Origin of the sequence: Flavobacterium branchiarum (genome assembly GCF_030409845.1) — a bacterium.
Classification (GTDB): Bacteria; Bacteroidota; Bacteroidia; order Flavobacteriales; family Flavobacteriaceae; genus Flavobacterium; species Flavobacterium branchiarum.
On the sequence record NZ_JAUFQQ010000003.1, the window covers coordinates 1 to 115,343 of the forward strand.

115 protein-coding genes and 5 tRNA genes (1 of these 120 running past the window's edge) are annotated in these 115,343 nt (G+C 33.1%); 67 read left to right on the plus strand and 53 right to left on the minus strand.

The annotated features are described in order from the left end of the window. Nucleotides 1–243: 243 nt before the first annotated feature. The 5 genes from QWY99_RS00240 to QWY99_RS00260 form a co-directional block, all read right to left on the minus strand. Nucleotides 244–1,278 (minus strand): putative phage head morphogenesis protein, encoded by a 1,035-nt coding sequence (locus QWY99_RS00240; protein WP_290259649.1) that lies wholly within the window; start codon nucleotides 1,276–1,278, stop codon nucleotides 244–246. A 116-nt stretch (nucleotides 1,279–1,394) separates the two neighbouring features. Then, entirely contained in the window at nucleotides 1,395–2,702 is a 1,308-nt protein-coding gene (locus QWY99_RS00245; RefSeq protein ID WP_290259650.1) for a phage portal protein family protein, read from the minus strand. Between the two features lie 3 nt (nucleotides 2,703–2,705). After that, entirely contained in the window at nucleotides 2,706–3,176 is a 471-nt protein-coding gene (locus tag QWY99_RS00250; protein WP_290259653.1) for a hypothetical protein, read from the minus strand. Beyond that, nucleotides 3,176–4,723 (minus strand): hypothetical protein, encoded by a 1,548-nt coding sequence (locus tag QWY99_RS00255; protein WP_290259655.1) that lies wholly within the window; start codon nucleotides 4,721–4,723, stop codon nucleotides 3,176–3,178. The genes QWY99_RS00250 and QWY99_RS00255 overlap by 1 nt, the downstream gene beginning before the upstream one ends. After that, nucleotides 4,716–5,159: a terminase gpP N-terminus-related DNA-binding protein gene (locus QWY99_RS00260; protein ID WP_290259657.1), complete on the minus strand. Its 444-nt coding sequence runs from the start codon at nucleotides 5,157–5,159 to the stop codon at nucleotides 4,716–4,718. The genes QWY99_RS00255 and QWY99_RS00260 overlap by 8 nt, the downstream gene beginning before the upstream one ends. Nucleotides 5,160–5,303: 144 nt before the next feature. On the opposite strand from QWY99_RS00260, the gene QWY99_RS00265 reads away from it, so the two are divergent. The 29 genes from QWY99_RS00265 (at nucleotide 5,304) to QWY99_RS00405 (ending at nucleotide 27,405) form a co-directional block, all read left to right on the plus strand. Next, a complete protein-coding gene (locus QWY99_RS00265; protein ID WP_290259659.1) occupies nucleotides 5,304–6,296 on the plus strand; it encodes a hypothetical protein in 993 nt (330 codons plus the stop codon). Nucleotides 6,297–6,308: 12 nt separating this feature from the next. After that, entirely contained in the window at nucleotides 6,309–7,265 is a 957-nt protein-coding gene (locus QWY99_RS00270) for a hypothetical protein (RefSeq protein WP_290259661.1), read from the plus strand. A 71-nt stretch (nucleotides 7,266–7,336) separates the two neighbouring features. Next, on the plus strand, nucleotides 7,337–7,621 hold the full coding sequence (locus QWY99_RS00275; RefSeq protein WP_290259663.1) for a hypothetical protein: 285 nt from the start codon (nucleotides 7,337–7,339) through the stop codon (nucleotides 7,619–7,621). Continuing rightward, entirely contained in the window at nucleotides 7,621–8,076 is a 456-nt protein-coding gene (locus tag QWY99_RS00280; protein WP_290259664.1) for a CHAP domain-containing protein, read from the plus strand. The genes QWY99_RS00275 and QWY99_RS00280 overlap by 1 nt, the downstream gene beginning before the upstream one ends. Continuing rightward, complete coding sequence (locus tag QWY99_RS00285; RefSeq protein WP_290259667.1) at nucleotides 8,073–8,597, plus strand: hypothetical protein; 525 nt, start codon at nucleotides 8,073–8,075, stop codon at nucleotides 8,595–8,597. The genes QWY99_RS00280 and QWY99_RS00285 overlap by 4 nt, the downstream gene beginning before the upstream one ends. 16 nt (nucleotides 8,598–8,613) lie before the next feature. After that, the gene (locus tag QWY99_RS00290) at nucleotides 8,614–9,183 is read left to right on the plus strand and encodes a hypothetical protein (protein WP_290259669.1); all 570 of its coding nucleotides are present in this window, start codon (nucleotides 8,614–8,616) and stop codon (nucleotides 9,181–9,183) included. Then, nucleotides 9,183–10,343 carry a DUF2586 family protein gene (locus QWY99_RS00295; protein ID WP_290259671.1) on the plus strand — a complete coding sequence of 387 codons (1,161 nt, stop codon included), beginning with the start codon at nucleotides 9,183–9,185 and terminating at the stop codon, nucleotides 10,341–10,343. The genes QWY99_RS00290 and QWY99_RS00295 overlap by 1 nt, the downstream gene beginning before the upstream one ends. A 2-nt stretch (nucleotides 10,344–10,345) precedes the next feature. After that, nucleotides 10,346–10,780, plus strand: a complete 435-nt coding sequence (locus tag QWY99_RS00300) for a hypothetical protein (protein WP_290259673.1) — start codon at nucleotides 10,346–10,348, stop codon at nucleotides 10,778–10,780. A gap of 16 nt (nucleotides 10,781–10,796) precedes the next feature. Then, a complete protein-coding gene (locus tag QWY99_RS00305; protein WP_290259676.1) occupies nucleotides 10,797–11,201 on the plus strand; it encodes a hypothetical protein in 405 nt (134 codons plus the stop codon). Nucleotides 11,202–11,370: 169 nt separating this feature from the next. Beyond that, a complete protein-coding gene (locus tag QWY99_RS00310; RefSeq protein ID WP_290259678.1) occupies nucleotides 11,371–13,080 on the plus strand; it encodes a tape measure protein in 1,710 nt (569 codons plus the stop codon). Between the two features lie 2 nt (nucleotides 13,081–13,082). Further along, the gene (locus tag QWY99_RS00315) at nucleotides 13,083–13,727 is read left to right on the plus strand and encodes a DUF6046 domain-containing protein (RefSeq protein WP_290259680.1); all 645 of its coding nucleotides are present in this window, start codon (nucleotides 13,083–13,085) and stop codon (nucleotides 13,725–13,727) included. Nucleotides 13,728–13,730: 3 nt separating this feature from the next. Then, nucleotides 13,731–14,720, plus strand: a complete 990-nt coding sequence (locus tag QWY99_RS00320) for a hypothetical protein (protein WP_290259682.1) — start codon at nucleotides 13,731–13,733, stop codon at nucleotides 14,718–14,720. A gap of 8 nt (nucleotides 14,721–14,728) precedes the next feature. After that, nucleotides 14,729–14,917, plus strand: coding sequence for a hypothetical protein (locus QWY99_RS00325; RefSeq protein WP_290259684.1), 189 nt, complete (start codon nucleotides 14,729–14,731; stop codon nucleotides 14,915–14,917). Then, a complete protein-coding gene (locus QWY99_RS00330) occupies nucleotides 14,917–15,426 on the plus strand; it encodes a hypothetical protein (RefSeq protein WP_290259685.1) in 510 nt (169 codons plus the stop codon). Before QWY99_RS00325 ends, QWY99_RS00330 begins: the two co-directional genes overlap by 1 nt. 7 nt (nucleotides 15,427–15,433) lie before the next feature. Next, nucleotides 15,434–15,718, plus strand: coding sequence for a hypothetical protein (locus tag QWY99_RS00335; RefSeq protein ID WP_290259687.1), 285 nt, complete (start codon nucleotides 15,434–15,436; stop codon nucleotides 15,716–15,718). 3 nt (nucleotides 15,719–15,721) lie between these two features. Further along, complete coding sequence (locus QWY99_RS00340) at nucleotides 15,722–16,024, plus strand: hypothetical protein (protein ID WP_290259689.1); 303 nt, start codon at nucleotides 15,722–15,724, stop codon at nucleotides 16,022–16,024. A 3-nt stretch (nucleotides 16,025–16,027) separates the two neighbouring features. Beyond that, nucleotides 16,028–16,855, plus strand: a complete 828-nt coding sequence (locus QWY99_RS00345) for a nucleotidyltransferase (RefSeq protein WP_290259692.1) — start codon at nucleotides 16,028–16,030, stop codon at nucleotides 16,853–16,855. Next, the gene (locus QWY99_RS00350) at nucleotides 16,845–17,309 is read left to right on the plus strand and encodes a hypothetical protein (protein WP_290259695.1); all 465 of its coding nucleotides are present in this window, start codon (nucleotides 16,845–16,847) and stop codon (nucleotides 17,307–17,309) included. The genes QWY99_RS00345 and QWY99_RS00350 overlap by 11 nt, the downstream gene beginning before the upstream one ends. Then, nucleotides 17,306–18,127, plus strand: coding sequence for a hypothetical protein (locus tag QWY99_RS00355; protein WP_290259698.1), 822 nt, complete (start codon nucleotides 17,306–17,308; stop codon nucleotides 18,125–18,127). The genes QWY99_RS00350 and QWY99_RS00355 overlap by 4 nt, the downstream gene beginning before the upstream one ends. Nucleotides 18,128–18,129: 2 nt before the next feature. After that, nucleotides 18,130–19,083 carry a hypothetical protein gene (locus QWY99_RS00360; RefSeq protein ID WP_290259699.1) on the plus strand — a complete coding sequence of 318 codons (954 nt, stop codon included), beginning with the start codon at nucleotides 18,130–18,132 and terminating at the stop codon, nucleotides 19,081–19,083. 2 nt (nucleotides 19,084–19,085) lie between these two features. Next, complete coding sequence (locus tag QWY99_RS00365) at nucleotides 19,086–20,264, plus strand: BspA family leucine-rich repeat surface protein (protein ID WP_290259700.1); 1,179 nt, start codon at nucleotides 19,086–19,088, stop codon at nucleotides 20,262–20,264. Between the two features lie 19 nt (nucleotides 20,265–20,283). Continuing rightward, the gene (locus QWY99_RS00370; protein WP_290259702.1) at nucleotides 20,284–20,661 is read left to right on the plus strand and encodes a hypothetical protein; all 378 of its coding nucleotides are present in this window, start codon (nucleotides 20,284–20,286) and stop codon (nucleotides 20,659–20,661) included. Then, nucleotides 20,661–21,128, plus strand: a complete 468-nt coding sequence (locus QWY99_RS00375) for a hypothetical protein (RefSeq protein ID WP_290259704.1) — start codon at nucleotides 20,661–20,663, stop codon at nucleotides 21,126–21,128. Before QWY99_RS00370 ends, QWY99_RS00375 begins: the two co-directional genes overlap by 1 nt. A gap of 281 nt (nucleotides 21,129–21,409) precedes the next feature. Continuing rightward, a complete protein-coding gene (locus QWY99_RS00380; protein WP_290259706.1) occupies nucleotides 21,410–21,952 on the plus strand; it encodes a thymidylate synthase in 543 nt (180 codons plus the stop codon). Nucleotides 21,953–22,077: 125 nt separating this feature from the next. Next, nucleotides 22,078–22,977 (plus strand): outer membrane beta-barrel protein, encoded by a 900-nt coding sequence (locus tag QWY99_RS00385; protein WP_290259708.1) that lies wholly within the window; start codon nucleotides 22,078–22,080, stop codon nucleotides 22,975–22,977. Nucleotides 22,978–23,335: 358 nt separating this feature from the next. Then, complete coding sequence (gene trxA, locus QWY99_RS00390) at nucleotides 23,336–23,653, plus strand: thioredoxin (RefSeq protein ID WP_129540038.1); 318 nt, start codon at nucleotides 23,336–23,338, stop codon at nucleotides 23,651–23,653. An 89-nt stretch (nucleotides 23,654–23,742) separates the two neighbouring features. Then, nucleotides 23,743–26,313: a M1 family metallopeptidase gene (locus QWY99_RS00395; protein WP_290259716.1), complete on the plus strand. Its 2,571-nt coding sequence runs from the start codon at nucleotides 23,743–23,745 to the stop codon at nucleotides 26,311–26,313. Nucleotides 26,314–26,318: 5 nt separating this feature from the next. Then, nucleotides 26,319–27,245, plus strand: coding sequence for a DUF58 domain-containing protein (locus QWY99_RS00400; protein ID WP_290259718.1), 927 nt, complete (start codon nucleotides 26,319–26,321; stop codon nucleotides 27,243–27,245). Nucleotides 27,246–27,331: 86 nt separating this feature from the next. Further along, nucleotides 27,332–27,405 (plus strand) — tRNA-Asp (locus QWY99_RS00405). A gap of 475 nt (nucleotides 27,406–27,880) precedes the next feature. On the opposite strand, the gene QWY99_RS00410 is transcribed toward QWY99_RS00405, so the two are convergent. After that, nucleotides 27,881–28,285 carry a helix-turn-helix domain-containing protein gene (locus QWY99_RS00410; protein WP_290259720.1) on the minus strand — a complete coding sequence of 135 codons (405 nt, stop codon included), beginning with the start codon at nucleotides 28,283–28,285 and terminating at the stop codon, nucleotides 27,881–27,883. 242 nt (nucleotides 28,286–28,527) lie between these two features. Continuing rightward, nucleotides 28,528–28,932, minus strand: a complete 405-nt coding sequence (locus QWY99_RS00415) for a helix-turn-helix domain-containing protein (RefSeq protein ID WP_290259722.1) — start codon at nucleotides 28,930–28,932, stop codon at nucleotides 28,528–28,530. A 649-nt stretch (nucleotides 28,933–29,581) separates the two neighbouring features. Here QWY99_RS00415 and QWY99_RS00420 point away from each other — a divergent pair. The 5 genes from QWY99_RS00420 (at nucleotide 29,582) to QWY99_RS00440 (ending at nucleotide 34,887) form a co-directional block, all read left to right on the plus strand. Next, nucleotides 29,582–29,655: transfer RNA gene (locus QWY99_RS00420), tRNA-Asp, on the plus strand. Between the two features lie 122 nt (nucleotides 29,656–29,777). Next, the gene (locus tag QWY99_RS00425) at nucleotides 29,778–30,599 is read left to right on the plus strand and encodes a helix-turn-helix domain-containing protein (protein ID WP_290259724.1); all 822 of its coding nucleotides are present in this window, start codon (nucleotides 29,778–29,780) and stop codon (nucleotides 30,597–30,599) included. A 269-nt stretch (nucleotides 30,600–30,868) separates the two neighbouring features. Further along, nucleotides 30,869–32,218, plus strand: coding sequence for a TolC family protein (locus QWY99_RS00430; RefSeq protein ID WP_290259726.1), 1,350 nt, complete (start codon nucleotides 30,869–30,871; stop codon nucleotides 32,216–32,218). Nucleotides 32,219–32,240: 22 nt separating this feature from the next. After that, nucleotides 32,241–33,293, plus strand: coding sequence for an HlyD family secretion protein (locus tag QWY99_RS00435; RefSeq protein ID WP_290259728.1), 1,053 nt, complete (start codon nucleotides 32,241–32,243; stop codon nucleotides 33,291–33,293). 4 nt (nucleotides 33,294–33,297) lie between these two features. Beyond that, on the plus strand, nucleotides 33,298–34,887 hold the full coding sequence (locus tag QWY99_RS00440) for an efflux MFS transporter permease (RefSeq protein ID WP_290259730.1): 1,590 nt from the start codon (nucleotides 33,298–33,300) through the stop codon (nucleotides 34,885–34,887). Between the two features lie 45 nt (nucleotides 34,888–34,932). Here QWY99_RS00440 and QWY99_RS00445 read toward each other — a convergent pair whose 3' ends face one another. Continuing rightward, nucleotides 34,933–35,433, minus strand: coding sequence for a DUF456 domain-containing protein (locus tag QWY99_RS00445; RefSeq protein ID WP_290259732.1), 501 nt, complete (start codon nucleotides 35,431–35,433; stop codon nucleotides 34,933–34,935). A gap of 48 nt (nucleotides 35,434–35,481) precedes the next feature. On the opposite strand from QWY99_RS00445, the gene QWY99_RS00450 reads away from it, so the two are divergent. Continuing rightward, a complete protein-coding gene (locus tag QWY99_RS00450) occupies nucleotides 35,482–35,865 on the plus strand; it encodes a hypothetical protein (RefSeq protein WP_290259734.1) in 384 nt (127 codons plus the stop codon). A 42-nt stretch (nucleotides 35,866–35,907) separates the two neighbouring features. Continuing rightward, nucleotides 35,908–36,384 (plus strand): hypothetical protein, encoded by a 477-nt coding sequence (locus QWY99_RS00455; RefSeq protein WP_290259736.1) that lies wholly within the window; start codon nucleotides 35,908–35,910, stop codon nucleotides 36,382–36,384. Between the two features lie 106 nt (nucleotides 36,385–36,490). On the opposite strand, the gene QWY99_RS00460 is transcribed toward QWY99_RS00455, so the two are convergent. Further along, on the minus strand, nucleotides 36,491–37,435 hold the full coding sequence (locus QWY99_RS00460; protein WP_290259737.1) for a lysylphosphatidylglycerol synthase domain-containing protein: 945 nt from the start codon (nucleotides 37,433–37,435) through the stop codon (nucleotides 36,491–36,493). 137 nt (nucleotides 37,436–37,572) lie between these two features. Here QWY99_RS00460 and ruvC point away from each other — a divergent pair, with 137 nt between their 5' ends. The 9 genes from ruvC (at nucleotide 37,573) to QWY99_RS00505 (ending at nucleotide 44,225) form a co-directional block, all read left to right on the plus strand. Then, nucleotides 37,573–38,130, plus strand: a complete 558-nt coding sequence (gene ruvC / locus QWY99_RS00465; protein ID WP_290259739.1) for a crossover junction endodeoxyribonuclease RuvC — start codon at nucleotides 37,573–37,575, stop codon at nucleotides 38,128–38,130. A 56-nt stretch (nucleotides 38,131–38,186) separates the two neighbouring features. Further along, nucleotides 38,187–39,320: a radical SAM family heme chaperone HemW gene (gene hemW / locus QWY99_RS00470; RefSeq protein ID WP_290259742.1), complete on the plus strand. Its 1,134-nt coding sequence runs from the start codon at nucleotides 38,187–38,189 to the stop codon at nucleotides 39,318–39,320. Between the two features lie 117 nt (nucleotides 39,321–39,437). Further along, nucleotides 39,438–39,815: a GxxExxY protein gene (locus QWY99_RS00475; RefSeq protein WP_290259744.1), complete on the plus strand. Its 378-nt coding sequence runs from the start codon at nucleotides 39,438–39,440 to the stop codon at nucleotides 39,813–39,815. Nucleotides 39,816–40,186: 371 nt separating this feature from the next. Continuing rightward, the gene (locus tag QWY99_RS00480; RefSeq protein WP_290259747.1) at nucleotides 40,187–41,152 is read left to right on the plus strand and encodes a D-2-hydroxyacid dehydrogenase family protein; all 966 of its coding nucleotides are present in this window, start codon (nucleotides 40,187–40,189) and stop codon (nucleotides 41,150–41,152) included. A gap of 396 nt (nucleotides 41,153–41,548) precedes the next feature. Then, nucleotides 41,549–42,328 (plus strand): cyclase family protein, encoded by a 780-nt coding sequence (locus QWY99_RS00485; RefSeq protein WP_290259749.1) that lies wholly within the window; start codon nucleotides 41,549–41,551, stop codon nucleotides 42,326–42,328. Then, complete coding sequence (locus QWY99_RS00490) at nucleotides 42,325–42,726, plus strand: GNAT family N-acetyltransferase (RefSeq protein WP_290259750.1); 402 nt, start codon at nucleotides 42,325–42,327, stop codon at nucleotides 42,724–42,726. The genes QWY99_RS00485 and QWY99_RS00490 overlap by 4 nt, the downstream gene beginning before the upstream one ends. Beyond that, the gene (locus QWY99_RS00495; protein ID WP_290259752.1) at nucleotides 42,723–43,073 is read left to right on the plus strand and encodes a DUF4260 domain-containing protein; all 351 of its coding nucleotides are present in this window, start codon (nucleotides 42,723–42,725) and stop codon (nucleotides 43,071–43,073) included. Before QWY99_RS00490 ends, QWY99_RS00495 begins: the two co-directional genes overlap by 4 nt. Before the next feature lie 8 nt (nucleotides 43,074–43,081). Beyond that, entirely contained in the window at nucleotides 43,082–43,453 is a 372-nt protein-coding gene (locus QWY99_RS00500; protein WP_290259754.1) for an MmcQ/YjbR family DNA-binding protein, read from the plus strand. A gap of 70 nt (nucleotides 43,454–43,523) precedes the next feature. Next, entirely contained in the window at nucleotides 43,524–44,225 is a 702-nt protein-coding gene (locus QWY99_RS00505) for a PH domain-containing protein (protein ID WP_290259756.1), read from the plus strand. A gap of 390 nt (nucleotides 44,226–44,615) precedes the next feature. On the opposite strand, the gene QWY99_RS00510 is transcribed toward QWY99_RS00505, so the two are convergent. Further along, on the minus strand, nucleotides 44,616–45,716 hold the full coding sequence (locus QWY99_RS00510) for a DUF4407 domain-containing protein (RefSeq protein ID WP_290259758.1): 1,101 nt from the start codon (nucleotides 45,714–45,716) through the stop codon (nucleotides 44,616–44,618). A 299-nt stretch (nucleotides 45,717–46,015) separates the two neighbouring features. On the opposite strand from QWY99_RS00510, the gene QWY99_RS00515 reads away from it, so the two are divergent. Together QWY99_RS00515 and QWY99_RS00520 are read left to right on the plus strand one after the other, a co-directional pair. Continuing rightward, a complete protein-coding gene (locus QWY99_RS00515; RefSeq protein WP_290259760.1) occupies nucleotides 46,016–48,823 on the plus strand; it encodes a TonB-dependent receptor in 2,808 nt (935 codons plus the stop codon). A 75-nt stretch (nucleotides 48,824–48,898) separates the two neighbouring features. Continuing rightward, the gene (locus tag QWY99_RS00520) at nucleotides 48,899–49,954 is read left to right on the plus strand and encodes a phytase (protein ID WP_290259762.1); all 1,056 of its coding nucleotides are present in this window, start codon (nucleotides 48,899–48,901) and stop codon (nucleotides 49,952–49,954) included. Between the two features lie 74 nt (nucleotides 49,955–50,028). Here the strand turns inward: QWY99_RS00520 and pckA are convergent, their stop codons facing one another. Then, a complete protein-coding gene (gene pckA / locus QWY99_RS00525) occupies nucleotides 50,029–51,630 on the minus strand; it encodes a phosphoenolpyruvate carboxykinase (ATP) (RefSeq protein WP_290259764.1) in 1,602 nt (533 codons plus the stop codon). Nucleotides 51,631–51,711: 81 nt separating this feature from the next. After that, nucleotides 51,712–52,098, minus strand: coding sequence for a DUF423 domain-containing protein (locus tag QWY99_RS00530; RefSeq protein ID WP_290259766.1), 387 nt, complete (start codon nucleotides 52,096–52,098; stop codon nucleotides 51,712–51,714). A gap of 207 nt (nucleotides 52,099–52,305) precedes the next feature. Between QWY99_RS00530 and QWY99_RS00535 the strand changes: the two genes are divergently transcribed. Beyond that, complete coding sequence (locus QWY99_RS00535) at nucleotides 52,306–53,676, plus strand: saccharopine dehydrogenase family protein (RefSeq protein WP_290259769.1); 1,371 nt, start codon at nucleotides 52,306–52,308, stop codon at nucleotides 53,674–53,676. A gap of 166 nt (nucleotides 53,677–53,842) precedes the next feature. Here the strand turns inward: QWY99_RS00535 and QWY99_RS00540 are convergent, their stop codons facing one another. The 4 genes from QWY99_RS00540 to QWY99_RS00555 form a co-directional block, all read right to left on the minus strand. Then, on the minus strand, nucleotides 53,843–55,072 hold the full coding sequence (locus QWY99_RS00540; protein ID WP_290259771.1) for a M56 family metallopeptidase: 1,230 nt from the start codon (nucleotides 55,070–55,072) through the stop codon (nucleotides 53,843–53,845). Continuing rightward, entirely contained in the window at nucleotides 55,069–55,440 is a 372-nt protein-coding gene (locus tag QWY99_RS00545; RefSeq protein WP_264287828.1) for a BlaI/MecI/CopY family transcriptional regulator, read from the minus strand. The genes QWY99_RS00540 and QWY99_RS00545 overlap by 4 nt, the downstream gene beginning before the upstream one ends. A gap of 13 nt (nucleotides 55,441–55,453) precedes the next feature. Next, nucleotides 55,454–55,891 (minus strand): hypothetical protein, encoded by a 438-nt coding sequence (locus QWY99_RS00550; RefSeq protein WP_290259778.1) that lies wholly within the window; start codon nucleotides 55,889–55,891, stop codon nucleotides 55,454–55,456. 273 nt (nucleotides 55,892–56,164) lie between these two features. Continuing rightward, entirely contained in the window at nucleotides 56,165–57,553 is a 1,389-nt protein-coding gene (locus QWY99_RS00555) for a dipeptidase (RefSeq protein ID WP_290259780.1), read from the minus strand. A gap of 108 nt (nucleotides 57,554–57,661) precedes the next feature. On the opposite strand from QWY99_RS00555, the gene QWY99_RS00560 reads away from it, so the two are divergent. The 3 genes from QWY99_RS00560 to QWY99_RS00570 all read left to right on the plus strand — a co-directional run bounded on the left by QWY99_RS00560 (nucleotide 57,662) and on the right by QWY99_RS00570 (nucleotide 59,110). Next, nucleotides 57,662–57,743, plus strand: a tRNA-Leu gene (locus QWY99_RS00560). Nucleotides 57,744–58,208: 465 nt separating this feature from the next. Then, nucleotides 58,209–58,550: a type II toxin-antitoxin system HigB family toxin gene (locus QWY99_RS00565; protein WP_290259782.1), complete on the plus strand. Its 342-nt coding sequence runs from the start codon at nucleotides 58,209–58,211 to the stop codon at nucleotides 58,548–58,550. Continuing rightward, nucleotides 58,550–59,110, plus strand: a complete 561-nt coding sequence (locus QWY99_RS00570) for a helix-turn-helix domain-containing protein (RefSeq protein ID WP_290259785.1) — start codon at nucleotides 58,550–58,552, stop codon at nucleotides 59,108–59,110. Before QWY99_RS00565 ends, QWY99_RS00570 begins: the two co-directional genes overlap by 1 nt. 485 nt (nucleotides 59,111–59,595) lie before the next feature. Here the strand turns inward: QWY99_RS00570 and QWY99_RS00575 are convergent, their stop codons facing one another. Beyond that, nucleotides 59,596–59,829 (minus strand): hypothetical protein, encoded by a 234-nt coding sequence (locus tag QWY99_RS00575; RefSeq protein ID WP_290259787.1) that lies wholly within the window; start codon nucleotides 59,827–59,829, stop codon nucleotides 59,596–59,598. Nucleotides 59,830–59,915: 86 nt separating this feature from the next. Here QWY99_RS00575 and QWY99_RS00580 point away from each other — a divergent pair, with 86 nt between their 5' ends. The 4 genes from QWY99_RS00580 (at nucleotide 59,916) to QWY99_RS00595 (ending at nucleotide 62,069) form a co-directional block, all read left to right on the plus strand. After that, the gene (locus QWY99_RS00580) at nucleotides 59,916–60,146 is read left to right on the plus strand and encodes a helix-turn-helix domain-containing protein (protein ID WP_290259789.1); all 231 of its coding nucleotides are present in this window, start codon (nucleotides 59,916–59,918) and stop codon (nucleotides 60,144–60,146) included. Between the two features lie 127 nt (nucleotides 60,147–60,273). Then, on the plus strand, nucleotides 60,274–61,107 hold the full coding sequence (locus tag QWY99_RS00585; RefSeq protein WP_290259791.1) for a hypothetical protein: 834 nt from the start codon (nucleotides 60,274–60,276) through the stop codon (nucleotides 61,105–61,107). Nucleotides 61,108–61,221: 114 nt separating this feature from the next. Beyond that, nucleotides 61,222–61,734 carry a hypothetical protein gene (locus QWY99_RS00590; protein ID WP_290259793.1) on the plus strand — a complete coding sequence of 171 codons (513 nt, stop codon included), beginning with the start codon at nucleotides 61,222–61,224 and terminating at the stop codon, nucleotides 61,732–61,734. Further along, nucleotides 61,734–62,069: a hypothetical protein gene (locus QWY99_RS00595; RefSeq protein WP_290259794.1), complete on the plus strand. Its 336-nt coding sequence runs from the start codon at nucleotides 61,734–61,736 to the stop codon at nucleotides 62,067–62,069. Before QWY99_RS00590 ends, QWY99_RS00595 begins: the two co-directional genes overlap by 1 nt. Before the next feature lie 75 nt (nucleotides 62,070–62,144). Here QWY99_RS00595 and QWY99_RS00600 read toward each other — a convergent pair whose 3' ends face one another. From QWY99_RS00600 to QWY99_RS00675, 16 genes are all read right to left on the minus strand, one after another. Continuing rightward, the gene (locus QWY99_RS00600; protein WP_290259797.1) at nucleotides 62,145–63,152 is read right to left on the minus strand and encodes a TerC/Alx family metal homeostasis membrane protein; all 1,008 of its coding nucleotides are present in this window, start codon (nucleotides 63,150–63,152) and stop codon (nucleotides 62,145–62,147) included. Between the two features lie 42 nt (nucleotides 63,153–63,194). Then, nucleotides 63,195–64,706: a helix-hairpin-helix domain-containing protein gene (locus tag QWY99_RS00605; protein WP_290259799.1), complete on the minus strand. Its 1,512-nt coding sequence runs from the start codon at nucleotides 64,704–64,706 to the stop codon at nucleotides 63,195–63,197. A 3-nt stretch (nucleotides 64,707–64,709) separates the two neighbouring features. Then, nucleotides 64,710–66,119 carry a PP2C family serine/threonine-protein phosphatase gene (locus tag QWY99_RS00610; RefSeq protein WP_290259801.1) on the minus strand — a complete coding sequence of 470 codons (1,410 nt, stop codon included), beginning with the start codon at nucleotides 66,117–66,119 and terminating at the stop codon, nucleotides 64,710–64,712. Between the two features lie 7 nt (nucleotides 66,120–66,126). Further along, on the minus strand, nucleotides 66,127–67,182 hold the full coding sequence (locus QWY99_RS00615) for a TerY-C metal binding domain-containing protein (RefSeq protein WP_290259803.1): 1,056 nt from the start codon (nucleotides 67,180–67,182) through the stop codon (nucleotides 66,127–66,129). Between the two features lie 252 nt (nucleotides 67,183–67,434). Beyond that, a complete protein-coding gene (locus tag QWY99_RS00620) occupies nucleotides 67,435–67,887 on the minus strand; it encodes a hypothetical protein (protein ID WP_290259805.1) in 453 nt (150 codons plus the stop codon). 14 nt (nucleotides 67,888–67,901) lie between these two features. Then, nucleotides 67,902–68,537 (minus strand): vWA domain-containing protein, encoded by a 636-nt coding sequence (locus QWY99_RS00625; protein ID WP_290259807.1) that lies wholly within the window; start codon nucleotides 68,535–68,537, stop codon nucleotides 67,902–67,904. 149 nt (nucleotides 68,538–68,686) lie between these two features. Continuing rightward, entirely contained in the window at nucleotides 68,687–69,325 is a 639-nt protein-coding gene (locus QWY99_RS00630) for a vWA domain-containing protein (protein WP_290259809.1), read from the minus strand. Nucleotides 69,326–69,600: 275 nt separating this feature from the next. Continuing rightward, nucleotides 69,601–70,260, minus strand: a complete 660-nt coding sequence (locus QWY99_RS00635; protein ID WP_290259812.1) for a TerD family protein — start codon at nucleotides 70,258–70,260, stop codon at nucleotides 69,601–69,603. An 18-nt stretch (nucleotides 70,261–70,278) separates the two neighbouring features. Then, the gene (locus QWY99_RS00640; RefSeq protein WP_290259814.1) at nucleotides 70,279–70,830 is read right to left on the minus strand and encodes a TerD family protein; all 552 of its coding nucleotides are present in this window, start codon (nucleotides 70,828–70,830) and stop codon (nucleotides 70,279–70,281) included. A gap of 9 nt (nucleotides 70,831–70,839) precedes the next feature. Beyond that, nucleotides 70,840–71,805, minus strand: a complete 966-nt coding sequence (locus tag QWY99_RS00645; RefSeq protein ID WP_290259817.1) for a hypothetical protein — start codon at nucleotides 71,803–71,805, stop codon at nucleotides 70,840–70,842. Between the two features lie 25 nt (nucleotides 71,806–71,830). Continuing rightward, nucleotides 71,831–72,919, minus strand: coding sequence for a toxic anion resistance protein (locus QWY99_RS00650; RefSeq protein WP_290259819.1), 1,089 nt, complete (start codon nucleotides 72,917–72,919; stop codon nucleotides 71,831–71,833). Nucleotides 72,920–72,927: 8 nt separating this feature from the next. After that, the gene (locus QWY99_RS00655; protein ID WP_290259823.1) at nucleotides 72,928–73,536 is read right to left on the minus strand and encodes a TerD family protein; all 609 of its coding nucleotides are present in this window, start codon (nucleotides 73,534–73,536) and stop codon (nucleotides 72,928–72,930) included. Nucleotides 73,537–73,539: 3 nt separating this feature from the next. Then, on the minus strand, nucleotides 73,540–74,094 hold the full coding sequence (locus QWY99_RS00660; RefSeq protein ID WP_290259825.1) for a TerD family protein: 555 nt from the start codon (nucleotides 74,092–74,094) through the stop codon (nucleotides 73,540–73,542). A gap of 3 nt (nucleotides 74,095–74,097) precedes the next feature. After that, on the minus strand, nucleotides 74,098–74,904 hold the full coding sequence (locus QWY99_RS00665) for a phosphoribosyltransferase family protein (protein ID WP_290259827.1): 807 nt from the start codon (nucleotides 74,902–74,904) through the stop codon (nucleotides 74,098–74,100). 2 nt (nucleotides 74,905–74,906) lie between these two features. Continuing rightward, nucleotides 74,907–75,572, minus strand: a complete 666-nt coding sequence (locus QWY99_RS00670) for an HAD family hydrolase (protein WP_290259829.1) — start codon at nucleotides 75,570–75,572, stop codon at nucleotides 74,907–74,909. A gap of 108 nt (nucleotides 75,573–75,680) precedes the next feature. After that, entirely contained in the window at nucleotides 75,681–76,256 is a 576-nt protein-coding gene (locus tag QWY99_RS00675; RefSeq protein WP_290259831.1) for a TerD family protein, read from the minus strand. 741 nt (nucleotides 76,257–76,997) lie between these two features. Between QWY99_RS00675 and QWY99_RS00680 the strand changes: the two genes are divergently transcribed. Beyond that, entirely contained in the window at nucleotides 76,998–77,597 is a 600-nt protein-coding gene (locus tag QWY99_RS00680; RefSeq protein ID WP_290259646.1) for a DUF937 domain-containing protein, read from the plus strand. A gap of 86 nt (nucleotides 77,598–77,683) precedes the next feature. Here QWY99_RS00680 and QWY99_RS00685 read toward each other — a convergent pair whose 3' ends face one another. The 4 genes from QWY99_RS00685 to QWY99_RS00700 all read right to left on the minus strand — a co-directional run bounded on the left by QWY99_RS00685 (nucleotide 77,684) and on the right by QWY99_RS00700 (nucleotide 82,158). Further along, nucleotides 77,684–78,592, minus strand: coding sequence for a pseudouridine synthase (locus QWY99_RS00685; protein ID WP_290259644.1), 909 nt, complete (start codon nucleotides 78,590–78,592; stop codon nucleotides 77,684–77,686). Between the two features lie 138 nt (nucleotides 78,593–78,730). Further along, nucleotides 78,731–79,687, minus strand: a complete 957-nt coding sequence (locus QWY99_RS00690) for a geranylgeranylglycerol-phosphate geranylgeranyltransferase (RefSeq protein WP_290259643.1) — start codon at nucleotides 79,685–79,687, stop codon at nucleotides 78,731–78,733. A 399-nt stretch (nucleotides 79,688–80,086) separates the two neighbouring features. Beyond that, entirely contained in the window at nucleotides 80,087–81,025 is a 939-nt protein-coding gene (locus QWY99_RS00695) for a mevalonate kinase family protein (protein ID WP_290259641.1), read from the minus strand. A 50-nt stretch (nucleotides 81,026–81,075) separates the two neighbouring features. Then, nucleotides 81,076–82,158 carry a diphosphomevalonate decarboxylase gene (locus tag QWY99_RS00700; protein WP_290259639.1) on the minus strand — a complete coding sequence of 361 codons (1,083 nt, stop codon included), beginning with the start codon at nucleotides 82,156–82,158 and terminating at the stop codon, nucleotides 81,076–81,078. Nucleotides 82,159–82,264: 106 nt separating this feature from the next. On the opposite strand from QWY99_RS00700, the gene QWY99_RS00705 reads away from it, so the two are divergent. Then, complete coding sequence (locus QWY99_RS00705; protein WP_290259636.1) at nucleotides 82,265–82,741, plus strand: TspO/MBR family protein; 477 nt, start codon at nucleotides 82,265–82,267, stop codon at nucleotides 82,739–82,741. 53 nt (nucleotides 82,742–82,794) lie between these two features. Here QWY99_RS00705 and QWY99_RS00710 read toward each other — a convergent pair whose 3' ends face one another. The 12 genes from QWY99_RS00710 to QWY99_RS00765 form a co-directional block, all read right to left on the minus strand. Next, nucleotides 82,795–83,541: a BamP family beta-assembly machinery protein gene (locus tag QWY99_RS00710; RefSeq protein WP_290259634.1), complete on the minus strand. Its 747-nt coding sequence runs from the start codon at nucleotides 83,539–83,541 to the stop codon at nucleotides 82,795–82,797. 73 nt (nucleotides 83,542–83,614) lie between these two features. Further along, the gene (locus tag QWY99_RS00715; protein ID WP_290259632.1) at nucleotides 83,615–84,364 is read right to left on the minus strand and encodes a BamP family beta-assembly machinery protein; all 750 of its coding nucleotides are present in this window, start codon (nucleotides 84,362–84,364) and stop codon (nucleotides 83,615–83,617) included. 100 nt (nucleotides 84,365–84,464) lie between these two features. Further along, a complete protein-coding gene (locus tag QWY99_RS00720) occupies nucleotides 84,465–85,139 on the minus strand; it encodes an MBL fold metallo-hydrolase (protein ID WP_290259630.1) in 675 nt (224 codons plus the stop codon). A gap of 61 nt (nucleotides 85,140–85,200) precedes the next feature. After that, on the minus strand, nucleotides 85,201–85,773 hold the full coding sequence (locus tag QWY99_RS00725) for a Crp/Fnr family transcriptional regulator (RefSeq protein WP_290259629.1): 573 nt from the start codon (nucleotides 85,771–85,773) through the stop codon (nucleotides 85,201–85,203). A gap of 10 nt (nucleotides 85,774–85,783) precedes the next feature. Further along, nucleotides 85,784–86,992 carry a BaiN/RdsA family NAD(P)/FAD-dependent oxidoreductase gene (locus tag QWY99_RS00730; RefSeq protein WP_290259627.1) on the minus strand — a complete coding sequence of 403 codons (1,209 nt, stop codon included), beginning with the start codon at nucleotides 86,990–86,992 and terminating at the stop codon, nucleotides 85,784–85,786. Then, nucleotides 86,989–87,666 carry a glycerophosphodiester phosphodiesterase gene (locus QWY99_RS00735; protein ID WP_290259625.1) on the minus strand — a complete coding sequence of 226 codons (678 nt, stop codon included), beginning with the start codon at nucleotides 87,664–87,666 and terminating at the stop codon, nucleotides 86,989–86,991. The genes QWY99_RS00730 and QWY99_RS00735 overlap by 4 nt, the downstream gene beginning before the upstream one ends. Nucleotides 87,667–88,719: 1,053 nt before the next feature. Then, nucleotides 88,720–90,585: a glycoside hydrolase family 13 protein gene (locus QWY99_RS00740; RefSeq protein WP_290259623.1), complete on the minus strand. Its 1,866-nt coding sequence runs from the start codon at nucleotides 90,583–90,585 to the stop codon at nucleotides 88,720–88,722. 147 nt (nucleotides 90,586–90,732) lie between these two features. Then, nucleotides 90,733–92,847: a glycoside hydrolase family 97 protein gene (locus QWY99_RS00745; protein ID WP_290259621.1), complete on the minus strand. Its 2,115-nt coding sequence runs from the start codon at nucleotides 92,845–92,847 to the stop codon at nucleotides 90,733–90,735. Nucleotides 92,848–92,893: 46 nt separating this feature from the next. After that, on the minus strand, nucleotides 92,894–95,194 hold the full coding sequence (locus QWY99_RS00750) for a glycoside hydrolase family 65 protein (RefSeq protein ID WP_290259619.1): 2,301 nt from the start codon (nucleotides 95,192–95,194) through the stop codon (nucleotides 92,894–92,896). A 19-nt stretch (nucleotides 95,195–95,213) separates the two neighbouring features. Then, nucleotides 95,214–95,870 carry a beta-phosphoglucomutase gene (gene pgmB, locus QWY99_RS00755; protein ID WP_290259617.1) on the minus strand — a complete coding sequence of 219 codons (657 nt, stop codon included), beginning with the start codon at nucleotides 95,868–95,870 and terminating at the stop codon, nucleotides 95,214–95,216. 68 nt (nucleotides 95,871–95,938) lie between these two features. Beyond that, nucleotides 95,939–97,312, minus strand: coding sequence for an MFS transporter (locus tag QWY99_RS00760; protein WP_290259834.1), 1,374 nt, complete (start codon nucleotides 97,310–97,312; stop codon nucleotides 95,939–95,941). A 176-nt stretch (nucleotides 97,313–97,488) separates the two neighbouring features. After that, the gene (locus tag QWY99_RS00765; RefSeq protein ID WP_290259615.1) at nucleotides 97,489–98,520 is read right to left on the minus strand and encodes a LacI family DNA-binding transcriptional regulator; all 1,032 of its coding nucleotides are present in this window, start codon (nucleotides 98,518–98,520) and stop codon (nucleotides 97,489–97,491) included. A gap of 236 nt (nucleotides 98,521–98,756) precedes the next feature. On the opposite strand from QWY99_RS00765, the gene QWY99_RS00770 reads away from it, so the two are divergent. The 4 genes from QWY99_RS00770 to QWY99_RS00785 all read left to right on the plus strand — a co-directional run bounded on the left by QWY99_RS00770 (nucleotide 98,757) and on the right by QWY99_RS00785 (nucleotide 107,435). Beyond that, on the plus strand, nucleotides 98,757–101,744 hold the full coding sequence (locus QWY99_RS00770; protein ID WP_290259837.1) for a SusC/RagA family TonB-linked outer membrane protein: 2,988 nt from the start codon (nucleotides 98,757–98,759) through the stop codon (nucleotides 101,742–101,744). An 11-nt stretch (nucleotides 101,745–101,755) separates the two neighbouring features. Next, nucleotides 101,756–103,270: a RagB/SusD family nutrient uptake outer membrane protein gene (locus tag QWY99_RS00775; RefSeq protein WP_290259840.1), complete on the plus strand. Its 1,515-nt coding sequence runs from the start codon at nucleotides 101,756–101,758 to the stop codon at nucleotides 103,268–103,270. A 21-nt stretch (nucleotides 103,271–103,291) separates the two neighbouring features. Further along, nucleotides 103,292–104,470, plus strand: a complete 1,179-nt coding sequence (locus tag QWY99_RS00780; protein WP_290259842.1) for a SusE domain-containing protein — start codon at nucleotides 103,292–103,294, stop codon at nucleotides 104,468–104,470. A gap of 82 nt (nucleotides 104,471–104,552) precedes the next feature. Further along, on the plus strand, nucleotides 104,553–107,435 hold the full coding sequence (locus QWY99_RS00785) for an alpha-amylase family glycosyl hydrolase (RefSeq protein ID WP_290259846.1): 2,883 nt from the start codon (nucleotides 104,553–104,555) through the stop codon (nucleotides 107,433–107,435). Between the two features lie 91 nt (nucleotides 107,436–107,526). On the opposite strand, the gene QWY99_RS00790 is transcribed toward QWY99_RS00785, so the two are convergent. The 4 genes from QWY99_RS00790 to QWY99_RS00805 form a co-directional block, all read right to left on the minus strand. Then, complete coding sequence (locus QWY99_RS00790; RefSeq protein WP_290259850.1) at nucleotides 107,527–107,751, minus strand: DUF6814 family protein; 225 nt, start codon at nucleotides 107,749–107,751, stop codon at nucleotides 107,527–107,529. 10 nt (nucleotides 107,752–107,761) lie between these two features. Next, entirely contained in the window at nucleotides 107,762–109,261 is a 1,500-nt protein-coding gene (locus QWY99_RS00795; RefSeq protein WP_290259851.1) for an MFS transporter, read from the minus strand. A 318-nt stretch (nucleotides 109,262–109,579) separates the two neighbouring features. Further along, nucleotides 109,580–109,652 (minus strand) — tRNA-Phe (locus QWY99_RS00800). Between the two features lie 115 nt (nucleotides 109,653–109,767). After that, nucleotides 109,768–109,840 (minus strand) — tRNA-Phe (locus QWY99_RS00805). 99 nt (nucleotides 109,841–109,939) lie between these two features. Here QWY99_RS00805 and QWY99_RS00810 point away from each other — a divergent pair. The 6 genes from QWY99_RS00810 to QWY99_RS00835 form a co-directional block, all read left to right on the plus strand. Continuing rightward, on the plus strand, nucleotides 109,940–110,674 hold the full coding sequence (locus QWY99_RS00810) for a type III pantothenate kinase (RefSeq protein ID WP_290259853.1): 735 nt from the start codon (nucleotides 109,940–109,942) through the stop codon (nucleotides 110,672–110,674). Next, nucleotides 110,667–111,920: a BamG family beta-barrel-assembly machinery protein gene (gene bamG / locus QWY99_RS00815; RefSeq protein ID WP_290259856.1), complete on the plus strand. Its 1,254-nt coding sequence runs from the start codon at nucleotides 110,667–110,669 to the stop codon at nucleotides 111,918–111,920. The genes QWY99_RS00810 and bamG overlap by 8 nt, the downstream gene beginning before the upstream one ends. 47 nt (nucleotides 111,921–111,967) lie before the next feature. Continuing rightward, the gene (gene lptC, locus QWY99_RS00820; RefSeq protein WP_290259857.1) at nucleotides 111,968–112,522 is read left to right on the plus strand and encodes an LPS export ABC transporter periplasmic protein LptC; all 555 of its coding nucleotides are present in this window, start codon (nucleotides 111,968–111,970) and stop codon (nucleotides 112,520–112,522) included. Between the two features lie 12 nt (nucleotides 112,523–112,534). After that, on the plus strand, nucleotides 112,535–112,726 hold the full coding sequence (locus tag QWY99_RS00825) for a hypothetical protein (RefSeq protein WP_290259860.1): 192 nt from the start codon (nucleotides 112,535–112,537) through the stop codon (nucleotides 112,724–112,726). A 5-nt stretch (nucleotides 112,727–112,731) separates the two neighbouring features. Beyond that, the gene (locus QWY99_RS00830) at nucleotides 112,732–113,991 is read left to right on the plus strand and encodes a hemolysin family protein (RefSeq protein ID WP_290259862.1); all 1,260 of its coding nucleotides are present in this window, start codon (nucleotides 112,732–112,734) and stop codon (nucleotides 113,989–113,991) included. 108 nt (nucleotides 113,992–114,099) lie between these two features. Further along, nucleotides 114,100–115,343, plus strand: the 5' portion of a protein-coding gene (locus QWY99_RS00835; protein WP_290259865.1) for a peptidylprolyl isomerase. The gene runs 856 nt beyond the window's last position; 1,244 of the gene's 2,100 nt are visible here — the first part of the coding sequence; it begins with the start codon at nucleotides 114,100–114,102; its stop codon lies off the right edge, out of view.

Here is a 115,343-nt window from a genome sequence, read left to right on the forward strand (position 1 = left end):
TTTACCGCTTGCTTTTCATCAATATTTAGCATTTTTAAAAGCGTACCTCTAAATTCAGTAATCCAACTTTTTTTAGCCGTAACCGTTTTCCAGAATTTCTTTTTGGTGGATTGCTTTACCTCCAAACTTTTTCATAAAGTCTGGGTAAGTATGCCTTGCACAAAACTGATTTATAGTTTCCATATTTTTAGTACCAACTGCGCTCAATGACTTAGTGCTGATTTGGTTTTTGCGTGCAAAATTTCATGCCCATAAACTTTCAAAAGAATATTCCTGGTTAAAGGTCATTTTCTTACCGCTTTTAATGGCCGCTAAACCGTTTCTAAATTCTTCAAGCGGATTAAACTTAATACTGCTAAACTCATGCTTACTTAATGTAATTATTGAACCGCTAGCCCAGTCACCAGTTGACGTATTGTGATACATAGAATGTTGCATCATGTATGAAGTAGACTTTAAAAACTTCACTTCATCTAACCCGCGTCTGAAATCTTCCGGTGAAAATTCAGCATATTTAGTTAATATCGTTTTGATTTCTTTATCAGTTGGTAAATTACCCTTTATATAATCATGCAGGTTTATTGAACTTTCTTTTTTCGGTTCTTCAGGTGCTTTTATTTTATCCTGATCCTTTACTTTAAAGTATGGGTGCCTATCATTAAATATCACATTACTCAATGCAGCATTGTTATCGAAAATGGTGTCTTTTATCAAAGGATTGACCATTACATTAGCCCAATCACTATCAAATTCTTTACTTAGATTTCTTGCGATACCTGGTATAATTGTACATCGACAACCCCACGCCAATGGAGTGTATAAACGAAGCCAAATTTTATCTGTTTTGAGAGCTGTAAACTTGTCAAAAATCCTATGTTCTGGACGTACAGCACTATCACCAACAGTTGAAAACTGCAAGTATTCCGCATCCATCGTATGCCACTTACGAGCCATTATAGAGCTTTGAGTGACGTATTTCACTTCTGCTGATAGATAATTTTTATTGAATACTTCGCCAGTATCAGCAACTATTTTTTTTATAGATTCAAAGCTTCGCTGTTGCCCTTTAAGATTGAAAACGGCATCTTTAAATAAGTGAAATTGAGTTAACGTTTTAGCGTAACTGAATTGTTCCACATTTAGTGTGAATGCATCTTTTAAAACTTTACGGCTTTCATTATCGTCAAATGAAGGTCCTAATCCACTATTGACAGCCTTTATTAATTGCGTTGCTGTTCTGTTGTAAACAGCATCAGTATTTAGGTCTTCACCATTCATTAACTGCCTTGCAATTTTTGCGTAGATGTCATCCCAATTGTCGGCTGCTAAATCATCCAGTTCAAGATCAATACAACAGGTACAATCTAAACTATATAAATTATTTAATTGCCCGACTAATGTCGGGCTTGGTCGAAAAAATCCGCTAAACCTTTAAAAAGTAAATCCATTAGGTTTTGCTTTCTGGTTTCGGTTAGTTGCGATTTTGGGGGTTGTTGACGCGATGGTTTTTTAGAATTATTATCGTTTGGTTCCGGTGCCGGTTCCTGGTTTGCCAGTTCCATTTTTGCTTTTAACTCATCGTAGTTATCAGGCTTTGGAATTTTATATGTTTCATACCAATAATCATCACCTACAGGAACTTTTGAACTCACAACCACATCAATTTCCATTCGCATTTTTAACTTGGTCAAATCAAGATCAAGTTCAAACTCAAATTGACCATCGACGTTATAGCCATATGATTTTAAAATCTGTTTAAACTTTTTGCTGTTTAATAGATTTTCAACAAAAATCAAATCTGAAATAGTCAATTCGTCCTGTTGTTCTCCGTGCTCTTTTGATTGTGCATAACCGCTCGACTTACTGGATGAAGTTGTTTCTGTATTTCCCAAAATGGCGATTGCCATTTCTTCGTTACATGCATCTTTTAAACCAAGTTGAAGCTTACCGTCACCATTTGAGGTTTTGCCGTCAAGCATTTCAAATTCGGCTTGTTTTGGTATCATCATCGCAAGCGATGAACCGCTATCGGTTAGTAGAGTTTTAAGCTCTTGTTTGGTTTTTGTATCATACGCATCATACTTCATGATTCGAACAGGTTGCCCGAAAATCTCAACGTATTGTGCATAATCTCCAAAGGTTCCACGTTTATATATTCCATAAATAGAACACGCTAAAAGCAATCCTAAATCTTTTGGTTTACCTACAACCCAAACAAAAGGCATGTCTTCGTAAGCATAACCGTCTTGTTCTGAAAGTCCGTATTGCGATTTGGTAATTAATCCTTTCTCGGGTTTAATGTGCTTTCTTTCAACTTCTTTAAAGGTCAGTTCTTCACCTATAATAAACTCAACACCTGAAATTCCCCAAATTTTAGATTCCATTATTAAAGTAGTCAATTCACGTCCTTTTTCACTCTTAATTAAGGCAGTTAAGTCATCATCCTGTTTGCCGTCTTTTTTAATGAATTTTAATTTTTTATTAAGTACAGCATCTATCCTTTTTTGAATAATACCACGCAAAAAACCATCCATTGAAAGGATGTCGTGATACAAGTCATATAGCATGACACGATTAGGATAATAAACACTTTCAGCAGTAACGACGCTTTCTTTTAGTTTTCCGATGTCTTTACTGCTACGGTCAGGAGACACGAGTGTTAAGTCGTGAATGATATAAGCCTCTTTTTCTTTATTTTCCATGGTTTAAAATCTTTGGATGCGTTTTTGGTTAGAACCCCAGAAAACACCATCATTCAATGTACTTTCGTCTTCTGGTGTTTCTGGATCATCTTGTTTATAAGGCCAGTTTGGATTTATATTTCCCTCTTTAATATCAAACAGCCATCCGGGTACTTCCTTGTTACCAATCATCAACTCCCAATCTTCGCGAAATAACTCTAAATTGACATTTGGATTTGATTTTCGTACCAACCAATAAGAGGCAATTACTTTAATTGTCTTCTTTAAATTTTCATCTACAACTGTTGGAGCTAATGCCGGTTCTACGTAATCATCGCCAAAAAGTGCTTTTAAATCATATTTAAACAGGTATGATTTACAAAAATCCTCAGCTGCTTTGATTTGAGTAATTGTTTCGTTCGGATTGCTTCGGGTTATTGCTGCAATAACTTCCGGGTATAATTCGGTGTTTAATTCTGATGGTTGTACTAACATTACATTCTATGTTTATTGGCTTGACGTTTGAAACTTTCGATTGCTCCGGTAGCCGTTGTGATTTGTACTTCTTTTATAGTCCAGACAGCACCTTCGACACAATCGGGTCCATCCATTAGCTTTGCTTTTCGGCTGAAACTGGTAAACTGTGCAACAAGTCGCTCCATATGTGGATTGGTTTTCTCCACTACATTAAAAATCAGATGTCCTAAACGGTTTAGTGGTTCAAGCCCTCCCTCAATTCTTGCGTATTTTTCAGGCTTCTTGCGGTCATCCGGGCGGATTGGTAAAAAGGAATTTCTTTCTTCGTTTATTCTGTATATATGAGGTAAAATAACCTGCTCGTAAAATGGATTTTGAAGTGAATTGTTTTCTATCCATATATAAACTGGGTCAACTCCGCCACGCTTACAAATGTCATGCGCTTCAAATAGGTATTCACAAAACTTAGCGTTACTCATTTGATCAACCCAAACTTTTTGGATGTAATAGTTAAGTCCCTTGTTGGCTACAATAGTAATTGCCTTGCTACTTGCATTGGTTTTATCTGAATTACTAGGTGCCGGATCGGCATAAATTACAACATTATCACAATGGCGTAGTTGTGGACACTTTTCGAAAATAATATCTTTAAAAGTATCACCACCATCCATTGGGTTATTGAAGTACTCTTTTTGGTAACTTTCGTAACTTATCAAAGAAAGAACCCTGTCGATATTTGCTTCTGTATTTTTTTGAGGCCAAGTACTTTTTCCTTCTTTATCACGAATATTAATGACTTCGTGAATATCAGCTTTTTTACCCATTTCGGTAATACAACAATACTTTGCAATAATGTTTCCACAAGCAATAATTCTTAATCCACTAGAAATTGAACGGGTTGGAATTAAAGCTTGTTCAATCCATTTAACACGTTCCTTTACCCTTTCTGGATTACGGCATATTTCGTCGGTATCAATATCGTCAATCAAAATTAGATTAGGTCTCTTTGCTTTATTACGAGTTCCACGAGGCGATTGACCTGCTCCAATACCACGAAAAGCCAAACCTTTTCGAGTTGTAAATTCGGTAGATTCCCAACCTCCTATCTTTTTTTGAACACCATAATCATTAATGATACGATTATTACTTTCTAAACTTCCTTTATATGGTAATAGTAATCTTTCAGCATTATCTAATGAATCAGATACTAAAAGGATAGTATCTACTTTTATGTCAACCGGAATATCAGCTATACCCAGGTACAAAGTTTCCATCATGGTTCGACCTGACTTTGAAAGTTCTCTCGACCACGAACGAACTTCATACCATTCGGGATTAGCTATAACTCTTTTTGTAGCCCTTATATGAAATGGCGCGGGCTCACTTGTATAATACATTGGGAAATAGTATTTAAACCATTCCTCAGGATGTTTTTCAAGATGTTGTTTTCTCTTGATTTTTGCCGAATGAGTTTCGCTTAAATCTATAGGAGTAGCATTGTCCATGTTTTCACAGAACTCACGCCATAACTCTAAATATTCCTTGTCGGTAACTCTTTTAGCCATTTTTTAATTTTGAGTTGATAAACTCATCGATGTAATTCTTGAATTTTTTTGCATCACCTAAATCAACAGATTGAATGAACGTTAATAATTTTCTTGAAACCTCCACATATTCACCTAAACCTATTTCGGTTTCCAGGCGTTGGATGTTTGCGGTTATTTTACTCATTATGTCCGCTTCCTTAGATTCCGGAATCGGAACATCACGTTTTGCAATCAATTCGTTTAATGCCTCCAATTGATTATACCAATGCACAAGTTGCGCCTCCTTAGTTGTCAATAGGCTTTTTCGAAGCTTCGCCCAATTGTCTAATTCTGCCCACTTTCCTATTGTCTTTTCGGTTACGCCTGTACGTTCAGCAATCTCTTTAAAAGTGATTCGCTCATTTACATATAATATTCGAGCATACTCCCGCTCTTGTGCTTTGGAAATTCCCATTTTACTCTTGATTACATGGCAAAATTGACCCAAAACAACCCCATTTTAAAATATGTGTGCAATCCTTACGTCTTTATTTTCAATGCTTTGCAAACATTCGCAAGTTTGTACTCACTTTAAAACACATATAAACATGAAAGCTTAATGAGTACACCAAAACAGAAAAAAATCGATAAAGAATTTTGCATCACTGACGACTCAGTGAATGTATATGGCTATCGATGTTTAACGTCTGGTTTATTGGTAGATGAAGTCAAGAAAAACCCTATCGGTTTTAAAATGCACAACCGCGACAACGGTGTTGTGGTGCGTTGGGAAGACTTTAGAATCGATAATGATAAGGTTTATGCAAAACCGATTATCAATTTGGCTCATCCACAAGGTGAGACGATTGTTTCAGAGATCGAAAACGGTTTCTTGAATGCGGCCAGCGTTGGAAAAATAGTTGTGTTGGATTATACCGACTTAAAATCATTGATGTTGCCAGATCAAACAGGACCTACTATTACAAAGTGGTTTCCTCGTGAAATATCGCTTGTTGATATTCCGGGCAATTACAATGCACTTGCCGATCTTTTTGATATTGATGACAACGAATTAAACCTTTCAGATTTAAAAAAAACTAAACCCAATAACATGAAAAAAATCATTTTAACCGCGGGCTTTTTGACCGCATTGAATTTAAGTGACAATTCAAGTGATGAAGATGCAAACGGTGCATTTCAGGACTTAATTGACAAAGCCAATAAAATACCTGGACTGCAAAAAGATTTAGCAGATAAAACCAAAGCTTTAACTGAAAAGGAAAAAGAATTGTCTGATTTGAAAGATTCACATGTAGCCAAAGAAGTTCAAGACTTACTTTCAAAAGGTGAAGCTGACAAGAAATTAACTAAGGAAGTTTCTGCAAAATTAGGAGAAAGCTTTAAAGCTGATCCAAAAGGTTTAAAAGACTTAATCGATGCGATGCCAGCGCAAACATTGATTACAGATCAGTTGGGAGATAATAAAGACGCTTCCGTATTTGCTGGAAAAAAATGGGATGATTTATACCAATCTGACCAATTAGAAACCGTACGTATTCAGCTTCCTGATTTGTACGATAAATTAAAAAAAGAAAAATATCCTAATTCATAATCCAATTTAATTATGGCAAATCCAAAAATACCCCAAGAGTTTTGGGCATCTTATATCGTAGAGAAACTACGTAAAACAAATCCACACATTGCACTTTGTTTTGATGAAAGCAAATTTATTGTTGGTGGTTCTGTTGTCTATATTCCACAAGCGGGAGCTAAACCAAATGTTGTAAAAAATAGAGGTTTTGGGGCGGCTACAGCGGTTCAAAGAGGTGATACTGCAATTGCTTATGTACTTGACGTATTTACAACAGATCCAACAGCACTGTTGACTTCTGAAACACTTGAAATCAGCTACGAAAAACAAGATAGCCTTTTAGCAGATCATACCGACACCTTAGCAGAAAGTATTGGTGACGAATTGACGTATAACTGGATTAAAGGTATCAAACCTGCCGTTGGCGGTGGCACAACTGTTGAATTTTTACCCGTTGCAAGACATATCGGTACTGCCGGTACTGCAACAGCTGTAAATCCAGTAGATGGCCAGACTGGTACTAGAAAAGGATTCACATTCGCAGAGTTTGATCTTATGCAGGCAACTTTTAATAAAGACAATGTGCCAAAACAAGATCGTTACGCAATGCTTGAAAGTTTTATGTTAAAACAGTTTCAAAATTCATTAACCACAAACGAAATGGCGGCCTTTCAAGCTACTGCTGATTTGGCTAATGGTGTTGTTGGAAAATATGCGGGTTTTACAATTCTTGAAAGAAGTTCAGTATTAGCATTATCATCTGCGGGAGTGTTTAGATTACCTGGAGAGGCTTTGGCTGCAACTGATAATCTGGCAAGCATCTTTTGGCAAAAGAACAGTGTAACCAAGTCATTGGGAGATACTAAGCTTTTCCAAGACATGGAGAACCCATTGTACTATGGCGATATTCACTCAGGACTTGTAAAAATGGGCGGTCGTTGTCGTCGTGAAGACTGGAAAGGTGTTGGAGTTGTAGTTCAATCTGCTTAATGAATTAAAATATTATATATATCCAAAAGGTTTCTACGCCTATAGTAGAAACCTTTTTTTAAAACAACTACATGGACCAATTTGTATTCCCAATATTAACTGCTTTTTTTTCTGCATTAATCACCTATATATTTTCAAAGAGAAAAAATCTTGCTGAAGATCGAGCTGCTGAACTAGATAATGCAGTGAATGCTGTAAAATACTATCGTGATTTACTTGACGATATGGCAAGCAGATTAACTGCTGCAACGGAAACCATAAAAACAATGGAAGCGCAACACCGTGAATTAATGGGTATAAATCAGCATCTAGTGGAGGAGTTACAAAAGTTCAAACAACTTAACGGAAAAATATAGTGAGCACATTAGGACAAAAAACATTAGCTGTATCGATTACACAGTTAGGAGTTGAAGAAATTCCAAAAAACAGTAACGCAGGTCCAGCAGTAGAAAAATATTTAAAGTCTGTAGGACTTGGCAAAGGCTATGCTTGGTGTATGGCATTTGTTTATTGGTGCACCAAAGAAGCATCAATACAATTAGGTATCACAAATCCTCTTGCAAAAACTGCAGGAGTTTTGGCAATGCTAAACTTTAAAAAAGAATTAGTAGTTAAGGAACCACAGCCCGGAGACATTTTTATCATGGACTTTGGCAAAGGTCAAGGACATACTGGATTAGTTGAAAAGGTAGAAAAAAACATTATCCACACCATTGAAGGTAATACTAACGATGATGGTAGCCGGGAAGGTTACAAAGTGTGTCGAAGAAAACGAAACAAATCCACAATTAAAGCATATTTAAGAGTATGAAAAACCTAAAATTAAAATTCTGTCTGTCCATTTTTTGTTTTGTTGTTTTGGCTACAACACTAGTGGCTTGTAAAAGCTCTAGTGTTGTACCGCCAACAACAATCGAAACCACTACAACGGTAACTACAAAAGAAGTAGTACGCGATACAACTTTTAAAATCCCACAAGATAATAGCTATTATAAAGCCTATCTGGAATGTGTTAACGGAAAGGTCGTTATGAATAAAGATGTAAAACCAGTGTCTACACCAGGGAAACATTTAGAACCTCCAAAAGTCAATTTACAGGATAATATATTAACCGTTGACTGTAAGGCTGAGGCAATTAAGTTGTTTGCACAATGGAAAGATGTTTACACTAAAGAACATCAACAAATAATCAAAAAAATACCTTATCCGGTTGAACGAGAACTTTCGTGGTGGCAATTAACTCAAATTTATTGTGGTCGATTGTTTTTAACCCTGTTAGCACTTTTTATAATTGTTGTCGTGCTACAAAAAACAAATGTTATTAAATACTAATTAAATACTGTTTAAAATGTCAAACGAAAAAGCGGTCGATTATTTCGACAGACACCCATCAAGCAATGAATGTCATATTACATCTGACAACAGAGTATTTCACACTAAAGGAACTGCTGACAGTCATGCAAACGGGCTAAAAGACAATAAAGTTAATTCTCATTACAGAAGTGATTACGAATTATCGAACATAGAAGTACTTGGTCCTGATATTGAAACTGGCATCGCAACTGAAACGCCTGAAGAAAAAGAAGCTAAATTAAAATTGAGAGTTGATAAATTAGTCTCTTTAGGTTTCCAGCAGATTGAAGACAATTTTGTTAATGCCGAAACTAATAGCAGTATTTCTGCTACTGATGTTTTTGAATCAACAGATGAGCTGTTTGAAATTTCAATCACACCCCCTAAAACCCAACTCAAAAAAGTTTACACTATTGAAGATTTGAAAGTTTTTGATTTCGAATCAGATTATGAGGTCATCAAGGCAATTGTTAAAGGTTTAGCCCTTGAAAGTGCTTCAAATTCTAAAAAAGACCTTTTAGAGGCTATTACAAAAGCAAAAGCTAATTTAGAAAGTCAAGAATAATGGAACTAGGAACCGGAACGCCAAAGGTTACTGTAGCAGTAGCCTCGGGCAACCTCCAACGTCAGTTGCAAATTATGGATGGTGTTGCAGGACTTATGGGAACGGCCCAAACTAAAATAGGTGTAATTGAAACTGTTTTTGGTTATGATGATGCAATAGCAAAGGGTTACACCGTTGCAGCGGAACCATTTTTAAACAAGGCTATTGAGGTGTTCTATCAGGAGTTGGGAGGTAATAAGGCTTTAACTATTCTTGGAGTTGAAGACACAATGACTCTTACGCAAATGGTTACTTCGACTAATGCAAACGGTCTTAAAAAGTTACTTAATTCAGTACAAGGTAAAATCACCATTGTCGGGTTAATTCGCAAGCCAAGCGAGGCTTACGCAATGTCAGAAAATCTCTTTTTGGATAAAGATGTAGAGGACGCATTGTTAGCATCTAAAACATTAGGACAATATCAGCAATCAATCAATAAGCCTGTTAGAATGCTTATTGAGGGTAGAGTTGCCGATTTAGAAGCTGATTTGTTCGAACCTAATACGGTTGGGAATGGTTTTGCGGGTGTTGTACTTGGTAGCAATTTGAAAGATGGTTCTGGCGCCAGTGGTGTTGCTTTGGCTTTGGCCAGATCAGTTAAATACCAATCTCATATAAAAATTGGCAATGGGCAAAATGGTCCTTTGACTATTTCTGATGCATTTATCGGTGACAGAGCTATCGAAGATTATTACCCGGAGGAACTAGATATTTTTGCCAATGCAGGTTACATCATAATGCATCGACGTGACGGATCAGCAGGATATTATTTTGCAAGAGATAATATGGCGACTAATGACGATTTCAGAATCTTAGTGCACGGCAGAATAATTGATAAAGCTCAAAGAATTGCTACAGCAGCCGCAACTCCAATGTTAGAAACTTCTGTTCGTGTGAATGCTGATGGAACCATCAATGGGACCGATGCGAAAGATTTAGAAGAAACAATCTCTCAACAATTGAGATCACAATTAGCGGGTCAGGTAAGTGATATTGATGTTAATGTACCAACTGATGTAGATATAATTAATACTAGCACTGGAGCGATTGAAGTCAAAGTTTTGCCTCTTGGCTATTTGACCTGGATTAAAGTAAAAATAGGTTTAACTGCTAATTTATAGCTATGAATATAAATATAAGTTCATCAGAGTGTGCATTTGCAAATTTTGAGATTAAAATTCTAACGCGAACAATTAAAGGATTACGCGGGTTTAGCTTCAAAAAAGAAGTTGAAAAAGAACATTTATACGGGGCTGGTGATGAAGCTATCGATATTCAATCTGGTAACAAGAAAAATTCAGGAAGTATAAAGGTATTAGGTTTTGAAGCTGATGCCATGAACAAAGCCGCAAGAATTGCAGGATTTGAAGACATTACCGAGGTACCACATGAGCTAATTGTAATCACTTGTACATATCGAAAAAGATTGGTTGACCCAATCTCTACATACATCGCTTCAGGTGTTGCTTTTACGGAATCAGGTGTTGATCTGGAACAAAATGCAAAGTTTAGAGAAATAACATTGCCTTACCTGGCAATGAATGTAAGATTACCATAACATCAAAAACAAACAAATGACAAAAACTGCAGTAAACAAAGGAAATTTAAAAGGCGCTTTCGCTAATCGTAAAGCCAAAGAAGTTGAAAAACTTAAAGAGTTTGATTTAACACCATATATCGAAAAATTTGGGGAGCCAAAGTTAGAGGAATGGAAGCAACTAGCTGGAGGCCGTAAGTTGATCTATTTAAAACACGAAACTGACTTGGCAGTTTTAAGACCTCCGACAGCCGATGACTTAGGCGACTATATGGAAGCGATAGGAAGTGCCGGACTGAGCAAAGCTGTTGCAATGGTGATGGAGCAACTTTGGTTGGATGGTGATATTATCCTAATCGAAGATGAAGAAAAATTCATTTCTGTTTTCTTACAGATAAACAACATCTTGGAAGGGAAGAAAGCCGAGTTTTTTCGCGCTTAGTAATAAAGGCATAAAAGATTGCCAGAATAAAAAAGCAGGACTAGATCACCTGATTGTATTTGGGTGTATGAAATTCGGAGCAAATGCCTTAAAAGATTGGGGTGATGAAACATTTTTCTATCGGACCGGGATTGCACTTGAATTATCAAAAAAAGAAGAAACTTAGGTTATGAATAACACGATTGATTTTGTTTTAAGAATGCGTGACATGGCAAGCTCGAACCTAACCCGATTAGGTTCGACTTCTCAGTCCGTGTTTAACAGGATGAGTCAATCGGCTAATCAAATGACTGGTCGCAACCGTATTTTAGGAATGAGCTTTGCCGAGCTACAGAATAAAATTAGACAAGTTGAAGACACAATTAGCAGAAGTACTATTCCTAGTCAAATTGCAATGGCTCGACGTGAGCTAGCCTCTTTACAAAGGCAATCGGTTAGTCATTCGGGCAATACAAGTTTTTCCTCTGGTAGCAGTTCTAAAGGTTTAGGTGTTGGAGGCGTTGCAATTGGTTCTATGATTGGCAATTTAGCTTCCTCTGGTGTTTCAATGTTGCTAAACGTGGTAACTGCTGGTGTTGGCACAATGATTGAAAAAAGCTTTGAAAAAGAGCGAGCAATTACTGGATTGACTACTTTTTTAGGCAAGCAGGGCGCGCAAGATGCATATAAAAATATTAGAGAGGATGCAAATGCAACGCCTTTTGATACTGCCTCGCTTTTAGAGGTAAATCGTTCTTTGATTTCAGCGGGACTGAATGCTAAGGCAGCCAGAACTGATACTATGAATTTAGCTAACGCCGTTTCGGCTGTTGGTGGCGGAAATGATATTTTATCAAGGATGGCCGCTAATATGCAACAAATTAAGACAGTCGGGAAAGCTACAGCAATGGACATTCGACAATTTGGAATAGCCGGAATTAATATTTATACCATGTTGGCACAATCAACAGGCAAAAGTATTGACCAGGTCAAGGAAATGGAAGTCACTTATGAAGACCTTGCAAAAACTCTGGCGATGGCAAATTCTAAAGGAGGTATTTATGAGGGAGCTATGGCGGCGCAATCGCAAACAAAATCTGGAAAATGGGACACTGTTAAGGATAACTTTACGACTGCAGCATCTGATTTAGGTGATGCGTTTTCACCAGTTATCAATAAGTTTCTCGATATGGGAATTAAGTTCGCTAATGGTATTGGTCCTATGATTGAGCGTGCACAACCTTATATCGATGCATTTGCCAACGGTGTAGGTAAAGCGGTCGACTATGTTACCCAAATTGTTAGCGGTACAGGCAAGTGGAGTGAATGGGTTGCAATAGCTAAAAGCCTTTTTAACGTCATGTACCCAATTATCCAAAACATAGCTCTTAAGCTTTGGGATTTTGTAAGTCGAATAGTAGAGTTTGTGCGTAAAAGTGAAATTCTAAAGGACGTTTTTAGGTTTATTGGATGGTACATGAAAAATATTGGTGATGCTATAGGTGTTGTTTTAGATGGCATTCTTTGGGTTTGGAACAACCTTGTAGAACCTATTTTAAATAAAATAGAAGCTTTTTACAAGTGGATAAAAGGCAATAATACAATTAATGTAAAAGGTACAAAAACCTTAATTACTCCTAAGACACCAAAAGATGAAAGTCCAGACGATTCGCCATTAGGTGCCGGAGGTTCATTAATGGCTTCAAATAACGCATCTGGAAAATCAGCGGGTGAAACCGTTTCCGGTTCGGGTCCAAAAGTGGTAAATATCCAAGTAGGAAAGTTTTTTGAAAACCTGCAATTTACTACCATGAACGCCAACGAATCAGTTGATGAAATGGAAAGAATTGTAATGGAATGTTTAGCGAGAATAGTATATAACGGTTCAAAAATGGTTTAATTATGTTTAGTACAAATACAGTAGTTGATTTAGTAAAATTATATAAAACCTATTTTGCAAACTCACCTTATTTTATTACTGATAAGGATTCTTTACAACCCACAACAGAAGAAACGGGATATTCCATAACAACTGAAAATACACGTCCAAAAGGTAGTATTGATTATTCAAGTAAAAATATTCCTTTCAATAAAATTGGTGCTTACGGACAGGCGATTTGGTTTCCTGTAACTCTTAAAACAACAACAATTGATAATAATGGTAATGCTGTTTTTGTAGAGATTGAAATCGAAGCCTGTACCGTTGGCGTTAATTTAATGAAGGAAATAGTTAGAACCCCTGTAAGTGAGCGTAAAGGAAAAGTAAAAGAGTGTTTTGCTATTGATGATTATAAATTTACAATAAAAGGTTTTTTAATTGGAAAAAACAAAATGGTCCCTGAAGATCAAATAACTACTTTAAAACAAATTTTTGAGAGTACTAGCCCTGTTGAGCTACATGGCGGTTATCCAGAAATATTTTTAGATGATAGTTGTCAAGTTGCTGTAAGTACTTTGGATTTTCCAGAAGTACAAGGAAAAGCAGTCTGGATACGCCCTTTTTCGATGACCCTTGAAACGGATTATATATTGGACTTAATCATATAATAAATGTTTTATTTAACAAGCGATATCGCAATTGGAGGTTATCCAAATATAAAGCCATCAAAAGTTTCTTGGAAAACAGATATTAATAGTTTTACAGATACCTGTACAATTGAATTGCCAAGGATTAAATATTTGACAAATGAGAAAACGATTACTGAAGATATACAAGAGCCAAATAATCGTTCAGAATATCTTTTTAAAGAAAACGACAAAATCAGCATATTGCTTGGTTATGATGGTAATAACGTAAAGCGTTTTGAGGGATTTATCAAGCGAGTAAATATGGGAATTCCTGTAAAAATTGAATGTGAAGGATACAGCTATTTATTATATGACATCATTTTTAATAAAACTTATTCAGTCGTAACTGTAAAGCAGTTGCTAACTGATCTATGCTTAGGAACTGAAATTGTTTTATCAACTGAAATACCAAACGTTCCTTTAAAAAATGTTCGATTTAAAAATGCCACAGGTATTCAGGTTTTGGAATGGCTAAAAAAAGAGGTGCATTTGTCGGTTTACTTCAATTTTAATGAATTGTATGTAGGTACTCAATACGGAAAGAAAGGCAAAACGGTAAAACTTCGTTTAGGTTGGAATACCGTAAAAGATGATGATTTTAAAAAACGTCTGGTTGATAAAAATATTAGAATAGTTATCCAGGAGAAAAACGGCCAAGGAGAAGTTAAGCGCACTAAATCAGATGCTGACAAGTACGACAATTTAAAAACTGTAAAAGTAAAGGCGGGATTGCCCGCTGATCTGCTAAAGCAAATTGCTAACAGGTTGCAGACCAAAAGCAATTATAAAGGGTACGAAGGCAATATAACAGCATTTTTAGAACCAGCCACAAACAAAGGAGATATAGCCGAAATAGATGGTTACAAATATCCCGATAAATCAGGAAACTTTTTTGTAGAAAGCGTTTCGGGTGAGTTTGGAAAATCAGGAGGCAGGCAAACAATTCAATTAGGTTTTATAGCAACAAAATAATTAAGACAATGAAAAAAATAGCCCTTACAAAAAATAAAAAAAAACAATCAAAAGCTTTTCAAAAAGCGGTTGAGCCTTTAATGAAATATTTGGCTAAGAATCACCATCCACATACAAAATGTATAGTTGAGAATAATATTGCTGAATTAGTAGAAGGGATTGAAGTTCATAATACAGATAAATTCATATTGGATTAATGCCAACATTTGATCAAATAAGAGAGGGGCTTGAAAGCCTTGCTAAGAATCATGGTCCTGCTGTAAGCAACATTGCGAAAGTTAAATCTGTTGATGAAAATACAGCTTTATGTGTTCTTGAAGATGAAGACGGACAGGAATTTTTAGACGTACGACTTCGCCCGGTTCTCTCAGATAAAAAAAGTTTCATCCTGGTACCAAAAATTGGCAGTTACGTTTTAGCTGTTCGCGTTGAAGATGATGACGACTGGATGATTATTGCAGCCGATGAAGTTACAAAAGTTGGGTATTACATTGAAAATACTATTATTGAAGTTGATGCAACCGGATTTTTATTTCAAAAAGAAAACGAAACATTAAAAAAGATAATGGTTGATTTAATAGCTGCTATAAAAGCGATGAGTTTTATTGTTTCAACTCCTGACACTTTAACTGGTAACACAACGGTGCTGAACAATATTCCACAATTCACAGAAATTGAAATGAGAATTAATCAGTTTTTAAAATAGGTTTAAAATGACAGATTTTTTATTAGATGATGATTTTGATTTATTGGTTACCGATGGCGATTTAGTTGTTGGAGAGAGTACCGCTCAACATCAAAAAATGTTAATTCTGATTGAAAAAGGAGAATTAAAGGACGTGCCAATGCGCGGTGTTGGAGCTCAAAGGTATTTAGAAGATGACAGCCCCGAAAATTTAGCCAGGGAAATTAGATTAGAATTTTCATTTGATGGTATGACAGTAAATAAAATACAAATAGCATCCGATTTGACAATTGAAATCGATGCAAAATATTAGAAAATGACAGTAACTGTTTTAGTCTTGCAATCTTGGTTTGATTTAGCCGTACAACATACTGGAAGTGTTATGAACGCTTATGAGCTTGCTCTTGCTAATGGCGATAGGTCAGTTACTGATGATCCAATTTCAGGCGAACAAATAATAATCCCGAGCAACATTACAATTTTAAAAAAAGAAACGGTCTATTTAAAAAGCAAAACAGCAATACTAGCTACAGGAATAACTAAGGGTCAATTAGATCAATTAACACCGCCTATAGGTATAGGAACAATGATTGTAGGATCAACATTTATAGTAGATTAAAAAATGGCAAAAAAAATAACAGATATTTCAAACGAAATTTACGCTAAAATAGCTGCTGATTCAACGCTCCCAAATTCGATAAGTCAATCAGCAATTTATAGACGATTTATATTTATAATTAGTTATGCAATTTGGCTTTTAGACTCTCTTTTCGATACTCATAAAGCAGAAGTTACTGACATTATAGAGCAACAATTTCCTCATAGACCATCTTGGTACAGAACCAAAGCAAAAGCATTTCAGTATGGTTTTGATTTAATTGAAGATACCGACAAGTATGATAATGTCGGATTTCCGGAGGAACAAATTGAAAATTCTAAAATAATTAAATATTCAGCAGTGACACAATCAGCTGGACAATTGCTGATAAAAATTGCAACTGAAAGCGATGGCGTTTTATCTCCAATTTCTACTCCTCAAAAAGCATCCTTTGATGCCTACATGAGTGAAATTACAGATTGTGGTGTAAAATATATTGTGGTAAATCATTTACCTGACATTTTGCTGTTGAACTTACAAATATTTCGTGATTCATTGGTTATAGACAATACTGGGATGAGTATTTTATACGGGAACTTCCCTGTACAAGATGCTATTTTAGAGTACATGAAGGAGCTTCCTTTTAATGGTGAGTTAGTGTTGTTTGATTTGGAAACAAAATTAAAAAATATTGAAGGGGTAAGAATTCCAAATATCGTAAATGCGGAATCTCAGATTATTGATATTTCTACGGGTGAGTATTTACCACCCAAAGCAATAAATGTAAAGACAATTCCAGAGAGTGGATATTTTGTAGTGCCAAATTTTGATAATGTGAAATATGTGGTATAAAATAGATTTTGATAGGCTTATTCTTTTGTTGTTGCCAACATTTTTACGAAAGCCAATATTGTTTGGTTATATCAAAGCTTTGATTTCGCCTATCAATAGTTTGCATTATCAATGGACACAAATGCGCACAGACAATTTGCTAAAGCTTTCTTATAATGGGCAAAAATGCTATTTAAGAAAAGCGCTTAATGATAAATTCGACCCTGAATTGCGGCGGATTACCATTAGTGATGTTGAACAAATAGATCAAGATTATTTATACACCCAGTCTGAAAATTTAGATGTGTACTTGGGGGTAATTTACCTAGAGCAAGAGTTTAATTATGTAAATGGATTAGCCGAATTTTTGGTAAATGTACCAGGGATAATTTTGAACACAAAAACAAATGAAATAACTGCTGTTGTAGACTTCTATAAGTTAGCTGGCAAAAGTTTTCAATTAATAACGATATGAATAGTATAAATTTTACTCAGGTTGGTGGTTTCCCAATGACGACAAATATTTTGGGAAGAATGCAAACAGCATACTCATTGTTTAATGCATTCGGTAGCATAGTTGGAGACCTAACCATAATCTCTGGATGTATCATTACTGGTTCTAACGTAAGTGATGGTGTTGTCTATATCAACGGTGAGGTTTTGGAATTTAGAGGAGGATTGATACAGACGAAAGTTATCATTAAAGAAGATACTGAAAATTTGATTTTCCAAAATGGAAATTCCTATCCTTCAATAAAAATACGTTATGCTACTTTCAGTTCTGGAGTCGGTGCAATAGACTGGGTTGATTTTTCCCGTGGATTTTCGACTAAGGATATACCAAATGCCTTAAATGCTAAAGTTGATAACACTACGCTAGATAAAGTGATTTTGCGCGTTGCTGAACTTGAAAAGAAAAATGCAATTTTCCAAACAGGGGGAGGAATGGTTCTTTGGAATAAGTCCGCAAATTTAATTCCTACTGGTTGGGCAGAAGTTGTTAATTGGCGTGGTCGTATGCCTGTGGGGTGGAATTCTGATGACCCAGATTTTGAAACCATAGGTAAAGTAGGCGGTTCTAAAAATGCAAACATCGCTACTCCTATTGGTGGATATGGTGTTGGTGTAGATTCAGGCGGAACGCCTTCAGGGCAATTGCTTGTTTCTTCAGGTGCGGAAGAACGTGGAGAATTTTTAGAATCGGTTAAAAAAGCGTCATCAGGTCCTACAGGAACTACAGTTAATCACATGAATCCCTACAGAGTAGTAATGTTTATTGAGTATATAGCATAATTATGGCAGATAAAAACACATTAAAAAACTGGTTTAGAACAGGTTTAAAACCAACGCAGGTGCAATTTTGGAATTGGATGGACAGCTTTTGGCATAAGGATGAAAAAATACCTATAACAGCTATTGATGAGATTGAGGGAATTTTGAATGCAAAGGCGGAAGCAATTATTTTAACAAATCACTTAACCGATGATAATGCTCACGCAGATTTGTTGTTGGGCAAAGAAGACAAATCAAATAAAGGAAAGTCAAACGGCTATGTGCCTTTGAACGAATTTTCAATAATTGCTCATCAATATTTATCTATTGTCAACAATCTTGTCTCAGGTGGTGATAATTCTTTATTAAGCGCAGAACAAGGGAAGATATTACAAGAACAAATAGATGCTATTAATCTTTTATTGACATCTGACGATATAAATTTAGATACTATTCAGGAAATTGTCGATGCAATTAAAGAAGTTGAGATTTCTCTAAGTACGATATTGGTAAATGACTTGACTACTGGCGGAACTACGAAAGCTCTGACTGCTGAAATGGGTAAAATTTTAAAAGCCTTAATCGATGCTTTAACAGCAAACAAAGTGGATAAGGTAGCTGGAAGGAGCCTGATTTTAGAAACGGAAATAGCTCGTTTAGCTGGAGTCACCAATCAAGACATTACAGGGAAACAAGATATTTCAAACCAAATTGAGGTTTCTACATCGCAAAACGCACAGCCTTCTTGGCATGGAAAAACGGTTATTTTTACAGCTAATTGTACTATAACCATACCCATAGCACTTGTTGATTCTTATTTATTTAATGGTATCACATTGCCTGGTGTAACAGTTGGCTGGGCTATCATAGCTCCTAAAACATGGTTAATGGGGACACCTGCCAATACTGCAGAAAAACAGATTTTTACCTTGACACAGCGTGGAGCTACTAACAGCATTTTATTATTAGGACTGTAATTATGGGAGCGTTAATACAAAATACAGTTTTTGGAAAGAGCAAATACAAACCATTTATCTCTACTTGGAAAACGGACAATCTTTCAACTGGGTCAAGTCAAATAAACCAAATAAAACTACCACTCACCGCTGGTGGAATTTATAACTTTAGTGTTGATTGGGGAGATGGCACAGTATCTAGAATTACATCTTGGAATCAGGCAGAAGCTACCCACACTTTTTCAAACGTTGGAATTTATCAGGTCATTATTACTGGTAAATGTGATGGATTTATATTTAGAGGTACTGGTGACAAGATGAAATTAATGACTATTCAACGATGGGGGAGCTTTTTTTTTACTATTAATGGTAGTGCCTTTGACGGCTGTGTAAATCTTACACTTACTAATGTCGAAGATATACCAGAATTAAAGATGGTTAGAGGTTTATCATTTACATTTAGGGATTGTATATCGTTAACAACAATAAACCATCTAGAACTTTGGGATACTTCAAATATTAGGGGCATGACAGGTCTCTTTCAAGGCGCTAAAAGTTTTAATCAAGATATAGGTGGATGGAATGTTGTGTCTGTTGAAAATATGATAAGAATGTTTGATGAAGCAACTAATTTTGACAATGGGGGTAGCTCAAGTATAAATAACTGGAATACTTCAAAAGTGGTATTAATGGAAGGAATGTTCAATGGTTGCAAAATATTTAATCAAGATATCAGCAATTGGAATACTTCAACAGTTATTAACATGGGTACAATGTTTAGTGATTGCTTATCCTTCAATCAACCTATAGGAGGTTGGGACACTTCAAAAGTTACTGATATGAGAACTATGTTTAATTCTGCTAAAAGTTTTAATCAACCTATTGACTCATGGGATGTTAATAATGTTAACAATATGAAAGCTATGTTTTATAACGCTTTAAATTTCGACCAAAATATAGGTAATTGGAATGTATCAAATGTAATTAATTTCAAAGATTTTATGAAAACAAAAACTCCAACAACATTTTCAGCAGTACACTTAGACGCCTTATATAATGGTTGGAGCACAAGGATTTTGAAAGCAAATTTAGAAATAGATTTTGGAAGTTCTAAATATACATCTGGATCTGCAGCTTCACGAGCAGTACTTACGTCTGCCCCTAACAATTGGGTTATTAAAGATGGTGGACAAACTACATAAATATTTATTTAAGACAATTATGATACAATTAAATACAGCATATACCCACTCCAACAGATTTGGAGGCTTAACGGGTAAGTTACAAATCGAAATTACTTCCTGGACAACGATGCCAGATGCAAAAATCTTTAGCATAGAAGATTTTGTTATAGATGAATTTGGAGCAAAACATCAAATCAATTGTCGCCAGAAAAGGGTAGAAAACAATGAACTTGATATATTAGGTGTTTCGGTAAAATCTGCTCATAATTTTGAAGGTATGACTGATTCTCAAAAAGATTGGGCAAAAGCGAAAGCTGGACTATTGCTTTTTATACAAAGTGACTTACTGGATGATGGTATTCATACCATTTATGGGAAACTACCTGGGGATTGGGAACTAACACCACAAGTATAATGTTAGGTTCATACTCTCATTTTTTTAAACAAGATTCTAATGCGCTAAGAAAACGAAGAAAAGCCGTATCTCAGCTGTTAAAACTAAAGGGGTACAGCTTCTGCGAAATAAATATTTATATTATAGCGTATGACTTCTTTTGCTCCAATCCGTCTGAATTTGATGGCGCAACTGTTGTCAAAGATTTATGTGATATTCCTGGTCTCGACCTTGACGCCATGCTGCATGATTACCATTACCTTCGTTATCGGGTAGGATCGAGTTTTACCCTAAAATGGAAAGCGGATTGGGCTTACGCCAAAGGTCAGGAGCGTAAAGGAAAAGGGCAATACAGTGCGTTTTCAAGATTCGTAGGATTGACTATCATAGGGCTTGTTTTTGTACCTTATACGCGAGTAAAGCGAGGCAAGCTATCAAGAAACCAAAAAAAGGAGTTTTTAAAAGAATACCAAATTTTAATCAAGTAATTCCAAAGGAGAGGGGAAGTAAAAAATAGTCCTCCAACATTTTTAACTCTTACCACAGAATTTAAAAATTTAGCACCAAAGCCACCGTTGGAGGACATATGTCTTCTAATGGTGGCTTTGCTATTTTATATAAATTCTGTGGTAAGGCAAAGATAAAATAATAATCATCAATCAAAAATCGAAAATGAATAAATACCACGAAATACTAACTAAAATTACTGCTAGAGGGAAAGTACAACAAAATAAAAAAAGGATCCATAACCTTTTTATTAAACGAAAAATTGGAGTTAAAACCAATTGACTTACTGGAATTATTTGAAAGTCATGGTTTAGCTAAAAAGAAACTCAAGGATGAATTAAATTTATTCATGCAAGGCGAACGATCCACAGAGGCTTATCGTGGCATAGGGATATCTTGGTGGGATTATTGCGGTCCTATTTTAGTTAACAGCTACCCAACGTACTTTGAACAGCTACCAAAATTGATTAAGAAAATCAATAAAGAGCAACGTACGTCAAAGAATTATGTACTTTTTTTAGGTTCTAACAACACTGAGAGTAATCAACAACCGTGTTTAAGTTTGATTCAGTTTCAAATAACGAGTGGCAAACTGGTTGTAAGCGCATATCAAAGAAGCTCAGATGCTTCACTAGGTTTACCGAGCGACATCTATCACTTGTATTTGATAAGTAAACAAATCAACGTACCGTTGAAGTCTATTACATTGTTCTTAGGCAATGTGCATATTTATGAAAATAACCTTGAAGCCACCCATGAGCTACTTGGAGGCGGTATAGCAACGTTTTGTTTAAATGTTGGTTAATTGGTGTTTAAACTTAATTTAAAAGCCTGTACAGAGTATGTACAGGCTTTTAAGATTTATCTGAAAAAATGTACATTTCAATTTAGATTTGTGTACATTTTAATTTTGCGATTATATTATTAGGAATGATGATTTGTTCAATGGCAATGGTAGCCCAAACTGAAAAGGCAGAAAAACCGGAAAGTTGGTACTTTAAATTAGGAGGATCTTATTTCTTGCAAACAGCAGCGACTGAGTTTCCAACTGTAGGAGGGAATCTTCCTTTGAGTAAAACTTATGTTGGTGGAAAATTAGTTTCTGAAGAAAGTGTAACAGGTTCTTTTGGTGAAGGTTTTAGAACAGGCATAACGGCTGGATATAGATTTAATGCTCGTTTAGGAGTTGAGTTAGGTGTTAATTATTACACTAGTAATGATAAGACTATGGCGCAAACTAAATCAGATTTGCCTATTACGCCAGCTGGTGTTTATAGCTTTAAATCTGTTGGGCAAATTACAGCCTTTGATTTAGCTCCTGCTTTAGTGTTGTTTTTAGGAGAACACAAAGGTTTTGAGCCGTACACAAAAGTTGGTATTTTGGTGCCAATTCATGGTGATTTAGAGATTACTACTGAGGCTTATGCTCCAATCGCTTTTGCTCCAAATGGTGCTCCAACTGCTTTTGGAAATGTTCATAGTGTTGATAAAGTAAAACCAAACCCAACTCTTGGTTTTGTTGCTGCTTTGGGAACATCTTATAAATTAGGAAAAAACATTTCTGTTTTTGGAGAATTAGAGTACCGTAACTTTACAGTACATGGAAAAACTAAAGAAACTACAGAATTTACTGTTAATGGTAATGATGCTTTAGCGACAAGAAGTACGGCACAGATTCATACAAATTATGGTAATTCTTTGAATACAACTTCTAATAATGTTTTAACGAATCCTACTGGTTTTGATAAAACAAAGCCAATGGACGAGTTGAGCTCTTATGTTGGTATTAGTGGATTAGGTCTTACTTTAGGACTTAAATATAGTCTATAATTTTTTTTGCTTTTTTTAGTTTTTAGAAAAGAGGATGTTCGAAAGAATGTCCTTTTTTTTTATTTGTTTCTAATTGAAGAGAGAAGATCTTACGAAGATTTGTTGGCCCTGTCCCGATTGCTATCGGGGGTAGCGATGTCCTTTTATGGCTTTCTTTAAGCTGTAAAAGGAAATGGCTTCTAAATACAATTGAAAACGGAAAGAAGTATAAATATTTGTAATGCGTTTATAATGAAAACTAATTTATAAATTGAGGGGAATTGATTTTAAATTTCTAAATTTGTACTCGAGTTCGAAACTCATTAAAAATTGTCCCCCGAAGCGATGTCTGAGGGTTAAACTTTAAACAAAAAAGAAAATGGCTTTAGCAATAACAGATGCTACTTTTGAAGAAGTAGTTTTGAAATCAGATAAACCAGTTATGGTTGATTTTTGGGCAGCATGGTGTGGACCTTGTAGAATGGTTGGTCCAATCATTGATGAGTTAAGCAATGAATATGCTGGAAAAGTAGTAGTAGGAAAAGTAGATGTAGATGCAAACCAAGAATTTGCTGCAAAATACGGTGTACGTAATATTCCAACTGTTTTGGTTTTCCATAACGGAGAAGTAGTAGGTAAACAAGTAGGAGTTGCTCCGAAACAAACTTACGCAGATAGTTTAGACGCATTGTTGTAATCGATAGCGATTATCAATTTATATAGAAAAGGTTTGGCGAAAGTCAAACCTTTTTTTATTTTTAACCAATATCAAAACCTATTTTAAAAATGAAAATTGTTTACTGCTTCCTTAGTTTTTTTGTTCTAATAAGTTCATGCTGGTCACAATCTGAAAAAAAGAATGATTTTGTATTAGAAAGAGGTGTTTCGGAGGAATTAGCTATTTTTAGGAAACAGCAAGTTTCTGATGTGTCTTATGAATTGTCATTTGTTATTCCTGATAAAAAGACTCAAGAAATTGTTTCTAATCTTGTTGTGGGGTTTAAGTTGTCTGATTTAAGCCGTCCTGTGTATTTGGATTTTAATGAAAAATCTCAAAACATAAAAGCAATTCTTGTAAATGGAAAAAATGTAGCTATCGTACATGAAAAAGAACACATAGCTATTCCTGAAAAGAGCTTAGTAATTGGTGTAAACAAAGTTGAAATTTCATTTATAGCAGGTAATTTGTCGTTGAACAGAAATGATGATTTTCTTTATACTTTGTTAGTTCCGGATAGAGCGAGTACATTGTTTCCTTGTTTTGATCAGCCAGATATTAAGGCTACTTATGTTCTTTCTCTTGCTGTGCCAAAAGATTGGGCTGTTCTGGCAGGTGCTCCTGTAACAGAAAGAACGGAAAAAGGAGAAGCTGTTGTTTATAAATTCGGGAAGTCGGATAAAATGAGTACGTATTTATTTTCGTTTGTAGCTGGGGAGTTCAAACGTATTACTGCTAATCCTAGTGGTAGTAGAGAAATGACAATGCTGTACAGGGAGAATAATCCAGAAAAGATAAAAGCGAGTACAGATACTATTTTTAATTTGCATCAGCAGTCTTTAGGTTTTTTAGAAAGCTACACGCAATATCCATTTCCTTTTCAAAAATTAGATTTTGCTTCAATTCCTGTGTTTCAATACGGAGGAATGGAACATGTGGGGGTTATTCAGTATAGAGAATCTACTTTGTTTTTGGATAATAGTGCTACTGATAGTGAAAAGCTTAATCGTGCTAAATTAATTGCGCATGAAACAGCTCATATGTGGTTTGGTGATTTGGTAACGATGAAATGGTTTGATGATGTTTGGATGAAAGAGGTTTTTGCAAACTTTATGGCTGATAAGATTATGAATCCTATTTTTCCAAAGGTAAATCATAAGTTACAGTTTTTAACAGCCCATTATCCTAGTGCTTATGCAGAAGATCGATCTGCAGGAACGCATCCTATTAAACAGAAACTGACTAATCTTAAAAATGCAGGATCGCTTTATGGAGGTATTATCTATAATAAAGCGCCGATTATGATGCGTCAATTAGAGGCTTCAATGGGTGAGGAGGCTTTTAGAAAAGGGATTCAGAAATACATTCAGAAATATGCTAATGATAATGCGAATTGGGAGAACTTGGTTGAAATTCTGGATGCTGAAACTCCATTAGACTTGAAGAAATGGAGTGATGTTTGGGTTAATAAATCAGGAAGACCAATTCTTGCGAGTCATATTAAATATGATTCAGCAAACCGTATAAAAAGTTTCGAAATAGAGCAACAAGCAGAAGATAAATCTAAGAATCTTTGGCCACAGATTTTTGATATTGGATTGGTGTATCCTGAAGGTATTAAGGTAGTTGAGGTTTCGGTTAAGGATAGAATGACTAAAGTAGAAAATGTTGCAGGATTGGCTAAGCCAATTACGATTATATACAATTACAATGGCTATGGTTATGGAGTTTTCCCTGTAGATGTAGACAATCTAAATTATATTCCAACGATTAAAGATGAGGTAGCGAGAGCGTATAGTTATATTAATCTTTATGAGAATATGTTGGCTGGTGTTGTTACGCCTATGAAGGCATTTGACTCTTGCCTTGAAGGAATTAAAGTAGAGCAAAATGAATTGGTTGTTAGGATTTTGTCAAATCAGTTGAATACTATTTTTTGGAAATTTCTAACAGATAAACAGCAAATTGCATGTCAAAAGCAACTTGAGGATAATGTTTATGGGCTCTTGCAGACAGATTTACCAAAAAACATTAAGAAAACGCTATTTGGTTTGTTTAGCTCTATTGCTTATTCGGATTCGGGTAAAGAAAAATTATATAGAATATGGAATAAAGAAGAGGCTATTGCTAATTTAAAATTAAATGAGGACGATTATACTGGTATAGCTATGAATTTGGCTATATTTAAACATCCAAAAGCGGATGAGATTCTGAGTAAAGCTAAGTTGGCGATTACTAATCCGGATAAGCAAAAGAGATTTGAATTTTTACTGCCTTCGTTGTCAAAAGAAGATGCTGTTAGAGATACTTTTATGTTGTCTTTAAAAGAGGATAAAAATAGAGAGAAAGAAGCTTGGGTTTCATCGGCTTTGGCAAATATTCATCATCCACTGCGTCAGGAAAGTGCTAAAAAGCATCTTCGATTTTGTTTGGATTTAGTAACTGAAATTCAACGTACGGGAGATATCTTTTTTCCAAAAGATTGGCTTAATGGCACGATTGGAAGATATTCGTCAAAATATGCTTTTGATGTAGTGCAAACGTTCTTGAAAGAGAATCCTAATTTTAGTCCGATATTAAAGAGAAAACTATTGCAAGCAACGGATGATTTGTATCGTGCGCAGAAAATAAAAAAATAAACCTAATGAAGATTGAATCACAAATAGAGAAGATTTCTAGTTTTCAGCATCTTGAGATGTTGGCTAATCAGGTAGTGGAAGGTTTTATTTCGGGAATGCATAAAAGTCCATTTCATGGTTTCTCGGCAGAATTTGCAGAACATAAAGTGTATAATGTTGGAGAAAGTACCAAGCATATAGATTGGAAGCTATTTGCTAAGACAGATCGATTGTATGCAAAGCGATTTGAGGAGGAAACGAATTTGCGTTGTCATTTGATTATAGATAATTCGGCATCGATGCATTATCCTGAATTAAATTCGAATCAGTCTTTCTATGAGAATAAAATAGGATTTTCGGTTTTAGCTTCGGCTGTTTTAATGAATATATTAAAGAAACAACGTGATGCGGTAGGTTTGAGTGTGTTTTCTGATAGTTATGAGTATTATGCGCCTGAAAAGGGGAGTGATCGCCACCATAGAATGTTACTTAATAAACTGGAAGAGCTTTTAGAGAAACCGAAGACAAGCAAAAAAACGGATACGATTACTTATTTGCATCAGATTGCAGAGAAGATCCACAGACGTTCGATGATTATCCTTTTTACAGATATGTTTCAGTCAGAAAACGAAGAGTTGTTGTTTAATGCATTGCAACATCTAAAACATAACAAGCATAAAGTGGTTCTGTTTCATGTAATAGATAAGGAGACAGAAGTGAAATTTGATTTTGATAATGCCCCACGCAAGTTTATTGATTTAGAAACAGGGGAAGAAGTAGCTGTTTTTGCCGATAATGTGAAAATAGAATACGAAAAAGAGGTGGAGAGTTATTTTAAACGCTTGTCTTTAACCTGTGCTCAGAACCGAATTAAGTACGTTCCGGTCGCAGTAGGTGAAAATTTTGAAAAAATATTAACGACTTACTTGGTTGAAAAACAAAACTTTGGATAATAAGTGTAAAAATAATTAAAATTTTTTTCAAAAAAGGCTTGCAGAAACGAAATTCTATACTATCTTTGCAACCGCAATAACGCAGAGGTTTGGTAGTTCAGTTGGTTAGAATACATGCCTGTCACGCATGGGGTCGCGGGTTCGAGTCCCGTCCAGACCGCAATATTGGGAAAAGCCTTTCTTTATAGAAAGGCTTTTTTGCCCAAATACGGTATCTAAAATTAGTTGTGTTGTTTGGTCGGCCTTGTAAGCTGACCGGGTTTAGTAGTTAGACCAATGAAAAGCTTTCCACTTTTGTGGATGGCTTTTTTGATTTATACCACTTTTAGTTTTTGGATCAGGTTTGAAAAGTTGTGTCTATAGGGTCAAGGCGGAAACTGGATCATCCTACATTACCCGCAATCTTGTCCTTCTGAGGAACGAAGAATCTCCGCAAGTAGCGCTAACACAAAACAGTTTTTTTTATAGAATCCTGCATTACCCCAATCTTGTCCTTCTGAGGAACGAAGACTCGAACGATAGCGGATAGACGAAAAAAAGGAAACCATTTCTGATCTCCTTTTAATTAATATATCTTTTTCAATATTTATTGGTCTTTTCTGAATTTTCCAAATACAGGAAGAATTAATCTAAAATTATTTGTTGATTAATTTTTCAAGTCTTGCCATCATTTCGTCTTTCTCTTTCAGCATACGCTCGTATAAAGCAATTTTTTCTTCGTGAAGGTGGATCAATTTATCAATTGGATTATTATTGAAAACTTCAATCCTGTTATTAAACATTGCATTGTCTGAGAAATTACATGAGATTAAATTCACTGCCTGCTCCTCGTCAAAGTTCTGAAATGCTTCAACTGGAATTTTTAATACTGTAGAGATTTGCTTAAGTAGATTGTCTTCAATTACATCTTTCTGCTCAAGCATAGAAATTTTCTTCTGATTCCAGTCTTCTCCTAAATCATAAGCCAATGCCTCTTGCTTTATATTAAGCATTTCTCTGAAACGCTTTAGGTTTCTTCCTTGATGTATTTTTTGTTCCATAATAAATAGCAGTTTTCTAAAGGCTCAAAAGGTAGAGCCATTTGATTAAAAAGTCCGAACTTCAAAGATAAAAAAATATCCCGTAAAACATGGAGCAATACGAAGACCTGTGATGATACAAAAAAAAACTCATCAAAAAAAAAAGGAAACCATTTCTGATCTCCTTATTAATTAGTATATCTTTTTCAATAGTTTATTGGTTTTTTCTAAATTCTCCAAATAGAGAAAGAATTAATCTAAAACTATTTGTTGATTAATTTTTCAAGTCTTGCCATCATCTCGTCTTTCTCTTTCAGCATGCGCTCGTATAAAGCAATTTTTTCTTCGTGAAGCTGAATCAATTTATCAATTGGATTATTATTGAAAGTTGGATTATAATTTATCAAGCCTTGAGTATCATGAAAAGTATTAGAAATAATATTTATTGCTTGCTCCTCATCAAAGTTCTGAAAAGCTTCTGCAGGAATTCTTAGTACAGCTGAAATTTGTTGCAACAGGCTGTCTTCAATTACATCTTTCTGCTCAAGCATAGAAATTTTCTTCTGATTCCAGTCTTCTCCCAAATCATAAGCCAATGCCTCTTGCTTTATATTAAGCATTTCTCTGAAACGCTTTAGGTTTCTTCCTTGATGTATTTTTTGTTCCATAATAAATAGCAGTTTTCTAAAGGCTCAAAAGGTAGAGTCATTTGATTAAAAAGTCCGAACTTCAAAGATAAAAAAATATCCCGTAAAACACGGGGCAATACAAAAACCTGTGGAGTAACAGGATTTTTTTTTAACCGCAATATTGTCTTTCTGACGAAGGAAGGCCCGAGCGACAGCGAACAGACGAAGTAATCTCCGCAAGAAACTATCTCAAGGTGTTCCTGAATTGTCGAGCTACTAGATGAGATTCTTCCTTCGTCAGAAAGACAAGTTTGGGGTAATGCAGGATTGTAAAAAAAACGGTTTTATGGGGTCAGTACTAAAACGGATCGATACAAAAAGCTGTGATGATAGAAAAGACTCATCAATTTGTTTAGACAAGATTGTGCTTAAAAAAAAGGCTTATTACTCTATAGGTTTTCGTATTCGTCTATTGTAAATCACTCGCGATACCTTAATAATACCATGCTTCTTTTGGAAATTGGATATTCTGTAAATAATATTGTTGTTCTATCTAATTTTTCTTTGTTTGTAATTTTTTAGAAATCAAGGTGTTGAAAATTTAACGTTTTTATTTGGTAAAAAAAGTAGAAAAAAGCTTGTGAGATCATTACTTCTGTTGTACTTTTGCACAACAATAAACGCAGTTGGTTTGGTAGTTCAGTTGGTTAGAATACATGCCTGTCACGCATGGGGTCGCGGGTTCGAGTCCCGTCCAGACCGCAATATTGGAAGAAGCCTTTCTTAACAGAAAGGCTTTTTTATTTTAAGACATTTCTCTTCTTTTAAAATTTCTTCATTATATTTATATATCGCAATTTAGTCGCTGATATTCACTTACTTCAATGGAGCAGTCAAAACACAAAGTAGATCAGTATTACATCAAAAAAGTAGATGCTGATAAAAAGAGTATTTACTGTCATCATGATTTGATGGGGGAATTGTTTGTTCCTACCCATAAACACAATAAAGCTCAATTACTTTATGCCGAAGGTGACGTTGTTTTTGTAACTACAGAAACTAAAACTTATTTCTTGCCCGCACGACATTTTATATGGATTCCTAGTGGGATTGAACACAGCATTCATCCAAAGTCTGAAAACGTGATGATGCGTAATCTCTATTTCCCTGTTGAAAAAGAAGAAGATGCCTTTTATCAGAGTGAAGGAATCTATCCAGTAAACAACTTATTGCTTCAAATGATGCTTTTTACTAATCAGTGGAATGGGGATCTTAAAAAAGGAACTCCAAATTTTGCGATTGCTAAAGCTATCAAAGCCATATTACCTCAGATTTGCTTAACCAATTTACCTTTAGAATTGCCTTTACCAAAAGACCCTCGTTTGGGTAAAATCTTGCGTCATATTGAAAACAACCTAGGAGAGACAATTTTGTTTGGAGAAGTAGCTCATCAATTTGGTTATAGTGAGAAATCTTTATACCGTTTGTTTCAGAAAGATCTAGGAATGTCTTTTATTCAATATTATACAATTAGAAGAATATTAAAAGCAATTGAACTCCTTCTCGATAGAAGATTATCTGTAAAAGAAGTTGCAGAAGAAGTTGGTTACACAAGCGTACCTACATTTAGTAATACATTTTTTAAAATTTTAGGGCAACGTCCTTCGGATTATCTTAAAGGAGAAAATATTTTGAAGAAAAGATAAATTGTAATGTTTAAAAAGTGAAGTGTAAAAAGTGCAACATGTAGATTTTGTTCAGGTTTCGCTTTTTTGTTTATAATCTTTATTAAATAGCTCGTCAATTTTTTCTACGCTAGAACATCCTCAATGCACTTAACTATAACGTTTTCATTTTATTAGGTTGATTTTCAGTTGTTAAAATTTGTCCGAAATGAATATGTTATTGACTTTTTAGGATTATCAGGCAATCATAAAATGAAAGAACTTTGCAGTGAATAAATCACACTACTTTCATGTTCCTTAAAAAAAGGTTTTCGACAATACGTTATTTCTCTAAAAATTTGGTTTTAATCCTTATTTTTCAAGGAATAACTACACTACAAGCGCAACAGAGTAATCCAATTTCGTTGCAAGAAGCAATAAAAATTGCAAAAGAAAATAACAAAAACATTCTCAAGTCTCGTATCGAGATAGACATTTCTAAAGAGAATATCAAAGAAACCAAAGAACTTCGTTTACCTGAAATAGATTTTAATACTTCTTATTCTCGTATTACAAACTTAACGGAGTTTAAAAGCGGTTTTTTAAAAGACAAAGAAGTAACGCATACTATTCCTGAAATGTATAATGTAGGTACTGCTATTAAAGTGCCTTTATATGTAGGCAATAAAATAAACAATGCTATTAAAATTGCTAAGCAAGAAAATGCAATAGCTTTAGTTAAAAGTGAAAAAACAGAAAGTGATATTGAGCTAGAAGTAATTGCTACTTATTTGGGAATTCAGAAAATGATGGAGCTTCAAAAAATCATTGAAGAAAATATTAAAGAAGAGCAAAGCCGACTTAAAGAAGTTCAATCTTTGAAGAATCATGGTACAATTACAAAAAATGAAGTCTTAAGAGCCGAACTTCAACTTTCAGATCGTGAGTTAAATTCTTTGACAAATTCGAAAAACATAAAAATTGCGCTTAACGAGTTAAAAACAATTTTGCAGTTACCAGAAGAAGAAGTAATTGCTATTGATGAAGCTACAAGTTTAAATGAAAATGCCAAGCTAGATGATTATAGTTTTTATTTAAGTAATACGCTTCAGAATGAAGAGATGCGAATTGCATATCAGGAAATAGAAATTAAGAAGACGGAGGTGAAATTAGCAAAAGGGAATTACTATCCTAAAATAAATTTCTTTGGAGATTATAATTTTAAGTACCCCAATTATATGTTTTTTCCACCAAACCCCTATCTGTATAGTTTAGGACAGGTGGGAATTGAAGCGTCATTTAGCTTGTCAGGATTGTATAAAAACAAGACCAAAGTACATATTGCAAATTCTAAAGTAGAATTACAAAAAACGCAATCGGAAATTGTAAAAAATAAAGTTCAGGATGAATTATTTAAAAATCATACTCAATATCAGGAAATAGTCGAGAAGATTGTAGTTGTTGACAAGGCGCTAGAATTGGCTACAGAGAATTATCGTATCGTAAAGCTAAAATACCTAAATCAGTTGGTACTAATAACCGAAATGGTCGATGCTGATAATGCTTTATTGCAAGCGAAATTTAATAAAATCGCAACCAGAATTGATGCTGAAATGAAGCATTATGAATTGCTTCACACAGCAGGATTATTAAATAAATAAATTTAAAAGAGAATAAATTTTTATGGTAAAGATTAAAAATGAAACTAGAGCTAATATGTCGTTTCATACATTGATAACTGTTATTGCGTGCGTACTTGTTTTAAGCGGAATCGTTTTGGGAATTTGGTTTTATGTTTTTAATAAAAACCACGAAGAAACAAATGATGCTCAGGTTGAGCAATATGTTACGCCAATAATGTCGAGAATTACAGGTTATGTTCAGGAGGTTCGTTATGAAGAAAATCAATTTGTTCATAAAGGAGATACTTTGTTGGTTATTGATAATCGTGAATACAAATCAAGGTTAGATGTTGCTTTGGCAGATGTAGAAAGTGCTAAAAGAAACAGCATTGTTGTTGAGAAAAACGTGGCAACAACAGCAAGTGCAACTAGCATTGGAAAATCGCAATTGGCAGCAGCCAAAACAAATCTTTGGAAAACACAATTAGAATATAAACGTTACAAAGCTTTGGTAAAAGAGGAAGCTGCAACGGAGCAACAATTAGAGAAAGTAAAAGCAGATTACGAATCGGCTCAGGCTCAGTATCAAGAAATGAGTAACCGAATTGAATCTTCTAATTTAAGTACATCTCAGGCGGCTGCGAATGTTCCTACTGCTCAAACAGTAATTCAGTCTAAACAAGCTTTGGTTGATAACGCTGCTTTGTTTCTTTCGTACACGGTTATTACTGCTCCTTATGACGGATGGGTTGCTAAGAAAACAATTCAGCCAGGACAAATGGTAAAAGAGGGGCAAACGCTACTTTCGATGGTTAGTAAAGAAAAATGGATTACGGCAAACTTTAAAGAGACACAAGTGCAATTCTTGACTATTGGGCAGGAAGTTGAAATACATGCTGATGCACTTAATGATAAAGATTTTGTGGGTGTTATAGCTTCGCTATCTCCTGCTAGTGGTGCGCGATTCTCATTATTGCCACCAGATAATGCAACTGGAAACTTTATTAAGATTGAACAAAGAATTCCAGTAAGAATAAAATTAAAAGACACAAGTGAACAAGCTGACTTCCTTCGTGCCGGGATGAATATAACTGTTGTAGCCGAACACAAATAACATAATGTTAGACAATACGAGCGTTTTTAAATCATGGGTTCCCAATTGGGCAATCATTGTAATCTTGTTTTTTTGCATGTTACATTCAATGATTTTGTTGGGAGTTTACTCTTCAAATGTTACTTATGCATCTAGTTTTCTGGATATAGAGCCTGAAGATTTACAATTTTCTATGTGTGTTACCTATGGAACATTGCTTGCCACAATATTAATAGAGAGTAGATTCTCTAAGTTTTTTCCAACCAAAAAATACTTGATTGCTGTATTTTGTTTGGTAGCTATTACAATAATGTTATCGGCTTACGTTAAGAATTTTTCGTTATTCATTATGATAAGAATGGCTGAGGGCTTTTTAATGGCGTTACCAGGTGTTCCGTTAAGGCAGTTATTAATTACCCGATTTAAATCTAAAAATGCAATTATAATTGGATTTACGTTTAATTATGGAGCCTTGTTATTATCATCACCTTTTATAATGAATATTGCTGTTTGGCTTTTAGAGAATTACGATTGGAGATACATGGCATACGGATCGGCAGCATTTCAGGTTATTTGTGTTTTATTAATCATGATAACGTTTAATGATAGTCGTCTTCATCGAAAAATTCCATTGTATCAAATAGATTGGACTAGTTTTGTTTTATTACTAACAGCTATATTATGTGGAGCTTATTTCTTTGTTTACGCAGAGAAAAAATATTGGTTTGAATCTTTTGAAATTCGTGTTGCATTAATAGCTTCTTTAATTGCGACAGGTTTGTTTATTTTTAGGCAATTGCATGTAAAGCGTCCTTGTTTTGATTTGAATGTCTTTCGATATGCTAATTTGCGAATCGGTTTTCTGTTGTTTTTCCTTTTTTATATAGGTAGAGCAACGCTTAACATTTGTCATAGCACCATGTTTAGCGTTTGGAATTGGGAGCCATCGCGTGTAGCTCATATTCAGTATCTTAATGTAATTGGAAATGTAATCGGAATGGTTTTGGCAGCAATTTTTCTAGCTAAAACAGTAGCGTCTAAATATATTTTTATGCTAGGATTTTTTATTCTAGCAGTATTTCATCTGTGGTTTACGTTTCTTTTTGTGCCAGATATTTCATTATCTACAATGGCAATACCATATGTTTTACAAGGAGTTGCAGTAGGAATTTTGTTTGTGCCATTAGTTTTGTTCACCATGTCATCAGTTCCATCAGGTTTAGCACCTTATTCAGGAGCAATAGGGGTTTCTGGTCGTTTTTGGGGAAGCACGATAGGATTTTGTATTATGCAAAATGCTGAGAAATTTTTCCAAAAATCACATTTTACAAAACTAACTCAGTTTGTTGTACCCGAAAGTCCTGAGACACAAAATAGAATTGCTCAAACTGCTCAAAGTTTCATTAGTAAAGGTTTTAATCCGGATGAAGCTAATCTATTGGCCATGAAGCAAATTTCAGGTTCTATTACCAAGCAATCTATCTTATTGTCTAATATGGAGATTTTTACCCTTGTTGGATACGGACTATTAATCGTAGTACTGTTTCTTGCAATTAATCAACACCTGAAAAAGAGTTTTGATGTCTTTAGAAATAGAGTTTGGAATAGTTTTTAAGTCCAGCCTAGAATCCGTATTAGACGTCTAATGCGGATTCTGTTTTTAAAATAGTCCAGCACGATTTTGCCATACAAGCGTAAGGAATAAACCGAAGAATGCAATACAAATCATAAAGTTTATAAAGCTCGAAGTTATAAAGCCGATAAAAGAACCTGTAGCTGCTTTTAAGGCGCGATTATGATCTTTTTTGTCGTAGATAAGCTCTCCAATAAATGCTCCAACAAATGGGCCAATAATAAAACCAAGTGGAATTGGAATAAATATCCCTACCACTAAGCCAATATTAGTTCCCCAAATACCATATTTGCTCCCTCCAAATTTCTTGGTGCCTTTAGCTGGGATAATGTAGTTTAGAATAGAAATGATGATTGTAATTGCAAGCGTAACACCTAGAACCCAATAATTCATTGGTACTGCTTTTGTTAGGTAAAGCAATAATAACCCTAGCCAACTTAGGCCTATTCCTGGTAAAACAGGCAGGAAACTACCTAAAATCCCAATAATCATGCATGTAAAACCGAGTAACAATAATAGTGTATCCATATAATTTTTTGTAATTTTGCGTTTATAATTCTTTAGTGAAACTCGACTATGTTTAGAATTTTGCAATTAATGTTGTTTTGTTTTTTGATTTTTTCAATCAATACAAATGGATATGCGCAAACTAAAAAACTTTCAATAGACGATCGACTACTTCAGGATAGCATTTATAAAAGTAATAAGAAAAAAGTATTAAATTTTTCAATGAAAGATTTTGATGCTCTTTTTTTTGATTTCTTTACTGTTAAAAGCAATCCAGATGTTGTTTTAACTAAAACACAGTTTTATAATTATACAGTTCAAATTGCCACTTTTTCTGACCGATTAGCAATTTTATATCCTGCTGAAAAAGTAATTGCGGCAAAGAATAAAGAACATTGGCTTTCAGAAAGTTATGAGGATTATTTGTTATTCAAAGCTTCTCAAAAAAAATAATTGTATTTTTATAAATTAATAGTTCAATTCTAAATCAATCCCTTGAAGCAAATTTCCCTTTTATTAGTAATCATTTTGTTTAACTCTTGTCAATATTTTGAGAAGCAGGTGCCTTCTGAAAAAGAATTATTGCAAAAAGAGCTAAAATCGATTAATTGGAAAGAAGTTGATGAATTTCCATCGGTAGTAGAATGTGAAAAAATTGAAAATAAAAAGCAACGCCAACAATGTTTTTTTGAAATAATGACACAGCTCATTCAGCAAAAACTAAGTAGCGATACACTTGCAATTCTTTATCCTGAATTGGATACTATCGAAGTAAAAGTGACTATTTTTCCAAATGCTACAATGAAATTCGAACCACAGTTTCCAAAAGATTCAGTGGCTTATGACACAGTTAAGATTGATAGCATTCTGCGCGCACGTTTAGTAGATTTTCCTAAAGTCAATCCCGCCATAAAACGTGGTATTCCTGTAAAAACTCAGTTTATATTACCAGTAATTCTTAAGGTAGAATAACGATGCCGTTTACTTTTTTTTAATATTTTGAAAGAAGATAAAAAGTATAGCAACTATCTATGACCAACTAAACAATGAGTCAGTATTATGGAATACTGTTGTATTATTAATTGATGGCTTTAGTCTTGAAATTCAAAACATAATAACTTCCAATAACAACAGGCAAAACTACATTTAAGAACCACATTAAGGTCGAAATGAAAATTACAATCCATTCGTTTACGCCAAGTATTCCGAAGAAATATACAGCAACACTTCCTTTTACAGCAAAATCCAAAAACTGAAAAGTAGGCAATGATGAAGCTAGAAAGTAAACAGCCGCAACCGTTGCGATTAAGGTAAAATAAGGTAAGTCAACATCAAAAGCTAGAAACAAAAAATAATATTGATGTGAGAATACTAAGTAGCGACAAATCCCTAAAAGAATGTTTTTTTGATGAATTGATTTCGGAATTTCGTTGATCTTATGAATAAGCTTTTCAATTGAATACCCTTTGATTGCGATTTTTTTTAATAGAAAAACGACAACAAATAATACTAATAAAAGGGCAAAAAGTAATGCAACAGTTGGCGATGTGATTACATTGTATTTTGAGTTAAAATACAATAAACCAAAGATTCCAAATATAACAGTGATAACCATTTGTATTCCGTTGCATATCAGATTTAAGAATACTACTTTTTTTGTTTCTTTTTTGTCAAAAAATAATGCTTTCCCAGCATATTCACCAACGCCATTTGGAGTAAAAAGTCCAGCAGTTAATGCTCCGAGCACTTGTTTTGTAGCTTCGAGTAGTGATATTTTTCGGATAACCTGAGCTAGATTCTGCCATTTCAAAATTTCAAAATAACGATTTAAAACGCTCAGTAATAAAATAAAGGCAATTCCAGAAACCGATTGATTCTTTTTAAATAAAATAATAAATTTTTCCCAGTCGAGTTTATCGTTTTGTGCAAGTTGATTATAAATAAAATAAAATGCGCCACCTACAATCAAAAGTTTGATTACAAGAACAAGGAATTGTTTAGCTTTGTGAGGAATTGAAATCATGCCACAAAGTAAAGGAAAAACTATTACACAAAGTCACGCAAAGACTCACAGAGTTTCGCAAAAGACTGTTTTTTTCAATACATAATCAAACTTTGTGTGTTTTGAGTCTCCTTTGAGAATCTTCGTGAAATAAAAAAATGACAAAAGAACGCATCATATTAGGAATCGACCCAGGAACAACCATTATGGGTTTTGGGTTGATAAAAATCGTCAATAAAAAAATGGAATTTTTACAGCTCAACGAACTGCAATTATCCAAATACGACAATCATTACCAAAAGCTTAAACTCATTTTTGAACGTACCATTGAGTTAATTGAAACACATCATCCAGATGAAATTGCTATTGAAGCACCTTTCTTTGGTAAAAATGTTCAGTCGATGTTAAAGTTAGGACGAGCTCAAGGAGTTGCAATGGCAGCGGGGCTTTCTAGAGATATTCCGATAACCGAATACGAACCTAAAAAGATAAAAATGGCGATTACCGGAAATGGAAATGCCAGTAAAGAACAAGTTGCTAAAATGCTACAACAACTTTTAGGATTAAAAGAATTGCCTAAGAATCTCGATTCAACAGATGGTTTGGCAGCAGCAGTTTGTCACTTTTTCAACTCAGGAAAAGTAATTGGTGAAAAAAGTTATTCAGGTTGGGATTCCTTTGTAAAACAAAATGAAGAACGAGTTAAAAAAAAGTAGTGTTCAGTCACAGTTTTCAGTTAATGTAGACTGTTATAGAACGATAAACAAAAAAAATGAGCGGAATATATATCCATATCCCTTTTTGTAAGCAAGCATGTAATTATTGCGACTTTCATTTCTCGACTTCGATGAAAAAGAAAGAAGACATGGTTTTGGCTATCGCCAAAGAGATTTCTATGCGCAAAAATGAATTTGAAAATGAAATTGTCGAGACCATTTATTTCGGTGGAGGAACTCCCTCGGTATTAACTTGTGATGAAATTCAGTTTTTAATTGCAACCGTTTATGACAATTATAAAGTAATAGCAAATCCAGAGGTCACACTCGAGGCAAATCCGGATGATTTATCTACCGAGAAAATAATCGAATTGTCTAAAAGTCCTATTAACCGATTGAGTATTGGAATCCAATCTTTTTTTGAAGATGATTTGAAGATGATGAATCGCGCTCATAATTCGGCGGAAGCCAAAAAATGCTTGGAGGAAGTAACGAAATATTTTGATAATATTTCTTTAGATTTAATATATGGTGTTCCCGGAATGAGTAATGAAAAATGGAAACAGAATATCGAGACCGCTTTGAGTTTTGGTGTTCCGCATATTTCGAGTTATGCTTTGACAGTGGAGCCCAAAACAGCATTGAATAAACTAATCCAGACAGGAAAAGTGGCAAAACCTAATGATGAAGTGGCTTCTGCACATTTTATGATTTTGGTTGAAACCCTTGAAGCGAATGGTTTTATTCATTATGAATTATCAAACTTCGGAAAGGAAAACTTTTTTTCTAAAAATAATTCAGCCTATTGGTTGGGTAAAAAATATATTGGAATCGGTCCTTCGGCACATAGTTACGATGGTGTTTCAAGAAGTTGGAATATCGCTAATAACTCCATTTATATAAAATCAATTCAAGAAAACCAATTGCCTAATGAAATTGAAGTTCTTTCGCTATCCGATCGCTATAATGAGTATATCATGACTGGATTAAGAACAATCTGGGGAGTTTCGTTGGAGAGAATCGAAAAAGAATTTGGAACTGATTATTTGGTTTATCTAAAAAAACAAGCCAAAAAGTTTCTTGATGATGAGTTGGTTTTTATTAAGGATAATATCTTAAGACCAACAGCAAAAGGAAAATTCTTAACTGATGGAATAGCATCTGATTTATTTTACTTAAATTCGGATTAAAGATTACTATTTTTTTTTATTTTGTAAGAATAGTTCCTGTTTTTATTTTTTAAATACTAGATTTGTTGTCGTAAATATTCCGAAATGGAATAGGTTTTTGCGGTTAAACTACAAATTATGAGTGAAAATGAATTATCAAGAATTGTTTTTGATTCGGCATTAAAGGTACATAAGGCGCTTGGTCCTGGTTTATTAGAAAGTGCTTATGAAGAGTGTTTAATTTTTGAACTGAAAAAAGTAGGTTTGAAAATTGAAAAACAGAAAGCTCTACCTTTGATTTATGAAGATGTTAAATTAGATATTGGTTATCGATTAGATATTATAGTAGAAAATAAATTAATTTTAGAGATAAAATCTGTTGTTGCTTTAAATGATGTTCATTTTGCGCAGTTAATGACTTATTTAAAACTAACGAATTGTAAATTGGGTTTACTCATAAATTTCAATGTTGTTTTAATGAAAAATGGAATACGTAGGATTGTGAATAATCTTTGAAAATATTTAACCACCAAGTTCGCAAGGGTTTTCGCAAGATTCGCAAAGAAAAATATAGTTTTGCGGAAAGTTTTTAACCGCTAAGTTCGCAAGGGTTTTCGCAAGGTTCGCAAAGAAAAATATAGTTTTGCGGAAAGTTTTTAACCGCTAAGTTCGCAAGGGATTTCGCAAGGTTCGCAAAGAAAAATATAGTTTTGCGGAAAGTTTTTAACCGCTAAGTTCGCAAGGGATTTCGCAAGGTTCGCAAAGAAATGATGCAGTTTTCACATACAGCTTTGCGAACTTTGCGATAAGACAAATGTAAATCTTTGCGCTCCTTGCGGTAAAAAATATTAGCAAGTCTTAATTAAAAACAATAAATAAATAATCTAATGAAAATTACCATACTAGATGATTATCAAAATGCAGTTATAAAACTAGAATCTTTCAAAATGTTGAAAGGATTAGATGTTACTGTTTTAAATTATACAGAAAAAGACAATTCTAAGCTAGCAGAGTTATTAAAAGACTCCGAAATTATCGTCTTAATTCGTGAAAGAACTGAAATTACCGAAGACCTACTCTCCAGATTACCTAAGTTAAAACTTATTAGTCAGACAGGAAAAAAATCGAATCATCTTGATGTTGCTGCATGTACAAAATATAAAGTTGCAGTAGCTGAAGGTATTGGGTCACCTGTTGCTCCTTCTGAATTTGCTTGGGCGTTAATAATGAATACTGTACGTCAGATTCCACAGGCTATCCAAGGAATGAAGGAAGGTAAGTGGCAAACGAATATTGGTTCTACGATAAAAGGGAAAACAATTGGAATCTGGGGTTATGGAAAAATTGGGCAGCAAATTGCAAAATATGCTTCGGTTTTTGGAGCAAGAGTTTTGGTTTGGGGAAGTGAAAATTCAAGAAATCAGGCAGTGCTTGACGGATTTGACGAGGCTACTTCTAGAGAAGCATTTTTTTCTCAAAGTGATGTGATTACGTTACATATTAGACTCAATGAAAGTACTTTTGGAATTGTAAAAGAGACTGATTTGAACTTAATGAAATCTGATGCTGTTTTGATTAATACGGCAAGGGCAGAATTAATAGAAAAAGGAGCTTTGTTGAAATGTCTAAAAAATGGAAGACCGGGATTTGCTGGTATAGATGTTTATGAAGAAGAGCCTATTTATGATATGAACTTTGAATTACTCCAACTGCCAAATGTTATTTGTACGCCTCACATTGGTTATGTAGAGAAAGACAGCTACGAACTGTATTTTGAGAAAGCATTTGAGAATGTAATTAGCTATATTAATAGAAATCCAACTAATATTGCAAATCCTGAAGTATTAGATTAAAAGAGGAAATATTCAATCGCAAAGGGGAAAAATTCGTAGTGTTATGAATAATCTTTGAAAATATTTAACCGCTAAGTCCGCAATGGTTTTCGCAAGGTTTACAAAGAAAAAAAACACAGTTTTCACATACAGCTTTGCGAACTTTGCGATAAGACAAATGTAAATCTTTGCGCTCTTTGCGGTAAAAAAAATAGTAGCAAACCTTAGGGAAATAAAATTTTCACATACAGCTTTGCGAACTTTGCGATAAGACAAATGTAAATCTTTGCGCTCCTTGCGGTAAAAAAAATAGTAGCAAACCTTAGGGAAATAAAATTTTCACATACAGCTTTGCGAACTTTGCGGTAAGATAAATGTAAATCCTTGCGTCCCTTGCGGTAAAAAAAAAATAAACCTATGACAGCAACAATAAATCATAACAATCAAAATTTCGAAATAGACTTATCAAAACCTATTGATATTTCGATTCCGTTAACGAATACAGATGATAATCCGATTGCATGGTATATTGAAAAACCTGTAATTGAGCCTGTTGTTTTTGGTGATTGGATAGGGAAGGTTTCTGAAGGGAAATCATCTACCAATTTTAATAATATTTTCTTTAATCCGCATGGGCATGGTACACACACCGAATGCTTAGGACATATTACAAGGGAGTTTTATAGTATTAATCAATCGCTAAAGAAGTTTTTCTTTTTGGCAGAATTAGTTTCGGTTGAACCAGAAATTCAAGGAGAAGATTTGGTGATTACTAAAGAGCAAATTGTTCAGGCATTAAATGCTTCGGCTTTGCTCAGTGATACAATTGAGGCTTTAATTATTAGAACGCTTCCAAATCAAGAATCAAAAAAAGCAACTAAATATTCAAATACGAATCCTCCTTATTTATCTGAGGATGCAGCGGTTTTCATTCGCGAAAGCGGGATTCAGCATTTATTAATTGATTTGCCAAGTGTAGATAAGGAACATGACGAAGGGAGGTTATTGGCACATAAAGCATTTTGGAATGTGAAAAATGTAGATAATCTAAATTCTGATGCACGACTTGAGGCTACAATAACGGAGATGATTTATGTAGCTGACGAAATAAAAGACGGAGGTTATATACTTAATATACAAATTGCTTCGTTTGAAAATGATGCTAGCCCGTCAAAACCTATTTTGTATAAGATATGATTACAGTTTCCACCGATAAAAGTAAATTAGATGTTCCCTTTATTCAGCACTTTCTAAAAGATATTTATTGGGCAGTAGGTCGCACGATAGAAGAAGTTAAGATAACAATCGATAACTCATTTTGCTTTGGAATTTTTCTGGATGATAAACAAATTGGCTTTGCTCGTGTAATTACTGATTATGTTGCTTTTGCTTATGTAATGGATGTTTTTATAACTGAAGAGCATCGAGGTAAAGGGTATTCGTCAATTCTAATTGAAAGAATGATAAATGAACCAGAATTAAAAGACGTTAAAATATGGAGATTGGCAACAAGTGACGCTCATTCTTTATATAGCAAATTTGGCTTTACAGCATTAAAGACTCCTGAAAAAATGATGGAAAAAGTAAAAAAATGAAAACAGTAATTAAACTAGAAGAGATTGGTTTGTTTGTTCTCGGAATATATTTATTTAGCCTGTTAGATTATCACTGGTGGTGGTTTTTGGTATGGATATTAGTGCCTGATTTATCAATGATAGGATATGCTTTTAATGCGAAAATAGGAGCTTTTTTGTATAACATATTCCATCATAGAGGAATTGCTATTATAGTTTATATATTAGGAAGCTATTTAAAAATAGAAGCCTTGCAACTTGTTGGAGTTATATTATTTTCTCATGCTTCAATGGATCGTATTTTTGGTTATGGATTAAAGTATGAAGCGGGGTTTAAATACACGCATTTAGGTGAAATTGGTAAATAAGAAATGATATGAATTTAGAAACGTATTATGAATATTGTCTTTCTAAAAAGGGAGCTACAGAACATTTTCCTTTTGATGAAGAAACTTTGGTGTTTAAAGTTGGAGGAAAAATATTTGCTTTGTCATCTTTGTCCCAATGGGAAAAGAATACTCCTGCAGTAAATTTGAAATGTGACCCAGAGCGTGCTCAGGAATTACGAGGTGAATATGATGATATCAAACCGGGTTTTCATATGAGCAAAGTACATTGGAATACGATTACTATGAACGGAGGTTTGCCTACTGCTTTTATAAAAGAACTTATTGATCATTCGTATGATTTGGTTTTCAAAAGTTTGACAAAGAAAATTCAGAACGAAATTATCGAATTAGAAATTTAGGCATTACATTTGTATCATAATACAAAAACTAGCAACTCAGTTACTTTGTAGCTTAGCAACTTATAAAAACATGAAAGAACAATTTAAAAAGTTTTTAAACGAAGAACAAGACCCAAAAGCGATCGAAAAAATCACTTCAAAACTTAATGATTTATTGATGAGAGGTGAGGAGATTGGATATATTGCTGTTCAAAAAAAACCAGCAATTACTGTTTTTCCTGATAGTATTGTAGTAACAAACAAAAGAATCATTGTATGTAAACCTAAAAACTTAGGTCTTTCAATGGATTTTACAGATTATACTTGGGATGAGATTGTTGGGACTTTTGTAAAAGAAAACATTCTTGGATCAGAATTTTCATTCTCTACCAAAACAGATATTCAGTTTAGTATAGATTATATTCCTAAAATTCAAGCTAGAAAAATTTTCACTTACGCAAAAGAACAACTGGACATACTTAAAAATCCAATTCTTGTCCCTACTCCAGTTGCTGAAATTGTAGAGCCAGAGGTGGTTGAACCAATAGAAGAAGAGATTGAAGAAGTTGAAACGGAAGAAGTGATTAACTACGCTGAAATATTACCAGCGACAGTAATTCATAATGAACCAGTTCAAGAAACTCCATTTACTACAGAAGAAAGAAGATTAAGTGATATGTCTCAAGATGAACTTTTTGAAAAATTACAGAATTACAAAAAGCTATTAGATAACGGATTGATTATGCAAGGTGAATATGATGCCTTCAAGAAAGAAATCTTAAGTTATATGTAGTTTTTAATCGCAAAGTGCGCAAAGTTTATAAAAAAAACCAACATGATGAATGTTGGTTTTTTTATGTTTTCTTGTTTAAGCCTTAGCATACTTAGTGTTTAAATTTATAGAATTACAATTTAGTCTCAAGTTTGCTTGCAAAACGGTGGGCTTGTAATCTTTAAAAACTTTTAACCGCAAGGGACGCAAGGATTTTCGCAATGTTCGCAAAGTAAAAAATACAGCTTTACACAAAGCTTAGCGAACTTTGCGGTCAAATAAATATAAATCTTTGCGAACCTTGCGATTAAAAATTTAGGGTTGAGTTTATAGACTTACAATGTCGCTTTCTGTTTTTTACAAAGCGGTGGGCTTGCAATCTTTAAAAACTTAGCAGTTGAATTTATAGACTTACAATGTTGCTTTCTGTTTCTCTACAAAACGGTGGGCTTGTAACTCTAGTAATTCTTTTGCTTTCTGTCGCTGTAAGTTGTAGATGTCTTTATCTTCGGCAATATCGGCATAAACTTTATCATGCATTGCTGCACTAGTTTTTACTAGTAAACTACGTTGGTATTTGTTTTGTTCTAATGTAGCTTTTAATGCTGTTTCAAGTTCTTCTTGCTTAAAATCATATTCTCCTCTTGGAGCTAATAATTTGGCAATAATCGGCGATGTTTCGATTGCTAGAAACAGTAGCATAATAAAGAAAGAAGGAATCCAAGGTAATTTGTTCAATGCATTTATTCGAGCCATTAAACCATCAAATCCGTCGATAATAGGTTGTGTTTCGGATACTTTTTTGTCTACATCAGCTTGGAGTACTTTTGCTGCTTTTTCTTTTTCGGCTATTTTAGCCTCATTTTCGGTTTTTAAAGTTGCAAATTCCTTTAAAGCAGCATCGTGTTTGTCCCTTTTCTCTTTATAAACAGGCCCTTTTCCTAGTTTTTTTGTACCTGTTGTTCCTTCAGCTTCTGTAATGTACGTGGAGTATAGTGCATTTACTTCTTTTTCTTTATTAAGGATGTCTGATTTTAAACCGGCAATTTCGGCTTTGTTTTTATCTAAATCAGATTTATAGTAATTACCAACTTCCTTTTTATTGGCAAGAGCCATTGCATTTTTCTCTTTTAATAAAACAGTGTTGATTTCTTTTTCGAATATTTTAATCTCTAGTGGTTTCGAAATTACTATTGCGATAATAACTGCAAGAATAATTCGTGGTGTTGCTTGAAGAAATTCATCCCAAGCACGGTCTCTTTTTTTAATTGTAGATACAATAAAACGGTCAAGATTAAAAATAAGTAAACTCCAAACAAATCCGAATAGCATCGCTGGATATATGGAGTCAAAAACAGTAAATAGAGCATATGCACTTGCGATAAATGCCATAACTGCGGTGAAGAAAACAGTAGCACCAATACCAACGTATTTGGTTTGTTCGCCTGCGGAACAGTCCTCAAGGAGGTCTTTGTCGGCCCCTGAACAAAGGATAAAAAATTGTTTTAACATGATTGATAATTTTTGATTGATTGATAAGGCAAATTTAACGCCAAAAAATTAATATCAAGGTAAATAGTTGATATGTTTTTGGTTAGGTTGTTGTTTTGTGGTTTTTTGCAACTCTTTTATATGTTTTTTAAATAGTAGTAATGTTAATTTTGTTCAATCTTTTTAAGGGTTGGTGTTATTTTAAAGTAAAAATAAGGGGCTTAAAAAGCAGAAGCATAACGATATGTTAAATTTTTTGAATGGCAGAGTTAACTTTCAAAAACTAGTTTAGCACCGTAGTAAAACAACTTAAAACCAAGATGAAAAAAAATTATTTAGTATTAGTTCTATTTTTAATAACCTTAGTTGGTTATGCCCAAAAAGGAATTGTTTCTGGAAAAGTGTTAGATGCAGATGATAAATTGCCTTTGCCAGGAGCAATGATTGAAATTGTTGGTCAGAATAAGTATACTGTTTCTGATTACAACGGAAGATATGAATTACTTAATGTAATGTCAGGATCTTATCAAGTTAGAGTTAAGTACATGGGATATACTGAGAATATCCAAGATGTAGTTATTGCAGATGGTAAAAATGCAGTAGTTGATTTTGCACTTAAATCGTCTGGTACAGAATTAAATGAAGTTGTAGTTGGTGATATCTTAAAAGGACAAGCAAAAGCGTTAAACCAACAAAAGACGAATAAGAATATCGGAAATGTTATATCGGCGGATCAAATGGGACGTTTCCCAGATGCAAATGTTGGAGATGCTTTAAAACGAGTACCTGGAATTACCATGCAGAATGACCAAGGAGAAGCCAGAAATATAATTATTAGAGGTTTGGCTCCGTCATTAAATTCCGTGACTTTAAATGGAGATCGTATTCCATCTGCCGAAGGTGACAATAGAAATGTCCAAATGGATCTTATTCCATCAGACATGATCTCGACAATTGAAGTAAATAAAACGCTTACTCCAGATATGGATGCTGATGCTATTGGAGGTTCAGTAAATTTGATTACCAGAGCTACTCCCAATGGCGAAAGAATCTCTGCAACAGTTGCGGGAGGTTATGCACCAATTCGTGATAAAGCTATTTATACAGCAGGATTAGTATATGGTAACCGTTTTCTAGATGGCAAGTTAGGTGCAGTAGTAAGTGGTTCTTATAATAATGTAGATTACGGTTCTGATAATATGGAAGCCGTATGGACGAAAGACAAATTTGGTAACGAATATTTAAGCAAATCCGAAATTAGAAAATATGATGTGCAACGCATTCGTAGAAGTGGAGCTGTTGCCTTGGATTATAAATTTGATGACAACAATACCATTTTTGCTAATGCAATTTACAATTGGAGAGATGATAGAGAAAATCGCTATAGAACTACTTATGATGATATAAAGCCTATTTACAATGGTGAACAAATATCAAGTTTTACCGGAAGAGTAAAGCGTCAGTCAAAAGGAGGAGTTGATGATAATCGTAATAAAAGCAGAAGATTGGAAGATCAACGAGTGCAAAATTATGCATTGCGTGGGGAGCATTTAATAAATTCTAATTTAGATTTAGATTGGTCTGCAAATTATTCGTCTGCAAGAGAATATCGCCCACAAGAGCGTTACATTGAATACCGTCAGAAAGGATTGAATACTACTCAGGATTTGTCGGATATGGAGTTTCCTTTGGTTACAACAACAGGAGAAGCTTTAGATAAATTTAAATTTGATTCGGCTACCGAAAATACTAATGAAACGAAAGAAAGTGAATTTGGTGCTAAAGTAAATATTCGATTCCCTTTTACAATTATCCCTTCAGAAAAAGGAAGATTAAGAACAGGACTTAGATTAAGAATGAAAGATAAATCAAGAGATAATGTTTTTTACTCTTATGAGCCATTAAGTGGAATGGGAACTCTAGCGGATGTTGGAACAAGCTATTATGATGGAGCCGATTTTAACGTGGGTAGCAAGTATGTACCAGGTACGTTTGTTTCCAGCTCTTATTTAGGAGGTTTAGATTTAAATAATCCTGCTTTATTTAATAAAGAATTAAATCCTGCTGAATTTTTGACTGTAAATTATAAAGCCAAAGAGAATATTTATGCTGCTTACGTAAGATGGGATCAGGACTTTAATGATAAGTTATCTATGATTTTAGGTTTTCGTGTAGAGAATACGCATATTGATTATACTGGGAATCGTGTTTTGGATGAAGAAGCATTAGAAGGACAGATCAATACAACCAATTCATATACCAATGTAATGCCTGGAGTTTCGTTTAAGTATAATGCAACTAAAGACTTAGTGTTAAGAGCTGCTGTAACAACTGCATTGGCAAGACCTGATTATTATGCATTGGCTCCCTACATTAATAATATTGCTACGGATTCTCAAATCTTAGCGGGAAATCCAGATCTTAAAGCGACTTATTCTTATAATTATGATTTCATGGCCGAGAATTATTTTAAATCAGTTGGATTGATTTCTGGAGGATTTTTCTATAAAAACTTAAATGATTTTATTTATACTTATAGTGATAATCAATATACGACAGCAAAATTCGCGGCAGATTTTCCTAACCAACAAAATCCAATTCCAACAGCTGATAATTGGACGCTTATTCAACAAAGAAATGGTGATAATGTTGATGTTTTTGGTTTTGAAGTAGCCTTTCAGCGTCAATTGGATTTCTTTACAAGCCCGTTCTTAAAAGGATTTGGAATTTATCTAAACTATACATACACAAAATCTACAGCAAAAGGAATCGCTGATGCAGAAGGAAACGAAAGACGTAATATTAGTCTTCCAGGAACTGCGCCACATATGTTTAATGGTTCATTATCATGGGAGAATAAACGTTTTTCGGCAAGAGTTTCTACTAACTTTACTTCAGATTATTTAGATGAATTAGGGTCAAATGATTACAATGATAGTTATTATGATAAGCAATTTTTTGTAGATGCTAATGCTTCATTTAAAATCACACCAAAGATTCGCGTTTTTGCAGAAGCAAATAACTTAACGAACCAGCCATTACGCTATTACCAAGGCGTAAAATCACATACTAAGCAGGTTGAATATTACCAAGCGCGTTACAATTTTGGATTGAAATTTGATTTTTAATATATAATTACAATGAATTTAGTGATGATTGACAGGGATAATTCATTCCTGTCAATTTTTTTAAACAACAATAACATGAAAAATAAATTTATACTACTCCTAGCGAGTGCTTTTTTGATTTCTTGCGGAAGCAAGTTAGCTCCTGTTCGTAAAGATGCCTTAAAACCAATAGTTGTTACGCAACCACTTCCGCATGATACTGACGATCCATCAATTTGGATTCATCCTACAGATCCATCAAAAAGTATTATTGTAGGGACAGATAAAGATACCGATGGTGCTTTGTATGCTTTTGATTTAAACGGTAAAATCTTGGTGAAATCGGAAACCTTAAAAAGACCAAACAATGTTGATATTGCTTATGGCTTACTTGTTAATGGAAAAAAAGTAGATGTAGCGGTTACAACAGAAAGAGAGAGTAATAAAATAAGAGTTTTTAGCTTACCTGATTTAAAACCTATAGATAATGGAGGGATTTCTGTTTTTGACGGGGAGTTACTACGTGATCCAATGGGAATTGCATTGTACACGCGCCCTAGTGATCATGCAATATTTGCAATAGTAGGAAGAAAATCAGGACCTTCGGGGAGCTATTTGTGGCAATATGAGCTGTCTGATATAGGAAACGGAATTGTTGGAGCTAAAGTGGTTCGTAAATTCGGTTCTTATAGTGGTAAAAAAGAAATAGAAGCTATTGCTGTAGATAATGAATTAGGCGTGGTTTATTACTGCGACGAACAATTTGGAATCAGAAAATATGTAGCTGATCCTGCAAGTAATCAAAGTAATGTGGAGCTTGCTATTTTTGGTAAAGGAGATTTTAAAGCGGATAATGAAGGGATTGCTATTTATAAAAAAACGGCAACAACAGGATATATATTAGTTTCTAACCAACAAGCAAATACGTTTATGGTTTATCCGCGTGAGGGTGCTAATGGTGATTTAAACAGTTATCCTTTACTTGCAGAAATTCCAACCTCGACAATTGAATGTGATGGTGCCGATGTGACGAATGTAAATTTAGGAGGTGCTTTTAAAGACGGACTTTTTGTAGCAATGAGCAACGGTATGACTTTTCATTATTACAGTTGGGATGCTATTCAGAAATTGATAGATAAGGATAAAAAGTAGTTTCTAGCATAAACAAAAAGAGCTGTTCATTTGAACAGCTCTTTTATTTTTGAATTAGTAAGTAAACTCTTTTATTATATTAATGGTGCTCCTGCCATAATTTCGGCATTAGCAAATTCTTCAAATTTGGCAAAATTAGCTTTGAATTTCTCAGCTAATTCTACTGCTTTAATATCGTATAACTTTGGATCTGCCCAAGTGTTTCTAGGGTTTAAGATTTCGTTAGGTACATTAGGACATGTTTGAGGTTTTGCAATTCCAAATACAACATGATTTTCGTAAGCTACGTTGTCTAATTCTCCGTTTAAAGCGGCAGTAATCATAGCACGAGTATATTTTAGTTTCATACGAGTTCCTGTACCGTATGCTCCACCAGTCCATCCTGTGTTTATAAGCCAAACTTTTACATTGGCATCTTTCATTTTTTTGCTCAACATTTCTGCGTAACGTGTTGGATGTAACGGCATGAATGGCGCTCCAAAACAAGCTGAGAAATTTGGTTGAGGTTCGTCTATACCAGCTTCTGTACCAGCAACTTTAGCAGTGTATCCAGAGATAAAGTGGTAAGCAGCTTGACCTGGTGTAAGTCTTGAGATTGGAGGCAAAATACCAAATGAATCTGCTGTTAAGAAGAAAATATTTTTAGGGTTTTTACCTATTGATCCCGGCTGAATGTTGTCAATATGGGTAATAGGGTAACTTACTCTTGTGTTTGGTGTAATTGAGATATCATCAAAATCTACAATGTTTGTACCTGGCTTGAAAACTACATTTTCTAGTAAAGCTCCTCTTTTGATAGCTCTAAAAATGTCTGGTTCATTTTCTTCAGTTAAGTTGATTACTTTAGCGTAACAACCACCTTCAAAATTAAAGACAGTGTTTTCGTTAGTCCAACCGTGCTCATCGTCACCGATTAGTTTTCTGTCTGGATCTGCAGATAAAGTCGTTTTTCCTGTTCCTGATAAACCAAAGAAAATCGCAGTATCTTCATCTTTACCAACATTCGCACTACAGTGCATTGGTAAAGTGTTTTTAAATACTGGTAAAATGAAGTTTAAAGCAGAGAAAATTCCTTTTTTCATTTCACCTGTATATCCTGTTCCACCAATAAGTGCTATCTTTTTTGTAAAATCTAAGATTGCAAAATTGCTTTGTCTTGTTCCGTCTACTGCAGGATCTGCCATAAAGCTTGGAGCACAAATTACGGTCCATTCTGGAGTAAAGTTTGCTAGTTCGCTTGCTTCTGGTCTTAAAAACATGTTGTAACAGAATAAGTTAGACCATGCTGTCTCAGTAACAACACGCACATTTAGTCTGTAGTTTGGATCTGAACAAACGTATGAATCTCTAACAAATACTTCTTTGTTAGAAAGGTATTGAGTGACTTTGTTGTATAATTTTTCAAAGGCAGTAGGATCAAAAGGAATGTTTACTTTGCCCCACCATACTTGGTCTTCGGTAATACTATCTTTTACAATGAAACGATCTTGTGGCGAACGTCCTGTAAATGTACCAGTATTAATTGCTAATGCCCCTGTTGAGTCCTCTACACCTTGACCAGACTGTATCGTGATGTTGTGTAATTCGTCAGCCGATAACTGATAATGTATTGTTGCATTTTTAATCCCTAACTCATTTAGCGAAATCGATTGCGTTGATAACGTTTGATTGTCCATAAATTTTAAGTTGTTGTGTTTTATTTTTATAGACTGTAAAATTAGATATTATATTTTAGATATAGATTTATATCACTAATTTTATGACTTTTGTTTAATAATTTTAACAAAAAGCACGCTCCAAGCAAGAATTAATAGCAGTCCGCCTATTGGAGTTACGAATCCTATAATTTTAAAGTCGAAAGATGTAAGGTTATTCGTTGCAAGTAGATAGATTGAACCTGAAAATAACAGTACTCCTGCTACAGCTAAATTGTAGATTACTTTTAGGGTTTTAAGAGAAAGCTCTTTACGTGTTGCTACAAATAGTAAAAAGAAGGCGTGATACATTTGGTAGCGCACCCCAGTTTCAAAAGTAACTAGTTCTTCTACTGATAAAACTTTTTTTAAAGCATGTGCTCCAAAAGCTCCTAAAATGATAGCTACCATTCCTAAAAACGCAGCTGTTGCTATAATCTTTTTATCCATCATAAAAAATTTTACTGATTACAAAAGTAGGCTTATTAGTTTCAATTTGAAATAAAATTAAGACAACTTTTTGAAATATTTTGAGTCCTTTTAATGCGTAGTATTCTGCTTATTTTTAGATTTAAATAATGATTATTTTAATTTTTTAACATTATTTTATTGTTATGGATATAACAATATTGTATGTTTGTGTTATATATGTAAAATATGAGAGTAGTTTTGGTCATTGGGGCAGGTAGATCGGCATCGTCATTAATACGATATTTATTGGATAAATCCGAGAAAGAAAACTTGCACCTTATTATAGGTGATTTGTCTTTGGCTCTTGCCGAAAAGAAAACCAATAACCATCCTAATGCTACTCCTATCGCATTGGATATTTTTGATAAAGAACAACGAAAGTTAGCAATTCAGCAAGCGAGTATTGTAGTATCGATGTTACCAGCTCATTTGCATATAGAGGTTGCCAAAGATTGTTTGCTTTATAAAAAGCATATGGTTACTGCATCCTATATAAGTGATGCTATGCAGGAATTAGATAAAGAGGCAAAAGCCAATAATCTAATTTTTATGAATGAAATTGGACTCGATCCTGGAATTGACCACATGAGTGCCATGAAGGTAATCGATGAGATAAGAGAGAAAGGTGGCGAAATGCTATTATTTGAATCTTTTTGTGGCGGACTCGTGGCTCCTGAATCTGATAATAACTTGTGGAATTATAAATTTACTTGGGCTCCCCGAAATGTTGTTTTGGCAGGGCAGGGTGGTGCCGCTAAATTTATTCAGGAAGGAACGTATAAATATATTCCGTATTGTAATTTGTTTCGTAGAACCGAATTTCTTGAGGTAGAAGGTTATGGGAGATTTGAGGCCTATTCTAATCGGGATTCTTTAAAATATAGAACCATTTACGGTCTTGAAGATATTCTTACTTTATACCGTGGAACGATTAGACGTGTTGGATTTTCGAAAGCATGGAATATGTTTGTGCAATTAGGGATGACCGATGATAGCTATGTTATGGAGAATTCTGAGACAATGAGTTATCGTCAGTTTGTGAATTCTTTTTTGCCTTATCATCCTACTGATTCTGTTGAGATAAAAATGCGCTTGATTCTTAAAATAGATCAAGATGATATTATGTGGGATAAACTGGTTGAGCTTGACTTGTTTAATCCAAATAAGATTGTTGGATTAAAAGATGCTACTCCTGCTCAAATATTAGAAAAAATACTTTCGGATAATTGGTCATTACAACCTCATGATAAAGATATGATTGTAATGTATCACAAATTTGGGTATGTTTTAAATGGTGTTGACACGCAAATAGATTCGAAAATGGTTTGTATTGGCGATGATCAAACTTATACTGCAATGGCAAAAACGGTTGGATTGCCTGTTGCTATGGCAACTTTATTGATATTAAATGGTAAGATTACAACTCCCGGTGTTCAGTTACCGATAAATAAAGAGGTGTATCTGCCTATTTTAAATGAATTAGAAGAATACGGTGTAGTATTTCATGAGCAGGCAATGCCTTATTTTGGATACAATCCTGATAAACTTCTTAGTTAATATTTTTTTTGGAATTTTTTTTTAGAATTTTTTTTAGTTTTTTTATTTAATCCGCTTCTAGAACAGAAGCGGATTTTTTTATTGTCAATATTTTATACTTTAAATAGAGAGATGTTTTGAGACGGTTTTAAAGGATTTTATATTATTTTCTAATAAAAGCAGTTTATTATTCTGGTGCCATTTGAATTGTTATTGGTAAGCTATACATTATTCTTGCTGGTTTGTTATTTATTGTAGCTGGTTTCCATTTAGGAGAAAGTTTTAGAACGCGTATCGCTTCCTTACCTGTTCCGTAGTCTAAGTCGCGTAAGATTTTAAAATCTGTTAATGAGCCGTCTTTTTCAATGAAAAATTTCACGAATACCTTTCCTTTAATTTTGTTTTTTGTTGCCTCTGGGGACATTTTGTAATTCTTTCCGACAAACTTGTAAAATTCTGCAATTCCACCTGGATATTCTGGTTTTGTTGTGTTTTGAGTTGGATTTGAAAGCAAATTAAGAGTTTCTTTTTCTGCTTCTCTGTTGTTTTCTTGTGTAATTGTTGAGGTGCTAAAAATGAAAAATAATATTGCTAATACAAAGCCTACTGCAGCTGTTTTTAATAGTATTCTTAATCGGGATTCTTGTTTTGTCATCATAAGTAGTCGTTTTTTGGTTATTTGAAAATTAATAGCGCTTGCAAGTGCAATTTGACTTTGGTTTGAAGCCATTTTTAGTAATAAATTCTGGTAATAGGAAACGGAATCTATTTGGTTTACTACGGCTTCATCGGCTAGGAATTCATGATTTAGTTTAATTGCCTTTTTGTAAAGGAAAATGATTGGATTAAACCAAAATAGAATTTGTATTAGTTCGATGAAAATGATGTCGAAGGAATGTTTTTGTTGGACATGAGCCGTTTCATGTGTGATTAGTTGAGGATCGATTAAATCATTTTTAAAGTCATCTTTGTTTATGAAAATTGTATTTAAAAACGAGTGTGGCAAGATGGATTCTTGTGTTAAAACCGCTTTTTGGTTATTGATGATTAGCGACTCGTTGTATTTTATTTTTTTGTGAAACGCATGTAAATTCAATACAAAACGAATGGTTAATAGTAGAACAATGCACAGATATAGGCCTAATATTCCGTAAATTATCGTTTGATTATTGGTTAAAGCGTTTGAGTTTTGTATGTTGTTATTGATCACTATTTCTGGTAATTGAATGCTTTTTATTGCCATCGCCATTTTTGTGTCAAAGGAGAATAATTGCAACGGAATAATGAAGCTAAATAACAAACTGCTTAATAAATAAACGCGATTAAAACGAAACATTTTTTCGTTTTCTAGCCATAATTTATATACTACAAACAAGACAAGAAGTAGTACTGATGATTTTAGGAGATACGTTATCATTTTTTCTTTTTTTGAATTTGTGAGTCAATTATTTTTTTGAGTTCTTCTAATTCAGAAGTTGATAAATTAGTTTCGGTTGTAAAAAACGAAGCAAATTGTGATGCCGAATTGTTAAAGAAATTGCTAATTAATCCGTTTACGTGTTTTGAGAAGTAATCTGTTTTTTTAACCAATGGATAATATTCTCTGGAGTTTCCAAATTCGTTATAAGCAACAAATTTTTTATCTATCATTCTCTTTAATAAAGTAGCAACTGTTGTTGTTGCTGGCTTTGGCTCGGGATAGGCTTCGAGCAAATCCTTCATGAACGCCTTTTTGAGTTGCCAAAGGTGTTGCATTAATTGTTCTTCGGAGTTGGTTAGTTGCATTTTATTTTTGTTTCTAGTGTTGTTGTTGAGTAATGAGGCGTTCTGACATTAATTTTCCTTCAAAGTATTCTTTGGTGGCTACATGTTTTCCTTTGTTTGAGTAATACTTCCAATCTCCGAAATAATACCAATGTGCATTTTTTGAATCGTATTCTAATTTTGTTTTTCCTTTTGATTCGATTTTGCCGTTTTCATAATAGTTCTTTGTGTAAGCGATTCCGTTTTTGTATTTCTCAATTTTATGTATTTTTCCGTTTATGTATGATTTCCATTTCTTGATTGGCTCGTTGTTCTTGTAATGTTCAATTGATTTGTATTGAATATTATCTTGTGTGTAGGTATCAATCCATTTGCCTTCTTTTTTCTTGTCGATTTTTTGATTGATATGTTCGGTTTTACAGCCTAAACAGGATATAAGTAGTAATAGGTAGAGAACTGTTTTATGATTCATTTTATTCTACGTTTATAGATTGTGTTCTACAAATGTAGAGTTAAATTTGAAATATCCTAATTTTTTTTCAAAAATTATAAGCTATAAGTGTTTGATTATGTGGTGTTTTTTGTTTCTTTTCTCTGTGGTCGTTGTTGCGTTAGGGATAGAGGCGACATCCTTTTATGTGATGAAAGAACATAAAAGATACAGCTGAAAGCCCGGCCGAAGGGAACGCCCCAAAAAAAAATCCGCTCATTGCTGAACGGACTTTAAGGTATGTTGTTGTGTGAACTATTTAGATAATTCTACAAAATATTTATAGAATAACGGAATAGTTTCGATTCCTTTTAGGTAATTGAAGATTCCGAAATGTTCGTTTGGAGAGTGAATTGCATCACTGTCAAGTCCGAATCCCATAAGGATTGTTTTGCTTTTTAATTCTTTTTCGAATAAAGCTACAATCGGAATACTTCCTCCTGAACGAACTGGAATTGCAGGAACTCCAAAAGTTTCTGTGTATGCCATATTTGCGGCTTTGTAACCAATGCTATCAATAGGTGTTACATATCCTTGTCCTCCGTGATGTGGAGTCACTTTTACAGTCACGCCAGCTGGAGCAATGCTTGTAAAGTGTTTTGTGAATAATTCGGTGATGTTTTCCCAATCTTGATTAGGAACCAAACGCATTGATATTTTTGCGAAAGCTTTGCTTGCAATAACAGTTTTAGCTCCTTCGCCAGTGTATCCGCCCCAAATTCCGTTTACATCAAGTGTTGGTCTAATAGAGTTGCGTTCGTTTGTTACATAGCCTTTTTCGCCGTAAACGTCATTTAAGTCTAATGCTTTTTTGTATTTTTCTAAGCTAAATGGTGCTTTTGCCATTTCGGCTCTTTCTTCTAGTGATAATTCTTGTACGTTATCGTAGAATCCAGGAATAGTAATATGGTTGTCTTCGTCATGAAGCGAAGCAATCATTTTTGCAAGTACATTAATAGGGTTTGCTACTGCACCACCGTATAATCCTGAGTGTAAATCGCGGTTAGGCCCCGTAACTTCAACTTCTACATAGCTTAAACCACGTAATCCAGTTGTTATAGATGGTTGCTGATTAGAAATCATTCCAGTATCTGAAATTAAGATCACATCGTTTTTAAGTTTTTCTTGGTTACGTTCTACAAACCATCCTAAACTCTTAGATCCTACTTCTTCTTCGCCTTCGATCATGAATTTTACGTTACAAGGCAAGGTATTGCTTTGAATCATATATTCTAATGCTTTTACGTGCATGTACATTTGTCCTTTGTCATCGCAAGCACCACGAGCAAAGATGGCTCCTTCTGGGTGAATTTCGGTTTTTTTGATAACGGGCTCAAATGGTGGTGATGTCCATAACTCGATTGGATCTGGTGGTTGAACATCGTAGTGACCGTAAACTAATACGGTTGGTAAATTTGGATCGATTATTTTCTCTCCATATACAATTGGGTAACCCGGAGTGTCGCAAATTTCGACAAAATCGCATCCCGCTTTTTCTAAACTTGCCTTTACTGCTTCGGATGTGTCAATAACATCTTGTGAGTATGCTGTGTCTGCACTTACTGAAGGAATTTTTAATAATTCGACTAATTCATTGATAAAGCGTTCTTTGTGTTGTTGAACGTATGCTTTTATAGTATCCATTTAAATTGATTTTTATAGAATTTCAAAAGTACAAAAAATAGAATTAAATTTTTTTTTAGAAAAAGCTTTGTAATGTCAAAGTTATGTCTATCTTTGCACCACAATTGAGCGGATATGGTGAAATTGGTAGACATGCCAGACTTAGGATCTGGTGCCGCAAGGCGTGTAGGTTCGAGTCCTATTATCCGCACTACTTACTACTAACCCTAATTATTTTTAAATAATTAGGGTTTTTTTATGCCCAATAATGTCCTTTTATTACACGGAGAATCGATTTAACTAATTGACAATGAGAATTTTTGGATTTTACAATTTCTAGATGTAATTCTTAATAAGAAACTAACACAAAGTATTCTTAAATTGTTGAGCTACTTGATTTGTTTTTCTTTTTTTTTAATTTCCTTATTTCCTATTTTATTAATTCCATTTGTTACTGTTACTAATTTTTTAACTTTTTATAATTTATTGTAAGAAAATATTTCTACATTTGAAATATTACAAAACTGACAGCTATTTAGTGATTAAGCTTTGATGAGTCGATTCTTAAAGAGCTATTTTGGTTGTATTCTGTTTTTTTACAATGAGAGTTAAATATAATTAAAGTTAAAAGTTCGGTTTTTATCAGAACTTTTACTATTTTTACAAACATATTAAGATGAGGATTTTAGGAAAGAAAATAATTCTAAAAGTTAAAAGGAAAAATATAGGGAATATTAAACTATGTAACGCAATTGATTCTTTAATTGATGATTTGCAAGAATTTAATGCCAGCGAGAAAAGTATTAACGATATTAGAAATGATGCTGATTGTGTTCATATCGATGGTTTTTATTTTTTTGATATAAATATTCATCGTACACTAATATTGATTGAGTTTGATGATGATGGAGAAGCCACAATTGTATGGGCAGGTACTCATCAAGAATATGAGACTATTTTTAAAAATAATAAATCAACTATTGAGAAATGGTTGAGAAAATATGGATACATAGAATAATGAAAACACATTTTGACATAGAAAAGATTGTAGAAAAAGGAGTAATCACAAACGAGTTAGATTATGAGCGCGCGCTCATTGCTGATAGAAAGTTGAGACTTCTTGCTAAGGATAGCCTTCATTTTAAAAATTTAAGAGGTAAACTTCGTGATATAATAGGTCAATATGAAAATTCCGAATGGAGTGATATTGATACAATCGATGACAATAAGCTTGTAGAAAGTGATAAATTTGAACAGATTGCAGAGCTTGAAAGACTATTTATAGAAAATAGAAAGCTTACAATTAGAAAAAAAATTAAAGAGCTTGATTTGACTCAAGAAAATTTGGCTTCAATTTTAGGACATAAAAGTAAAACTCATATGTCTGAACTTATGAATGGAATTAAACCATTTACGCTCAAAGATTTAATTGTGATTAATCGACTTTTAAAAATTGACATAACCATCCTAGTACCCGTTTTCCTGTCAAAAGAAGACGAAAAAAAGATAAAGGAAGCTGTAATGAAATTAGAAAAACCTAATCTAAAACTTACTGCTAACGATTTAGTTTTATGTTAATAAACAAGCCCACAAGTAACTAACACAATATTTGTCTCTGCCCAGTCTTGTCTTTCTGACGCAGGAAGAATCTCTACAAGAAACTAACACAACGCATTCTTAGATTGTCGAGCTACTCGATTAGTTTCTTCGTTCCTCAGAAAGACAAGTTTGCGAATGGTTTACGATTAATAGAGCTCCATAAGAAGCTAACACAATATTTGTCTCTGCCCAGTCTTGTCTTTCTGACGCAGGAAGAATCTCCGCAAGAAACTAACATAAAGTATTTCTTTATTGCCTCCTGCTTTAGCTGGAGGTTTGCAAATGAGTAATGAAAAGGCTTTAGCCAAAATAGTGCTTATTATGGCTTTCTGCCTAGTTTTGTTATTCCGAAGAATGAGGAATCTCCGTAAGAAACTAACACAACGCATTCTTAGATTGTCGAGCTCCTAGAAGAGATTCTTCGTTCCTCAGAAAGACAAGTTTGCGACTGTTTTGTGTAGACTTTATTCTTTCTCCAAATACGGATTGAGTACCTCGGCTAATTCATTGAGCCAATAAAAGGAATCTTGTACTTTGTCCATGTCTAATTTTAGGGTTTCACTTTCTCTCATTACTGCCAAGCCTATGATATGGTTTAATTGACGTATCGTCTTAGCCATGTTTTTGGGATCTATATTATTATTGAAAAATTCTGCCAATCTTATTTCTGTTTCTTTTGTTAATCCTTCTGTAGTCATTGTCTTATTTTTTAGGTTCTTCAAATATAGTAAATTACACCCATATATGGGTGTAGTTGAAAAATAAATCTTATGACTTTTGAAATATGGATATTTCAGAAGAAACGTTTATTGCAAATCTAGGCATTCACATAAGGCAGCTACGTGAAAAGAAAGGCATGTCTCAACAAGACTTAGCTGATGATTGCAATGTTACCCAAAATCAAATAGGAAGAATAGAAAGAGCAGAAATTAATACAAGTGTAAAAAACCTTGTGAAAATTGCTAATGCTTTAGGAGTTGAACCTTATGAATTGATGGATTTTACGAGGAAATAAGGATTGATAATTTTTTGTGAAACCAAGATAGTATTTTGAAAAATTATTTTTTTGGTTGACTGCAAATGTTCAATTTAAAAATTACTTAGCCCTAAGGGTTCTTAAAAAAGTTAAGCGTTATTAATAAATGGAAGAACAAGAAACAACATTAGAAAAATTGAGCAACTCTGCTTTGTCGAAAATAAAATTACCAATTGTTTCAACTTATGTCATAGTTTTGATTGTTTATAACTGGCAAATATTATTGTATCTTATATTTAAAAATGAAGCCATTGACTTAAAGATCGATTATATCGTTTGTAAAAATCGCGGAGAATACTTTTTTAATATTTTAATTCCAGTTCTTATTGCATTGATGTACACTCTTTTTTTTCCAATTCTTCAAGTCGGTATTAATGTACTTTTTAACTATTTTAAGAAGATGGATAAAAAGATATTAAAAACTGAGGAACTTGATGATGCCATTCATCGTTTCGAATTACAGCAGAATTTAACGGGAAAACAGTCTTTAGAAAGATTGCAAGCTAATATTGAACTTTTAACAACTGAAAATCAAAAGTTAATTCTTGATAATAAAACTCTACTTGAGCGAGTAAAAGATGTGAATCAACGTGATGAGAATACAAATATTTTTCGTGATACTATCAATAAGAAAAAGGAAAAGGAGTTAAATGAAATTTCTAAAAGTCTTCTTTCTAAATTTAATGAGTTTACTTTTGAAGAAAAAAGTGTATTTTTAGATTTAATTAATTTTTTTGATAAAAAAGATAAATTTTTATTAAAGAATGAAATTTCTAATATTTCAATTCATGAGAATTTTATTGAGCAACCATTAAATGTTTTGTTAGAAAATAGTATTCTGAATCTGTATTATTACAGTGGAGGAGATAAGTATGCGCCTTCAGTTATTGGTTTCGAGGTATTAGAATATTTTAAAAATAATTTTTCCAATAAACTATAGTATTTTGTTCAAGTATTGGGGGGTGGCTTGAGTGAATTTTAATTGTATTTTCGTTTGTCGAATAATAATTTACTCTAAAATTTGCAGTTTTACTAATTAATATAACATTTGAATATGGTTGTAGATGATAATTCATTATTAAGGATGGATAATATTGAATATGTAAAGTCACTTGATGACGAAATCGATTGGAAAATAATCGACCAAATACATACAGCAACTCTAAACTTTTCAACGACAAGTTTAGAGTTGAAAAAAATATTTCTTGTTTTAATAGGTATCGCAGTTCCTTCTTTAATAAAATTAGCTGGTGACAAGATTGATACTTCATTGTTTGTTACAATTTATTTGCTTGCTTTAGCATTTTGGTCTTTAGATAGTTTTACATATTTTTATCAGGAAAAATTAAGAGAAAAAATGGATGTACATTTTGCTAACATTAAGAATAGGAATCTACCGACATTGACTTCTAAACCGGTGATAGGTGATGATTTCACATTAGAAAATAGCAGAACAAGTTCAAATAGAATAAGGCGGTCTATAGTAAACCTATCTGTAATGCTTTATATGTTTGTGGTTGGACTTAATACAGTTGCTCTTGTTTTATATTTAATGGAGATAATTTAATGAACATATTTGTAAGCTACACAACGAGAAATAATGAAGTGACAAAGAAAAATTTGATGAATTTTTCAAAAAAAATAAATTCGTTGGGTAAAATTTTTATTGACCTAATAGATAATAAGTCAGTTGATAAACAAGGAAGAATTGTTAAAGAATTAAAAACAGCACAATTATTGATTTTGATTAAATCTCAAAGTACTTTAAATTCAGAATGGGTTAAATTTGAGTTGAACTGTGCAAAAAGATTATGCATACCCGTAATAGAGTTTGATGTAAATGAAATTGATGATTTAACTCAACAAGAAATCGAAGAAAAAATTAATAGATGTAGGGAATAGTTCTGTTACTAAAAAATGTTTAATATTTCAATAAACTAAAAAAGACCTCAATTGAGGTCTTTTTTGGTAAGTATATTATTTGTTTTCTTCTTCTTTTGGTTCTGGAAACATAACCGATAGTACTACTGATATTATTAAAACTCCAGCAATCACAATTAGAGAATAAATTGATTCTATGTGATAGAATGGAGAGATAATCATTTTAACTCCAATAAACGCAAGGATAATTGCAAGTCCGTATTGTAGTTTACTAAACAAATGGATGAAATTATCAAGTAAGAAGAACAATGCTCTTAATCCTAAAATTGCAAATATGTTTGATGTATACAAGATAAATGGATCACTTGAGATAGCAAAAATTGCAGGAATTGAATCTACTGCAAAAAGTAAATCTGTAAATTCTATAACTGCTACAACTACTAAAAGCGGAGTTGCAAGTTTTTTTCCGTTTTCGTATGTAAAGAATTTATCTCCATCATACTTATCGCTTACCTTAAAGAACTTTCTAATTAGTTTAGCTCCTCTAGTGTTGTTGTAGTCTTCATCTTCGTCTTCATTTCCTGCAGACCATGATTTTATACCAGCATACACTAAGAATAGTCCAAAGGCAGTCATGATAAGGTTAATATCATATTTGAATCCTTCGACACCTACAAGGCTTAAAAGCTTGTTTAAATACGTTAATTCGATTAAGAAAGCACCAGAGAATATAAATATGGCTCTTAATACTAAGGCTCCTATGATACCCCAGAATAATACTTTGTGTTTGTTAGTGTTTGGTACATCAAAAAACTTGAATACTAATATAAAAACAAAAAGGTTATCTACAGAAAGTGCTTTTTCGATCCAATACGCTGATTGAAATTCATAAAATTTAACTGCACCTGCATAATAGTATACTAAGCCACTAAAGCCCATTGCTAAGCTTATCCATACTAATGACCAAGAAATAGCTTCTTTATTGCTTACGACATGACTTTTTTTGTTGAAAATTCCTAAATCTAGTAATAGCATAATCACCACTGCGATTGCAAAAGTTACTATTAATCCAGGATGTTCTGAGAAAATGGGATGTTCGTTCATTTGTTATTTATTAAGTTAATTTTTGTTTTTAATTGTTTTTATTTATTTGTTTGCCATTGTAATTACGATTACTCTTCCTCCTTCTTCTCTGGATAGGAGTAGTTTTTTTCCGTCGGTAAGCTCTACCATTGTACCAATTGGAATTTCTTTGTCTTCTGTTAAATCTTTTAAATCGGTTAGTTTCTGATTGACTAACACCCATTTACCTTCATGAAATGTAAAATAACCAACAGGTATTTTCTGTGCTGCGGTTAGCTTTTCATTTCTGGCAATATTACGATTAACGTGCCATTGAAACAAGTATTGATCGTTATAAACCATTAATCTATGATTTTCGGGTTTCCATACCGATTCTTGGGCTTGATAATAGAGGTCTAAAACAGGGAGTGTGCCCTTGTGGGAAGTACCGCAAAATGGGCATTTTGGTGTGTTTGTATTGTCAAAAACATACCATTTTTGTTCGCAAGATGTGTTGTGACATTTCTGCATTAAATCGGATGTTTTAAGCAAAGCTATTTCCCATTCTTCTGCCGTTGGTCTTTGCATCGGATTGTGCAATCCATCTATAAACACTTTATCGAATAATGTTTTTAGATACGGCCCCGTAATCGTGTAAGGGAGTTTGGTGATATCTGCCCAAGGCAAATCCCATTTTGATACCTGATTAAGTTTTGGTCTGTTTGCATTGTCTGTAGGATGCTCTATAAACATTGCTTTTTCGCCCATAGACAATAAATCATCTTTCTCGGTGTCTAGATCATGAACTTTACCTCCTTTTAATGGATGACGATGTAATAGAAACATATAGATAAGTACCGGCAAAGCATGCAAATCTGTTAATCTGTTTGGTAACTTCCTATTTGGGTCTGTTTTATTTAAATGTTTAGTTGCTAGTACTTCGGGAGCAATAAATTCAGCTGTGCCTATTACTTCTGCCTGAAATAATCCGGGAACTACTAATCCATCTAAATCAATCATGCAGGCTGATTTTTCGACAGGATCTATTAGTACATTATTGTATGATAAATCAGAATGTGCCAATCCCATGGCGTGCATTTTTTTTACTCCTCGAGTTAAATTAACCGATACCTGAAAGTAACTTAACCAATCTCCCAATTCTGAATTTGCAACTCTAAGCGGAAATTGTGGGTTTCTGAATTTAGGACCCGCAAACCATTTTCCGTTTTTTTCTTTTCCTTGAATTAAATCGCTTGTTGCATATCCTTTTTTAAAGAAAAATTTTGAGTTGTAAACGGGAACAATTATTCCTGTTAGATTATTATATTCGATAACATCTGTTGGCCATCTAAATACTTCGTTTAAATAATAATCACCTGCTTCTTTGTTTTGAATTTGTGGCAGATAATAATTAGTTATTTTTTGGAGTCTTTCTTTTTGGTTAAAGTCTAATTTGTCTCTAAAAATAGCGACTACATATTTTTTATCAGGACTAAAATATACATCCTTTACACCACCACGCATTGGTTCGCCATTATCAACGAATTGATATGATTTTGTGGAATCATTAATTGATTTTACTGTAACTATACTCATGATTTAGTAAATTATAGCTAGGGTTCTGTCATCGTGGTTTCCTGGGCTCCAGAAATCCATCCATGTCGAAAGTTGGTTTGTAATTTGTGTGTTCTCGGAATTAAAATCGACTTTATGGCCATCTTCATTATTTCCGTGCAAATCTTCTAAAAATTCGTTCCACTTTGTTATTTTTTCCAAATTGGCTTCAACAACAAATTTAGGGTCGTAAATTCCATCGGTCATTAACATCAAATAAGAGAAATCATCGACTAATTTAAAGCCAAAACGGGACGAAAACTTGTCACTCTGAAATATCTCTGGCATGGTTACAAATCGTGTTCCTCCGCCAAATTCTCCAACATCTAGCCAGTTCATTAGTTTTATTTCGGTTAAATCTTTATTTAATAATCCAATAGGGCAATCGCCAACTCCAAAGGTTAGAATAGCATATCCAAATTCATATTTTTTGACTAATGTAAATATTAAAGTCGAATGAAAATCTTTAAGCTCTTTTTCATTTTGTATCGCAAACTCCTCTAGTTTTTTGTGTGTATAATGTGCTCCCTTTGATAAGGTATTATAAACAAAGTGGCTTATTTTTTTTGATGTACCTTCCTCTGATTTGTTATAATGATTTAAAAGTGTTTCATCAAACTCTTTTAAATATTCTGGGGTTAAATTTTGTTCAAAATATTCAACTACTAAATCGCAAGCCAGTTTAGATCCTTGTCTTGATAATTTTGCTGAACCAGCACCATCTGAAACTGCTAGTACACACCAACCTGTTTCATTAATGTTTTTAAAAGCATAATCATCATCTCTAAAGGAGCCAATATTTGCATGACTTCTTCCTCTTTTGGAAGCTATGACTATGTTTTTGTCTAAAAATTTTCCCGAAAAAGTAGTGTTGTCTTCTTTCCAATAAGGATCAGATTTGTCGCTTTCAATGTTTTTCCACAAAGATTTTGGATCTGGATTTATAATAACTGTAATTGTCTTTTCATTTAATGTTGAATTTTCTTCTTCTCCTTCAACTCTAAATAATAGTTTTATTTTTAAATCGCCACTTATTTTTGGATTTCCATGAAGTAACTCTTCTGTATCGTTAAAAGAAAGTCCCGTATCGTCTAAGTTTTTAATTTCAGAATAAATAATATCGTCCCAGCCTAATTTAATAAAGTCAATTTTTGATTCATAATTTTTATTCACCGTACCATTTGGTAATAATACCGATTGTTGCATTATGTCATCAATTCTAGTTTTTAGCATCCAGTTTGCCATAATCATCTGTTGATTTTCTTTAATTATTTTTACGGATTCAATATTTGTTTCATTTGCAATAAAATCATCAAAGAGAGAATTTTTGCTCGTCGGAACTTCAATTTTATTTTGTGATAAAAAAGCTTGGAGATATTTTTTTGTTTCTTCCATGAAAAAATTATCCTTGCGTTCTGTTTACATCAAAACCACCTTCGCCACTAGCGCCATAAGTTCCTTGATTGTTACACCACGGACAAGTACTTACGTCTTCGTCACCAATACAATGTATTTTGTTACAAATACAAACGGCAAACGCTATTTGATTGCCACAACAAGGGCAAGTTGGACCTCCTATAAGTTCGTCGGTATTTACTTTATTGCTAAAATTAGAAGTATCTGCTAGTTCAAAATAAGAATTGTCGACTTGATATGCTCCAACCAGCTTGTAGTTTTTTGAAGATAATTCGATACCTGCATAAATTGATGGAGCAATTGTTTTGCGGTATTTCATCAAATACGGTCTTTTTGTATTTTGACATTTTCCATTTAATACCACAAAATTATCATCTATAAACTGACGATTTGGTTCTGATTTGGTTAAATCTATTTTCGAAAGCGTTTCTCCATCTAATTTCGCCAATTCGAAACCTGTCGAGTTGCTTTCGACACTTATGCTACTTGTTTTTATAGAATCGGTAACCCATTTAAAGAATTCTTTATAGGATTGAACATTTGTGTTTTTAAAGTGTAAAACGTTTTCTGTTAATTCACCTAACAGGTTTGTGTCTGTTTCATTTCCAAAAGAAATTGCAATTAGATTAGCCATTTTTTGCCAATTAAGTTTCCATTCATTAATTGCGGCTTTACTATCATCTGTAGGAGCACCATCTGTAAATAAAAATACAATTGGTTTCCAATCGCCTTTCATTTCATATGTAGTCTTGACAATGTTTGTTCTTAATTCGTGCATTAAATGCCCTAATCCTTTACTTAATGAGGTTCCACTACCAATTGGGAATTTAGGTGGGTAAAAACTAACGATTTCTTGCAAAGGAACCAATGTTTTAGGTTGCCCAGCAAAAACGATGATAGAAACAAATACGGTTTCTAGAGCATGTGGATCTGTTTTTAAAGCTTGAATGATTGTAGCTAGTCCTTCTTCAACTTGTTGAATAGGTTCTCCTACCATTGATTCGGATATATCGATTAAAAAATATATAGGTAATCTTCTCATTTTAAAGGAAATTTAGTAGCATTAAAAAAATAATTAAAAGTACAACTTGTGTCATATCAACTGCTAATCCGATACCAACTTGGAAAGGCTTTACGACGGTTTTCAAAAAATTGAATATTGGTGAAAATATACTATTGAAAAAGGCAAAAATCTTTTTGTATTGTGGACTTAATTTATCTTTATATGGGAGCAACTTTGAATATAAAAATAAACCAATTATTAGAATCTGGATGAAAAGTTTGATAAGTGTCATTATGATAGGGTAGTTATTAGTTCATTTGCAATTTGATTAAAAACTTGTTTTTCTGTGTTTTTTGTTTTAATCCCATAAACAGAGATACAATTATTAGACTCCATATAATTAATGGAAAAAGTAGCCCCATAACATTTATTTATATCTGTGTAAGGTATGGCATGCATTGCTTTTATGTAAATACAGTTCTTGCGTGTTATAATATCTCTTATGTATAAATGCTCTTTTTGATAATTATCTATTAAAAGTTGCTCTATCTTTTTAATTGTAATATCATTTACTATTATTGATTGATAACATACAACAAGACTGTCTATATTCATTAGCTCTAATCTTTCGTTTGAGTTTAAAACTATAGAATCTATATCAGGTTCTCCTTCATGATAGGCTTCGTCTGCATATTTTGCTATATCAATAATCGAAGTTGAAAGTTTAAATATTATATCTATCATTTTTTTTTTAAAAATTAAATTACGATAGTTATTTCACTCGGCGGTGGTGGCAAGGCTACACTTTCTCCAGTTCCCTGGCTTTTATTTCCTTGTTCGATAGTTTCAGAAACCCATTTGAAAAATTGTTTTAGAGTTGAGCTATCTGCAGAGTCTAAATGAACGACATTATCTGTTAGTTCTTTTAAAATATCGTCGTTGGCCATATGGCCAGCGGCACAACCAACAATAGCTCCAAAATTCAGGTTTTTAATTTCGGGTGTTTTTTGTCTATAAAGTTGTATGTCAGATGGTTTTCCGTCGGTGAATACAAAAAGTAACGGTTTCCAATCTCCTTTTTGAGTTGGTGAGCCTTTTATAACATCTGTTTTTACTTTTTCGATTATATACTCAAGTCCTGCTCCAGTATTTGTTGGACCACTTTGAGGACAGGTTATCTCTGGAAGTTGAAAGTTTACTAACTCGGTTAAGGGAACAATTTCTTTTACTTCTCTGTCAAAAGTTATAATACTTATCCAAAGTGAGTCTAAAGCTTGTGCGTCTGAACGCAACGTATTAATCATGCCACTCAAAGCATTATTTAAAGCTTGAATTGGTTCTCCATACATAGAACCGGAAGTGTCTAATAAAAAATATACTGGTAGTCTTCTCATCGTATTTTTTGCAAAAAATGATTTAATAATTGTATTACTAAATTTGTTCTAGGTTAACTTTATGTAGAAACACTTGTTTGTATTATATGATTCTGTTTGGCTCTAGAAGACTCTAAATTTTTTTTTAGATGTATTTCGAGAGTAGGAATTTAAACTACAATATTAAGTTCTGATGGAGGAGGAGGTAATTCTTTAAAATTTGAAATTTCCTTTCCTGAATCTTCCAGTTTTGTTGAGCTTACGCCAATAGATGCGGTTACCCACTGAAAGAATTTACCAATGGTTGCACTGTCTGCTGTGTCTAAACTTACTACATTATCAGTAATTTTCTTTAAAACATTAGTATCTGCACCGTTTCCTGCTGCACATGCTACTGTAAAAGCTACTTTTGATTTTTTAAATTCATTTAAGCCATTTTCCCAGTTATCTGTAGGGATTCCATCTGTCATGATAAAAACCAAAGGCTTCCAATCTCCCTTTTGTTCGGTAGTTGTTTTTTGAACTTCAGTTTCTATTTTATGAGCGACTAATCGTAAAGCTTCTCCTAAAGCTGTAACTCCTGTTGCTTTAATATCAACCATCTGAAAAGAGGCTAAATCTGTTAGTGGCACAATTTGTTGGGCTGTACTATCAAAAGTGATTATGCTTAAAAAAGCGGTTTCAATAGCTTGAGGATTTTGACGTAAGGAACTAATCATTATCTGAACGCCATTCTTTACAGCTTCAATTGGCTCTCCTGACATTGAACCAGAAGTATCTAGCAATAAGTATACGGGAAGTCTTCTCATTTTTTTCTTTTAAGTGATGAAATAGTATCGGGTATTGTGTGTACTAGTATTCGCTTTTTGTTTATTAAGTGATTATAAAGAGCCCCAATAATAGATATGGGGCTCATGAGGAAAATTTTCCACCAACCAATTAATTAAGTTATTACGACATAATTGAACTGTATTATTAATCGTATCTCATTTAATGAGATATGACTCCTTTTTTACAATTTTAAATTATGGAATGCGTTTGTACGGAAACTATGCATTTTTGAACTCTAAAACACTAGGTTTTATTATAGGTATGATTGTATAATCTTGTGAACTGTTTGCCCTAAGAACGTATCTTCTGTTGGGTCACCAATTGCACTAAATTTCCATTCATTATTTCGTTTGTAAAGTTTACCCATAATTATTGAACGCTTGTTTACATATTGTCTATCAGCAGAAACATTATATGAAGCAAATTCTGAAACTACTCTTGTTGGAGTACCTTCGTACATTCTGATTTTTGCATAAGGAATTTGAGAAAAATCTTCATTTCCAGCATTGTTCAAGAAGAAAAATATTTGGTTAACTTTTGAATCTACTTTTGATAAATCGACAGTTATAATTTCGTTATCCAATCCATCATCACCGCCAGTATCTCCAGCAAGATCATCACCAGTGTGTTTTAGTGCGCCATCAACAGTTAATAATTTTCCTTTTGGTAAACCAAATTGTTGTAATGCTTCAATTCTGTATAAAGGAGAATATAAATGATCACAAAGTTTGTTTTGGTCATCAATAAGGATGCAACTTAAATCTAAGTCTACATCTTTTACATTTTTTGATAATCCGAGGAAACCTTTTGTTTCAATTGCTCCCCAGTTTACACCAACGCAGAAATTTGTTAATGTTTCACCACTTGTTTTTCTTAGATCAATTTTTTGTCCTTTGGTTAAGTTAATTGCCATGTTTCTTAGTATTTCTAGTTAATTGTATTTATTTAAGTAATCTTGTAAACCACCTTTCATTCCTACGCCAACAGCTTCAAATTTCCATTCGTCGTTTCTTTTGTAAATTCTTCCAAACTCAACAGCAGTTTCGATAGAGAAATCTTCGTCTAATTCGTATTTAACCAATTCTACATTCGATTGATCTAGAATTCTGATAAATGAATTTCTGATTTGACCAAAATTTTGTCTTTTAGTATCTGCATGATGAATGGTAACTACAAATGAAATTTCAGAAACTTCAGGAGCAATTTTTGATAAATCAATTTGTATTTTTTCATCATCACCATCGCCGTCTCCAGTTAAATTGTCTCCAGTATGTACTACAGCTTGATCTGGTGATTTTAGATTGTTATAATATACAAAGTGATTATCAGATGGAAGTTTTCCATTAGCACCAACTAAAAAGACTGATGCATCTAAGTCAAAACCTTCTCCAGTACTACTAGAGTTACTATCCCATCCTAATCCAACAGTAAATTTTGGTGCATCGATACTTTGTCTTTGCCCTTTTTCTAAATTAATTGCCATTTTATTCTTTTAATTAATATTAATGTTTAACATTGTTTTTAAAATATTGGTCTGTTCATCCACGTTCTGCAAATCATCTAGAAAATCAACAGAAGAGATTTTGTCTAGGTAATCTTTTAATACTTCTTGAACCGTTTCTGGAAGTATTGATTTTATTGTACTTAGCTCTAAATTCAAATCTGCATTTTTAGCTGTTAATTGAATTACAATTTCTTCTTTTGCAGAATTGTTTTTTGATAAATCTATTCCTTTGGAATTCTCACTATTTAAAAAATAGAAAGATTTATCATTGGCAACATAAATAAATTTGTCATTAGAATCTCTAAATTCGTAGACTTCAATAGTTTCGTTATTACAAACTAATCCACACAAAAACTTAATTTTGAACTTTAGAATGTTTAATCTGCCTAGTAATTTTTTTTCAAATTTCGCAAATGAGTTTTCATACAAGCTCTTGTTGTAACGGGTGAGCTGTTCATATTGATCAATACTTATTTCTCTGTAATATTCAGATTGAACACTTTCAGAAAAAATCGTTATATCATTCCAATTAAACAAAGCAGATTTATCGGTTACAAATAGGTTGTACAATTCCTCAATCTTTTTAGACATATTTTGCGAATGAATTCGCATTTGATTCGTAAACTTTGTTTCTCCTATTTCTGATTTTAGTTTAGAAATAATGTCATCATTAATATATATTTCATCAGAAATTAAAAGATAGTTTTGTTCTTTTGATTTCTTGATTTTTTGAAACAAATCAATAAGGCTATTAGTAAACTGTATGTGAAATAGTTCTAATTTATTTATGTCTAATGAACGGTTATTTTGAAAAAGAGTATGGATTATTTTTGTTTTTATTAAGGTACCAACAAGATCCTTGTGATTAAAGAAATTGGATAACAATTCTAAAATCACAAGTTTTCTGTTACTATCTTTTATTATTTGAACGAACCGTTCCTCTTCCTCTTGCATTTGTTGGTCTTATCTTATTATTCAATTAGCTTATGACGCCTTTTTTTAATTCGCTTTCAAGACTTTGTAAACCAGCATCCAGTTGTCTTCTGGTTTCTGTTCCTTGATCGTGAATTTGTTTTACTTCTGTCAAAGTATCTATTAAAGATTTAGTTGTCATTTTAAGCGTTTCTAAAGAAACAATTGTGTTTTCGTTTTCTTTAGCTACTTCAATGCTGTTTTGTTTCAACATTTCGGCATTTTTCTGCAAAATAGTATTTGTTGTTTCAGATACCTTTCGCTGAATTTCAATATTTTGTTTTTGTCTTTGTAAAGCAACAGCTAGCGTAAGCTGGTTTTTCCAGACCGGCATTGTCGTTGTTAAGATGGATTGCGCTTTTTCTGCAATAGACGTATTGTTGTTTTGAACTACACGTATTTGAGCTAGAGACTGCAACATAATAAAGCGAACAATTTTCATGTCGGCTAAACGTTTGTCTAGACGGTTTATGAAATTCCTTTTATCAGAAATTTGATAATCTTGATATTGCGCCGTGTTAGCTTCCATCACAGCAAGTTCTTCGTTTAGTTCTTTAAAACGAATTTGTCCTGCTATAACGTGTTTCTCCATTTCTTTGATAAGTCCCACATTACCATCAAACATGGTTTGAAGTGAGCTATTATCTTTAACAGAATTAATCATTCCAGCTTTTACTTTATTACTGATTTTATCAATGTTTACAGTAATTTTATCGTATTGTTGGAATAATTTTTTTACATCAACAACTAATTTATTAAGGACTGGAATCTTAGAAAGAAATCGTTTAACTGGTCCTTGGTCTAACTGATCAACATCTACATAGTTTAATTCAGTTAACAAATCATTAATCAAAGTTCCTACCTCACCCGAATTATACGTTCTTACGTTGGTTAAAAAAGTATCACTTTGTTTTGCAATAGAATTTTGAATCTCAGCGCCGTAATTTAAAATCGAATTGGCATCATTCTCATTTAATTGATTTGAGATTGATTTGTAGCTATTAATTTCTGTTTCAGTAATTGTAGCTAAGTTTACATTTCCATCTTTGTCAATCAAGGCAAGGTTTTCTTGAGTAACTAATTGATTGTCTATCATGTTGTCTTTTATAAATGATTTTGTTGGATAGTAAGAATCGTTTCTTCAAGTTTTTTATCTCTTGTAGGAGTTCCGATTGCGCTAAATTTCCATTCATCATTTCTTTTGTAAAAAACACCAAGTACCATTGATACATTTCCAGCAAAAGAAGCATCGTTTGCAATATCATAACGAGCATATTCTTGGTTAACTCTTGTTGGAGTACCTTCGTATATTCTGATAGATGCAAAAGGAATATCTTTAAAATCTTGTCCTCTAAAACTATTTATAAAGAAAGCTACGTGATTTGCAGATGGAGATATTCTAGAGAAATCTAAAGTAATAACTTCATTGTCTAATCCGTCATCACCGTTTAAATCTCCAGTTAAATCATCGCCGCTGTGTTTGATAGCTTGATCATTAGATTGTAGTTTTCTAAAGTTAACAGAGTCGATATGGTTTTTCTTTTCGTCATAAATAGCACAACTTGCATCTAAATCAACTGGTTCTTTTTTTGTTCCAAAAAGCCCTTTTTTCTCAATAGCTCCCCAATTTACACCAACGCAAATGTTTTGTAATTTAGTACCATTGCTTTTTTCAAGATTGATACGTTGTCCTTTTTCTAAATTTATAGCCATTTCTTAGTTGTATTTATTTAAGTAATCCTCTAATCCGCCTTTCATTCCTGCGCCAATAGCTTCAAATTTCCATTGTCCGTCTTTATTGTATATTCTACCAAACTCAACAGCAGTTTCTATAGAGAAATCTTCTTCTAATTCATATTTAACCATTTCAGTATCGTTGCTATCATCTACAATTCTAATAAATGAATTACGAACTTGTCCAAAATTTTGTTTTCTGTTTTGCGCATCATGAATCGTAACTACAATACATATTTCTTTTACAGCAGCATCAATTTTTGTTAAATCAATTTTGATTTGCTCATCATCTCCATCTCCATCACCAGTTAAGTTGTCACCTGTATGAATCACAGATTCGTCTGGTGATTTCAAATTATTATAAAATATGAAATGAGAGTCAGAGATTATTTTTCTATTATCTCCTAATACAAATACAGAAGCATCAAGATCATATCCTGATCCTGTCGAGCTACTATTTGTATCCCATCCTAAACCAATTGTAAATTTTGGGGCATTTATGTTTTCTCTTTGCCCTTTTTGTAAGTTGATAGCCATAATTTAATCTATTTTTATTACGTTAATGTTATTTTGGTATTCTAAAATTTGGTGGTAATTATTACTTATCGCTAGATGAAATAAATCATTACTTTTTTGCAACGAAATATTGTTAGCTAAATAACTAAAATCATCTTTGTTAAGACTTAATATATATTTTACTATTCTGGTATTGTACTGAAAATGATCGCTATTTATAATGTTAACTATGTCTTCAACATTCTTAACAGAATAATAATTATAATGATTTTCTATGTTTGGATGAATTTCTTTGTTTATTAATTCAGCAAAATAGACAAATACAAAATCGCCGTTTACATTATACTGATTTAGTATTTTATTTACAGTATGTTCATGGCTTCCTGTTATCTTAATATCATCAACGAAAATACAAAGTTTTCCTTCAATAAAATTTTTATCGATATAATAGGTATCATTAGAGATCAATTTTACTCTTTCTTCAAAATCTAAATTTCCATAATCAGTTACATAAGTTTGATTTCTGTAAATTTTAGATTCGATACATGCTTTTTTGTTGTTTTTAAACAGAAAGCTGTTCAGTTGTTTTTTGAAATAATAACATAAAAAATTTGAAGCCGTAGGTATCGATAAAAAAGGACTTGGAAGTATTACTATTTCCTTGTTTGATAAAATCAATTCGCCATATTGTTCTGTAAAACCATCGAACAACTCTTTTGCAAATTTTTCTGCATAGCTTTTATCGCCAAATTTAAATCGGCTGTATTCTTCTTCTTGAAAAGGGCAATTATCTTTTTCAAGAATTTTATGTAAACTAAAGTTTTTATTCACTGTTATATTTTTAGTAGGTGTGCATCAAATCCAAAATTAATAGCTCCATTATAATCGGCTACAATATTATCTCCAATATGCAGTATTTCTTTTTTTGTTATTTTTTTTATCTCATTTGCTTGGTCAAATACTAGTTGAAAAATTTGACTATTTGGCTTCGAAATTCCGACTTCATCGGAGTATATCTGAAATTTGAAATAGTCTTCTAATTCATAATGAGATAGTATTTTTCTCAATGTTTTTCCTTTAATGAAAGCTGTGTTACTAAGTAGGTTGATTGTTTTTCCTTGTTTAGTAATTTCATCAAAAAGGGCTGGGATATTTTTATACAGGAGCTCTGGTTTATATTTCAAGAATAATAATTCAGTCTCTTTATAAAACAATCCTAATTTATCTGTTGAGATATTGTTTATGTCTAAATTTAAAGCGTTTAAGATTAAATAATAAATTTCATAAGTATCAATATTAGATCCTGTTCTTTCGTTTATATTATTGCATAAAACATCATAGTAGCGAACTACTTCATTGACTTTTTCGATTGTGCAATCTACATCAAAAAAATCTCTAAATAATTGATTTCTTTTGCTTTTAAATTCAGGATTTGATTTTATGAGGGTCAACCATAAATCGAATGAAAGATGACTATGGTTTGAATAATTTATTTCCAAGTTTACAGGTTTGCTAGTGACAAATTATCTTTAAGTATAATGCATAATACTTCTTAAAAACTAATTTGTTCGGATTAATGATGAATTGATTAGATTTTGAGAAACTCTTTATTTAATGATTTCACCTGAATAGTATTTCTCTAAAAAGAAACCTAAATCGGCTCTATATCCAATTCCTGAAGCTTCAAATTTCCATTGGTCGTTCTTTTTATAAAGTCTTCCAAATTCTACACCTGTTTCAATTGAAAAATCTTCATCAAGTTCATATTTAGCAATTTCTTCTCCACTTGCATTATCAACTATTCTAATGTAAGAATTTCTAACTTGTCCAAAGTTTTGTTTTCTTCTTTCAAAGTCTTCTATTGTTACGACAAAAAGGATTTCGTTTGCTCTAGGGTCAATTTTAGTTAAATCAACTTTTATAGCTTCGTCATCATCTCCATCACTACTTTTTCCATCAGGATCATCACCAGTATGTTCTAATGATTCATCAGGAGATTTTAAATTATTATAAAAAACGAAGTAATCTTCGCCTAAAAGTTTTCTGTCTGAGTTTATCATTATTGCAGATGCATCCAAGTCAAAATCATTTCCTGTTCCTTCGTTTGGATCCCAACCTAAACCGATTGTTATGTTTGATAAGCCAATATTTATTTTTTGTCCTTTCTGTAAGTTAATTGCCATAGTGATATTTAGAATATAATTGGTTTTAAAAGGATAAAAATATAATATATTTTGTATTAAACTGTTTTAAATTAGTTAAAATAGTTTTTTTATGTCTCTTTGTTTTATTATAACAAACTGTTGTGATTTTATTGTTTTTATTGTCCTTTTTTTTAACGTTTCCTTTTGAATTGTTACAGTTAAAAAAAAGGTGAAGGTTTGTAAAATTAGTAATACGAACTATTCTTAATTTACGTTTTTCCGTAATTTACATAAGTAGTAGTTGCTTACTTTTGCAAATTATTGTTTTATATTTTTTGTTAAAGTATACTTATATATAGCGTTAGTCAGTAATATTGATTTATTGTATATTAAGAAGTAAGAGGTAAATAAGAGATTGGATCTTTATTCATTACTTATTCTTAATCCTTTTGGTTAATAAAGTAATATTCATCAATACGTTATCGGGTTAAATATACGTAATAAAACAGCTATATTAAATTAAAATCAATGTACTATTTTTCTGTCTTATTGAAATTTGTTTAATTTTATTTAATTTTATTGATTTTTAAGGAGTTAAGGTATTATTGGGTTTCCCATGCATATTGTGTTTTTTTTGTGGCATATGTTAAATTTTTTTTTAACGTTTTTTTTGGATATGTTATTATTTTATATACATTTATCACATAAACGATAAAATACCACACTTTATCGATTATTTATAATTGATAAAAATTATTTAATTAAAGAAATCCAGTATTCATGAATCCAAATCTACAAATTGAACTTAGACGTTTTATTTCTTCAAATGTTGTTTCTAAGCTGAATAAATTTTATTTTGAAAATGATGCTTTATTAATTAAAGCAATTGATGCATCTATCGGAACTATCTTAATAGGAGCTTATAACAAAATGCACGAGGTTAATTTGTGCAATGAGTTAGTTCAAATTGCAGGAGTTACAGGATTTTATGAAGAAATAGATTTTGAATCGGGAAGATTGTTATCTGTTAACGATTGTTATAGAAACGAAGGGAATAAATTGTTGAAACGAATTTTTGACAATAAAAAGTCTCGAATTTCCGAAATGGTTTCTAATGAAGTAGGTATAAAGAGTGAAACTGCTCGCGAAGTATTAAGTTTTTCTGCGCTTTTGGTTTTTTCTTATTTCAATTATAAAAAATATTCACATGAAGATCTTCAATTTATGCTAGAAGAGCAAAAAAGAGGTATTTTAAATAGTATTCCGCTCGGAATTAAAATTATCTTAGGGTTTTCATCATATGAAGTTGTTGAGGAAAAAAGTAGATCTAGATTTTCAAATTCCATTTTCAATCACATTTTTTCAAATAGCGAATCTTAAGATGTAATTTTAGTTCTGGTATAAAAAAAATCCCATTTTACAAATGAGTAAAATAGGATTTTTTTGTTTTTATATAATTTGAAAGCTTATACGTTCTTCAAATTAATAATTTCTTGTTCTGTAAGCATACGCCAGTTTCCTCTAGGTAGATTCTTCTTGGTTAAACCTGCAAATGCTACACGGTCGATGCGTAATACATCGTAATCAAAGTGCTCAAAAATAGAACGAACTACTTTTACGTTTGATGAACGTAATTTAAGTCCAATTTCACTTTTTGGTTCATTGTCGATATAGCTTATGTCTTCAACAAAAACACGGTGTCCATCAAGAACAAGTCCTTTGTTTATTTTTTCTAAATCTTCAAATTTCAAGTTTTTATCTAATGAAACTTGGTATATTTTAGATGATTTTTGGCTTGGTAAAGTAAACTTACGAAGCATGTCAGTATCATTTGTAAACAACAACAAACCTGTAGTGTTTTTGTCCATTCTTCCTACTGCAGCAATTTTAGCATTTGTAGAACCACGAACTAATTCTAAAACATTACGGAATTCTTGACCTTCGTCAAAAGCAGTTGTAAAGTTTTTAGGCTTGTTTAATAATATGTATTCTTTCTTTTCTGGAGTTAAAACTGCTCCGTCAAAATTAACGACATCTCCTGGTTTAACCAAGTATCCCATTTCTACAACAGGAACGCCATTTACTTTTACATTTCCAGATTGGATGTAAATATCTGCATCACGACGTGAACACGCGCCAGAATTAGCAATATATTTATTTAAACGAATCTCATCAGCAGCTTTTTGTCTTTTAGGTGCTTGATTCGGTTTTTTAGTAGCTTTTTCAGCAGCTTCTTCCGCTATTTTAGTATTCGGCTTCGCTTTTTTAGGCCCTTGTGCACGCTTTTGCATGGCAGGTTTTGGCTTATTTGAGTTGGGTCTTGAACTATTTGCTCTTGGTCCTTTTCCTTTATTATTGCCTTCCTTGTTATTCATAAATCCTGTAATTTGTGCAAAGATAGTTTATTATTGGTTAATAGCAGTAACTTGATTGTTGTTAGATTACTAGCTTTTAATACTATTAGTAGCTTTAAATATGAAAATTATCAAAAAAAGCTGAAAATTTTGATGTAATTAGATTTTTAAAAGTAATGTTTTTCCGTGCCACAAAACACTTGGATTAATTAGTACAATACAAAATACCCCCGAAACGATAAGAAATTTCAAGACATTGTGTAATAATAAAAATTGTGTCTTAGAGCTTGATTTCCAAAGATAGAGTAAGAAAAATATTAAAACTATAAAGCAAGAATAGAAATAAATATCCATATAGCCAATGTCATATACTTCGATAAGGATGTATACAGGAGCGATGGTTAGAAAAGTTAAAAGAGTAATGATCTTTTTTGAGGTTCTTTCGCCATAGAGAATCGGAATAGTTTTGTAGTTGTTTGCCAAGTCACCTTTTAAATTTTCTAAATCTTTTATCATTTCACGTATTAATAGTAATAAGAATAAAAATGTAGCGTGAGCAAAGATTACGGCAAAATGGCCTTTTTGGTTTTCTAAATCATCAAACGATATCTGATTGTAGAAATATAATAAGATAGCAAAGAATGGTAAAACGGCCAACAATGCCGCCATAAGATTTCCTATTAATGGGAATTTTTTAATTTTATGGGAGTAAAACCAAATGAGAAAAATATATACTGAAAAAAATAAAAAAGCTTTCCATGACACAATTAGCGCCATTAGTGCAGCTATGAAATTGAGCGTGAAATAAACGCTTAGTTTTGTTTTTTGACTTACCAATCGATCCAACATTGATTTGTTTGGACGATTAATTAGGTCTTTCTGGCTATCGTAGAAATTATTTATGATATAACCAGATGCGATGGTAATTGCCGATGCGAAAACAATTAAAAACAAATGGAAATCCAATAAAATATCAAGTGCCCTTTTTTCGGGAGCGAGGATAAATATTGCCGATAAATATTGGGCCAAAATAATAATAGGTATATTGTAACCTCTCACTACGGAGAACAAACTTATAACTTTCATCGCTAAAATTTTATTCTGACGGCTCAACATTTCTTTTATTATAGATTGTTAGGATTCTGTATTGGTTTTAAAGTGCCTAAAGTACATCTTTTAATAGTCTTTGAAAACTATATTTTGGTTTTCTTGTATCTGAGAAGATCTTCTTTTGTGAAATTGCTATCTATGATATTCATTTTCTTTTAAAAGATTTACTTCTTCAATTGCGAAAATAATAAAATTACTTTCTGCGATCGATATGTTTTGGGGTTGTTTTTTAATGCCTAAACTTTTCTGTTTATAGGTCTTGGGAATGAAGCATCATTAATAATGTTGATCTCTGTTTTTAAATAAATAGTTTCTTTAGGTTTTAAATAACAAGAGCCGATAAATTTCGGCTCTTATAATTGTAACTATTTTTGATTCTAATGAATTATAGAATTTGTTTTTCTTTTAAAATTGGTAAACTACTTCTAGTTTGTAGTCTTTTAATGATTGCTTAGCGCGTTCTAAATCTTCGGTAAAACCTAGAATATAACCACCACCGCCAGAACCACATAATTTTAAGTAGTAATCATTTGTATCAATACCATTTTGCCAGATGCCATGAAATTGTTCTGGAATCATAGGTTTGAAATTATTCAAAACTACTTTTGATAATTTTTTGGTATTACTGAATAATGACTTCATGTCGCCGTGTAAAAAGTTTTCCACACAAGCATCTGTATATTTTACAAATTGGTTTTTTAGCATCGTACGGAAACCTTTGTCTTTAAGATTTTCCATAAAGATGTTTACCATTGGAGCAGTTTCTCCAACAATTCCTGAATCTAATAAGAACACAGCGCCTTTCCCGTCAAAACTTTGATTAGGAATTCCAGTTGCTTCAATATTATCTTTAGAATTTATTAAAATCGGAATGCTTAAGTAGCTATTTAAAGGATCTAAACCTGAACTTTTTCCGTGGAAAAAACTTTCCATTTGTGAGAAAATAGTTTTTAGCTGTAATAGTTTCTCACGAGTTAAATTTTCTAGAACCGTGATTTTGTTTTGAGCGTATTTATCATAAATAGCAGCAACTAATGCGCCACTACTACCAACTCCATATCCTTGTGGAATACTTGAGTCAAAATACATCCCAGATTCTACATCATCCTTTAAAGTTGCCAAGTCAAAAGTTACCAAGTCTGGTTGCTCTGCTTGTAATGTTTCAAGGTAAGATGTAAACTTGCTTAAACTTTGATTTGATGAAATGGCTTCTGCCGAAGGATTTTCGGTTTTCTTCAAGGCACCATTGTAAAAATTATAAGGGATAGAAAGTCCTTTTGAATCACGGATTATTCCGTACTCTCCAAAAAGTAATATTTTTGAGTAAAATAATGGTCCTTTCATATATTGATTTTATTGTCTAAAAGCTAGAATTTAATTAAAGATACGTAAAATTATAATGCAATTGCACCTTCTCCAATTTTGTCGCAAAGGTACTGACCATTCTGGCAAAATACAACTAATTCGTCCTTAATAAATTGTAGTACTTTTTCTGTAACGTTTTCGGGATATAAAACATGAACATTTGCTCCTGCATCTAGCGTAAAACAAACCGGAATTTGAGTTTCAGTTCTGAATTTCCAAATCGCATTAATTATCTGTAATGTGTTTGGTTTCATTAGTATATAATACGGCATAGAGGTCATCATCATAGCGTGTAATGTTAGCGCTTCGCTTTCGACTACTTTGATGAATTCGTCTAGATTTCCATTTTCAAAAATACCAATTAGTTTGTCTAAATTTTCGTGAGCTTGTGCAAAACGTCTTTCTGCATAAGGATGATCGTGCATTAAGTCATGTCCTACCGTACTCGAAACTTGTTTTTCGCCTTTGTCAACTAATAAAATAGTGTCTTGGTAATTATGAAAGTTTTGATGAATTGCATGTGGAAATTCTACTCCAAATAAATCAGAGCTTCCTTTTATATTTGCTTGATTTCCCCAAACAACAACGTTTCCTTTTACACTTCGGCAAGCACTTCCTGATCCTAATCGAGCAAGGAAAGATGCTTTTTGATAAAAGTATTCGTCTGTCATATCTGGATTCAACACTTTTTCAAGGCTCATGAAATTCATTGCCAAAGCGGCCATTCCAGATGCCGAAGAAGCTATTCCTGAACTATGAGGAAATGTATTTTGGGTATCTATTGTAAAATGATAGTCTTTTAAGAAAGGTAAATAAAGAAAAATACGTTCTAGGAATTTCTGAATTTTAGGTTTAAAATCTTCTTTTGGTTTTCCTTCAAAAAGTAAATCGAAAGTAAAATCATTTGAAGTTTCTTTTTTGTCGAAAGCTAGTTTGGTAATTGTTTTACAGTTGTTTAATGTAAAACTAACCGATGGATTAGCGGGAATTTGATTGTCTTTTTTTCCCCAGTATTTTACTAAAGCAATGTTACTTGGTGCGCTCCACTCAAAGTTACCTTTTGTGATATCTGCTGTATATTTTTTTGGAATAAAATCGTTTGCTGTAAACATAAAAATAAAAAATTTACGCAAAGATACTTTTTTTGAATTATACCTTTTGACTTTTTGATAGCCTATAAAAATGTTTATCTTTATTAACTCTAAAAAACAGTATAAAATGAATAAAATCACTCGAATTTTAGCGGTTGTTGTTACCTGTCTTGCTATTGGATATTTTTCTGGAATAGTTACAAGATCGAGTATTGAAACTTGGTATCCAACTCTGATTAAGCCAAGTTTTAATCCGCCTAATTGGGTTTTTGCACCAGCTTGGAGCTTGCTTTATCTTTTGATGGGTGTAGCTGCTGGATTAGTTTGGGATCGAATAGAACATGAAAAAGAAGCGGTTAAGAATGCCTTGGTTTTCTTTGCGATACAATTAGCCTTAAATGCTTTATGGTCTTATTTGTTCTTCGGACTGATGAATCCGTTATTGGCGCTTATAGAAATTGTTGTTCTATGGTTAATGATTTATGAAACGCTTTTAAAATTTATTAAAATCAATAAAGTTGCTGGATATCTTCTGGTACCATATTTACTTTGGGTAAGTTTTGCAACAATATTGACTGCAAGCATTTGGTGGCTTAATAAATAAGTTTAAAGTTTCAGTATTCAGGACAATTTAAACCCTGAATACTGAAATTGTTTTTATTTTTCGTTTGCTTTTAATTTTTTAAATTCTTCGTTTTTAGAGTATAAATAGTCCATCGTGGCAAGAATGTTATTGTTTTCATTTAGTGTTTTTGATCTTGGATCGGCATCACAGAACTCAAGAAACAATTCTTTGTCTTCTGGTTTTAACTTTAAATCTTTTGTAAAAAAATCAGGAGCACAAGTGGTGTTTACTAGTTTTTTAAAATCAAATTTAGAAGATTTTGTTTTAGATTTTTTGTCTTTATTGCCTGTAAATAAGCGTATTAATTTATCTCCTATAGCCATAAAATCCATTCCATTTGTAATTGTTCCGTTATAGACGCCTGTATATTTATCTAAAGAACTAGTGTTTTTTTTTAATACTATTCCATTAGTTGATTCTTCAGTAGCACCTATATGTGGAAATTTGATGGTTGTAATTACGACTTCTCGGAGCTCCTCTGGTTTTAATACTAAATTAACTGTAAGATTATCTTGTTGTATATTTTCTTGAGAAACTTTTAGTCTCGTGAAAAAATAATCTTCCTTAAAAAAGAGTAAACTGTCTTTGGCACGAACTGGAATAGAAAATTCTCCTGAGGCATTTGTTTTGGTACTCGTTTTTGCAGTTTTGTTAATTACTTCTACATCTTTGACAGTCTGATTTTGTGAAATAACCTTTCCGTTTAATAATTTTTCAGTTTGCGAAAAGCCAATTTGATAAGTGAACAATGTAATTGTAGTAAGTAATTCTGCTCTCATATAAAGTTAATTGATTGAAGGTTAAATTATTATAATTGTCTTAACTAAAACTTATGAATTGTGTACAGTCTTGTTAATTTGCTTTGTCAACTTTAAGTTTTTTGAATTCTTCAATTTTACCGAACAAAAAATCCATTGATTTCAGTATGTTATTGTTTTCAATAAGTTTTTTAGATTTAGGATCTGCGTCACAAAATTTCAGAAACGGCTCTTTTTCTTCAGGTTTTAGCTTTAAATCTTTTGTGAAAAATTTTGGATCTAAAGTGTTTGTTACAAGTTGAATAAAGTTAAGTTCAGCTGTTTCGGGTTTTTTTTCTTTCTTCTTGATTATGCTATAGAGCAATTTGCCAATACGTATCAAATCTGCTTGGTGAGTAATAGGAGCGATTCCATCTTTATAGCCTTCGATTTTCATACCTTGTTTAGGTCTGGATTTATTTAGTTTTATTTGTTCGATCTCTTCTTTTGATAAAGATATACGTTTTACTTTATTAGATAGAATGAGTACTTCGTCTAATTCTTTCGGTTTAGAAAGCATATTTACTATAAGATTATTTGCCACTATGTCTTCTTGAGTAAGTTGTATCCTTTTGAAATAATAGCCTTGGGAGAAAAAAATCAAACTGTCTTTTACATTTACTGCAATTTCAAATTCTCCCAAAGTATTTGTCCTAGTACTAGTTTTGGAAGTTTTATTAATGACTTCTACATTTTTAAGAGTAATATCTTGAGAGATAACTTTACCATGGAGTATTTTTTCTGTTTGAGAAAATGTAAATTGACAAGAAAATAATGTTATTGTAGTAAGTAATTCTGCTCTCATATAAGGTTAATTAGTTGAGAGTAAATTTATTATAATTGTCTTAAGTAAATCTTATGAAATGTGTAAAGTCTTGTTAATTTGTGTTTTGAGAATAGGATTGTTATTTAAGGATAATTTTATTTACAAACTTTTCGAACTCTCCATTGTTTATTAAAATGGGTCCATGGCCAAAGCAGAGAATTTTTGGTTCTAAAGAAGCTAGTTTTAGGATAGACTTTCTATTTAATTCTTTGTCAGAAGTGAATAAATTAGGAGGTTCATTTAAGCCAACAATTGTAGTCATTAAATTCATATTTGTCATTACATCCCCAACAATGAGTAAGCTATCTTTTTTCCTAAAAAAGGAAAGATGCCCTTTTGAATGACCAGGAGTTTCTACAACTGAAAATCCTGCGATTTGGTCTCCTTCTTTTATAGTATGCGAAACGGGATGCCCTTTTCCTGCCCAGAATTTTTGTTGAAATCTTGAAATCAAATGTGTTGGATTTGGATAGTCAAAAGTAACATTTCCGTTTTCGGCACTTGCTTTTTCTAATGCATTACACCAAAGTGGAATTTTTAGTGTTTCACATATAATTTTGCTACTGCCTTGATGATCTGCATGTGCATGCGTGAGTACATGTTTTGTTACAATTTTGTCTTTTAAAGCATTTAGAATAATAGATGCAGAACTTTTTATTCCAGCATCAATTAGTACATCTCCTATTAAATAACAATTAATTGCATTTCTAGGAAATAAAGAAATTTGGTACACATCTTCGGCTATTTTTTTCATCTTTTTTGAATTTTATATTCGCAAAGATTTGAATTTAGTAGCCATATATTCTTGACAAATGTTAAGAAATGTTTTGCCTGATACGGCTTAAGGATTCTGGAGTTATTCCTAAAAATGAGGCAACATGAATTAATGGTGTTCTTTGAACAATTTTTTGAGGAGCAGTTGCTAGAAAAGTCTGGTATTTTTCTTTTGCAGGAATCATTTGAAGTTTTAATATTCTGTCGGCCATACAGAGATAGTTTTGTTCAGCCAGAATTCTTCCTACACGTTCCCAATTTGGAATTACAGTATATAAATACTGCATTTTCTCATAGTTTATAGAAAGAACTTCACATTCTTCAAGGCAATGAATGTTTTCGTAAGAAACGGTTTGATTTATAAAACTCGAATAGGAGCTTATAAAGCCATTGTCACAGCTTAAATAGGTAGTGATTTCTTTTCCGTTTTTGAGGTAATACGTACGAGCCAATCCGTTTATGATGAAGAAAATCTTGTTACTGATTTTTCCAATAGGCAAGAGGTATGTTTTGGAATCAAATTTTTCATATTCAAAACACGAAAGAATCATTTCAATTTCATTTTCTGTAAATGAAGAAATTGAGAGTATTTGTTCTTTTAATGCTGACTCCATAACTGTTTTACTAAATGTTATTAGCTACAATAAACCCACTTGTCCATGCATTTTGAAAGTTAAACCCTCCTGTTATGGCATCTATGTTTACAATCTCTCCAGCAAAATATAATTTCTCATGAAGTTTGCTTTCCATAGTTTTAAAGTTAATTTCCTTTAAATCAATTCCGCCAGCGGTTACAAATTCTTCTTTAAAAGTACTTTTTCCATTTACTTGGAATGTTGCATTTGTCAATTGATTGGCTAAATTCTGAAGTTGAACTTTAGATAAATCTGCCCATTTTGTCTCAGTTTCTATACTAGAAGCAAGCACTAAACTTTCCCATAATCGATTTGGAAAGTCAAAAGGTGATTTTTTTGAAACGGCTTTTTTAGCATGTTCCTGTTTTAATTCTTTTAATTTTTTCTCAGCATCTTCGGTATCTACATCGTTTAACCAATTTACAAAAATGGTGAATTGATAATTTTTGTCATGCAAAATACGAGCTCCCCAAGCCGAAAGTTTCAGAATTGCTGGTCCGCTCATTCCCCAGTGTGTTATTAATAACGGCCCTGTAGATTCGAGTTTGGTCTCTTTTACTTTTACAGTTGCTTGTGCTGCTACGCCCGGTAATTCTTTTATTCTTGGGTCTTTTATGTTAAATGTAAATAGGGAAGGGACAGGGCTTATAATTGCATGTCCAAAAGTTTGTAGCATTTCCCATATTTTAGGATTGCTTCCGGTTGCTAGAACCAATTTATCAGCTATATAATTCTGATTTTGTGTTTCGATTTTCCAGAAATTTTCATTTTTATAGATTGATTGTACACTTTGTCCTGTAAGTACAGTAATGCCTAATTTTGCAGTAGCTTTTAAAAAACAATCTATAATAGTTTGAGAAGAATTAGATGCAGGAAATAGCCTTCCGTCATCTTCAATTTTTAATTCTACTCCATGCTTTTCGAACCATTCGATTGTGTCTCCCGAACAGAATTGATGAAATGGTCCTCGTAATTCTTTTTCGCCACGCGGATAAAATTTAACCAATTCATTAGGTTCAAAACAAGCGTGTGTTACATTACAACGCCCTCCACCAGAAATACGAACTTTTGTAAGTACTTCGGATCCTCGTTCTAAAATAGCGACTTTTAATTTTGAGTTTTTCTCTACAATATTTATTGCTGTAAAAAATCCTGCTGCTCCACCACCTACTATTATTATATCAAAATTTTGAGTCATATTCTATCTGTAAAATCACTAATGATTCCGTTTACGTTGTATGTTTTTATTTTTGCAATGTCTTCCTTTTCATTAACCGTCCAAGGAAAAACCTGAAATCCTATTTCTTGTATTTGTTTTGTGTTCTCTTTGTTTAGCAAATGAAAATCGGGATGTATTGCTTTGGCTTTTATTTCTTTTGCAAAAGTAATAGCCGATTCAATATCCGTTTCTGTTAAAACCCCAATTGCTATTTTTGGATTCAGAGAATTAATTTGTTTTAGATATTCCCAATCGAAACTTGAAACAAGAAAAGAATCGTAGCTCCAGTTTTTTTCTGAAATGTATAATTCAATTAATGTTACTACAGCATCTGCAGTTCCAATACCTTTTAATTCGATATTAATAAAACATTGCTGATTTACTAAATCCAGAACTTCTGATAATGTTGGAATTTGATGTTTGTTTTCTATTCGGAAATCTTTTAATTCTTGCAAAGATAGGTTATTTACAAAACCTTTTCCGTTGGTAGTTCTATCAATCGTTTCATCATGAATTACAATAAGATGACCATCTGAACTAAGTTGTACATCTAATTCAATGCCATCGGCTTTCATTTGGATTGCTTTCTGAAAGGCTTGTAAGGTGTTTTCGGGTTCGTACCCTCTTGCTCCACGATGGGCTATTTTTAGCATTTATTGAAGTTTAGTTGCAAAGGTCGTAAAGTTTTTATTCTAGTTTCTAAGATTTAACCGCAAAGGGCGCAAAGATTTTTTTACTGAATTCGCAAAGTTCGCAAAGGTTAGCGTGCCTTGCGTAAACCGTTGCGTACTTTGCGTTTAACTATTTATAAAGATTTTATGTTTTTGAGGTTTAATCGCAAGGAGCGCAAAGTTATTTTATTGAATTCGCAAAGTTCGCAAAGCTTAGCGTGCCTTGCGTATACTGTTGCGTACTTTGCATTTAAATATTTATAAAGTTTTTGTGTTTTTGAGGTTTAATCGCAATGAGCGCAAAGTTTGTTTTGTTGAATTCGCAAAGTTCGCAAAGCTTAGCGTGCCTTGCGTAAACCGTTGCGTACTTTGGGTTAACTATTTATAAAGTTTTAATGATTTTGAGGTTTAATCGCAAGGAGCGCAAAGTTTGTTTTGTTGAATTCGCAAAGTTCGCAAAGCTTTGTGTGCCTTGCGTATACTGTTGCGTACTTTGCATTTAAATATTTATAAAGTTTTTGTGTTTTTGAGGTTTAATCGCAAGGAGCGCAAAGTTTGTTTTGCTGAATTCGCAACGTTCGCAAAGCTTAGCGTGCCTTGCGTAAACTGTTGCGTGCTTTGCGGTTAGATATTTATAGCGTTTTAATGATTTTGAGGTTTAATAGCAAAGAGCGCAAAGTTTTTTTTACTGAATTCGCAAAGTTCGCAAAGCTTAGCGTGCCTTGCGTAAACCGTTGCGTACTTTGGGTTAACTATTTATAAAGTTTTAATGATTTTGAGGTTTAATCGCAAGGAGCGCAAAGTTTGTTTTGCTGAATTCGCAACGTTCGCAAAGCTATGTGTGAGTGCTATGTTTTTTTTTGCGTGCCTTGCTAAAACTGTTGCGTACTTTGCGGTTAAATTTTTATAGCTATTAAATGTTTGTAATGTTTTATTCTAGAAAAAAAGAGCCACAAATCAAACTAACAACAAGAATTAAAATTCATTGTAATTGGTTTAATCTGTGGCTAAAACTATTTGTTTAAAGGATAGTGTTTATTCTAATTCTAAAACAACAGCAGATTTAGGTTCTAAAGTAATTTCAGATGTTATATCGAATTTTTTATCCGTTAGGATGTCTTTTCCAGTTTTGAAATTTTTGATGTTTTCTTGGAAACGGTTTGTTTTAATAGTTTGCGGTTTTGCATTGTTATTAAAAACTACCATTACAGTTTTTGCATCTGTATATCTAAAATAAACATAGGTATTGTTTTCTGGAATATAGTGAGTCATTTTTCCAAAATGTACTGCTTCATTAGATTTTCTCCAGTTGAATAATTTAGATGTGAAATCGAAATACTCAGCTTGTTTAGCAGTTCTACCTTCTTTAGTAAAAGCATTGTTAGTATCACCTTTCCATCCACCTGGGAAATCTAAACGGATTCCGCCATCACCTTGACTTTTGTCTCCACCCATTCCAATTTCTGAACCATAATACAATTGCGGAATTCCACGAACGGTTGCCATTAATGTCATTACCAATTTGTATTTAGCGACATCATATTTGTAAAGGTCATTGATTCTGCTGGTATCGTGATTTTCTGCAAAAACAAGTATGTTGTTTGTATTTGGGTATAGATAATCTAAAGCAAAATTGTTGTAAAATTTAATCATACCATTATCCCAGTTTGCTTCGTCATCATTAAAAGCAGATCCGATTTGGTTGTGTAAAGTGAAATCCATTACACTTGGTAAGTTTGAATTGTAATTTTGGATTGCTCCAATTTTACTGTCTTTTTGCCAATACGCTAAATTAGCTTGATTATGCATCCAGATTTCTCCAACAATATTAAAGTTTGGATATTCATCTGTAACTGATTTTGCCCAGTTTGCCATTGCCGCTGGATCTGAATAGTTGTAGGTATCTACTCTAAATCCGTCAAGATTTGCATATTCAATCCACCAAATTGCATTTTGAGTTAAGTATTTTGCAACCAATGGGTTTTTTAAATTTAAATCTGGCATTGAAGGAACAAACCATCCATCGATACAAACTTCTTTGTCAAGTTTTGAAGCGTGGATATCTGTTATTACTTCACGTCTGTGGTGTGTTTGAGTATAGTTTTCAAATTGATTAGTCCATGATTTTGTTGGTAAATCTTTCATCATCCAATGCGTGATTCCCCAGTGATTAGTTACATAATCCATAACCAATTTCATGTCTCTTTTGTGCATCTCATTCGATAAACGAACATAATCCTCATTCGTTCCGTAACGCGCATCGATTTTGTAAACATCCGATTGTGCATAGGTATGATACGAATGTTCTTTGTCGTTGTCTTCGTTTAAAGGCGCGTTCCAAATTGTTGTTGCTCCTAAAGATGAAATGTAATCTAAGTTTTTGATGATTCCTTCGATATCACCACCATGACGTCCGCCAGGAATTGAGCGATTTGCTTTTTCTACTAATGAAGCATCATTGTCATTTTTAGGATTTCCGTTTGCAAAACGATCTGGCATAATTAAGTACATCATGTCAGAAGCATCGAAACTTTTGCGTTGAGCAGAATTTTCTCTTCTTTTCTTTAATGAATATTTTTGTGTGAATGCAACTTTGTTCTTGTTTTTAAATGAAAAAACGAACTCAGATGCAGGTATGTTTTTAGTGTCGATTGTTACGAAAAGGTAGTTAGGGTTTTCGGTTTTTTTAATGTCTTTAATGACTACATTGTTAGAAACAGAAGGTTCGTATTGTGCAATGTTTTTTCCGTAGAACATGATTTGAAGTTCTGGATTGTTCATGCCAGCATACCAAAATGGGGGCTCAGTTTTCTGGATTTGCGCTTTTGCAGAAGCAGAAAATAATAGAACAACTAAAAGTATTCTATATAATGTTTGGTTTGTTTGAAGTGGTATTCTCATATTTTGTTTTTTTTTAATTCGATTAAAACAAGATCGATTTTTTTGCACGTAGCTTTTGCAAATCAAGCAGCTTTATGGTGACTTTTATTTTATCTCTTTAGAAAAAAAGACAAGCAATCTAGAGGACTACTTGTCTTTTTTAAAGAGTTATTTGGTTTCGATTATACTAATTGCATAACCACCACCTGGAACAGATAACTGAGATAGTTTTGTTTTATTTGTTACAGCAATTTTCTTGATTGTGTAAGCTTGTGGATTTGTTTTGTAGTGTGCATCTTTTGCATCAGCATAAATTGTAGCTGTGTATTTCTTTCCTTTTTCAAGGAAATTGAAATTGATGTTTGATGTACGGCTTACATCTCCGTTTACGTTACCTACAAACCAGTTGTTAGTACCTTTAGCTTTACGAGCTACAGTGATATAGTCACCTGGTTCAGCTTCTAGGTATTTACTTTCGTCCCAATCAATAGCAACATCTTTGATGAATTGGAAAGCATCAGCAAATTTGTTATAGTGCTCAGGTAAATCAGCAGCCATTTGTAATGGGCTGTACATAGTAACGTATAATGCTAATTGATTTGCAATTGTACTGTTTACATGCGATTTGTTATCTGGATTAAGTTTGCTAATATCCATTTCGAAAATACCAGGAGTATAATCCATTGGTCCACCAATTAATCTTGTAAAAGGTAAAATTGTAACGTGATTTGCTTTAGAACCACCAAATGCTTGGTATTCTGTTCCTCTTGCCGATTCGTTACCAATTAAGTTAGGATATGTTCTGCTAATACCTGTTGGGCGAACTGCTTCGTGAGCATTAACCATAATTTTGTATTCAGCAGCTTTTTCTAATGCGTATTGGTAATGGTTCACAATCCATTGGCTGTAATGATTTTCACCTCTTGGTAAAATATCTCCTACGTAACCACTTTTTACAGCATCGTATCCATTGTCGTTCATGAATTTGTATGCTTTATCCATATGGCGCTCATAATTACGAACAGAACCAGAAGTTTCGTGGTGCATAATTATTTTTACACCTTTTGATTTTGCGTAAGCGTGTAATCCTTTTACGTCGAAATCTGGGTAAGGAGTAACGAAATCAAAAACATAATCTTTTGAGTGTCCAAACCAGTCTTCCCAACCTTCATTCCAACCTTCAACTAAAACAGCACCAAAACCGTTTTCAGCAGCAAAGTCAATGTATTTTTTTACATTAGCATTAGTTGCTCCGTGTGTACCGTTTGGTTTTGCTTTTGAGTAATCGCTAATACCAAGTTGTACTGTTGGAAAATCATTTGTGTATGACCAAGAACTTTTTCCTGTAATCATTTCCCACCAAACACCTACGTATTTAACTGGTTTAATCCAAGATGTATCTTCGATTTTACATGGCTCATTTAAGTTTAATGTCAATTTTGAATCAAGAATTTCTGTCGCATTATCGCTAACAATAATTGTTCTCCATGGCGATTGACTAGGAGCTTGCATGTGTCCTTTGTCTCCTTTTGCATCTGGAGTCAACCATGATTCGAATATCATGTTTTTATCATCCAAGTTTAAGTGCATACATGAATAATCAATTAATGCAGCTTCGTGAAGATTAATAAATAATCCTTCAGCAGTTTTTAACATAAGCGAAGTCTGAACTCCTGTTGGAGAGAAAGACTTTTGTGAAACGTTTGCTGTATACGCTTTTTCAGCCAATCCACGGATTTCTGATAATTTTGATTTTGTATAATCATATTCTTGTGTGTCATAATCACCAGGAATCCAAAATGCAGTGTGGTCACCCGTCATTGCAAATTGAGTTTTTTCTTCTTTGATTATGAAATACGTAAGATTTTTTTGTGTTGGAAATTCATAACGGAATCCAAGTCCATCATTAAATAAACGAAAACGGATGATTATTTGTCTGTCTGTTCCTTTTTGGTTTAATGTAACAGCCAATTCATTATAATGATTACGAATTGAAGCTACTTCTCCCCAAACTGGTTTCCAGTTCTCATCAAAAGTTGTAGTTTTTGTATCAACAACCGTAAAGTCATTTAACAATGATTTTTTATCATCTTTAAGCTCAAGACCCAACTTACTGGATTTTACAACCTCTTTATTTTTGTATTTAAGATTGTAAGTTGGAGTTCCATCGCTTTGTAGCGAAAACTCCATGACAAATTTTCCTTCAGGCGATTTTAGTTGTTGTGCTTTTGTGATGTTACAAAAAGCAACTAGAATGAAGGCTGTGAAAATGAAATTCTTCATGTTGTTTAATTAAAAATGTTATAAAAATAGATGTAGAAACTAGTAATTATGTTGTTACAAATTTATTAGCTACTACGGTTTGGCCATTAACGACAATGGCTAATTCATCATCTCCATCTACTGAAAACGTAGTTTCATTATGGTTTATTGATACTTTTAGAATTTGATTTCTAAAGTTGATTTTAAAAGAATATCCTGTCCATTCTTTTGGAATTTTTGGAGAGAAATGTAGCGTGTCATTTTTTACACGCATTCCTCCAAAACCTTCTACAATACTCATCCATGTTCCTGCCATCGATGTAATATGACAACCTTCTTCTACCTCTTTGTTGTAATCGTCTAAGTCTAAACGTGAAGTTCTTAAGTAGAATGTATACGCCATATCCATTTTATCTAATGCAGCGGCTTGAATTGAGTGTACGCAAGGCGAAAGTGAACTTTCATGTACAGTAAACGACTCGTAAAACTCAAAATTACGCAATAGCTCCTCTTTAGAAAAATGTTCTTCGAAGAAGTAAAAGCATTGTAAAACATCGGCTTGTTTGATGTATGGTGAGCGTAATACACGATCCCAAGACCATTTTTGGTTTATAGGACGTTGTGAACGATCTAGATCTTTTACAGGAACTAAGTCTTTATCTAAGAAACCATCTTGTTGTAAATAAACATTAAGTTCTTTTGAAAAAGGGAAGTACATATTGTCTGCTACTTTTTTCCATTCCTGAATTTCGTTTTCTGTAAGTTGTACTTTTTCGATAATTCTTTTGTGGTCAGCTGGGTATTCAGTAGTAACTTTTGTAAGTTGTTCTGTAGCATAATCAATACACCATTTAGCAATATAATTAGTGTAGAAATTATTATTGATGTTATTTTCGTATTCGTTTGGACCTGTAACTCCCAAAATCACATACTGATTTTTGTCAGTAGAGAATGAGGCTCTTTGGTGCCAGAAACGAGCGATTCCGATTAATACTTCTAATCCTTTTTCTGGAATATATGAGTAATCTCCTGTGTAGCGATTGTAATTGAATATTGCAAAAGCGATGGCACCATTTCTATGAATTTCTTCATGAGTGATTTCCCATTCGTTATGGCATTCTTCACCATTCATAGTTACCATTGGATATAAAGCCGCTCCATCTTTAAAACCTAAATTGTCTTTAGCGTTTTCAATTGCTTTATCAAGCTGATTGTAACGGTAAGTCAATAAATTTCTTGCAACTTGCTGGTCTTTAGTAGCCATGTAAAACGGAATGCAATATGCTTCAGTATCCCAATAAGTAGATCCTCCGTATTTTTCTCCTGTAAATCCTTTAGGTCCAATATTTAATCGGTTGTCTTTTCCTGAATAGGTTTGGTTTAACTGAAAAATATTGAAACGAATTCCTTGTTGTGCTTTTACATCACCTTCAATAGTAATATCTGACATTTCCCAAACTTTTGCCCAAGCATCAATTTGTTCTTGTAATAATTGGTCATACCCTTTGCTTAATGCTTCTTTAATCGCTTTTTCTGCAGCGGCAAGAGTGTTAGTATGATTCAATGAAACAGTATATCCACCAATTTTTTGTATAGATGAAGTTTGTCCTTTTGCAATAATTACGCCATAGGTATATTCTACCTTATCTGATGAAGAATCAATTGTTGAAGGAGAGATATTAATATTTTCGCCGTTAGCAAAAATACTATTGTGCATGAAAGTTGTAACCTTAAAATGAGTTTTATAGGTTTGAGCAGTTACGAAAGCTTCGTTTGTTGCTTTTTTTACTTCAAGAGGTTCCCAGAATTTTTCCTCCCAGTTAGCATCTTCATTGGTAACACCTGCATCAATATATGGTTTGTAAAGTATTTTAGCATCTTTGTTTAATGGAGTAATATCATATTTAATAATACCAACTTCATCTAAATTTAGAGATAGAAAACGACGTACGTTAACAGCGATTTCTGTTCCATTTTTTAAGGTTGCTTCAAAAGAACGATTGTACCAACCTTCTTGCATGTTTAATTCTCTACGGAAATTTTTCACTTCGGTACAAGAATTTAAATCAAAAGCTTCTTCATTGATTTCAATATTGATACCAATCCAATTTGGAGCGTTTAATACTTTTGCAAAATATTTTGGGTATCCGTTTTTCCACCAACCCACTTTAGTTTTATCTGGGTAATAAATTCCAGCTATATAACTTCCTTGAAAAGTTTCTCCCGAATATTTTTCTTCAAAATTGGCACGTTGTCCCATAGCACCGTTTCCGATACTGAAAAGACTTTCAGACGATTTAACTCTCTCTACATCAAAGCCTTCTTCTATTATTGACCAATTGTCTGGTTTTATATAATCTTGATTCATTTTGTTTTGTTTGATTGATTTATGCTGTAATTAATGATTCGATGAATGTTTGATCTATTAAGGTAAAATCCTCAAAGACGTATTTCGCTTCATGCAAGACAGCTTTAGAACCTATGCCTACGCTAGTCATTTTTCCGATATTGGCTGCTTGGACTCCTGCAACCGAATCTTCAAAAACGATTGAATCTTCAGGGCTTATGTTTAGTAGTCGAGCTGCTTTTAAGAAAACTTCTGGATCTGGTTTAGCATTTGTAACATCATTACCATCAACGATAACATCGAAGTAGGAAATGATTCCTGTTTTTTCTAGAATCGGGCGTGCATTTTTACTTGCCGAACCCAATGCGATAGCTTGCTTTTTTTCTTTTAAAAATTCTAATACAGGCAAAACACCCTGAAGAATTTCGCTTTCATTCATATCTACCAAATAAGTTAGGTAGTCTTCATTTTTTTGGATAAGCCATTTGTCTTTATCTTCTTGTGAAGCTTGAATGTTTCCTAGTTCTAGGATAATATCTAATGAACGTACACGACTTACTCCTTTTAAAAGTTCGTTATGTTCGTGTGTAAAGTCAATGTTTAATGCATTTGCAATTTTTTGCCATGCCAAATAATGGTATTTAGCAGTGTCAACAATTACACCGTCTAGGTCGAATATGAATGCTTTTGTATTCATTTAATAATATGCTTATTTTTTAATTTCTTTCGAAAAATATTTTAACTGAGAGAAGCCTACTTTTTGTCTTATTTAAAAGATTTCTTGTCGTAGGTTTCATTTTTAATATCATCTACATCTTTCACTTTGTAAACTAGAACAGCAGCTATCAGAAAGCTGACACCGCTTGTAATTAATGCGTATATAGCATCACCGTTATAAAGGTATTTTACAATTGGGCCTCCAATTATTGCGTTTATTATTTGAGGAATTACTACAAAGAAGTTGAATATCCCCATGTAAACGCCCATTTTTTTAGGAGCAATCGATCCTGCTAGGATAGCATATGGCATTGCGAGGATACTAGCCCAAGCCACACCAATTAATACCATAGAAAGAATAACCCAATTTTCATCTGGCATAAAGTAAATAGATATTAAACCTATTCCACCTATAACTAAAGAAAGAGCATGAGTCGATTTTCGTCCAATTTTTTTAGCAATCATTGGCAGAAAAAATAAGGCTATAATGGCTGATACTAGATTGTAAACTCCGAAAAGTATTCCAACCCAATCCCCAGCATCTTGATAGCTTTGGCTAGAATTATCATCTAGGGGTAATCCGTAAATGTGATGTGCAATTGCAGGGGTACTAAATACCCACATACCGAAAAGTCCAAACCATGAAAAAAACTGCACCCAACTAAGTTGGCGCATGGTGGTTGGCATTTTTGCAAAATCTCTAAAGATGTCTGTGAGTTTTGATTTTTCTTCAATCTCAATTTTCTCCGCTTTTGGGTCTTCAAAAAGAGCCAATTCATCAGGAGAGTATTCTTTAGTTGTAAATAAGGTAACAAGTATAGAGCCGATTAAAACTGCGGCACCTAAAATAAAAGAAAGTGTAAGATTTAAAGGAACGCTTCCGGGAAGGCTACTGTTAGGGACTCCAAACCATTTCGTCAAGACATATGGTAAAGAAGAACCAATTACAGCTCCAAAGCCAATAAGTGCTGTTTGAATACTAAATCCTGCGGTACGTTGGTCTGTTCTTAAATTGTCACCAACTAAAGCACGAAAGGGCTCCATGGCAATATTAAATGACGCATCCATAATCATAAGCATTCCGGCACCAACCCATAAAGCGGGTAGTATTGAAGTGAAAATGTTTGCCTGTGGCATTAATATTAATCCAACTGAAGCTAGAATAGCACCTACAAGAAAAAAAGGTTTTCTTCGTCCAAATTTCCCCCAGGTTTTATCACTATAATGTCCAATTACTGGCTGAACAATTAATCCCATTAAAGGAGCAATTATCCAAAACCAAGAAAGTTCGTGTACGTCGGCACCAAAAATTTGAAGAATTCTGCTGGCATTTGCATTTTGTAAAGCAAACCCCATTTGTATTCCTAAGAAACCGAAACTCATGTTCCAAATTTCCCAGAAACTTAATCTACGCTTTTCCATTATCGTAATTTAATGAATGTACGATAAGCGCTATGCTTATCAAAACTTAACTTAATTTTCGAAGTAAAAGTAAAAGTTTTGAGCTGGCGTAAATTTATAAATTATTTTTTTAAAGAAGCAAATAAAAAACCCATTAAAATTAATAATGGGTTCTTTTGTTTAGGATTGTAAGAATATTAATCTGTAGATTCTCTTTCTATAAGGTGAGTTTCGATAACTTCTGTTTTGTAATTTTCTTCTTCCTCTTCGCCTTCTTCGGTTTCTAATTCCAAGCGATCTATAAGCATTTTGGCTGCTTTATTTCCCATTTTGTTGCCGCTTTGGCTTACTGTTGTTATAGTTGGAGTCGAATATTTAGATATAATTCCGTCTGTAAAGGCTATAACGGCTAAGTCTTCAGGAACTCTAAGTCCCATTTTACTAGCGGTTTTTATTATAGTTACAGCAAAAAGTTCATTAACAGCAAAAACAGCATCTATTGCACGATCTTCTAATAATTGGCTAATGATAATTTCGCAAGTATCTACATCTTCAATCTTTATGATGAGATCTTCGTTAAAAGGGATGTCGTTGTCTAGTAGTGCTTTTGTGTATCCATCGGTTCGTAGTTTTCCAACGCTAACATAATCGACAGTAGTAACTAAGGCTATTTTTTTACGGCCTTTATCGATTAAATTCTGAACCGCTCCATAAGCAGCCGATTTGTCGTCAATAATTACTTTGTCGCATAAAATGTCATTGGTAACTCGATCAAACATTACAACTGGCATTCCTTGATTTATGACCTCGGTTATATGGTGAAAATCTCCTTTAAATTGAGTTTCTTTAGATAGAGACATGATGAAACCATCGATACTTCCGTTGGCAAGCATTTCCATATTAAGTACTTCTTTATCAAATGAATCATCAGATAAACATATGATAACGCTGTATCCGTTTTCGTTGGCAACTTGCTCTACTCCGTTAATAACAGTTGAGAAAAAATGATGCACAATTTCGGGAATTATAATACCAATAGTTTTGGTTTTACGATTCTTTAAACTGAGTGCTATATTGTTGGGCTTGTAATTGTAGAATTTGGCAAAAGCCTGAACTTTTAATCGAGTGTCTTCTCCTATTTCTAGGCTGTTTCGTAATGATTTTGATACGGTAGAAATAGATACATCAAGCTCCTTAGCGATTTGTTTAAGGGTTATTTTGCGTTTCATACTGGTAATATGGAAAAAATTGTTTTGTTAATAAAGGTATGATTTATTTTTTAAAATGATAGTATTCTGGCTAAAAACTTGTAGAATAAAGAAAGTTTTCAACACTATCACGTTTTCGTAAACCAATAAAAAGTGCTATGTGTCGGGCATGTTAATAAATCCTTAATTTTGAGATTCGAAGTAAAAATAAAAGTCAATAAATAAACCAAAACTCAATTTTAATTTAAACAAAAAGTATGAAAACAATTTATAAAAAGTTGTTATTTTTATTCTTACTCCTTCCTTTTAGTGTTCTTGCTCAGAGCACATTAGAAGGAGTTGTTCTGGACAAAGCGACAGGGCAACCAATTCCAGGAGTAAATATAAATGTACAAGGTAGTACCAATGGTACTTCGACGGATTTTGATGGGAAATTTAAGCTATCTAATTTAAAGAGTGGTGATAAAGTTGTCGCTTCCTATATTGGTTATGTTAGTTCTTCTATCAGTTATAATGGGCAAAAATTAGTTAATTTCTCCTTAGAGGAAGATGCAAATCAACTTAAGGAAGTTGTAGTTCAAGTAGGTTATGGTTCTGTTAAGAAAAAAGATGCTACTGGTGCGGTTTCTAAAGTTACAGCCTCTAAATTAATTCAGGGAGCGCTTGTTGATCCTATTCAAGCTCTTCAAGGTAAAGCTGCTGGGGTTACTATTACCAAACAAGGAGGAGATCCAAATAAAGGATTTGATGTTAAGATTAGAGGTGCAGCTGGTTTCGCAGCTGGAGGAAGCCCTTTATATGTAGTTGATGGTGTGAGAGGAATTGATCCTACGACAATTTCTCCAGAAGATATCGTTTCTTATGATATTCTTAAAGATGCCGCTTCGACTGCTATCTATGGTGCAGATGGTGCAAATGGGGTAGTTTTTATTACAACTAAAAGAGGTAAAGAAGGTAAAACAAGTATTGAGTTTAATACTTATGTTGCTATTGACAATGTAGCAAGAAAATTAGATTTATTGTCTGCAAAAGAATATAGAGATTATACTTCATTAAATAGTAAAGCATTTACTGATTTGGGTGGAAACACAGATTGGCAAGATGAAATTTTAAGAACAGGTATAACTAATAATTACAATTTCGCTATTGGTGGTGGGTCTGAAAGTAGTTCTTATAGAGCTTCTATAACTCATACTAATATGGAGGGAATTATTGGTAAATCTGGAAAGGAAAGAACTACAGGAAAACTTAACGTTACTCAAAAAAGTTTTAATGACAAGTTAGTTGTTGATTTCGGATTGTCTGGAACTATTGAGAATAATGATTTTGTTAATTATGGGGATGATGGAAAAAGTCAAGTTCTTTTTCAAGCTTACCAAAGACGTCCTACCGATCCAGTATATAATCCAAACGGAAGTTTATTAGAAGTTGGAGGTGTAAATAGTTACTTCAATCCTATGCATTCGGTAAATAATATCCAAAACCAAAGAGATGCAAAATTTATAAATGGTAATCTTGGATTAGATTTAGAGATAGCAAAAGGGTTAAATGCTAAAGTTATTTTAAGTTATATTAGAGAAGATTGGGAGAAAACTTATTTTGAACCATATTACAGATATGTTTTTGTAGAGGGAGAACTTCCGTCGTCTATTTATGATGGTTATGGTAATAGAGAGTATAATAATAAAGAGCAATCTATGATTGAGGCTACTCTTACTTATAAAAAATCTTTTGCAGGAGTTCATAATTTAACTTTATTAGGGGGTTATTCATATAGATCAACTGGTAATGATGGCTTCAAAGCTGAAGGGAATAATCCTATTTCTAATATAATTGGGTCTGATAACTTACTGAATTTTGAAAATATTCAATTAGGAAATATTACTTCTTTTAAATCGTCACGTAAAGATATTGGTTACTTTTTTAGAGCTATGTATGATTATGATTCTAAATATTACATTGCAGGTATTGTTCGTAAAGATGGTTCTTCTGTTTTTGGTGCAAATAACCAATGGGGATATTTTCCATCAGTACAAGTTGCTTGGAATGTGGCAAGAGAAAATTTTATAGCAGATAATATTAGTGCATTAAATAATTTGAAACTTAGAGCGAGTTGGGGTATTTCTGGAAATAGTAACATTCCTGTAGATGCTAAAGATTTGAAAGTTTCGCCACAAGCAACAGTAGATGCTGCAGGAAATCCGATAACTAATTTTACCTATTCTAATAATGGTAACCCTAATTTGAAATGGGATAAAAATACAGAATTGAATTTAGGTGTTGATTTTGGATTGTTTAATGATAAAGTTACAGGGTCTTTTGAATACTATAATAAGACTATCAGTAACATGCTTATTGCAAATACGAATGTACCTATTGAAACCAATTTTTCTAATACAACTTTTATTAATGGTGGAGAGTTAGAAAATAAAGGTATTGAGGCTACTTTAAATATTAACGTAATTGAAAATAAAGATTTTAGTTGGAATACAACTTTTGTTTACACGCAAAATAAACAACATGTAAATGCATTGGGTAATGCTCAATATAACTACAGTTATTTAGATGTAAACTTTATAACAGGACCTGGTTTAATTGGTGTTTCAACACAAAGAATGCAGAAAGGTTATGAATTAGGTACTTTTTATGGTTACGAACATGCAGGTTTCTCTAGTGGAAAATGGCTTATTAAAGATAATAAAGGGAACACAAAATATCTAAGTGATGCAACTACAGATGACAAGAAAGTAATTGGACATGCATTGCCAAAGTTTGAAATGGGATGGAGTAATTATTTAAAATACAAAAACTGGGATATGTCTTTATCATTTAGAGCAGTTTATGGTAATGATATTTACAATGGTACTAATCAAGTTTTTGGTAGTCCAACTCAAATTGGAACAAGAAACGTGAACCATGAGGCACTGGCATTAAATGATGCAGGTGTTAAAGAAAGTGCATCTCAATCTTCGTCTTACTTTATAGAAGATGGTAGTTTTATTAAACTAGATAACGTTAATATCGGATATAATTTTATCAACCCTACATTTTTAAAAGCCGCTAGTAAAATTAGATTTTATGCTTCTGTAAATAATGTTTTTACATTAACGAAGTATAGTGGTGTCGATCCAGAGGTTAATTTTTCTGGAGGAAAAGACAACAAAGAAATTTATTTTGGAACAGATCAATTTAATATCTATCCAAAAACTAGAACTATAACATTTGGTTTAAACCTTATATTTTAATATTTATTATTATGAAATTTAAAAGTAAAATAGGTATAATTGGTATTAGCTTGTTAGCTTTTGCTTGTACTGATTTAGAAATAACAGATAGAGATTATCTATTAGGGAGTGAATATCCTGAGAATGCTGAACAGGCACTTAGAGTTTCAACGCCTGTTTTTGCAGGAACTCAACCTATGTTAGATAATGGAGGATGGTGGTTTACTCAAGAAATTACTTCTGATGAGGCTGTTGCTCCAACAAGAGGTTCGGATTGGGATGATAGTGGTAAATGGAGACAGTTAAGTAGACATACTTGGACTCCAACTACTGATGCAATTATACAGTTGTATAGAATGATTTATACTTCAATTCCAAGAGCGAATAGAGCTATTGAGTTGTTGAAGGAAGGTGCTGAAGCGAACCCTGCAGTTCAACAAGTTCTTGCGCAAACAGAAGTTTCCAGAGCTTATTATTTTTATTTGGCAATGGATAATTTTGGGGATATTTCATTTCCTAGAACTTTTACAGGAGCAGATGAATTTCCAGCAAGAACACCTAGAGCAGAAGTTTTTAAGCAGTTAGTAGCAGATGTTGAAGGGGCAATACCTTATTTAGCTGATCCAGTTGCAGGTGCTAGTGCTAGTGCTATTAATAAAGGAACTGCTTATGCATTGTTGGCTAAATTATATTTAAATGCTGAAGTGTATACAGGAACTCCAATGTGGCAAAAGGCTTCTGATGCTTGTGATAAAGTAATCGGAATGGGATACCAATTAGAAGCAAGCCCATTGGCTTCTTTTAAAACGGCTAATGAAACATCTAAAGAAAACATCTATACCATTGCTTATGATCAAGATGCTTTTAAAGGTTTTAATCTTCATATGAGAACTTTACATGGATTGTCTCAATTGACATTCGGAATGAGTACTGCTCCTTGGAATGGTTTTGCTACACTTGAGGCGCATTATAATACTTTTCAGAGTACAGATTTGAGAAAAAATATGTTGTTAGTTGGTCAGCAATATACTGTTGCGGGTGATGCAATAAATGATCCAGCAGCAGATGGTGCTCCATTAGTATTTACTCCTTTTATTCCAGAGTTGCAGATGTCTAATAGTGTATATTCTAGTGCAGTTGTAAAAATGTCTGGAGTTAGAGTTGCTAAATGGCAAGTTGCTCCAGGAGCAAAAGAGAATTTAAGTAATGATTTTGCAATTTTTAGATTGGCTGATATCATCTTGATGAAAGCTGAGGCGTTAGTAAGATTAAATGGAGCTGGTGCAGGAGATGCATTAGTAAATCAGATTAGATCTAGAGCAGAAGTTCCTCAATTGTCAGGGTATACACTTACGGCTATATTAGCTGAAAGAGGTAGAGAGTTGATGTGGGAAGGACACAGACGTCAAGATTTAATTCGTTTTGGTAAATATACAGGGATTTGGTGGGAAAAAACAGATACAGATCCTAATCGTAATATTTTTCCAATTCCAGAATTTGCTTATCTAGCTAATAAAAATTTATTACCACAAAACCCTGGATATTAATAATTAAAGATATAAACGAATATGAAAAAATTAACTTTTTTATTTGTAGGATTGCTAGGGTTCATTATGAATTCTTGTAGTAGTGAAGATGCAAATATCGTTGTTTTTGAACCTGAAAGAATTACTACAATACCTGTTTTAGAACCACTACCAGCACCTGCTGAATATGTGAATGAAGAAGGTGTTAATGATGCAACAGAAGCAGGTACATTTAAATGGTCACCAGCAGTTTTAGAATATAATGGTGCTGTATCATACTTTTTAGAAATTGCACTTCATGGTGGGAATTTTTCTGAGTCTGTAAAGATATTTGAAGAAAGTGTATCTACACCTTCTCATGCTTTTACTTTTTTAGATTTAAATAAGGCGGTCAATAAATTGAATGTTTTGTTAGTTTCTAAAGGAAAACCAGCAATAGCTTTTGGATCATTGGTAGATATTGATGTTAGAGTCTCTACTGTAGCAAATATTTCTAAGAATGTTGCTTATTCAGCAGTTCAAGTAATGAAAATAAATGCATACGAAAAGATTATTTACATAACACCTGAGCTATATTTAGTAGGTGCTCCTCAATCTTATTATGGTAAATCAGGTTGGGATGAAAAGAATGGACTTGGTCTGAAATACATTGGAGACCTTGAAGCAGGTACAAATGTTTTTGAAGGTTTTGTGAAAGTAAATGTTGGTGATGGATTTAAGTTTACTGGAGACGGAAAAACTTGGGAGCATGGTAACTATGGAACAGCTAGTTCTGTAGCTGCAATTTCTGGTGGGCAAGAATTTACTTTGATCGATGCAGGTACAAGTAGTGATCTTAAAATTGCTGAAATTGATGGTGCAGGATTGTACTATGTAAGAGTAGATTTAGATGCAATGAAGTGCAAAGTTATAAAAATGAATTGGGGAATCATTGGTGCTGCTACACCAGGTAGTTGGGATGGAGAAACTCCAATGGCTTATAAATTCTCGACTAATGAGTGGTCATACACAGCTACAAATATAACAGCAGGTGAAATGAAATTTAGATCTAAAAACACAAGTAACTTCATTCATGGATCTACTGAAGACTGGAAATTTAATGTAGGAGATTTATATTTTGTTGGTGATGGTGGAACAGGGAAGAATTTTACACCTAAGGCAGGTGCTAAGCCAACCATGATAATTGGTTTTGATGGAACGGCTACAGTTACAGGATTATAATTTTTAATGCAAATATTAAAAGGGCTATCTACGGATAGCCCTTTTTTATAAAAATTAACCAACCAACCAAACTAACCATATTATGAAAATAACTATACAATTATTTTTGTTTCTATTTTTTGTAGTAATATCCAATGCGCAACAAATAACAGTATCGCCTGCTGTATTTCAGGTGAATGAATCAATAACTATTACGGCTTCGTTTGCCTCGACAACGTGCAATGAATTGGGGGCGAATCCTACCAAAGTATACATGCATTCTGGAATTGGTTCTGAAGCAAATCCTTGGGCAACTGCAAAAGGAAATTGGGGAGCCGATGACGGTGTTGGCTTAATGACTAAAAATCCAAATGGCACATGGAGTATTACTATCACACCGAGTGTGTATTTCGGATTAACAAGTTTGCAACAATCAGAAGCTACTAAAATGGGGTTAGTGTTCCGAAATGCGAATGGTTCTCAAACATTAAAATTAGCGCCAGCTTGTTCTGATTTTTTCTTAAAAGTTGGTGTTTTTCAAGTTATTCTAACGTCACCTTCGGAAAATAGTAATACTATTGTTGCTAATGGAGGAGGCTTGAATATTAGTGCAATTAACACCAATGGTGTCGCAAGTTATAGCTTGAAATCAAATGGAGTAGTTATTAATTCGAATAGCAGTACATCTAGTTATTCGTTTAATCATACTAATATTACTGCCAATCAAAATTATGAATTAAGTATAACCCAGTCTGGGACGACTATAGTAAAAAAATTCTCAGCAATAGTTAATCCAATAACTATTTTAGAGGCAATGCCCGCTGGATTAGTCGATGGAATAAATTATAATCTTTCAGATCCAACCAAAGCGACATTAGTTTTAAATGCACCATTAAAGGACTTCGTTTATGTTGCAGGTAGTTTTAATAATTGGGTGCCTACAAGTTCATACGCAATGAAGAAAGACCCGGTTTCGGGTAAGTTTTGGTTAGCGTTAACAGGATTGGTTTCGGGAGTAAATAATACTTATCAATATTGGGTAGTTGCCAATTCGCCAATTGCTAACTCACCTTCATTAGTAAAAACAGCCGATCCTTATTCTACTTTAGTTTTGTCTCCATTTGATGATCCTGGTATTCCATCTGCAACTTATCCTAATATGCCTGCTTATCCTGTTGGGCAAGAACGAGAAGTTACAGTTTTGAAAACAGGTGAAATGCCCTACCCTTGGAAAGTATCAAATTTTGAAAAACCAGAAAAAGAAAAGTTAGTTGTTTATGAAGTTTTAATACGTGATTTTGATGCGGGAAGAAACTATCAGAGCTTGATTGATAAAATAGATTATTTTAAAAATCTAAAAGTAAATGCTATTGAATTAATGCCTGTAATGGAATTCGATGGTAATGAAAGTTGGGGTTATAATACGTCGTTTCATATGGCTTTGGATAAGTTTTATGGTACTTCAGATAAGTTTAAGGAGTTTATTGATTTATGCCATCAAAACGGAATTGCAGTTATTCTAGATGTGGCTTTAAATCATGCTTATGGTCGTAATCCAATGGTGAGAATGTGGATGGATGATCATGATAATGACGGTTGGGGCAAGGTCGCAGCCGATAATCCCTATTTTAATGTAGAGGCAAAGCACAGTTACAGTGTAGGAGAAGATTTTAATCATCAAAATGCTTTAACTCAGAATTATGTAAAAAGAGTTATTAAGCATTGGATTGAAGAATATAAAATTGATGGATTTCGTTGGGATTTAACCAAAGGATTTACACAAAATTGTACAGCTGCCGACGAAGCGTGTACGAATAGGTTGCAACAAGATCGAGTAGATGTACTAAAATCATATGCAGATTATTCTTGGGGATTAGATCCTACACATTATACAATTTTTGAACATTTAGGGAGTGATGCTGAAGAAAAAGAATGGGCAAATTATAGAATCACTGATCCTATAAGTAAAGGAGTTATGATGTGGGGGAAAATGACGCAAGCATATAATCAATTATCAATGGGGTATGACACAGATACTAATATTTCTAGGATGACAAGCACTAGCCGTGGTTTTTCAGCAAATCGATTAATGGGTTATGCTGAGAGTCATGATGAGGAGCGATTAATGTATAAAAACATTCAATACGGTAATAGCAATAATGCAAGTCATAATGTGAAGAACCTAAATGTAGCATTGTCTAGAATGTCTGCAATTGGAGCAGTGACATTATTGATTCCTGGCCCAAAAATGATATGGCATTTTGGTGATCTAGGTTGGGATGCTTCTATTTTTGCTTGTGAAAATGGAGTTGTAAATGATGAGTCGGGAACAATTTCTGGAAATTGTAAGTTAGATAAAAAGCTACAATCACAATGGACAGGCAATTGGTTAGGGAATTCTGGTAGAAGCAAAATTTATAATGATTGGGCAAAAATGATTACTATGAAAACCACCGAGCCTGTTTTTTTAGGATTAGCCACAGTATCGAATTCAAATTCATTGTCGCCAAATATAAAAATCACCAATAGCGCTCTGGCAACAACACAGTTAAAAGATGTGTTGATTTTAACAAATTTTGATGTTACAGATAAAGCTGTAGCCACGGGTTTTCCATATGCAGGTGTTTGGTATAATTTAATGGATAATACATCGATTAATGTTACTAATGTAGCAGCAACAATAGCAATTCCAGCAGGAGAATTTCGAATTTACGGAAATAAGAGAGCGTTGCTGGCCATAGAAGATTTTGAAAAACCAAATGGGATTACTTTATATCCAAATCCAGTAACTGATTATTTTACTCTTAGCGCACCAGTTTTAAACGTAGCTATTTATTCATTGTCTGGACAATTGGTGAAGCGTTTTTCAGGTAACGCAAAGTTGACTTCAGAATTCTCGGTAAGTGAATTAAGTTCAGGTTTGTATTTCGTAAAAGCAACAGATGAAAACAATAATACAGAAGTATTGAAGTTTTTGAAAAAATAAATTATTGGTTAGTTAGTGTGAAAAGCTGTCTGTTATTATAACAGGCAGTTTTTTGTTTTAATCTAGTTTGTTAAAATAGGAAAAGAAAGGTTTATTTTCTTTTATTGTATTCTCCTACCAGCGAAAAATATCCAAAAGTTCCTAGTCCTAAAACAATTAGTGGAGTGAGGATAAAAAGAATAATAATTCCAAAAACGATATCTTCTTGTTTATCTGAAACAAGTTTTGGTAATCCAAATTCGAAAATGCAAAAGTAAGCTGCTGCAATAGATAAAATTATCCATAGTATTCCTAATATTCGTTTTAATAGATTCATTACAAAAGGGTTAAATATGAGTATTTTTGCTTTTATTGTCAATGTAAATCATTCCGATAACAAAACATATCGTCGCTATAATAATTGGATACCAAAGACCATCAAGATAAAAATCAGCCTTGCCAGTTTCTTTAGAATGTGTTACAAAATAGGTTGATATAGCAGGAAGTAAACCGCCAAAAATTCCGTTTCCAACATGATAGGGTAGTGACATAGACGTATATCTAATTTTTGCAGGGAACATTTCTACCAAAAATGCTGCGATAGGGCCGTAAACCATTGTAACAAATATAACTTGAACAAAAACTAGAAAAATCAACGTCCATTTATCGTCAAAATTAGCAGTAATTGATGTCTGTAACTCTGAATCTGTTTTTCCGGTATCGGTATGATTTATTAGTTTTTTAGTAACAAAGGTGCCGTCTGAATATTCATTATTAGTAATAACGTAATGTTCTTTTTTGTCATTGTTTTTTGATTCCGTTTTGTATGTTTTAGAAATGCTTTTATTGTCAAGGTTTACAGTTTCATACATTTGTTTATAAATAGGTCTGTAGAGTAAGATGGCAAGTAACATACCGCCCATCATGATATATTTCCGTCCTATTTTATCACTCAACCAACCAAAAAAGATAAAAAATGGTGTTCCTAGTAATAACGCAATACCGAGTAAGCCATCTACTTGAGAAGATTCTATATTCATTACGGTTTTCATGAAACTCATGGCGTAAAATTGTCCCGTGTACCAAACAACCCCTTGCCCCATTGTTGCGCCAAATAAAGCAAGTAAGACAAATTTTAAATTGTATCTATTTCCGAAACTTTCTTTTAAAGGATTTGTGCTAATACTGCCTTCTTTTTTTGCTTTGGCAAAAACAGGGGACTCATCCATGTTTTTTCGTATTAAGTAAGAAACGCCAACCATTACAATAGATAGCCAAAAAGGAACGCGCCAGCCCCAGGAATCAAATGATTCTGCCGAAAGAGAATTTTTTGTAATTAAGATAACCATTAATGAAATAAAAAGACCAACAGTTGCAGTAGTTTGGATCCATGATGTCCAGTAGCCACGTTGGCCCACAGGAGCGTGTTCGGCAACATAAGTTGCTGCGCCACCATATTCTCCACCAAGAGCAAGGCCTTGTAGTAAACGTAAAATAAGTACTAATATAGGAGCGAAATAACCGATTGTTTCATAACTCGGTATACATCCTATTAAAAAAGTAGAGCAACCCATTAATAGTAAGGTTGCCATGAAAGTATATTTTCTACCAATTAAATCTCCAAGACGTCCAAAGAATAAGGCGCCAAAAGGTCTAACGACAAACCCTGCTGCGAAAGTGGCTAAAGTAGCCAAGAAAGATGCTGTTGGATTGTCAGATGGAAAAAATTTTGTTGAAATAACTACAGCTAAACTACCGAAAATATAAAAATCATACCACTCAATCATTGTTCCCATAGAAGAAGCTGAGATGACTTTCCAGATTCCTTTTGTAGATGTGTTACTCATTGGCTTTTATTCTATTGATGTTCTATGTAGAAATTGATATGATTATTATTTTACTAAAATAGAATATATAAATCGTATTATTTGATATTTTTTTAACAAAAACAGATTGATTTATTATTTTGTATTTTTTGTGAGCAATAGCAGGTGGTAAGAAGATAGAGTTATCTTTCTTAGAAGTGGGGTTTAAGTAATGGCTAAACTAACTAAGTAAAGTGTGTAAAGCAATTCGTTAATCTAGAAATAAACGAATCCAAAATCTTTGTAAAAAGATAAGATTGTGGTTAAAAACAGAAAACCCACTCGTTTGAGTGGGTTTTGTGGTACCTCCAGGGATCGAACCAGGGACACATGGATTTTCAGTCCATTGCTCTACCATCTGAGCTAAGGTACCGTGCTTGACGCGGGTGCAAATATAGAATGTTTTTTAGATTATCCAAGTTAAATTGAAAGAAAGAATCTATTTATTTGAATAAAAACAAAAAACCCACTCGTTTGAGTGGGTTTCGTGGTACCTCCAGGGATCGAACCAGGGACACATGGATTTTCAGTCCATTGCTCTACCATCTGAGCTAAGGTACCGTGCTTAACGCGGGTGCAAATATAGTATGTTTTTTAGTTTCTCCAAAACAATTTTAAAAAAAAATCAATTCGTATCTTCGCACCAATAAATAAGGAACTATGGTTTTAACAATCGATGTTGGAAATACTCGTATTAAAGGTGCTGTTTTTGAGAATAATAGTGTTTTAGAGTTTTTTGTTTTTGATAAGAATGAACTCGAAATTAAGATAAAAAAAATTTTAAAAAACTTTGATGAAATAACAGATTTGGTTGTTGCATCAGTCGGAAATGTAGAAAAAGAGTTGTTTTTGAGTTTTAATAACGATGTAAATGTTTGCTTTTTGACCAACGAAGATCGGTTTCCGTTTAATAATAGATATGCTACTCCAAAAACGTTAGGCATTGATCGGATGGTACTTGCTAGTGGAGCCACCTTGCAATATCCGAATCAAAATAGATTGATTATTGACGCTGGAACTTGTATTACATATGATTTTGTCGACGAAAATGATAATTATTTAGGCGGGGCCATATCGCCAGGATTACGTTTAAGATATGAAGCACTACATAATTATACAGCAAAACTACCGTTGTTAACTTTTGAAGAGCCTCAAGATTATATTGGTAATTCGACTCCAGAATCAATGCATTCAGGGGTTGTCAACGGATTCGTTTATGAAATAGATGGGTTTATCGATCAATACAAAGCAGACTACTTAAATTTTATCATAATTTTAACGGGTGGTGATGCACTTTTTTTGGCTAAACGATTAAAAAATACCATATTTGCCAATTCAAATTTCTTATTAGAAAGTTTGAACCAAACATTTCAATATAAAATCAACAATGATTAAAAAAATTATAATAAGCGCTTGCTTACTTTTATCATTCGTGTCTTTTGCTCAGCAGGGAACGTCTTCTCCTTATTCTTTTTACGGAATTGGTGATGTAAGGTTTAAAGGAACTATCGAAAACCGTTCGATGTCAGGCATTGCAATAGAGCAAGATAGTATTCATATTAATGTTGAGAATCCTGCTAGTTATGCAAATTTAAAGTATACAACTTTTTCAGTAGGTGGTAATTTTAATTCAGCTACATTAAAAACAGATAAAGAATCGGCAAAAGCACAAAGAACAACTTTAGATTATATTGCTGTAGGTTTGCCTTTAGGGGATAAGTTTGGAGTAGGTTTTGGATTGGTTCCATATTCATCTGTAGGATATCAAATTGAATCTCTTTCAGTAAATACTGGAGGTAATAATAAAAGATTTGAAGGTTCAGGTGGATTGAATAGGGTTTATTTAGGAGCTGCATATAAGATTAAGCCTAATTTTAGTATAGGAGTTGATGTTCAATACGATTTTGGTAAGGTTGAAACAGCTGGTTTTGACTTTATTCCAGATGTGCCAGTAGGGACAAGAGAATTAAATAAGACTTATTTATCAGGGCTTAATTTCAATTTTGGAGCAATGTACCAGTACAAGATAAATAAGAAATTGTCTTTCTTTAGTAGTGGAACATTTACGCTTCAAAGTAAAATGAATTCTGAAAACTCAAGAGATATATCTACTGGGATGCTAGGTACAGGGCTTTATTTCACTGTTGTAGATCCTGGTGTAGAAGTGAAGGAAACGATTGATGTAGATAGACCTTTTAAGCTTGCTTTAAGTGCGGGTGTAGGAGAAGCTAGAAAATGGTTAATTGGAGGAAAAATTTCATTTCAAAATTCAGTTAATCAGTCAATTATATATAATACTGCTCCAAATGTAGGATATGGTAAAGCTGCAAGTGCAAGTATTGGGGGGTATTATATTCCAAATTATAGTTCTTTTTCAGGTTATTTTAATAGAGTAACTTATAGAGCTGGTATTAAATATGAAAAAACGGCTTTGATAATTAATTCAGAGCGTATAAATGATATTGGTCTTTCACTTGGTGCTGGACTTCCAATTCCGGGCGGGCTCTCTAATGTTAATTTAGGAGTAGAGTTTGGAAAAAGAGGAACGACATCGGCTGGTTTAATTCAAGAGAATTATGTGAATTTCAGTGTAGGTTTCTCATTAAACGATAAATGGTTCGTGAAAAGCAAGTTTAATTAATTCCAGATTGTAAACTCTGTTGTAGAGTTTAATACCTTATTAAACGAATGAATTTACCGAGAAAATATAGTGTGATTACTGGGATCGTGATTTTTGTTGCGATGTTCTTTCTAGGATGTGAGAGCAACTTTAAGGAGGTGCAAAGAAGTAATCTTACAGAGTTCGTTCCTGCTAGTGATGTTGATAATGCTAATATAAAGTATACGGATTCTGGTCTTATTACTGGAATTTTGATAAGTCCAAAGATGTTGGATTATTCTAATGTTAGTTTTCCTTTTACCGATTTCCCAAAAGGCATAGATGTAACCTTGTATGATAAAAAGCGTAAGCGTACTTTCGTATTAGCTAATTACGCTATATCTTATAAGCAAACTTCTATTATTGACTTGCAAGGAAATGTGAGAATTACTACAGAAGATGGGCAGAAGTTGGAGACAGAACAATTGTATTTTGATCAGAAAAACGAATGGTTTTATACCGAAAGAAAGTTTAAGTTGACAGATGCAAAAGGGGTTTCTTATGGACAGGGACTTGACTTTAGTAAAGATTTTAAAATAATAAACTCTCAGCGAATAACAGGAGAGATAGAAACAAAAGATTAAAAAATAATAATTATGGGTTACTTAAAATATACACAATACGCTTATCTGATAGTTGCAATACTTTTTCTTTATGAAGCAGTTATGAAAATCAGTGCAGGCGAAGCAACTCCTTGGTTGAGCTTTTTGATTGCAGGAGTGGGGATTTTTATGTTTTTCTTTAGGAGAAAATTTGCAAAGAAAATGGAAAATCAAAATAAAAAATAACATAAATGGAGATTAGTATTATAATACTATGTTTAATACTATCGGCCTTTTTTTCGGGTATGGAAATTGCGTTCATATCTTCGAATAAGATTTATCTAGAGATCGAGAAGAAACAAGAAAACTTCTTGTCTAAAATCCTTACTAAGCTTACCGAAAAACCCTCAAAATTTATTGCAGCTATGCTTATTGGAAACAATATAGCTATAGTTGTTTATAGTTTTTTTATGGGAGATTTACTCTTAGATGCCCTTGTTAAATCTGGATATCATTTTTCGGATGTGGCTAGTTTGTTAATCCAAACCTTGATTTCTACTTTCTTTATTTTAATAACTGCAGAGTTTTTTCCGAAGGTGTTTTTTCAGATTTATGCAAATTCTTTAATTAAGTTTTTTGCAATTCCAGCGTATTTTTTCTATTGGCTGTTTTATTATATTTCTACTTTTTTTATCTGGATTTCTGATTTTATTTTACGAAAGTTTTTTAAGACAGAAGGAGATCAAGTGCAGTTTTTCTTTAGTAAGGCAGAGCTTGGAGATTATATTTCTGAGCAAATGAGTACTGTAGAAGACGATGAAGAAGTTGATTCGGAGATACAAATATTTCAGAACGCTTTAGAGTTTTCAGGGGTAAAAGCAAGGGATATAATGACGCCTAGAACTGAAATCGATGCTGTGGAGCTTTTTGATTCTGTAGAGGAGCTTAGGGCTTTGTTTGTAGAAACAGGTTACTCTAAGATTCTAGTTTATCAAAACTCATTAGATGATATTTTAGGATATGTTCATTCGTTTGATTTGTTTAAAAAACCAGATACGATAAAATCGGTATTGATTCCTGTAGAGTTTGTTCCAGAAACAGTTTATATAAAAGATGTTTTGAACTTGCTTACCAAAAAACGAAAAAGTGTCGTGGTCGTTTTAGACGAATACGGAGGGACTTCTGGAATGATAACTGTTGAGGATATTGTCGAAGAATTGTTTGGTGAGATAGAAGATGAGCATGATTCGGATGAAGAATTAGTAGAAAAAGTGTTGGGAGAAGGAAAATATATTTTTTCAACTCGATTTGATGTTGAGTATTTAAATGAGACTTACAAATTAGATATACCAGAAAGTGACTCATATGGAACTTTAGGCGGTTTTATTGTAGATCACACCAAAGAAATCCCTCAAGTAGGAGAAGAAATTGCTATTGGAAACTATCATTTTGTGATAGAAGAAGCGACAAATAAGAAAATAGAATTAGTAAAATTGAGTATAAAAGAGTGATTTTTTTTAGAAAAATGAAAATTCTTAGAAAATAAATTGCTACTAGTATTATTATTAGCTAGATAATTGTATTTTCGCAAACTGAATATAAAATTAACAACAATAAAAATGGCAGTTTTAGCAAAAATTAGACAACGTTCCGCTTTATTGATAGGCGCTATTGCACTTGCATTATTTGCATTTATCATTCAAGATCTTTTCAGTAGTGGAAATTTTGGTGAGAGTTCAAAAGACGTAGGAAGCATCAATGGGAAAGATATTTCATTTGAAGATTTTAGAATCAAAGTTAGCAATGTTGAAAAAGGTGGACAAGGAATAACTTCCACTGAAGCTGCAAACAGAGTATGGGACCAAGAGGTTTCTATTGCTTTGTTATCATCAGAGTTTGATAAATTAGGATTAAGAGTTGGTGAAAAACATTTACTTGAAGTTTTAAAAGCTGATCAAAATATCGGAAGAAACCCAATGTTCTTAAATGCAGCTGGTGTTTTTGACGTAGCAAAATTTAAAGAATATTTTAAAGCAAATCCTGAGCAAGCTCAATATCTAAAAGATAGAGAGAATGACGCAGATTTGAATGCAAAATATCAAATTTACAATACCTTGATTAAAGCAGGTCTTTATACAACTGTTGCTGAAGGTAAATTGGAATATGAAATGGAAGCTAACAAAGTAAACTTTGCTTTTGTAGGTGGTTTATATTCTTCTATCAAGGATAGTGATGTAAAAGTAACTGATTCTGAAATCGTTGATTTCATGAAAAAAGACGAAAAGAAATTTAAAGCTGATGAAACTCGCGAGGTTCAATACGTTTTAATTGAAGATAAAGCTTCGAAAGAAGATGAGGCTGAAATTAAAGCTAAAGTAGCTGCTCTATTATCAGGAAGTGTTGTTTACAACCAAAAAACGGGTAAAAACGATACTTTGCCAGGATTCAGATCTGCTAAGAATGTTGCTGATTTTGTAAATTCAAATTCAGATGTACCTTACGATTCAACTTATGTAGCTAAGAAAGATTTGCCAGCTGTTGATGCTGATAAATTATTTAGCCTAGCTCCAGGTGAAATTTACGGACCATATATTTTTGGAGACTACTACTGTATTTCTAAATCTTTAGGATCAAAATCAGGAGTAAATGCAAAAGCAAGTCATATCTTAATTAGCTATGAAGGAACACAAGTTCCAAACCAAAAAGAAAGAAGAACTAAAGAACAAGCTAAAGCTAAAGCAGAAGAAATTTTGGCTCAAGTAAATGCTAATCCAGATAGTTTCTTAATGTTAGCTTTTACAGCTTCAGATGATTCATCTGCACAACAAGGTGGAGATTTAGGATACTTTGGACAAAACCAAAT

Bases quoted from the DNA above. Each gene is read 5' to 3' on its own strand.
- QWY99_RS00285 (WP_290259667.1), top strand. From the start codon at position 8,073: ATGAAAAACCTAAAATTAAAATTCTGTCTGTCCATTTTTTGTTTTGTT.
- QWY99_RS00765 (WP_290259615.1), bottom strand. From the start codon at position 98,520: ATGAAACGCAAAATAACCCTTAAACAAATCGCTAAGGAGCTTGATGTA.
- QWY99_RS00580 (WP_290259789.1), top strand. From the start codon at position 59,916: ATGGATATTTCAGAAGAAACGTTTATTGCAAATCTAGGCATTCACATA.
- QWY99_RS00540 (WP_290259771.1), bottom strand. From the start codon at position 55,072: ATGATAACGTATCTCCTAAAATCATCAGTACTACTTCTTGTCTTGTTT.
- QWY99_RS00585 (WP_290259791.1), top strand. From the start codon at position 60,274: ATGGAAGAACAAGAAACAACATTAGAAAAATTGAGCAACTCTGCTTTG.
- QWY99_RS00355 (WP_290259698.1), top strand. From the start codon at position 17,306: ATGAATAGTATAAATTTTACTCAGGTTGGTGGTTTCCCAATGACGACA.
- QWY99_RS00515 (WP_290259760.1), top strand. From the start codon at position 46,016: ATGAAAAAAAATTATTTAGTATTAGTTCTATTTTTAATAACCTTAGTT.
- QWY99_RS00795 (WP_290259851.1), bottom strand. From the start codon at position 109,261: ATGAGTAACACATCTACAAAAGGAATCTGGAAAGTCATCTCAGCTTCT.
- QWY99_RS00645 (WP_290259817.1), bottom strand. From the start codon at position 71,805: ATGCAAGAGGAAGAGGAACGGTTCGTTCAAATAATAAAAGATAGTAAC.
- QWY99_RS00625 (WP_290259807.1), bottom strand. From the start codon at position 68,537: ATGAGAAGACTACCAGTATATTTTTTATTAGACACTTCCGGTTCTATG.
- QWY99_RS00440 (WP_290259730.1), top strand. From the start codon at position 33,298: ATGTTAGACAATACGAGCGTTTTTAAATCATGGGTTCCCAATTGGGCA.
- QWY99_RS00445 (WP_290259732.1), bottom strand. From the start codon at position 35,433: ATGGATACACTATTATTGTTACTCGGTTTTACATGCATGATTATTGGG.
- QWY99_RS00400 (WP_290259718.1), top strand. From the start codon at position 26,319: ATGAAGATTGAATCACAAATAGAGAAGATTTCTAGTTTTCAGCATCTT.
- QWY99_RS00655 (WP_290259823.1), bottom strand. From the start codon at position 73,536: ATGGCTATAAATTTAGAAAAAGGACAACGTATCAATCTTGAAAAAAGC.
- QWY99_RS00345 (WP_290259692.1), top strand. From the start codon at position 16,028: ATGGCAAAAAAAATAACAGATATTTCAAACGAAATTTACGCTAAAATA.
- QWY99_RS00510 (WP_290259758.1), bottom strand. From the start codon at position 45,716: ATGTTAAAACAATTTTTTATCCTTTGTTCAGGGGCCGACAAAGACCTC.
- QWY99_RS00615 (WP_290259803.1), bottom strand. From the start codon at position 67,182: ATGAGAAGATTACCTATATATTTTTTAATCGATATATCCGAATCAATG.
- pgmB (WP_290259617.1), bottom strand. From the start codon at position 95,870: ATGAATACAAAAGCATTCATATTCGACCTAGACGGTGTAATTGTTGAC.
- QWY99_RS00825 (WP_290259860.1), top strand. From the start codon at position 112,535: ATGGGTTACTTAAAATATACACAATACGCTTATCTGATAGTTGCAATA.
- QWY99_RS00700 (WP_290259639.1), bottom strand. From the start codon at position 82,158: ATGTTTACAGCAAACGATTTTATTCCAAAAAAATATACAGCAGATATC.
- hemW (WP_290259742.1), top strand. From the start codon at position 38,187: ATGAGCGGAATATATATCCATATCCCTTTTTGTAAGCAAGCATGTAAT.
- QWY99_RS00705 (WP_290259636.1), top strand. From the start codon at position 82,265: ATGAATAAAATCACTCGAATTTTAGCGGTTGTTGTTACCTGTCTTGCT.
- QWY99_RS00650 (WP_290259819.1), bottom strand. From the start codon at position 72,919: ATGATAGACAATCAATTAGTTACTCAAGAAAACCTTGCCTTGATTGAC.
- QWY99_RS00530 (WP_290259766.1), bottom strand. From the start codon at position 52,098: ATGGATAAAAAGATTATAGCAACAGCTGCGTTTTTAGGAATGGTAGCT.
- QWY99_RS00495 (WP_290259752.1), top strand. From the start codon at position 42,723: ATGAAAACAGTAATTAAACTAGAAGAGATTGGTTTGTTTGTTCTCGGA.
- QWY99_RS00325 (WP_290259684.1), top strand. From the start codon at position 14,729: ATGAAAAAAATAGCCCTTACAAAAAATAAAAAAAAACAATCAAAAGCT.
- QWY99_RS00430 (WP_290259726.1), top strand. From the start codon at position 30,869: ATGTTCCTTAAAAAAAGGTTTTCGACAATACGTTATTTCTCTAAAAAT.
- QWY99_RS00785 (WP_290259846.1), top strand. From the start codon at position 104,553: ATGAAAATAACTATACAATTATTTTTGTTTCTATTTTTTGTAGTAATA.
- QWY99_RS00340 (WP_290259689.1), top strand. From the start codon at position 15,722: ATGACAGTAACTGTTTTAGTCTTGCAATCTTGGTTTGATTTAGCCGTA.
- QWY99_RS00245 (WP_290259650.1), bottom strand. From the start codon at position 2,702: ATGGAAAATAAAGAAAAAGAGGCTTATATCATTCACGACTTAACACTC.
- QWY99_RS00730 (WP_290259627.1), bottom strand. From the start codon at position 86,992: ATGACTCAAAATTTTGATATAATAATAGTAGGTGGTGGAGCAGCAGGA.
- QWY99_RS00660 (WP_290259825.1), bottom strand. From the start codon at position 74,094: ATGGCTATCAACTTACAAAAAGGGCAAAGAGAAAACATAAATGCCCCA.
- QWY99_RS00590 (WP_290259793.1), top strand. From the start codon at position 61,222: ATGGTTGTAGATGATAATTCATTATTAAGGATGGATAATATTGAATAT.
- QWY99_RS00555 (WP_290259780.1), bottom strand. From the start codon at position 57,553: ATGGATACTATAAAAGCATACGTTCAACAACACAAAGAACGCTTTATC.
- QWY99_RS00480 (WP_290259747.1), top strand. From the start codon at position 40,187: ATGAAAATTACCATACTAGATGATTATCAAAATGCAGTTATAAAACTA.
- QWY99_RS00760 (WP_290259834.1), bottom strand. From the start codon at position 97,312: ATGGAAAAGCGTAGATTAAGTTTCTGGGAAATTTGGAACATGAGTTTC.
- QWY99_RS00295 (WP_290259671.1), top strand. From the start codon at position 9,183: ATGGAACTAGGAACCGGAACGCCAAAGGTTACTGTAGCAGTAGCCTCG.
- QWY99_RS00395 (WP_290259716.1), top strand. From the start codon at position 23,743: ATGAAAATTGTTTACTGCTTCCTTAGTTTTTTTGTTCTAATAAGTTCA.
- QWY99_RS00275 (WP_290259663.1), top strand. From the start codon at position 7,337: ATGGACCAATTTGTATTCCCAATATTAACTGCTTTTTTTTCTGCATTA.
- QWY99_RS00425 (WP_290259724.1), top strand. From the start codon at position 29,778: ATGGAGCAGTCAAAACACAAAGTAGATCAGTATTACATCAAAAAAGTA.
- QWY99_RS00810 (WP_290259853.1), top strand. From the start codon at position 109,940: ATGGTTTTAACAATCGATGTTGGAAATACTCGTATTAAAGGTGCTGTT.
- QWY99_RS00750 (WP_290259619.1), bottom strand. From the start codon at position 95,194: ATGAATCAAGATTATATAAAACCAGACAATTGGTCAATAATAGAAGAA.
- QWY99_RS00725 (WP_290259629.1), bottom strand. From the start codon at position 85,773: ATGGAGTCAGCATTAAAAGAACAAATACTCTCAATTTCTTCATTTACA.
- QWY99_RS00595 (WP_290259794.1), top strand. From the start codon at position 61,734: ATGAACATATTTGTAAGCTACACAACGAGAAATAATGAAGTGACAAAG.
- QWY99_RS00685 (WP_290259644.1), bottom strand. From the start codon at position 78,592: ATGAATAACAAGGAAGGCAATAATAAAGGAAAAGGACCAAGAGCAAAT.
- QWY99_RS00780 (WP_290259842.1), top strand. From the start codon at position 103,292: ATGAAAAAATTAACTTTTTTATTTGTAGGATTGCTAGGGTTCATTATG.
- QWY99_RS00370 (WP_290259702.1), top strand. From the start codon at position 20,284: ATGATACAATTAAATACAGCATATACCCACTCCAACAGATTTGGAGGC.
- QWY99_RS00635 (WP_290259812.1), bottom strand. From the start codon at position 70,260: ATGGCAATTAACTTAACCAAAGGACAAAAAATTGATCTAAGAAAAACA.
- QWY99_RS00270 (WP_290259661.1), top strand. From the start codon at position 6,309: ATGGCAAATCCAAAAATACCCCAAGAGTTTTGGGCATCTTATATCGTA.
- QWY99_RS00570 (WP_290259785.1), top strand. From the start codon at position 58,550: ATGAAAACACATTTTGACATAGAAAAGATTGTAGAAAAAGGAGTAATC.
- QWY99_RS00265 (WP_290259659.1), top strand. From the start codon at position 5,304: ATGAGTACACCAAAACAGAAAAAAATCGATAAAGAATTTTGCATCACT.
- QWY99_RS00315 (WP_290259680.1), top strand. From the start codon at position 13,083: ATGTTTAGTACAAATACAGTAGTTGATTTAGTAAAATTATATAAAACC.
- QWY99_RS00450 (WP_290259734.1), top strand. From the start codon at position 35,482: ATGTTTAGAATTTTGCAATTAATGTTGTTTTGTTTTTTGATTTTTTCA.
- QWY99_RS00710 (WP_290259634.1), bottom strand. From the start codon at position 83,541: ATGAGAGCAGAATTACTTACTACAATTACATTGTTCACTTATCAAATT.
- QWY99_RS00310 (WP_290259678.1), top strand. From the start codon at position 11,371: ATGAATAACACGATTGATTTTGTTTTAAGAATGCGTGACATGGCAAGC.
- QWY99_RS00435 (WP_290259728.1), top strand. From the start codon at position 32,241: ATGGTAAAGATTAAAAATGAAACTAGAGCTAATATGTCGTTTCATACA.
- QWY99_RS00410 (WP_290259720.1), bottom strand. From the start codon at position 28,285: ATGGAACAAAAAATACATCAAGGAAGAAACCTAAAGCGTTTCAGAGAA.
- QWY99_RS00240 (WP_290259649.1), bottom strand. From the start codon at position 1,278: ATGAATGGTGAAGACCTAAATACTGATGCTGTTTACAACAGAACAGCA.
- QWY99_RS00505 (WP_290259756.1), top strand. From the start codon at position 43,524: ATGAAAGAACAATTTAAAAAGTTTTTAAACGAAGAACAAGACCCAAAA.
- QWY99_RS00255 (WP_290259655.1), bottom strand. From the start codon at position 4,723: ATGGCTAAAAGAGTTACCGACAAGGAATATTTAGAGTTATGGCGTGAG.
- QWY99_RS00535 (WP_290259769.1), top strand. From the start codon at position 52,306: ATGAGAGTAGTTTTGGTCATTGGGGCAGGTAGATCGGCATCGTCATTA.
- lptC (WP_290259857.1), top strand. From the start codon at position 111,968: ATGAATTTACCGAGAAAATATAGTGTGATTACTGGGATCGTGATTTTT.
- QWY99_RS00600 (WP_290259797.1), bottom strand. From the start codon at position 63,152: ATGAACGAACATCCCATTTTCTCAGAACATCCTGGATTAATAGTAACT.
- QWY99_RS00290 (WP_290259669.1), top strand. From the start codon at position 8,614: ATGTCAAACGAAAAAGCGGTCGATTATTTCGACAGACACCCATCAAGC.
- QWY99_RS00735 (WP_290259625.1), bottom strand. From the start codon at position 87,666: ATGCTAAAAATAGCCCATCGTGGAGCAAGAGGGTACGAACCCGAAAAC.
- QWY99_RS00720 (WP_290259630.1), bottom strand. From the start codon at position 85,139: ATGAAAAAAATAGCCGAAGATGTGTACCAAATTTCTTTATTTCCTAGA.
- QWY99_RS00620 (WP_290259805.1), bottom strand. From the start codon at position 67,887: ATGATAGATATAATATTTAAACTTTCAACTTCGATTATTGATATAGCA.
- QWY99_RS00640 (WP_290259814.1), bottom strand. From the start codon at position 70,830: ATGGCAATTAATTTAGAAAAAGGGCAAAGACAAAGTATCGATGCACCA.
- QWY99_RS00250 (WP_290259653.1), bottom strand. From the start codon at position 3,176: ATGTTAGTACAACCATCAGAATTAAACACCGAATTATACCCGGAAGTT.
- QWY99_RS00775 (WP_290259840.1), top strand. From the start codon at position 101,756: ATGAAATTTAAAAGTAAAATAGGTATAATTGGTATTAGCTTGTTAGCT.
- ruvC (WP_290259739.1), top strand. From the start codon at position 37,573: ATGACAAAAGAACGCATCATATTAGGAATCGACCCAGGAACAACCATT.
- QWY99_RS00305 (WP_290259676.1), top strand. From the start codon at position 10,797: ATGACAAAAACTGCAGTAAACAAAGGAAATTTAAAAGGCGCTTTCGCT.
- QWY99_RS00485 (WP_290259749.1), top strand. From the start codon at position 41,549: ATGACAGCAACAATAAATCATAACAATCAAAATTTCGAAATAGACTTA.
- QWY99_RS00610 (WP_290259801.1), bottom strand. From the start codon at position 66,119: ATGGAAGAAACAAAAAAATATCTCCAAGCTTTTTTATCACAAAATAAA.
- QWY99_RS00605 (WP_290259799.1), bottom strand. From the start codon at position 64,706: ATGAGTATAGTTACAGTAAAATCAATTAATGATTCCACAAAATCATAT.
- QWY99_RS00575 (WP_290259787.1), bottom strand. From the start codon at position 59,829: ATGACTACAGAAGGATTAACAAAAGAAACAGAAATAAGATTGGCAGAA.
- QWY99_RS00520 (WP_290259762.1), top strand. From the start codon at position 48,899: ATGAAAAATAAATTTATACTACTCCTAGCGAGTGCTTTTTTGATTTCT.
- bamG (WP_290259856.1), top strand. From the start codon at position 110,667: ATGATTAAAAAAATTATAATAAGCGCTTGCTTACTTTTATCATTCGTG.
- pckA (WP_290259764.1), bottom strand. From the start codon at position 51,630: ATGGACAATCAAACGTTATCAACGCAATCGATTTCGCTAAATGAGTTA.
- QWY99_RS00550 (WP_290259778.1), bottom strand. From the start codon at position 55,891: ATGAATCATAAAACAGTTCTCTACCTATTACTACTTATATCCTGTTTA.
- QWY99_RS00365 (WP_290259700.1), top strand. From the start codon at position 19,086: ATGGGAGCGTTAATACAAAATACAGTTTTTGGAAAGAGCAAATACAAA.
- QWY99_RS00675 (WP_290259831.1), bottom strand. From the start codon at position 76,256: ATGGCAATTAACTTACAGAAAGGACAAAAAATAAATATTGGCTTATCA.
- QWY99_RS00680 (WP_290259646.1), top strand. From the start codon at position 76,998: ATGAATCCAAATCTACAAATTGAACTTAGACGTTTTATTTCTTCAAAT.
- QWY99_RS00375 (WP_290259704.1), top strand. From the start codon at position 20,661: ATGTTAGGTTCATACTCTCATTTTTTTAAACAAGATTCTAATGCGCTA.
- QWY99_RS00415 (WP_290259722.1), bottom strand. From the start codon at position 28,932: ATGGAACAAAAAATACATCAAGGAAGAAACCTAAAGCGTTTCAGAGAA.
- QWY99_RS00360 (WP_290259699.1), top strand. From the start codon at position 18,130: ATGGCAGATAAAAACACATTAAAAAACTGGTTTAGAACAGGTTTAAAA.
- QWY99_RS00330 (WP_290259685.1), top strand. From the start codon at position 14,917: ATGCCAACATTTGATCAAATAAGAGAGGGGCTTGAAAGCCTTGCTAAG.
- QWY99_RS00475 (WP_290259744.1), top strand. From the start codon at position 39,438: ATGAGTGAAAATGAATTATCAAGAATTGTTTTTGATTCGGCATTAAAG.
- QWY99_RS00770 (WP_290259837.1), top strand. From the start codon at position 98,757: ATGAAAACAATTTATAAAAAGTTGTTATTTTTATTCTTACTCCTTCCT.
- QWY99_RS00500 (WP_290259754.1), top strand. From the start codon at position 43,082: ATGAATTTAGAAACGTATTATGAATATTGTCTTTCTAAAAAGGGAGCT.
- QWY99_RS00790 (WP_290259850.1), bottom strand. From the start codon at position 107,751: ATGAATCTATTAAAACGAATATTAGGAATACTATGGATAATTTTATCT.
- QWY99_RS00460 (WP_290259737.1), bottom strand. From the start codon at position 37,435: ATGATTTCAATTCCTCACAAAGCTAAACAATTCCTTGTTCTTGTAATC.
- QWY99_RS00260 (WP_290259657.1), bottom strand. From the start codon at position 5,159: ATGGGAATTTCCAAAGCACAAGAGCGGGAGTATGCTCGAATATTATAT.
- QWY99_RS00565 (WP_290259782.1), top strand. From the start codon at position 58,209: ATGAGGATTTTAGGAAAGAAAATAATTCTAAAAGTTAAAAGGAAAAAT.
- QWY99_RS00385 (WP_290259708.1), top strand. From the start codon at position 22,078: ATGATGATTTGTTCAATGGCAATGGTAGCCCAAACTGAAAAGGCAGAA.
- QWY99_RS00695 (WP_290259641.1), bottom strand. From the start codon at position 81,025: ATGAAAGGACCATTATTTTACTCAAAAATATTACTTTTTGGAGAGTAC.
- QWY99_RS00350 (WP_290259695.1), top strand. From the start codon at position 16,845: ATGTGGTATAAAATAGATTTTGATAGGCTTATTCTTTTGTTGTTGCCA.
- QWY99_RS00490 (WP_290259750.1), top strand. From the start codon at position 42,325: ATGATTACAGTTTCCACCGATAAAAGTAAATTAGATGTTCCCTTTATT.
- QWY99_RS00630 (WP_290259809.1), bottom strand. From the start codon at position 69,325: ATGAGAAGACTTCCCGTATACTTATTGCTAGATACTTCTGGTTCAATG.
- QWY99_RS00320 (WP_290259682.1), top strand. From the start codon at position 13,731: ATGTTTTATTTAACAAGCGATATCGCAATTGGAGGTTATCCAAATATA.
- QWY99_RS00545 (WP_264287828.1), bottom strand. From the start codon at position 55,440: ATGCAACTAACCAACTCCGAAGAACAATTAATGCAACACCTTTGGCAA.
- QWY99_RS00740 (WP_290259623.1), bottom strand. From the start codon at position 90,585: ATGAGAATACCACTTCAAACAAACCAAACATTATATAGAATACTTTTA.
- QWY99_RS00830 (WP_290259862.1), top strand. From the start codon at position 112,732: ATGGAGATTAGTATTATAATACTATGTTTAATACTATCGGCCTTTTTT.
- QWY99_RS00335 (WP_290259687.1), top strand. From the start codon at position 15,434: ATGACAGATTTTTTATTAGATGATGATTTTGATTTATTGGTTACCGAT.
- QWY99_RS00715 (WP_290259632.1), bottom strand. From the start codon at position 84,364: ATGAGAGCAGAATTACTTACTACAATAACATTATTTTCTTGTCAATTT.
- trxA (WP_129540038.1), top strand. From the start codon at position 23,336: ATGGCTTTAGCAATAACAGATGCTACTTTTGAAGAAGTAGTTTTGAAA.
- QWY99_RS00745 (WP_290259621.1), bottom strand. From the start codon at position 92,847: ATGAAGAATTTCATTTTCACAGCCTTCATTCTAGTTGCTTTTTGTAAC.
- QWY99_RS00690 (WP_290259643.1), bottom strand. From the start codon at position 79,687: ATGTTGAGCCGTCAGAATAAAATTTTAGCGATGAAAGTTATAAGTTTG.
- QWY99_RS00300 (WP_290259673.1), top strand. From the start codon at position 10,346: ATGAATATAAATATAAGTTCATCAGAGTGTGCATTTGCAAATTTTGAG.